The organism is Achromobacter sp. MYb9 (assembly GCF_002975275.1).
Lineage (GTDB): Bacteria > Pseudomonadota > Gammaproteobacteria > Burkholderiales > Burkholderiaceae_B > Achromobacter.
Window position 1 is genome coordinate 281238 of the sequence record NZ_PCOQ01000003.1, and the last position, 91016, is coordinate 372253.

The 91016-nt window shown below is 66.4% G+C and carries 89 protein-coding genes and 1 pseudogene (1 of these 90 only partly in view); 37 read left to right on the forward strand and 53 right to left on the reverse strand.

Annotation, left to right across the window (positions count from 1 at the left end):
* Positions 1 to 1634 carry the 5' portion of an ATP-binding protein gene (locus tag CQ050_RS07700; protein WP_105556216.1) on the reverse strand. It extends 1192 nt beyond the left edge of the window, so 1634 of the gene's 2826 nt are visible here — the first part of the coding sequence; it begins with the start codon at positions 1632 to 1634; the stop codon falls past the left edge of the window.
* A 301-nt stretch (positions 1635 to 1935) separates the two neighbouring features.
* Here CQ050_RS07700 and CQ050_RS07705 point away from each other — a divergent pair, with 301 nt between their 5' ends.
* Entirely contained in the window at positions 1936 to 2733 is a 798-nt protein-coding gene (locus CQ050_RS07705; protein WP_105556217.1) for a hypothetical protein, read from the forward strand.
* A 64-nt stretch (positions 2734 to 2797) separates the two neighbouring features.
* Here the strand turns inward: CQ050_RS07705 and gvpU are convergent, their stop codons facing one another.
* Together gvpU and CQ050_RS07715 are read right to left on the reverse strand one after the other, a co-directional pair.
* Positions 2798 to 3244, reverse strand: a complete 447-nt coding sequence (gvpU, locus tag CQ050_RS30935) for a gas vesicle accessory protein GvpU (RefSeq protein ID WP_199196750.1) — start codon at positions 3242 to 3244, stop codon at positions 2798 to 2800.
* A gap of 226 nt (positions 3245 to 3470) precedes the next feature.
* Positions 3471 to 4793, reverse strand: coding sequence for a ParB/Srx family N-terminal domain-containing protein (locus tag CQ050_RS07715; RefSeq protein ID WP_105556218.1), 1323 nt, complete (start codon positions 4791 to 4793; stop codon positions 3471 to 3473).
* Between the two features lie 145 nt (positions 4794 to 4938).
* Here CQ050_RS07715 and CQ050_RS07720 point away from each other — a divergent pair, with 145 nt between their 5' ends.
* Positions 4939 to 5613: an ankyrin repeat domain-containing protein gene (locus CQ050_RS07720; RefSeq protein ID WP_105556219.1), complete on the forward strand. Its 675-nt coding sequence runs from the start codon at positions 4939 to 4941 to the stop codon at positions 5611 to 5613.
* Here CQ050_RS07720 and CQ050_RS07725 read toward each other — a convergent pair.
* The gene (locus CQ050_RS07725; RefSeq protein WP_105556220.1) at positions 5580 to 6764 is read right to left on the reverse strand and encodes a multidrug effflux MFS transporter; all 1185 of its coding nucleotides are present in this window, start codon (positions 6762 to 6764) and stop codon (positions 5580 to 5582) included. The genes CQ050_RS07720 and CQ050_RS07725 overlap by 34 nt on opposite strands.
* An 85-nt stretch (positions 6765 to 6849) precedes the next feature.
* Between CQ050_RS07725 and CQ050_RS07730 the strand changes: the two genes are divergently transcribed.
* Positions 6850 to 7617, forward strand: a complete 768-nt coding sequence (locus CQ050_RS07730) for a helix-turn-helix transcriptional regulator (protein WP_105556221.1) — start codon at positions 6850 to 6852, stop codon at positions 7615 to 7617.
* A gap of 126 nt (positions 7618 to 7743) precedes the next feature.
* Here CQ050_RS07730 and CQ050_RS07735 read toward each other — a convergent pair whose 3' ends face one another.
* Entirely contained in the window at positions 7744 to 8853 is a 1110-nt protein-coding gene (locus tag CQ050_RS07735; protein ID WP_105556222.1) for a porin, read from the reverse strand.
* A gap of 263 nt (positions 8854 to 9116) precedes the next feature.
* On the opposite strand from CQ050_RS07735, the gene CQ050_RS07740 reads away from it, so the two are divergent.
* The 3 genes from CQ050_RS07740 (at position 9117) to CQ050_RS07750 (ending at position 12412) form a co-directional block, all read left to right on the forward strand.
* On the forward strand, positions 9117 to 9770 hold the full coding sequence (locus tag CQ050_RS07740; protein ID WP_105556223.1) for an NUDIX domain-containing protein: 654 nt from the start codon (positions 9117 to 9119) through the stop codon (positions 9768 to 9770).
* Positions 9771 to 9868: 98 nt separating this feature from the next.
* Positions 9869 to 10702: a ribose-phosphate diphosphokinase gene (prs, locus tag CQ050_RS07745; RefSeq protein ID WP_105556224.1), complete on the forward strand. Its 834-nt coding sequence runs from the start codon at positions 9869 to 9871 to the stop codon at positions 10700 to 10702.
* Between the two features lie 15 nt (positions 10703 to 10717).
* Positions 10718 to 12412, forward strand: a complete 1695-nt coding sequence (locus CQ050_RS07750; protein WP_105556225.1) for a nicotinate phosphoribosyltransferase — start codon at positions 10718 to 10720, stop codon at positions 12410 to 12412.
* 48 nt (positions 12413 to 12460) lie between these two features.
* Here CQ050_RS07750 and CQ050_RS07755 read toward each other — a convergent pair whose 3' ends face one another.
* The 5 genes from CQ050_RS07755 to cyoA all read right to left on the reverse strand — a co-directional run bounded on the left by CQ050_RS07755 (position 12461) and on the right by cyoA (position 17427).
* Positions 12461 to 13240 (reverse strand): SURF1 family protein, encoded by a 780-nt coding sequence (locus tag CQ050_RS07755; RefSeq protein ID WP_105556226.1) that lies wholly within the window; start codon positions 13238 to 13240, stop codon positions 12461 to 12463.
* Complete coding sequence (gene cyoD / locus CQ050_RS07760; RefSeq protein ID WP_199196751.1) at positions 13240 to 13665, reverse strand: cytochrome o ubiquinol oxidase subunit IV; 426 nt, start codon at positions 13663 to 13665, stop codon at positions 13240 to 13242. Before cyoD ends, CQ050_RS07755 begins: the two co-directional genes overlap by 1 nt.
* Positions 13662 to 14306, reverse strand: coding sequence for a cytochrome o ubiquinol oxidase subunit III (cyoC, locus tag CQ050_RS07765; RefSeq protein WP_105556227.1), 645 nt, complete (start codon positions 14304 to 14306; stop codon positions 13662 to 13664). Before cyoC ends, cyoD begins: the two co-directional genes overlap by 4 nt.
* A complete protein-coding gene (gene cyoB, locus CQ050_RS07770; RefSeq protein WP_105556228.1) occupies positions 14299 to 16302 on the reverse strand; it encodes a cytochrome o ubiquinol oxidase subunit I in 2004 nt (667 codons plus the stop codon). The genes cyoC and cyoB overlap by 8 nt, the downstream gene beginning before the upstream one ends.
* 81 nt (positions 16303 to 16383) lie before the next feature.
* Complete coding sequence (gene cyoA, locus CQ050_RS07775; protein ID WP_105556229.1) at positions 16384 to 17427, reverse strand: ubiquinol oxidase subunit II; 1044 nt, start codon at positions 17425 to 17427, stop codon at positions 16384 to 16386.
* 132 nt (positions 17428 to 17559) lie between these two features.
* On the opposite strand from cyoA, the gene CQ050_RS07780 reads away from it, so the two are divergent.
* On the forward strand, positions 17560 to 18894 hold the full coding sequence (locus tag CQ050_RS07780) for an MFS transporter (RefSeq protein WP_105556230.1): 1335 nt from the start codon (positions 17560 to 17562) through the stop codon (positions 18892 to 18894).
* A gap of 27 nt (positions 18895 to 18921) precedes the next feature.
* Here the strand turns inward: CQ050_RS07780 and CQ050_RS07785 are convergent, their stop codons facing one another.
* Genes CQ050_RS07785 through CQ050_RS07795 form a run of 3 tightly spaced genes read right to left on the reverse strand, consistent with a single transcriptional unit; the run spans position 18922 to position 21935 of the window.
* Positions 18922 to 19965, reverse strand: coding sequence for a histone deacetylase family protein (locus tag CQ050_RS07785; protein WP_105556231.1), 1044 nt, complete (start codon positions 19963 to 19965; stop codon positions 18922 to 18924).
* A 53-nt stretch (positions 19966 to 20018) separates the two neighbouring features.
* Complete coding sequence (locus tag CQ050_RS07790) at positions 20019 to 20621, reverse strand: YdcF family protein (RefSeq protein WP_233213861.1); 603 nt, start codon at positions 20619 to 20621, stop codon at positions 20019 to 20021.
* Positions 20622 to 20651: 30 nt separating this feature from the next.
* Positions 20652 to 21935, reverse strand: a complete 1284-nt coding sequence (locus CQ050_RS07795) for a hypothetical protein (RefSeq protein WP_105556232.1) — start codon at positions 21933 to 21935, stop codon at positions 20652 to 20654.
* Positions 21936 to 22104: 169 nt separating this feature from the next.
* On the opposite strand from CQ050_RS07795, the gene CQ050_RS07800 reads away from it, so the two are divergent.
* Complete coding sequence (locus CQ050_RS07800; RefSeq protein ID WP_105556312.1) at positions 22105 to 22506, forward strand: hypothetical protein; 402 nt, start codon at positions 22105 to 22107, stop codon at positions 22504 to 22506.
* On the opposite strand, the gene CQ050_RS07805 is transcribed toward CQ050_RS07800, so the two are convergent.
* The 3 genes from CQ050_RS07805 to CQ050_RS07815 all read right to left on the reverse strand — a co-directional run bounded on the left by CQ050_RS07805 (position 22507) and on the right by CQ050_RS07815 (position 24552).
* On the reverse strand, positions 22507 to 23124 hold the full coding sequence (locus CQ050_RS07805; protein WP_105556233.1) for a hypothetical protein: 618 nt from the start codon (positions 23122 to 23124) through the stop codon (positions 22507 to 22509).
* A gap of 51 nt (positions 23125 to 23175) precedes the next feature.
* Complete coding sequence (locus tag CQ050_RS07810) at positions 23176 to 23577, reverse strand: hypothetical protein (RefSeq protein ID WP_105556234.1); 402 nt, start codon at positions 23575 to 23577, stop codon at positions 23176 to 23178.
* Positions 23578 to 23658: 81 nt separating this feature from the next.
* Positions 23659 to 24552, reverse strand: a complete 894-nt coding sequence (locus CQ050_RS07815) for a LysR family transcriptional regulator (protein ID WP_105556235.1) — start codon at positions 24550 to 24552, stop codon at positions 23659 to 23661.
* Positions 24553 to 24657: 105 nt separating this feature from the next.
* Between CQ050_RS07815 and CQ050_RS07820 the strand changes: the two genes are divergently transcribed.
* Both CQ050_RS07820 and tam read left to right on the forward strand, forming a co-directional pair.
* A complete protein-coding gene (locus CQ050_RS07820) occupies positions 24658 to 25644 on the forward strand; it encodes a TerC family protein (RefSeq protein WP_105556313.1) in 987 nt (328 codons plus the stop codon).
* A gap of 176 nt (positions 25645 to 25820) precedes the next feature.
* The gene (tam, locus tag CQ050_RS07825; RefSeq protein WP_105556236.1) at positions 25821 to 26600 is read left to right on the forward strand and encodes a trans-aconitate 2-methyltransferase; all 780 of its coding nucleotides are present in this window, start codon (positions 25821 to 25823) and stop codon (positions 26598 to 26600) included.
* 25 nt (positions 26601 to 26625) lie between these two features.
* Here the strand turns inward: tam and CQ050_RS07830 are convergent, their stop codons facing one another.
* The 3 genes from CQ050_RS07830 to CQ050_RS07840 are packed head-to-tail and all read right to left on the reverse strand — an operon-like array spanning position 26626 to position 30615.
* Positions 26626 to 28053, reverse strand: coding sequence for an efflux transporter outer membrane subunit (locus CQ050_RS07830; protein ID WP_105556237.1), 1428 nt, complete (start codon positions 28051 to 28053; stop codon positions 26626 to 26628).
* Positions 28050 to 29105 (reverse strand): HlyD family secretion protein, encoded by a 1056-nt coding sequence (locus tag CQ050_RS07835; protein ID WP_105556238.1) that lies wholly within the window; start codon positions 29103 to 29105, stop codon positions 28050 to 28052. Before CQ050_RS07835 ends, CQ050_RS07830 begins: the two co-directional genes overlap by 4 nt.
* Positions 29106 to 29118: 13 nt before the next feature.
* Positions 29119 to 30615: an MFS transporter gene (locus CQ050_RS07840; RefSeq protein ID WP_105556239.1), complete on the reverse strand. Its 1497-nt coding sequence runs from the start codon at positions 30613 to 30615 to the stop codon at positions 29119 to 29121.
* Positions 30616 to 30836: 221 nt separating this feature from the next.
* Between CQ050_RS07840 and CQ050_RS07845 the strand changes: the two genes are divergently transcribed.
* Positions 30837 to 31229 (forward strand): DUF4148 domain-containing protein, encoded by a 393-nt coding sequence (locus tag CQ050_RS07845; protein WP_105556240.1) that lies wholly within the window; start codon positions 30837 to 30839, stop codon positions 31227 to 31229.
* On the opposite strand, the gene CQ050_RS07850 is transcribed toward CQ050_RS07845, so the two are convergent.
* Entirely contained in the window at positions 31193 to 31990 is a 798-nt protein-coding gene (locus CQ050_RS07850; protein WP_105556241.1) for a helix-turn-helix transcriptional regulator, read from the reverse strand. The genes CQ050_RS07845 and CQ050_RS07850 overlap by 37 nt on opposite strands.
* A gap of 105 nt (positions 31991 to 32095) precedes the next feature.
* Here CQ050_RS07850 and CQ050_RS07855 point away from each other — a divergent pair, with 105 nt between their 5' ends.
* Positions 32096 to 33328 carry an MFS transporter gene (locus CQ050_RS07855; RefSeq protein ID WP_105556242.1) on the forward strand — a complete coding sequence of 411 codons (1233 nt, stop codon included), beginning with the start codon at positions 32096 to 32098 and terminating at the stop codon, positions 33326 to 33328.
* Between the two features lie 15 nt (positions 33329 to 33343).
* On the opposite strand, the gene CQ050_RS07860 is transcribed toward CQ050_RS07855, so the two are convergent.
* The gene (locus tag CQ050_RS07860) at positions 33344 to 33673 is read right to left on the reverse strand and encodes a protealysin inhibitor emfourin (RefSeq protein WP_105556243.1); all 330 of its coding nucleotides are present in this window, start codon (positions 33671 to 33673) and stop codon (positions 33344 to 33346) included.
* The gene (locus CQ050_RS07865) at positions 33670 to 34734 is read right to left on the reverse strand and encodes a M4 family metallopeptidase (RefSeq protein WP_105556244.1); all 1065 of its coding nucleotides are present in this window, start codon (positions 34732 to 34734) and stop codon (positions 33670 to 33672) included. Before CQ050_RS07865 ends, CQ050_RS07860 begins: the two co-directional genes overlap by 4 nt.
* 186 nt (positions 34735 to 34920) lie before the next feature.
* Here CQ050_RS07865 and CQ050_RS07870 point away from each other — a divergent pair, with 186 nt between their 5' ends.
* The gene (locus CQ050_RS07870) at positions 34921 to 35568 is read left to right on the forward strand and encodes a DUF4375 domain-containing protein (protein ID WP_105556245.1); all 648 of its coding nucleotides are present in this window, start codon (positions 34921 to 34923) and stop codon (positions 35566 to 35568) included.
* Here CQ050_RS07870 and CQ050_RS07875 read toward each other — a convergent pair.
* Complete coding sequence (locus CQ050_RS07875) at positions 35544 to 36236, reverse strand: aspartate/glutamate racemase family protein (RefSeq protein ID WP_105556246.1); 693 nt, start codon at positions 36234 to 36236, stop codon at positions 35544 to 35546. The genes CQ050_RS07870 and CQ050_RS07875 overlap by 25 nt on opposite strands.
* A gap of 296 nt (positions 36237 to 36532) precedes the next feature.
* Here CQ050_RS07875 and CQ050_RS07880 point away from each other — a divergent pair, with 296 nt between their 5' ends.
* Positions 36533 to 37414, forward strand: a complete 882-nt coding sequence (locus tag CQ050_RS07880; RefSeq protein ID WP_105556247.1) for a prohibitin family protein — start codon at positions 36533 to 36535, stop codon at positions 37412 to 37414.
* On the opposite strand, the gene CQ050_RS07885 is transcribed toward CQ050_RS07880, so the two are convergent.
* Positions 37407 to 39512 carry a PTS sugar transporter subunit IIC/EAL domain-containing protein gene (locus CQ050_RS07885; RefSeq protein WP_105556248.1) on the reverse strand — a complete coding sequence of 702 codons (2106 nt, stop codon included), beginning with the start codon at positions 39510 to 39512 and terminating at the stop codon, positions 37407 to 37409. The genes CQ050_RS07880 and CQ050_RS07885 overlap by 8 nt on opposite strands.
* Positions 39513 to 39772: 260 nt before the next feature.
* Here CQ050_RS07885 and CQ050_RS07890 point away from each other — a divergent pair, with 260 nt between their 5' ends.
* From CQ050_RS07890 to fhuE, 4 genes are all read left to right on the forward strand, one after another.
* Positions 39773 to 40015, forward strand: coding sequence for a hypothetical protein (locus CQ050_RS07890; RefSeq protein WP_105556249.1), 243 nt, complete (start codon positions 39773 to 39775; stop codon positions 40013 to 40015).
* Between the two features lie 124 nt (positions 40016 to 40139).
* A complete protein-coding gene (locus CQ050_RS07895) occupies positions 40140 to 40643 on the forward strand; it encodes an RNA polymerase sigma factor (RefSeq protein WP_105556250.1) in 504 nt (167 codons plus the stop codon).
* The gene (locus CQ050_RS07900; RefSeq protein ID WP_105556251.1) at positions 40640 to 41638 is read left to right on the forward strand and encodes a FecR family protein; all 999 of its coding nucleotides are present in this window, start codon (positions 40640 to 40642) and stop codon (positions 41636 to 41638) included. Before CQ050_RS07895 ends, CQ050_RS07900 begins: the two co-directional genes overlap by 4 nt.
* A 210-nt stretch (positions 41639 to 41848) precedes the next feature.
* Positions 41849 to 44200, forward strand: coding sequence for a ferric-rhodotorulic acid/ferric-coprogen receptor FhuE (fhuE, locus tag CQ050_RS07905; protein WP_199196760.1), 2352 nt, complete (start codon positions 41849 to 41851; stop codon positions 44198 to 44200).
* Positions 44201 to 44271: 71 nt separating this feature from the next.
* Here the strand turns inward: fhuE and CQ050_RS07910 are convergent, their stop codons facing one another.
* The 3 genes from CQ050_RS07910 to CQ050_RS07920 all read right to left on the reverse strand — a co-directional run bounded on the left by CQ050_RS07910 (position 44272) and on the right by CQ050_RS07920 (position 48352).
* A complete protein-coding gene (locus CQ050_RS07910) occupies positions 44272 to 46716 on the reverse strand; it encodes a TonB-dependent receptor (RefSeq protein WP_105556253.1) in 2445 nt (814 codons plus the stop codon).
* 110 nt (positions 46717 to 46826) lie between these two features.
* Positions 46827 to 47831, reverse strand: a complete 1005-nt coding sequence (locus CQ050_RS07915; protein WP_158266039.1) for a FecR domain-containing protein — start codon at positions 47829 to 47831, stop codon at positions 46827 to 46829.
* Positions 47828 to 48352 (reverse strand): sigma-70 family RNA polymerase sigma factor, encoded by a 525-nt coding sequence (locus CQ050_RS07920; protein ID WP_233213864.1) that lies wholly within the window; start codon positions 48350 to 48352, stop codon positions 47828 to 47830. Before CQ050_RS07920 ends, CQ050_RS07915 begins: the two co-directional genes overlap by 4 nt.
* 112 nt (positions 48353 to 48464) lie before the next feature.
* Here CQ050_RS07920 and CQ050_RS07925 point away from each other — a divergent pair, with 112 nt between their 5' ends.
* The 3 genes from CQ050_RS07925 (at position 48465) to CQ050_RS07935 (ending at position 52590) form a co-directional block, all read left to right on the forward strand.
* Entirely contained in the window at positions 48465 to 48974 is a 510-nt protein-coding gene (locus tag CQ050_RS07925) for a sigma-70 family RNA polymerase sigma factor (protein ID WP_105556255.1), read from the forward strand.
* 11 nt (positions 48975 to 48985) lie between these two features.
* Positions 48986 to 49990: a FecR domain-containing protein gene (locus CQ050_RS07930; protein WP_105556256.1), complete on the forward strand. Its 1005-nt coding sequence runs from the start codon at positions 48986 to 48988 to the stop codon at positions 49988 to 49990.
* Between the two features lie 137 nt (positions 49991 to 50127).
* On the forward strand, positions 50128 to 52590 hold the full coding sequence (locus CQ050_RS07935) for a TonB-dependent siderophore receptor (protein WP_105556257.1): 2463 nt from the start codon (positions 50128 to 50130) through the stop codon (positions 52588 to 52590).
* A 27-nt stretch (positions 52591 to 52617) separates the two neighbouring features.
* Here CQ050_RS07935 and CQ050_RS07940 read toward each other — a convergent pair whose 3' ends face one another.
* Positions 52618 to 54279 (reverse strand): ATP-binding protein, encoded by a 1662-nt coding sequence (locus CQ050_RS07940; RefSeq protein WP_233213865.1) that lies wholly within the window; start codon positions 54277 to 54279, stop codon positions 52618 to 52620.
* Positions 54280 to 54471: 192 nt separating this feature from the next.
* Between CQ050_RS07940 and CQ050_RS07945 the strand changes: the two genes are divergently transcribed.
* The 3 genes from CQ050_RS07945 to CQ050_RS07955 all read left to right on the forward strand — a co-directional run bounded on the left by CQ050_RS07945 (position 54472) and on the right by CQ050_RS07955 (position 58567).
* Positions 54472 to 54957: a sigma-70 family RNA polymerase sigma factor gene (locus tag CQ050_RS07945; protein WP_369868261.1), complete on the forward strand. Its 486-nt coding sequence runs from the start codon at positions 54472 to 54474 to the stop codon at positions 54955 to 54957.
* Positions 54954 to 55925 carry a FecR domain-containing protein gene (locus CQ050_RS07950; protein ID WP_105556259.1) on the forward strand — a complete coding sequence of 324 codons (972 nt, stop codon included), beginning with the start codon at positions 54954 to 54956 and terminating at the stop codon, positions 55923 to 55925. Before CQ050_RS07945 ends, CQ050_RS07950 begins: the two co-directional genes overlap by 4 nt.
* 98 nt (positions 55926 to 56023) lie before the next feature.
* A complete protein-coding gene (locus tag CQ050_RS07955; RefSeq protein WP_105556260.1) occupies positions 56024 to 58567 on the forward strand; it encodes a TonB-dependent receptor in 2544 nt (847 codons plus the stop codon).
* Positions 58568 to 58590: 23 nt separating this feature from the next.
* Here CQ050_RS07955 and CQ050_RS07960 read toward each other — a convergent pair whose 3' ends face one another.
* The 3 genes from CQ050_RS07960 to acnA are packed head-to-tail and all read right to left on the reverse strand — an operon-like array spanning position 58591 to position 63216.
* Positions 58591 to 59646, reverse strand: coding sequence for a lactonase family protein (locus CQ050_RS07960; protein ID WP_105556261.1), 1056 nt, complete (start codon positions 59644 to 59646; stop codon positions 58591 to 58593).
* Between the two features lie 52 nt (positions 59647 to 59698).
* Positions 59699 to 60595, reverse strand: a complete 897-nt coding sequence (locus tag CQ050_RS07965) for a GntR family transcriptional regulator (RefSeq protein WP_105556262.1) — start codon at positions 60593 to 60595, stop codon at positions 59699 to 59701.
* Positions 60592 to 63216 carry an aconitate hydratase AcnA gene (gene acnA, locus CQ050_RS07970; protein ID WP_105556263.1) on the reverse strand — a complete coding sequence of 875 codons (2625 nt, stop codon included), beginning with the start codon at positions 63214 to 63216 and terminating at the stop codon, positions 60592 to 60594. The genes CQ050_RS07965 and acnA overlap by 4 nt, the downstream gene beginning before the upstream one ends.
* An 87-nt stretch (positions 63217 to 63303) precedes the next feature.
* Between acnA and CQ050_RS07975 the strand changes: the two genes are divergently transcribed.
* Positions 63304 to 64284: a tripartite tricarboxylate transporter substrate binding protein gene (locus CQ050_RS07975; RefSeq protein ID WP_105556264.1), complete on the forward strand. Its 981-nt coding sequence runs from the start codon at positions 63304 to 63306 to the stop codon at positions 64282 to 64284.
* 13 nt (positions 64285 to 64297) lie between these two features.
* Here the strand turns inward: CQ050_RS07975 and CQ050_RS07980 are convergent, their stop codons facing one another.
* The gene (locus CQ050_RS07980; protein WP_105556265.1) at positions 64298 to 64912 is read right to left on the reverse strand and encodes a TetR/AcrR family transcriptional regulator; all 615 of its coding nucleotides are present in this window, start codon (positions 64910 to 64912) and stop codon (positions 64298 to 64300) included.
* A gap of 110 nt (positions 64913 to 65022) precedes the next feature.
* On the opposite strand from CQ050_RS07980, the gene CQ050_RS07985 reads away from it, so the two are divergent.
* Positions 65023 to 66078, forward strand: a complete 1056-nt coding sequence (locus tag CQ050_RS07985) for a sugar phosphate isomerase/epimerase (RefSeq protein ID WP_105556266.1) — start codon at positions 65023 to 65025, stop codon at positions 66076 to 66078.
* Positions 66079 to 66095: 17 nt separating this feature from the next.
* Entirely contained in the window at positions 66096 to 66980 is an 885-nt protein-coding gene (locus CQ050_RS07990; RefSeq protein WP_105556267.1) for an alpha/beta fold hydrolase, read from the forward strand.
* Positions 66981 to 66984: 4 nt separating this feature from the next.
* Here the strand turns inward: CQ050_RS07990 and CQ050_RS07995 are convergent, their stop codons facing one another.
* Positions 66985 to 67614 carry a 2OG-Fe(II) oxygenase gene (locus CQ050_RS07995; protein ID WP_105556316.1) on the reverse strand — a complete coding sequence of 210 codons (630 nt, stop codon included), beginning with the start codon at positions 67612 to 67614 and terminating at the stop codon, positions 66985 to 66987.
* A 155-nt stretch (positions 67615 to 67769) separates the two neighbouring features.
* On the opposite strand from CQ050_RS07995, the gene CQ050_RS08000 reads away from it, so the two are divergent.
* Positions 67770 to 68462 (forward strand): HAD family phosphatase, encoded by a 693-nt coding sequence (locus tag CQ050_RS08000; RefSeq protein ID WP_105556317.1) that lies wholly within the window; start codon positions 67770 to 67772, stop codon positions 68460 to 68462.
* A 24-nt stretch (positions 68463 to 68486) separates the two neighbouring features.
* Here the strand turns inward: CQ050_RS08000 and CQ050_RS08005 are convergent, their stop codons facing one another.
* Positions 68487 to 69269, reverse strand: coding sequence for an SDR family oxidoreductase (locus tag CQ050_RS08005; protein WP_105556268.1), 783 nt, complete (start codon positions 69267 to 69269; stop codon positions 68487 to 68489).
* Between the two features lie 148 nt (positions 69270 to 69417).
* Here CQ050_RS08005 and CQ050_RS08010 point away from each other — a divergent pair, with 148 nt between their 5' ends.
* A complete protein-coding gene (locus CQ050_RS08010) occupies positions 69418 to 69951 on the forward strand; it encodes an MgtC/SapB family protein (RefSeq protein WP_105556269.1) in 534 nt (177 codons plus the stop codon).
* Between the two features lie 21 nt (positions 69952 to 69972).
* Here the strand turns inward: CQ050_RS08010 and CQ050_RS08015 are convergent, their stop codons facing one another.
* The 8 genes from CQ050_RS08015 to CQ050_RS08050 all read right to left on the reverse strand — a co-directional run bounded on the left by CQ050_RS08015 (position 69973) and on the right by CQ050_RS08050 (position 76601).
* Complete coding sequence (locus CQ050_RS08015; protein ID WP_105556270.1) at positions 69973 to 70719, reverse strand: SDR family oxidoreductase; 747 nt, start codon at positions 70717 to 70719, stop codon at positions 69973 to 69975.
* 41 nt (positions 70720 to 70760) lie between these two features.
* Complete coding sequence (locus CQ050_RS08020) at positions 70761 to 71129, reverse strand: cupin domain-containing protein (protein ID WP_105556271.1); 369 nt, start codon at positions 71127 to 71129, stop codon at positions 70761 to 70763.
* A 91-nt stretch (positions 71130 to 71220) separates the two neighbouring features.
* Positions 71221 to 72030, reverse strand: coding sequence for an AraC family transcriptional regulator (locus tag CQ050_RS08025; RefSeq protein ID WP_105556272.1), 810 nt, complete (start codon positions 72028 to 72030; stop codon positions 71221 to 71223).
* A gap of 19 nt (positions 72031 to 72049) precedes the next feature.
* Complete coding sequence (locus tag CQ050_RS08030) at positions 72050 to 72436, reverse strand: VOC family protein (RefSeq protein WP_105556273.1); 387 nt, start codon at positions 72434 to 72436, stop codon at positions 72050 to 72052.
* A gap of 54 nt (positions 72437 to 72490) precedes the next feature.
* Positions 72491 to 73498, reverse strand: coding sequence for a formylglycine-generating enzyme family protein (locus CQ050_RS08035; RefSeq protein ID WP_105556274.1), 1008 nt, complete (start codon positions 73496 to 73498; stop codon positions 72491 to 72493).
* A 106-nt stretch (positions 73499 to 73604) separates the two neighbouring features.
* The gene (gene alkB / locus CQ050_RS08040) at positions 73605 to 74258 is read right to left on the reverse strand and encodes a DNA oxidative demethylase AlkB (RefSeq protein ID WP_199196761.1); all 654 of its coding nucleotides are present in this window, start codon (positions 74256 to 74258) and stop codon (positions 73605 to 73607) included.
* A 2-nt stretch (positions 74259 to 74260) separates the two neighbouring features.
* The gene (locus CQ050_RS08045; protein WP_105556276.1) at positions 74261 to 74971 is read right to left on the reverse strand and encodes a 2OG-Fe(II) oxygenase; all 711 of its coding nucleotides are present in this window, start codon (positions 74969 to 74971) and stop codon (positions 74261 to 74263) included.
* 85 nt (positions 74972 to 75056) lie between these two features.
* The gene (locus tag CQ050_RS08050) at positions 75057 to 76601 is read right to left on the reverse strand and encodes a phospholipase D family protein (protein WP_105556277.1); all 1545 of its coding nucleotides are present in this window, start codon (positions 76599 to 76601) and stop codon (positions 75057 to 75059) included.
* A gap of 74 nt (positions 76602 to 76675) precedes the next feature.
* On the opposite strand from CQ050_RS08050, the gene CQ050_RS08055 reads away from it, so the two are divergent.
* Positions 76676 to 77245, forward strand: a complete 570-nt coding sequence (locus CQ050_RS08055) for a helix-turn-helix domain-containing protein (protein ID WP_105556278.1) — start codon at positions 76676 to 76678, stop codon at positions 77243 to 77245.
* Between the two features lie 6 nt (positions 77246 to 77251).
* Positions 77252 to 77815 (forward strand): GNAT family N-acetyltransferase, encoded by a 564-nt coding sequence (locus tag CQ050_RS08060; RefSeq protein WP_105556279.1) that lies wholly within the window; start codon positions 77252 to 77254, stop codon positions 77813 to 77815.
* Between the two features lie 54 nt (positions 77816 to 77869).
* On the opposite strand, the gene CQ050_RS08065 is transcribed toward CQ050_RS08060, so the two are convergent.
* Both CQ050_RS08065 and CQ050_RS08070 read right to left on the reverse strand, forming a co-directional pair.
* On the reverse strand, positions 77870 to 78202 hold the full coding sequence (locus CQ050_RS08065) for a hypothetical protein (protein ID WP_006222567.1): 333 nt from the start codon (positions 78200 to 78202) through the stop codon (positions 77870 to 77872).
* Positions 78203 to 78358: 156 nt separating this feature from the next.
* Positions 78359 to 79255, reverse strand: a complete 897-nt coding sequence (locus CQ050_RS08070) for an alpha/beta fold hydrolase (RefSeq protein WP_105556280.1) — start codon at positions 79253 to 79255, stop codon at positions 78359 to 78361.
* Positions 79256 to 79367: 112 nt separating this feature from the next.
* Between CQ050_RS08070 and CQ050_RS08075 the strand changes: the two genes are divergently transcribed.
* The 3 genes from CQ050_RS08075 to CQ050_RS08080 all read left to right on the forward strand — a co-directional run bounded on the left by CQ050_RS08075 (position 79368) and on the right by CQ050_RS08080 (position 81582).
* Positions 79368 to 80255, forward strand: a complete 888-nt coding sequence (locus tag CQ050_RS08075; RefSeq protein WP_105556281.1) for a LysR family transcriptional regulator — start codon at positions 79368 to 79370, stop codon at positions 80253 to 80255.
* A 145-nt stretch (positions 80256 to 80400) separates the two neighbouring features.
* On the forward strand, positions 80401 to 80547 hold the full coding sequence (locus CQ050_RS30940; RefSeq protein ID WP_199196752.1) for a hypothetical protein: 147 nt from the start codon (positions 80401 to 80403) through the stop codon (positions 80545 to 80547).
* Between the two features lie 210 nt (positions 80548 to 80757).
* On the forward strand, positions 80758 to 81582 hold the full coding sequence (locus CQ050_RS08080; RefSeq protein ID WP_105556282.1) for an SDR family NAD(P)-dependent oxidoreductase: 825 nt from the start codon (positions 80758 to 80760) through the stop codon (positions 81580 to 81582).
* 21 nt (positions 81583 to 81603) lie between these two features.
* Here the strand turns inward: CQ050_RS08080 and CQ050_RS08085 are convergent, their stop codons facing one another.
* A complete protein-coding gene (locus tag CQ050_RS08085; protein WP_105556283.1) occupies positions 81604 to 82374 on the reverse strand; it encodes a sulfite exporter TauE/SafE family protein in 771 nt (256 codons plus the stop codon).
* Positions 82371 to 82784 carry a sel1 repeat family protein gene (locus CQ050_RS08090; protein WP_369868259.1) on the reverse strand — a complete coding sequence of 138 codons (414 nt, stop codon included), beginning with the start codon at positions 82782 to 82784 and terminating at the stop codon, positions 82371 to 82373. Before CQ050_RS08090 ends, CQ050_RS08085 begins: the two co-directional genes overlap by 4 nt.
* 141 nt (positions 82785 to 82925) lie before the next feature.
* Between CQ050_RS08090 and CQ050_RS08095 the strand changes: the two genes are divergently transcribed.
* Positions 82926 to 83891: a LysR substrate-binding domain-containing protein gene (locus CQ050_RS08095; protein WP_105556284.1), complete on the forward strand. Its 966-nt coding sequence runs from the start codon at positions 82926 to 82928 to the stop codon at positions 83889 to 83891.
* Here the strand turns inward: CQ050_RS08095 and CQ050_RS08100 are convergent.
* Positions 83812 to 85215, reverse strand: a complete 1404-nt coding sequence (locus CQ050_RS08100; protein ID WP_199196753.1) for an MATE family efflux transporter — start codon at positions 85213 to 85215, stop codon at positions 83812 to 83814. The genes CQ050_RS08095 and CQ050_RS08100 overlap by 80 nt on opposite strands.
* A gap of 132 nt (positions 85216 to 85347) precedes the next feature.
* On the opposite strand from CQ050_RS08100, the gene CQ050_RS08105 reads away from it, so the two are divergent.
* Positions 85348 to 85824 carry a MarR family winged helix-turn-helix transcriptional regulator gene (locus tag CQ050_RS08105; RefSeq protein ID WP_105556320.1) on the forward strand — a complete coding sequence of 159 codons (477 nt, stop codon included), beginning with the start codon at positions 85348 to 85350 and terminating at the stop codon, positions 85822 to 85824.
* Here CQ050_RS08105 and CQ050_RS08110 read toward each other — a convergent pair.
* The 6 genes from CQ050_RS08110 to CQ050_RS08135 all read right to left on the reverse strand — a co-directional run bounded on the left by CQ050_RS08110 (position 85821) and on the right by CQ050_RS08135 (position 90250).
* Complete coding sequence (locus tag CQ050_RS08110) at positions 85821 to 86726, reverse strand: DMT family transporter (protein WP_105556285.1); 906 nt, start codon at positions 86724 to 86726, stop codon at positions 85821 to 85823. The genes CQ050_RS08105 and CQ050_RS08110 overlap by 4 nt on opposite strands.
* A gap of 98 nt (positions 86727 to 86824) precedes the next feature.
* Positions 86825 to 87628: an AraC family transcriptional regulator gene (locus tag CQ050_RS08115; RefSeq protein WP_105556286.1), complete on the reverse strand. Its 804-nt coding sequence runs from the start codon at positions 87626 to 87628 to the stop codon at positions 86825 to 86827.
* 22 nt (positions 87629 to 87650) lie between these two features.
* The gene (locus CQ050_RS08120) at positions 87651 to 87989 is read right to left on the reverse strand and encodes an EF-hand domain-containing protein (protein ID WP_105556287.1); all 339 of its coding nucleotides are present in this window, start codon (positions 87987 to 87989) and stop codon (positions 87651 to 87653) included.
* An 84-nt stretch (positions 87990 to 88073) separates the two neighbouring features.
* The gene (locus CQ050_RS08125; RefSeq protein WP_105556321.1) at positions 88074 to 88568 is read right to left on the reverse strand and encodes a hypothetical protein; all 495 of its coding nucleotides are present in this window, start codon (positions 88566 to 88568) and stop codon (positions 88074 to 88076) included.
* A complete protein-coding gene (locus tag CQ050_RS08130) occupies positions 88568 to 89116 on the reverse strand; it encodes a hypothetical protein (RefSeq protein WP_105556288.1) in 549 nt (182 codons plus the stop codon). The genes CQ050_RS08125 and CQ050_RS08130 overlap by 1 nt, the downstream gene beginning before the upstream one ends.
* A gap of 165 nt (positions 89117 to 89281) precedes the next feature.
* Positions 89282 to 90250: a LysR substrate-binding domain-containing protein gene (locus tag CQ050_RS08135; protein ID WP_105556289.1), complete on the reverse strand. Its 969-nt coding sequence runs from the start codon at positions 90248 to 90250 to the stop codon at positions 89282 to 89284.
* Positions 90251 to 90358: 108 nt separating this feature from the next.
* Between CQ050_RS08135 and CQ050_RS08140 the strand changes: the two are divergent.
* Positions 90359 to 91016, forward strand: a pseudogene (locus CQ050_RS08140) (NADP-dependent malic enzyme); the annotation flags it as partial.

Sequence of the window (91016 nt, forward strand, 5' to 3'; positions counted from 1 at the left end):
TTGTTCAGCAGCTCGACGGGTGAGAAGGGGGCGCACTGCAAAGCGGTATGGCCCGCTTCGATGCGCGAGATATCCAATGTGTCGTTGATGGTGCGAAGCAAGGATGCCGACGACTGCTGGATGGTCTCGAGATACTGCGCCTGCTGGCCGCTGACAGAGGTCAGCGAGAACAATTCGAGCGTGCCAAGAATGCCATAGAGCGGCGTCCGGATCTCGTGGCTCATCGTGGTGAGAAAAAGGGTCTTGGCCTCGTTGGCGGCTTCTGCGTCGCGCTTGGCCTGCAACAGTGATTGCTCCACGCGTTTCAACGGCGAGATATCGCTGATGCCGCAAAGCACCACGGCTTCGCCCCGATACGTGGTGGGGGCGAAGGTCAGGTAAGCGCTGCGGCCGTCGCTCAGTTTATGTTCGCGCGTGGTCTCGTTGCCGTCGCGGGGCAGGATGTCGGCCCGCCAGCCCGGCGCGCCCCGGAACCAGCGCCGTGCCATGTCGTTGGACAGGACAATGGCGCCGTCGGTACGGCGCAGCAGGCAAAGGCCCACCGGGGCCACCTCGATCAGCTTCTGATTGAGCGACACGCTGTCGGCCAGGGCTTCGTATTGACGCAGCGCGGGCAGCACGATATGGCGGCGGATGTAGCGCACCTGCAGTACCACGGCGAGGGTCAATAGCAGGGACGCGAAGGCCGTCGTCTGCAAGGCAATGGCGTTGTCTTGCAGCACGCGCTGCAGCGGCATGTAATACACCAGCCGCCAGCCGTCTTCACCCACGGATTTGCTCAGCACCAGATAGTCGGGGAGCCATCCTTGGCCTTGCAGGCCGAAGGCGTCTTCGCGCGACGAGTGGGCCAGCGTGCGGTCGGCGGCAGCGGCGTCCGGGCTGTGCATGACGGGACGGTTACGCTCGTCGAACAGCACATAGTTGCCCGCGCCCGCCCGTGGCATGTTCACGGCGGACTCGACGCCCTGGACTTCCAGGCCGATCCAGCCGGCCTCGGTGTCTGCGGGGTCCAGTGGCGTGAACAGGAAGAGCCGCATGGCGGTGTCCTGCGGCGGATGCAGCCAGATGATCCGCGGTTGTCCGTGGGCGGTCGGTCGGATATTGATATCGGCCAGGGTGCGCGTCAGCCATTCCTGGATATCGGTGGAGATCGGGGTCAGGGCAAGCGGGTCGCGAGTCGACATCCGCAGCGCGGTGGCGTGACGGGGCGAGCTGTAGACCACCTTGGTGCTGGCCAGCGCCACGCGTTGCAGGTCGCGATGGGTCAGTACCAGTGCCCATTCGTAAGCGCCCGGGGTCGATTGCAGTGGCAGGACCTCGATCTGCGGAGCCGCGCCCGCGTGGGCAAGCGCTTCTTCCATGTGCTGGGTGCCATTGTTGCGCACGGCGGAGGCAGAGAGGGATCGCAGCAGCGCTTCGCGTTGGTCGAAGAACTGCTGCGCATCGTAGGCGGCGGCGTTCATGTGGCGGCGGTAGGTGGACACGACGTTGGTGAACGCCCCATACAGGTAGAGCGTGACGCCCGCAGCAATGCACACGAGCAAGGCTACCGCAAGAAAATGCAGCAGCAAGGAGGCCGCGCGTGGCGCGGATTGAGATTCAAGGGCGGGAGCGCCGCAGTCTTCTAGCAGCATTTGTTCCCATGATAGAAACACCTGCTTACCAGGGGAATAAGAAGAATCTCAAAGTGAACCGGGCTGGCGGGCAGGCGTTTTGGGGCGCGTAGCGGCGGCCGCTGGGTTGATAAGGATCGCGTGGCCTGCCGGTTTAAGAACTTTCTTGTTCATTTTTGAGCGGGCGTAGGCAGTATTGGCCGGATACGGAGCTCCGGCCTCGGATTCTCCCCGCGATGCTGCAACGCGGCCGGTTCACGTGCTGTGCCGCTGCCGTTGTGCTGCGGCCAGACGTTAATCGAGAACAGAATGACTTTGACTCATGAAGGATGACGCCCGTTCCTGGCCTTCACAGGAAGCGTCCGTTCTGCTGCGCTTTCAACCTGTCTTCACTGCGCAAGGCCAAGTCCACGAATATGCCGTGCTGGGACGTTGCCGCCCCTCTCTCTGGAACAGCCTCAGGCCTTCCCGGGGCACCGCCGGGCTAGCGGCCGGCGTGGCCTTCTTCAAGAGATTCAACGCCTCGATCGATCTGTCGTTTGAACACGCGTTGGACGTGAACGCCTCGGGATCCCTGGCAGAGCGCCTGTGCGTCGAACTGGGAATCGGCCTGGTCAACGAAAAGATATGGGTCAACAAGCAGGCCTGCCATGACGATATCGCGCCGCTGACGGTGGCGGCATCAAGCGTCACATTCACGTTGCCGCTTAGCGGCAGGCTGGCGAAGCGCGCCGACATCCTGGCGCGCTATCCCGACTTCGTTCCCCGTTTGCGCGCGCGCCTGGAGCCCGGCGGCGCCCATGGCGTGGCATCCGAATACGGCATATTGCGTGCCGAAGGGCTGCAAGTACAGATACCGCCGGGCTTGTCCGCAGATCGTCCCTTGCAGGGGCGGTTCTTCACGCTGATGGAGCGCGCCTGGAGCGCCAACCTGCAAGTGGTGGCAAGCGGTGTGGACGACATCCGAGATTTCGCGTGGATGCGGCTGCATAGCGATCTGCTGTTTCGGGGCGCCGCCATGTCCGCGCCGCTCAGCGCCGATTGCCTGGACGCCTGGCTACAAGCCGATAGCAGCGCATGGCGGTCATTCCGCGCCTGTACCACGCGCTTTGCCGGCTGAGTCAACACCCGGCGCGCGTCGGGTGCAGAATGCCGGCGGCCGGGGCGTTATTGAAGCCGGCGCTTCAGCTTGCCGTGTCGGACTGCATGCGGCCCAGAATGAACCCATCCACCGCGCTGGTGCGGCCACGCCACAGCGTGGGCTGCCCGGCGACAGGCGAGCCGTCCGCCGCAAAGAACAAGGCATCGGCAAGGTGAATGTAATTGGGCAGCGGATCGGCGGGCTGGGGCACGCGGAAGACGTCGCCCAATTCGGCCAGCGACGCATGCACGCTGGCGCGGGTGTCCGCGTCGATCGCGCTTAGCGAGTTCGTGAAACTGGCGGCGAAACGGTCGAAATATTCCGCGCCCGATACGATCGAGCCAGACACCATCATGCCGCCCATCTGCAACGTCACGCCGATGCTTTCGATCTGGCTCCCGTTGTTCACCAGGTTGACCAGGAATTGAAGAAAGGCGTCCGCGCCGGGTGCGGCGTTCTTGTCCTGGATGGAGAGGGAATCGATGCTCATTGTTCGGGTCTCGAAAAGGGCGGAAAGAGCCACAAGATACTCGAAGCGCGTGAAAAATACACCGATCACAATCGCCCGAAAAACGGCAGGATCGGGCGTCAGACCGCGCCATCCACGGCGGCGCGCTGGCGCTACCGTGGCAGGCTGCGGAACGATCTGGCCTTCTTCGCCCGGCGGACTAGCGCGATCAATTCGATGATCGGCACGCCTTGCCGGGCAAGCTGTCCTACCAGCCCCAGCAGGTCCCCGCAGCGGGTTTGCCGCAAGCGCGGTAATTCGCCGCGAACCACAGTTTGCCGGCATTGCGCGGCGTGCCATTGTCCTTGACGTCGTTGCGGGTCAGCTCGTCCAGCGTGTCGCGTGAGCCCTTGACTGAAACGCCGGCCACGACGTTTGCCGTCAACGGAATCACGCCAAGGCTGGCCGCCGTGCGGTCGTCGAAGACGATGTCCGTGACGGCCAATGCGCCCATCTTCAATGACGCATCGCGCACGGCAGCGGCGTAGCTGTCGTTGGCGCCGCCCGGCGCCAGCGTGGCGTTGAACGAACTGGGCGCCAGGATCTGCGCGGGCGTGGCGGGCGCCAGCATCTTGTACTGGTCAAGCGCGGGCAACTGGCCGCCGGCGGCTTGGCGGCGCAGCCAGTCGCCCCACAGGAATTCCGCGAACTCCGGCAGGCTGCCGTTCTTGTAGGCGATGTCGCGCGTGTAGTAGACCAGCGAGCGGTAGCGGTCTTCCTGCATGCCGCCGGCCTCGTCGGCGCTGGCCATGCCCAGGCGGCTGGGCAGTTGGTCCACGGTGATGGGCTGGTTCTGGCCGTCGCGCAGCCAGGCGCGGCGTTCATCGACCATGCGTTGCCAGAATGCGGCGGCGGTGGTCAAGTCGCTGTAGTTGGCGTCGACCTTCACCCAGACGGGCAGCTGGGGGCCGCCATCGAAAATGGTGCGCAGCGACGAGAACGTGTGGTGGCCGTCCGTCAGGTAAAGATTGCCGTCCCACCCGACGACGACGGTCTTCAGGTTGTCGGTATGCGTGCCGGGTGCGTCCTTGCAGGCGAAGGTTTCCGGCTGGTCCAGCCGCGCGGCGCGGGCCGCGGCGATGTCCGCGAATTTCTGCGCGCGCTCGGTGCCGCCCATGTCTTCGCAGTAGTCGTCGAATTTCTTGCCGACGGTGCGGTCCAGGTAGTCCAAATGCAAGGCGGCATCGGCCGCCCAGGTCGCCCGGTTGAAGTCGCCTTGCCAGCGGCCCAGCTTGTAGTAGATCTGGTCGTAGCCGATGGCGGCCTGGGTAGGGCGCAGTTCTTCGATGCGAACCTGGATGACGTCGCCGGCCTTCGCCTTCAGATAGGCGGTGTTGCGGGTGGGCGTTTCGACTTCCGGCGCGGGGTCGACGACCACGGGCGGGGGCGTGACGACGGGCGTGTCATCGTCATCGTCGCCATCGCCGCCATTGCAGGCGGCCAGCGCCAGCGGCAGCAAGGCCGCGGCCAGCAGGCGCAGAAGTGGCCGGGGAAGCAGGACGGGGGTCGAGGGGGTATCGGTCTGTGTCATTGGACGGTGGGGGCTGCGATCGAAAAGTATCCAATGATGACTGGCGCGTATGTCCCGTGTATTGCACTGTCTGCCGGTAAGGGAAATTCCCAATGCCGACGCGTTTGTCCATAATCCAGCTTGGATTCAAAGGAGGATACCGGCTATGGCGATCATCAACTTCTGGCGGGCTTGCTTCGTTGCGTTCCTGGGCGCCGTGGGCGCGGACGCGGCGGCAGCCGACGCGCCAGCCACGCAACTGTTGTCGGCCGCCGCGCAGGGCGAGACGGCGCGTGTGCGCGAACTGCTGGCCCGCGGCGCGCCGCTGGAAGCGCGGGATGCGCAGGGCAATACGCCCCTGCTGCGCGCGACGCAGGGCAACCACGCGCAGGCTGCCCGCGTCCTGATCGAGGCGGGCGCAGACGTGAACGCGCAGAATCAAATGCAGGACAGCGCCTACTTGTTGGCAGGCGCCCAGGGTTATCGCGAGATCCTGGCGCTGACCCTACAGCATGGCGCGGACCTGAAAAGTACCAACCGCTACGGAGGCACGGCGCTGATTCCGGCCTGCGAACGCGGCCACGTGGAAGTCGTGAAGACGCTGCTGCAAGCGGGCGTGGACCCCAACCACGTAAACCGGCTGGGCTGGACGGGCCTGTTGGAAGCCATCATCCTGAGCGATGGCGGCCCACGCCACCAGGAGATCGTCGCGTTGCTGATCGAAGGCGGCGCCGACGTGAACCTGGCTGACGGTGACGGCCGCACGCCGATCGCGCATGCCCGCCAACGGGGGCAGCGCGAAATGGTTCAACTGCTGGAACGTGCCGGCGCGCGCGGGTGATTCCGCCGGTGCGTGTGCAGCAGCAGGGCGCACACCATGAGCCAGGCGCCGGAAAGTGGCAAGGCGGAATGGAAGGGCAGCCACGAACTGGCCGCCAGGCCCAGGCCCAGCATGGCGTAGTAGGCAAGGCCGAACAAGGCGCCCGCGCGGCCCAGGCAATGGCCGTACCGGCTTAGCGCAGGGCCGAGCAGGTTCGGGATCGCCAGTCCGTAGCCGGCGAAGATCGGCAGCGCTGCCATGGCCCACATCCAGCCAGGTTGCGGGTGCACCAACACGACGGCGCATTGCGCCAGCACGCCGGCCAGGACCCAGCACAAGCCATAGCGCACCCGATCCGACGGGGCGGTCTGTGCTGGCAGGCGCCGGTTGCTGACGGCGCCCAGGCAGCCGGCCGCGGCCACGGCCAAACCGACCCAGCCAAATCCCAGCCCGGGCAGATGACCGACCATGAAAGGGCCGGCGGAGTAGAAAGAGAACACCAGGAAGTTAAGGCCCGCGACCTGCGCGGCGGTGCGCCGCAGCGGAGCGTCCGCCAGCATGTGGCGGGCAAGCGCCCGCAGCGGAACGGCAGCCATGGCGGCTTCACGGGTTTCCATCAGGTGGCGGCCGCTCTGAGCCAGCAGCAGGAAAATCGCCAGCGCGATGGTCAGCAGCACGCCTTGGTAACCCGCGCGATCCGAAACCAGTTGACCAACCAGGGGGCCGACGGCGGGGGACCATGCCAGCACCGCGCCCAAGGTGACGAAATAGCGGGTCAGGGCGCCACCGGCGAGGCGGTCGCGCAACAAGGTCTGTGTCGTGACGGAACAAGTCGCCAGTCCCGCGGCCTGGATAAAGCGGCCAAACAGCAAGCCTTCGAAGCTGGGAGCGATCAGCGCGCACAGGGTTCCGGCCAGGCCGGTTGCCAGACCGGCAAGCAGGGCGGGGCGGCGGCCCCAGGCGTCCGCAAGGTGCCCCCATAGCAGGACACCCAGCGCGAAACCCAGAAAGAAAACTCCCATGACGGATTGGGCGGCGCCGGCGTCCAGCCGCCAATGCCGCGCCAGGTCCGGCAGGGCCGGGGCAAGAATGGTTTCTGCGATCTGCGGTAGCGCCAGCAAGGCGATGACCAGGCCGCGCGGCGGCAGACCGTCCAGGGAGGGGTGTTTCATGGGACGCCGTGAAAAAGGGCCTAGCGTACCCAGCCTAATGAAAGCAAAATCACGATGTTTTGCCATAAAACATCGCTAATACGACATGCCGCATTACTCGCCTGACGCCGTGCTGGATCCCGACAGCGCCGTGTGTCCCATCGTGGGGCTGGCCATCGACACCCGCGCCCATGCGTCTGACTGGCATATGCATCGCCGCACGCAACTGCTTTACCAGGCGGAAGGCGGCGTCACGCTGTTCCTGCCCGACCGCGTGGGGCAACTGGCGCCGCTGCAGGCCGCATGGCTGCCCGCCGGTTGCACGCACCGTACCGCCATGCACGGCAGTTTTGCCTACCGCAGCCTGTACTTCGACGTGCAGGCTTATCCGGGACTGCCGGTCGAACCCCTGATCCTGGACGTGAATCCGTTGTTGCGGGCGTTGATCCTGCGCGTGACGGACTGGCCGGCCGACGCTGTCCTGAGCTTGGCACAGACGCGCATCGTGGAGACCTTGCTGGATGAATTGGCGGCCGCGCCTACCGCGCCGATGCCTCTGCCCATGCCTCGCGACCGGCGGCTGGCGCCCATCGCGAAAGCGCTGTTGCTTGACCCGGCTTGCCCGTTGTCCCTCGCGGATTGGGCCGGTCGGGTGGGCGCCAGCAGTCGCACGCTGGAACGGTTGTTCCTGTTGGAAACCGGGCTGTCGTTTGGCCGCTGGCGGACGCAGACCCGATTGCTGGCCGCGCGGGCGCACTTGGCCGAAGGCATGTCGGTCACGGCGGTGGCGCACGCGATGGGCTATGCCAGCGACAGCGCGTTCATCGCCATGTACCGCCGCATCTATGGAGAATCACCGCGACGAAAAAGGTGATCCCCCACGCTGCGCACGCTGCGTGTGCTGGCTGCCCCCCAAGGGGCGCTTTTTATCTTGGGGCGGCCCGAGATAAAAAAACGCCGGCCCCGTAAGAGGCCGGCGCGTTTTTACGCTGTGCGACGCTTAGAACTGGTGGCGGATGCCCACGCCTGCGGCGGTGCTCTTCAAGCCGTCGATGAACGCGTAATCCGTGCCGTACGAACCGTAGGCATACAGATTGGTGCGCTTGGACAGGTCGTAGGTGTAGCCCACGCTGTAGACGTTCATGTTGGCGTCGCCGCCCGTCAGCTTGTCGTTGGACGGGGCTACGTGCTGCCACGAGGCGAACACGCTGCTGGCGCCGCCAACAGGCAGGGTCGCGCCCAGCATGTAGGCGTTGGCCTTGAAGCCGTTCACGAAGCGGTTGCTGCCGAATTCGTCGCTGAAGGGCGTGCCGGCGGGCAGGTCCTGGCCGACGAACCAGCCGTCGGTGGTGCGACCGTAGGCGGCCGCCAGCTTCACGACTTCCAGGTCATACGACACGCCCAGCGCGTACTGGCGCGGCGTGGCGTCGCTGTCGATCGTGGCGCTGCGATTGGAGCCATTCAGTTGGTCGTACGTCAGCGCGACGTTCAGCGGGCCTTGCACGTAGCGCAGGCCGGCGGTGATGCCGCGCGTGTTGTCCGCCGTGCGGAAGCCGGTCTGGTCGGCGCTAGTGTCGTCCGCGTTGAACGAGTAGCCGATGCCGAACTCAAACCCGTTCACCGACGGGGTGCGGTACATGACCATGTTGTCCCAGCGCATGGTGTTGGCCGCGCTGAAACCCAGGCCCAGGTTGGATTGGGTGTAGCTGGTGTAGAAGGGGTCGATGTCGGCCAGGTAGTTCGAGCCGATCGTGGCTTGGCGGCCGAAATCCAGTTGGCCCCAGGCGTCGTTGGCCAGGCCGATGGTGGCTTGGCGTCCGAACAGGCGGCCGGATTGCCCCCGCTGGCCGTTTGCGGAATCAAAGCCGCTTTCCAGCTTGAAGACGGCGCGCAGGCCGTCGCCCAGATCTTCGGATCCGCGCAGGCCCCAGCGGGAGCCGGCCTGGATGCCGTTGATCATGCCGAGCTTGCTACCACTGTAGCCGTCGCCTTTGATCTTGTTGTAGCCGATGCCGGTGTCGATGACACCATAGAGGGTGACTGACGGTTCTGCCTGTGCAATGCCTGTAAAAGCGGTCAGCATCGCAGCGGCGAGCAGCGTCTTTTTCATCCGGAGATCTCCTGGAGTGGGGTTGGAAAGCGTTGGAAAAAACAAAGGGAACAGCACGCCCGGCATAGCGCCAAGCGGGTGTTCCCAGGCCGCATTGTAGAACATTTACCCTATTTTCTGCCTATTGCGGTGGATTTTCCGGCTATTTCGCCTAAAACCTGACGCGGGGCGGGCCGTCGTGGGACGGTGTTCCGTCCCGCTGCGTTTGACGGTTTCGTGCCATAGTGGCGTCTTGACCCGAAGCCCCTCTTACGGAATTCCACGTGGACTATCCACTGCCCCTTGTCACCGTCGACGCTGTCTTGCTCACTCTGAGGGCGGGCGTCCTGGAAATCGCCCTGCATCAGCGTGATCGCGCGCCGTTCAAAGACGCCATGGCGTTGCCCGGCGGGGTGGTGCATCTGGACGAAGACGCCAGCACCGAGGCCAGCGTGCGCCGCGTGCTTCGGGACAAGACGGGGTTCGAGCCACGCTATCTGGAACAGCTTCAGGTGTTTTCCGGGCCGGCCCGGGATCCGCGCAAGTGGTCGTTGTCGGTGTCCTATGTGGCGCTGGTGCCGGCGGCCGAACTGGAGGCGGCGACGCAGGCGGCGTTCCGCTTTGTCAGCGTGGACGCGTTGCCGCCCTTGGCGTTTGACCATGCCGATATCGTGGCGGCCGCCGTTGCCCGCTTGCGCGGCAAGTCCAGCTATTCGACATTGCCGTTCTTCCTGCTGCCGGAGCGTTTCACGTTGACCGAGCTGCAACACACCTATGAAGCCATCTTGCAGACCCGGCTGGAGAAATCGAATTTCCGCCGCAAGATGGAAGCCTGGGGCGTGCTGGAGGCCACCGAGGACTACATGGTGGGCGCTCAGCGCCCCGCCCGGCTGTATCGCCTGAAGGACTTCGCCTTGTTCGACCGCAGCGTCGGATAAGTGTCGACTCGCCCCTTTATTCCAACATAGTTGCAAATCAACAATAAGTGGGCTTATACTGGCTTCACTTAGTTTTAAAATGCCACTAAGGGCTCATCATGTTCACCATCACTGCGGTAGTAGAAGGGCAGCGCCAGAGCGATACGCCGGCTGCGTTCGTGTTTCCCGGGGGCGAAAGCCAGGTCACGGTGCCGGCCGGGTTGCGCGCCCAGGCCGATGCGGCCAGCGAGTTCCGCATCCACGCCCTGTTGAAGTCGGCCGATGACGTCATGCAACTGCTGATGCTGACGGACGCGCTGCGGCGCCTGAACCCGGCCGTGCCGGTGCACCTGGACATGCCCTACGTGCCTTACGCCCGGCAGGACCGGGTGTGCAACCCCGGCGAGGCGCTGGGCGCCGCCGTGTTCTGCAAGTTGATCAACGATCAGCAGTACGCCACGGTGACCGTGGTCGAACCCCACAGCGACGTGACGCCCGCCCTGCTGCAACGCGTCCGCGTGATCGATGCGTCGGCTTTCCTTGCCCGCGCGTTGGCCGCCCCGGCCTTTGCCAACGGCGTCACGCTGATGGCGCCGGACGCTGGCGCCCGCAAGCGCGTGCAGGCGCTTGCCAAGGCGCTGGGCGTGGCGGACGTTCGCTTCGCCGAAAAGGTCCGCGACCCGCAAACCGGCCGCATCACCGAAACCCGAGTGCCCGCCGACATCCCCGCGCAGCCGGTGCTGGTGGTCGATGACATCTGCGACGGCGGCCGCACCTTCCTGGAGTTGGCCTCGGCCTTACGCGACACGACCCGGCAGCCGGTCTACCTGTATGTGACGCACGGCATCTTCAGCAAGGGGCTTGGCGAGCTCAACGCCCGCTACGCCGGCATCTTCACCGCTTACGACTGGACCGGCGCCGAAGGCGCCGGCGCCCCGGTGCTTGTCAATTAAGAAGGAAACCGAGCCATGAATACCCGCGACGACCTGACCCTCAAGAACGGCATTAACCCCTTCCTGCAAGCCGACTTCTACAAGACAGGCCACCCCTTTCAGTATCCCAAGGGCACCAACAAGATCTTGGCCAACTTCACGCCGCGATCCGCCCGGCTGGCGCCGGTGCTGCCCGAGCTGTTCGACGGCAAGATTGTCTGGTTCGGCCTGCAAGGCTTCATCAAGGAAATCCTGATCGACCTGTTCGACCGCGAATTCTTCGGCAAGCCGGCGGGCGTGGCCGTGCGCCAGTACCAGCGGCGGGTGGACAATGCGCTGGGCAAGGGCGCGGTCACCGTCGACCACTTGCAGGCGCTGTATGAACTGGGCTATCTGCCGTTGGAGATCCGTTCGGTGCCCGAGGGCGCGCGCGTGGATATCCGCGTGCCGCCGGTGACTTTCGTCAACACGCACCCGGCCTTCGCGTGGCTGGTGACCTATATCGAGACGTTATTCAGCTGCGAGTCCTGGAAGGCATCCACCGTTGCGACCATCGCCTTCGAATACCGGAAGCTGCTGACGTACTTTGCACGCCTGACGGGCAGTCCGATGGACTTCGTGAACTGGCAGGGGCACGATTTTTCGATGCGTGGCATGGCGGGCCTGCACGACGCCCGCAAATGCGGCGCGGGGCACTTGCTGTCGTTCACCGGCACCGACACGATCCCCGCCATTGACTACCTCGAGGACCTTTACGGCGCCGACTCCGACCGCGAACTGATCGGCGGTTCGGTGCCGGCGACCGAACACTCGGTCATGTGCCTGGGCAGCAAAGAGGGCGAGATCGCGACCATCCGCCGCCTGGTCACGCAGGTCTACCCGGCGGGCATTGTGTCGGTGGTGTCGGACACGTGGGATTTCTGGCAGGTGGTGACGGACTTTGCCGCCGCCTTGAAGCCGGAAATCCTGGCGCGCCGGCCCGACCCCTTCGGCAACGCCAAGGTCGTGTTCCGCCCCGATTCGGGCGACCCCGTGAAGATTCTGACGGGCTACTTTTGCACGGACGTGGCCAGCGTGGCGGACGCCGCGGCCTTGGCGGCCGCTGGCCGCCAAGGCTTCGAGGCGGTGCGCGACGCGGCGACTGGCGCCTTCTGGTTGCTGGACGAAGATGCGCGCCCAAGCCAGGCGTTGCGCGAAGCGGAAGTGAAGGGCGCCGTGCAATGCCTGTGGGACATCTTCGGCGGCGTGGTGACGGACCGCGGCTACAAGCTGCTGGACTCGCACGTGGGCCTGATCTATGGCGACTCCATCACGCTGGCCCGCGGCCGCGACATTCTGGTCCGGCTGGAAAAGAAGGGCTTCGCCTCGGGCAACGTCGTGCTTGGGATCGGGTCTTACACCTACCAGTACCTGACGCGCGACACGTTCGGGTGGGCGTTGAAGGCGACGTATGCCGAAGTCGACGGCGAACCCCAGGAACTGGTGAAGGATCCCGTCACGGATTCCGGCGTGAAGCGTTCGGCCAAGGGCCTGTTGCGGGTCGAGGAAACGGCGACGGGATATGTGCTGCTTGACCAGCAGACCCCGGCGCAAGCCGAGGGTGGCGCGCTGGTGCCCGTGTTCCGCGATGGCAGCTTGCTGGTGGAGCAGAGCCTGGCCCAGATCCGGGAACGGTTGCAAGGGTCATGGGTGTGCCCAGAGCCGGGCAGCATCGATTGGACCGGGCGCTGAAAGGTCGGACGGCGTAAAAAAAGCTCCCTGGGGAGCTTTTTTTTCGGGTCAGGCTTTGCCGCGCGCGCGCTTTTCTTCGCGTACGAAGATCACCACGCCGACGATGATCATGAGCGCCAGCGCGTACCAGGTGATGGCGTAGACCAGGTGATTGTTCGGGAACGTCAGCGCCGTCAGGCCGCCGACGGGCGCTTTCGCGGGATCCCGGCTGGGGCTGGACGCCGCGTCGGCATCGATGAAGTACGGCGCCACGTCGGTCAGCCCGCGTGCCGTGCCGATGGCCGGCAGGTCGCGTGAATACCAGAGGTTGGCCGCCGGATCGTTGTTGCGCAGGAAGCCGCTGCCGGGTTCACCCATGCGCAGCAGGCCGGTGACGCTGCCTTGCGCAGGTGCCTGCGTGGTGTTGGCCGCGTTCTTGCGCCATTCCGGCAGGACGAACCCGCGGTTGACCAGCACGGTGCCGCCGTCGGCCAATTGCAGCGGCGTCATGACCCAGTAACCGCTGCCCAGTTCGGTGGCGGCTTGCACCAGCGTCTGGCGGTCGTACTGGTACGTGCCGGAAGCGGCCACGTGGCGGTATTCAGCGTTATTGAAGGACAGGGCCCGCCAGTCTCGTTTGCCCGGCGCCGGCGTGGTGGGCGCATGAGCGCGCTGATTGACCTGCGCGATCAGGTCGCGCTTCCAGGCCAGCCGGTGCACCTGCCAGGTGCCCAGGGCGCACAGGCCCGCGAACAGCGCGACAGCAACCACCCCCAGGATGACCAGGGTGGTTTTGCTGCGCGGATTACGGGGGGTGTCGCCGGTATGAGTGTTTTTTACTGCTGCCATCAGGGCATATTCCGCATGTCGTGTGTGGACATGGGCATCATATTGGAGTTCAAGTGATACATGATCCAGATTGACCCGCTGAGCGTGATTACGACCAGCACCAGCGTGAATATTAACGCCAACATGTTCCACCCGCTTTCGGACTTGGTGTCCATGTGCAGGAAGTACACGATGTGGACCACGATCTGCACGACGGCAAAAGCCAGGATCACCAGCGCGGTCGTGCGGGAACTGTCGAACACGCGGTCCATCACCAGCCAGAACGGGATGGCGGTCAGGATGGCCGCCAGGACAAAGCCCGTGAAGTAGCTCTTGAGCGTGCCGTGCCCGGCGCCGTCGTCATCGTCATGATCGTGGCCGCCGCCGTGGCCGTGCCCGTGGTCGCCATGCCCGCGATCAGCCAGGTTATCCATGTGCGAGCTCATGGCAGCACTCCCATCAGATAGACGAAGGTGAACACGCCCACCCAGATCAGATCCAGGAAGTGCCAGAACATCGACAGGCACATCAGGCGGCGCCGGTTTTCAGGGATCAGGCCGTGCATCTGCACCTGGATCATCATCGTCACCAGCCAGACGATGCCGAACGTGACGTGCAGCCCGTGCGTGCCGACCAGCGTGAAGAACGACGACAGGAAGGCGCTGCGTTGAGGGCCCGCGCCCTGGTGGATCAGGTGCGCGAATTCGTAGAGTTCCAGCGACAGGAAGCCCAGGCCAAGGATGCCGGTGACCGCCAGCCACAATTGCGTGGCGCCGATGCGGTTGCGCCGCATCTCCAGCATCGCAAAGCCGTAGGTGATGGACGACAGCAGCAGCAGGGACGTGTTCACCGCCACCAGCGGCAAATCGAACAGGTCCGCGCCTGATGGGCCCGCCGCATAGTTGCGGCCCAGCACGCCGTACGTCGCGAACAGGCAGGCGAAGATGAGGCAGTCGCTCATCAGGTAAACCCAAAACCCCAGCAGGGTGCCGTTCTTGGGATGATGTTCGCCCGCGACGTAGAACACGGGCTCCGGGGGCGGCGGCGCGGTGCCGCCGGGCAGGGTGGGGGCCAGGGTATCAGACATTTTTCGCAAGCAACCTTGTCCGGGCGGCTTCTTCGCGCACGACCTCGTCGGCCGGCACGTAGTAGTCGCGCTTGTAGTTGAAGGTATGAATGATGGACACCAGGATCAACGCGGCGAACGACAGCACGGCCAGCGGCCACATGTGCCAGATCAGCGCAAAGCCCATCACCACGCTGATCGCCGCCAGCACCACGCCGGCCCAGGTGTTCTTCGGCATGTGGATGGGGATGAAGCCTTGCTGCGGCCGCTGATAGCCGTGCTGCTTCATTTGCCACCAGGCGTCCAGGTCATGCACGCGCGGCGTGAACGCGAAGTTGTAGTTGGGCGGGGGCGACGACGTGGACCATTCCAGCGTGCGGCCGTCCCAGGGGTCGCCGCTGTCGTCGCGCAATTGGTCGCGCCGGCGGTAGCTGACGACCAGCTGGATGATGAAGCTGGCGATGCCGCAGGCGATCAGCAACGCGCCGAAGGCCGCTACCTGGAACCAGATTTGCAGCGACATGTCTTCGAAGTGGTTCACGCGGCGCGTCACGCCCATCAACCCCAGCACGTACAGCGGCATGAACGCCACGTAAAAGCCCACCAGCCAGAACCAGAACGAGCACTTGCCCCAGAACGGGTCGAGCTTGTAGCCGAAGGCCTTGGGGAACCAGTACGTGATGCCGGCCATCAGCCCGAACAGCACGCCGCCGATGATGACGTTGTGAAAGTGCGCGATCAGGAACAGGCTGTTGTGCAGCGCGAAGTCGGCGGGGGGCACGGCCAGCAGCACGCCTGTCATGCCGCCGATCACGAACGTGACCATGAAGCCCAGCGTCCACAGCATGGGTACTTCGAAGCGGATGCGGCCGCGGTACATGGTGAAGAGCCAGTTGAAGATCTTGGCCCCGGTCGGGATCGAGATGATCATGGTCGTGATCCCGAAGAACGAGTTCACGCTGGCGCCGGACCCCATGGTGAAGAAGTGGTGCAGCCAGACCAGGTACGACAACACCGTGATCACGACGGTGGCGTACACCATGGATGCGTAGCCGAACAGACGCTTGCGGCAGAAGGTGGCCACCACTTCCGAGAAGATGCCGAAGGCGGGCAGGATCAGGATGTAGACCTCGGGGTGGCCCCAGATCCAGATCAGGTTCACGTACATCATGGCGTTGCCGCCGAAGTCTGCCGTGAAGAAGTTGGTGCCGACGTAGCGGTCCATGGACAGCAGGGCCAGCACGGCGGTCAGCACGGGGAAGGCCGCCACGATCAGCACGTTGGTGCACAGCGCCGTCCAGGTGAAGATGGGCATGCGCATCATGGTCATGCCGGGCGCGCGCATCTTCACGATGGTGACCAGCAGGTTGACGCCGGATAGCAGGGTTCCCACCCCCGCTATCTGCAACGCCCAGATGTAGTAGTCGACCCCGACGTCGGGGCTCTGCATGATGCCTGACAAGGGCGGGTAGGCCAGCCAGCCCGTGCGCGCGAATTCGCCGACGAACAGCGACATCATCACCAGCACGACGCCACCCGTCGTCATCCAGAAGCTGAAGTTGTTCAGAAAGGGGAAGGCCACGTCGCGCGCGCCGATCTGCAGCGGCACGATGTAGTTCATCAGCCCCGTGACCAACGGCATGGCCACGAAGAAAATCATGATCACGCCGTGCGCGGTGAAGATCTGGTCATAGTGGTGCGGAGGCAGATAACCCGCCGAATCGCCGAAGGCCACCGCCTGTTGCAAGCGCATCATGATGGCATCGGCGAAACCGCGCAGCAGCATCACGATGCCCAGGATCACGTACATGATCCCGATCTTCTTGTGGTCGATACTGGTGAACCACTCGTGCCACAGGTAGCCCCATTTCTTGTAGTACGTGATGGAGCCCACCACGACGATGCCGCCTACCGCCACCATGAAGAAGGTGGCAAGCAGGATGGGTTCGTGAAAGGGGATGGCGTCCCAGGTCAGTCGACCGAAGATCAGCTTGAGGAGGTCAGGTTGATCAGGCATCTCGATTCCAGCGTAAAGACCACGATTTCATGAAGCCCTTGCAACGGCCGGCCCGTGTCGCGACGGACGCGCGGCACGCCGCTACAACACGAGCCCTTCGGTGGACGTGCACATGGCGCCTACATACTTGCGCGGCGGCGTGCCGGCCAAGCCCAGGCGTTCGCGCGTTTCCGGGTCCAGCGTAGTGATGTTGAGCGCGCCCGGGATGCCCATGCCGCCCTGCGAGTCGATGGCCATCGCGTCTTTCATGCACATGCGGTTGCCTTCGACGCAGCGGTTCACGATGGCGTCGAACAGGCCCGGCGCGACCGTGGCGTAGCGCTGGACCGGGTTGCGTTCGCTGGGCTGCTCAAGCTTCAGGTAGGCGTCGCGGCTGAGCTTGTCGGGCGAGGCGCGGGTGTCGGCCACCCACTTGTCGAAGCCCTGCTGGTCCAGGCCGTGAAACTTGAAGCGCATGCCCGAGAAGCCCGATCCGCTGTAGTTGGCGGACAGGCCTTCGTATTCGCCGGGATGGTTGATCACCGCATGCAGCGTTGTCTGCATGCCGGGCATGGCGTAGATCTGGCCCGCCAGCGCCGGCACGAAGAAGGAGTTCATCACGGTTGATGACGTGATCTTGAACTGGATGGGGCGGTCGACCGGCGCGGCCATTTCATTGACCGTGGCGATGCCTTGCTCGGGATAGAGGAAGAGCCACTTCCAGTCCAGCGCCACCACCTCGACGACAAGCGGTTTGGTACCCGCGGGGACCTCGCGGCCTTCGGACAGGCGCGCAAGCGGACGGTAGGGATCCAGTTGATGGGTGCTGACCCAGGTCAGGGCGCCGAGCGCGATGATGATCAGCAGGGGCGCAGCCCAGATCAGAAGCTCCAGCATCGTGGAGTGGTTCCATTCCGGGTCGTAGTGGGCGTCTTTGTTGCTGGCCCGATAGCGCCACGCGAACAGGAAGGTCAGGAAGATCACCGGCACGATGATCAGCAGCATCAAGCCGGTGGAGATGATGATCAGATTACGCTGTTGAAGTGCCACATCGCCCGATGGCGACAGCAGTACTGCATTGCATCCGGCGAGCAATGGCAGGGCGGCAATCAGGATCAATCCGCGGAGCCTTGTGAAGGACGGCATAGCCATACCTCGAAACGTAACCGTGGGAGGTAAACGCAACACTACGCTGGAAGCCGCGAAAAATCTAGGGTAAAAAGAACAAAAGTGTGCAAGGCAGTGGCGTATTTCGGACCTCCTACAGTGAGCAAACCCATGTCGACCACCACGCAATATCCCGGTCATGCTTCTTCCGTTCCCGGTCCTGGGGCGTTGACCGGCGGGGTCAGCCATGCCAAGGTGGCCCCCGGTGAAATCGCCGTCGGCGTGGTAGTGGGACGCGCCTCTGAGTACTTCGACTTCTTCGTGTTCGGCATCGCCTGCGTGCTGGTTTTTCCGAAGGTCTTCTTCCCCTTCGAACCGCAACTGGAAGGCACGCTCTGGGCCTTCGTCATCTTCTCCTTCGCGTTCATCATGCGGCCCATCGGCACGGCGTTGTCGATGGCGATCCAGCGGCGTTGGGGCCGCGCCACAAAATTGACGGTCGCGCTGTTCGTGCTGGGAACGGCCACGGTGGGCATGGCGTTCCTGCCCAGCTACAACACGCTTGGCGCGCACGCCATCACGTTGCTGGCGGTGTTCCGGTGTCTGCAAGGGCTGGCGTTCGGCGGATCCTGGGACGGGCTGCCGTCGCTGCTGGCGCTGAACGCGCCGCCCAATCGCCGTGGCTGGTATTCGATGATGGGCCAGTTGGGCGCGCCGGTCGGCTTCATGGTGGCCAGCGCGCTGTTCCTGTACCTGCACGTCACGCTGACGCAGTCGGACTTCCTGGAATGGGGCTGGCGCTATCCCTTCTTCGTGGCGTTCGCCATCAACGTGGTGGCGCTGTTCGCGCGGCTGCGCCTGGTCGTCACCGAGGAATACACGCAGTTGCTGGAAGAGGGCGAGCTTGAACCCATCAGCATCGCCGAGATGGTGCGCTCGCAAGGCTATAACCTGTTCATCGGCGCTTTCGCGGCCTTGGCCAGCTACGCGCTATTCCACCTGGTCACGGTGTTTCCGTTGTCGTGGATCGCCGTCAGCGCCACGCAACAGATCACGGATGTGCTGATCGTGCAGATCATCGGTGCCGTGATCGGCATCCTGGGGACGGTGGCATCGGGCTGGCTCGCCGACCGCATCGGCCGGCGCACGACGTTGGGCTTGCTGGCCGTGCTGATTGCCGTGTTCGCGTTGTTCACGCCCTGGCTGCTGGGCGGCGGGCCGATGGGCCAGGACGCGTTCATCCTGGTGGGCTTCGCGCTGCTGGGCTTGTCGTACGGCCAGGCTTCGGGCACCGTCACCGCCAACTTCACGCGCCGCTTCCGCTACACGGGCGCGGCGCTCACGTCCGACATGGCGTGGTTGGTCGGCGCGGCGTTCGCGCCGCTGGTCGCGTTGGGATTGTCGGCGCGCTTCGGCCTGGTGGCCGTCAGCATCTATCTGCTTTCCGGCGCGGCATGCACCTTGCTGGCGCTACGCATCAACAAGGTGCTGGAAACGCGCGACTGATCAGGGGGAACGCAAGGCATTGCCGCGTCAGCGGCCATGGCCTTCCAGCACGTTCGCCACGTTGATGCCCACATCGGCCACGGCATAGCCGCCTTCCATCGTGAACACCGTCGGCAGGCCCAGGCTGGCCAGTTTGCGGCCCACTTCAAGATAGTCAACGCTTTTCAGCTTGAACTTGGAGATCGGGTCGCCTTCGTACGTATCCACGCCCAGCGCGATCACGACGGCGTCGGCGCTGAATGCCTGAATGGCGGACAGGCCCTGTTGCAGCGCTTGCGTCCACGTGGCGAACTCGGTGCCGGCGGCCAGCGGCAGATTCAGGTTGGCGCCCCGGCCCGCGCCTTCGCCGCGCTCGTCGGCATAGCCCAGGAAGAAGGGGTATTCGGTGGTGGGGTCGCCATGGATCGACACCGTCAGCACGTCGCCGCGCTCGTAGAAGATGCTCTGCGTGCCGTTGCCGTGGTGATAGTCGACGTCAAGAATGGCCACGCGTTCGGCGCCCGCATCGCGGAGCGCTTGGGCCGCTATCGCGGCGTTGTTCAAGAAGCAATAGCCGCCGAAAAAGTCGGCGCCGGCATGGTGGCCGGGCGGCCGCGTCAATGCCATGGCGGCGCGTGGGCCGCCCGCAGCGGTGACGGCGCGCGCGGCGTCGATGGCGCAGGCCGCGCCGGCGGCGGCCGCTTCCCAGGTGCCGGCGGTCAGCGGGCAGCCGCTGTCGAACGAGAACAGGCCGACGCGCGCGGCGAAGTTGGTGGGTTCGATATCGTGGCGGAAGCCGCGCACGGGCCAGACCGAGGGCAGGATGTCGGTGTCCGCGTTCGCCGGATCCAGCGCCACCCAGTCTTGCCAGGCGCTGGCCAGGAAGTCCACGTAGCGCGGCGTGTGCACGCGCTTGATCAGGTCCAGATCGGGCGACGAGGGGGCAAGCAGATTGCCGATGCCGCGTTCGCGCAACGCGTCCAGCACGTATTCCAACCGCGCCGGCGTTTCGTGGCAGGGGACCAGCTTGCCGCGGAACATTTCCTGGCGGCCAGCATGCTTGTCATGGACGGGGTTGTGGAAGATCTGCACGGCGTCGAGTCCTTGAAGGATTCAAAAAATGGAAGAAGACGGCAAGAGCGCCACTATAGCGGCCGGAATGCATACCACGCCACGGCCGGAAGCTCACGGACAACGGAGTACAGGTCGCGCCATTCGAAGAAGCGGGGATAGCCGCCGCTGACATCCGTCACGCCGTGCCGGTGCAAGGCGAGCAGAGTGCGTGGCACGTGGAAGTACTGCGTGACGGCCAGCGCGCTGACGTAGCCATGATCGCGCATGTAGTCGCTGGCATGGCGCGCGGTCGCCCAGGAATTCACGCCCGCGCTGTCGGTCACGATGCGGTCGGCGGGCACCCCGCGCGTCAACAGATAGTCGCGCATCACGGCGGCTTCGTCGGCGCCGGCCGGGTCGATGCCGCCGCTGACAAACAGCACGCGGCATTGCGATGCGGCAAAGCAGTCATAGGCGCGGTCCAGGCGGGCGGCAAGACGGGGTGACGGTTGCCCATCCGCTTCTACGGTGTTGCCCAACACGATGGCAACGTCGGCGGGGCGGGCGATGGTCAGCAACCCGGTTGCCGTCAGCGTGGTGGCAGCCAGCAGCAAGGCGCCCAGCGGCAAGGCGAGCAGCAGAAAGGCCGCGCGCCGGAGCGGACGGTATCGAACAGGGCGGGTGGCAGGCGGCACGTGGGTTGTCGTCGGAAAAAGCGCCCCGGCTTACTGCGGCGCGGGCGGCCGTTTCGGCAGCGGGTAGTCGAACCCGATTTCGTTCGATACGACGGGCTGGGCCAGATTTCCCGGGTCGGTCAACACGACGGCCGCACGATATTTTCCGGGCGCAAGCGGCGGCAGGAACGGGACATTGCTGTTGCCGTTGTCGTTCACCAGATAGGCCGGCTTGCCGTCCTCTGCGGCGGCCCAGACGATCGGGTCGCGGGCAAACCCCAGCGGGTTGGCTGGGTGCAGGGTGTCGCCTTCGCGCTGGTAGAGCGGGTGCACGATGCGGTCGCCCTGCGCATTGGTCAGCAGCAACCAGAGGCGCGGCGCGTTGAGGGCGGCGGGCGCATCACCGGTGTTGTCCAGGCTGACCATGAAGAGGCCGCCGTCTTCGCCGTCCCAATCGGCCAGCGTGTCGGCCAGGTCCAGCGTCAGGCCGCTTTGCGGTGACGGCACCGCCAGCCGATGCTTGTCCACGCGCAGATCGCCATAGCGCACCCATTTCAGTACTTCGCCCGCCGCCTTGCCGGGGGCGCGGACTTGCAGCCAGTCCGGCGGGCGCAGCGCCACGACGTCCAGGTGTTCGTTTTCGGCCACGGTCATCGCGGGCCGGGCGTTGACGTCGGGCGTGTCGTAGAGATCCAGCGTGCTGACTGGCACCGTGCCGCCTTCCAGCGGCGATCCTTCGCCTTCGATCTCGATGCGCGCGATGGTGCCGTCTTCGCGGAAACGGTAGGTCACGTCGGCGGCCTGGCTTTCCAGACCGAACAGCGCCTGGGTACCCCACGACGTGGCGCGCGCCGTGCCGTCGGGACGCAATACATATTCTTCGAAACCATTGCTGGCGGCGCCATACCGGCACGCCACGCGGATGACGGCCTGCTTGTCGTCGATCTCCGGGTTGACGAAGCCCCGGCAGGGGCTGGTCTGGTCGGGATGCGCAATTTCTTGAAAGGCGCCGCTACCGGGCCGGTACAGGAACAGGCGGGCGATGACCTGCGTGCTGCCGCCGCTTTGGCCCAGCACCAGATCGCGGTAGCCGTCGTGATCGATGTCGACGGATCCGATCTGGTCGACGGTCTCGTCGAAGGTGCCCAATTGCTGCGCGGGGCCGTTGCCCACGCGCACGGTCGCGCGTGGCGCGTCTTCGCCGCTGATCGTGACCACGGCGGACAGGCCGGCCGTGATGGGGTAGGGGAAGTCGCGCGGGGCGGGTTGCGCCTGCGCGCCTTGACCTGTTGTCGCCAGCGCGGCCAGGGCGGCCACAAGCAGAATCCGTTTCAACCGCCTCTCCCCGCTTCGAATTGAGTGGGGCAATATACCGCAGCCGATTGCGGGAAAACGAGCAGTGCTGCGGCCAGTGCCGCCCGGCTTCCTGGGTAGAATTGATTTTCTGGTGTTGTTCACGCTTTTCGAGTTTGGTTTGCGTCGCGCCTTTGCGCGTCGGTCCTCCATGAATCTTCCGTTTCCGATCCGCCAAGAATGTCCGCCGGGCGCCTGCGTGTGCGACCGCGACCGGCTGCTGGCCGACCCGGGCGCGGACGTCCGCATCCTGCGCCTGACAAAAGAAGAGGAAAAGCGGCTGGTGGCGCGTCTGGAGAGCATCGTCAGCCTGGACGACCTGCGCGCCATGCAGGGGCGCATCCAGGCGCAGCTGGGCATCGTGATCCGCATCACGCCCAGCGACAACGAAGTGCGCACGTCGCGCGGTATTGCCATTCATCTGGATGATGCGCCCGGCCTGTGCCGCAAGACGCGCACGTCGCTTCCCGCCGCGATCCGGCGGGGTTTCGATAACAAGCCCGAGATCGTCTATGCGCTGCTGAACGAGCGCGATCTGCTTAGCGGCACCTGATCAGGACGTCTTGCCGGCTTCGCGGCATGGGGTCAGGGGCACGACAGTGGACGGCGTGCGGCCAGCTTCGGGCCGGGCGGCGGGCTTCTTGCCGCTGCGCACGGGATAAGACAACACGACGGCGCTGCCGGCATTCAGCTTGGGGGACGTCGCCGAGCCATACGCCACCGTCCAGCCGCGCACGGCCAGCGGCGCCAGGGTGTACTGCAAGGCGGACCCCGGCGATACGTGCGCGACTTTGCCCGCAAACAGTTCTTCCTGCGCCGTTTCCACGCCGTCGACGGCGGTATAGGTCACGATGCTGTCCAGCGCAGCCGATTCTTCATGGCGCGCCAGGATGGCGGTTTTGTACTTGCCGGGGGGGATGTCCGCCAGACTGACGGTCAAATGGTCCGTCGCCCGGCCGGCGGCGTCCAGCCGGACGCCCGTGACGTCGACGCGGGTCAGCGGCGCGGAACCCGTGTTGCGCACGCGCACACTGTATTGGCCCGACGTTCCCGTCACCGTGCAGACTTCCACGCCTGAGGGGCTGGGGGAAGCGTGCGCGGGCGCCATGGCGCCCGCGGATAGCAAGGCCGCCAAAGACAAGCTCAGGGCAGGGACAGATCGGGTAAGCACGGCACGCTCCTGGTGGGAGGCAGCGTGCCGGGTGGCGCGTTGCCAGCCTTATTACACCACTTGGCGTCCGGGCGCCTCGGCGGCCTGCTGCCGCTTGCCCGCCAGCCAGTTCAGGATCAGCGCCACGACCAGCAGGCAGGCGATGATGAAGCCCCAGACAATCCAGCCCAGCACGGAGATCAGCGTGCCAAGGCTGCCGGCCACGGGCAGGATCTGGTTCAGGCCCTGGGCGGCCCAGACCAGGCCGGCTTGCAGCGACTGCAGCCAGGCGGGATCGACCCACCCGGCGGCCCAGGCGGGCGCCACCCATTGCGAGGTGTCCAGCGCGGCCCCGGGCACCTGTGCCGTGGCGATTGTCGCCAGGACCCAGTCCGTCAGTTGCAAGGTCAGCGCCACCAGCCCGGTCCAGAGTGCGGCAAGCACGGCAAAAGCGAGCCAGATGAATTTTTTCATTGCAGTGGTACTCCGATTTCAAAGAACCGACAGGATAGAACCGATTCTATTTCTGAAAAACCAGCACTAATGTGACAAACATTAAGAAAAAACCGAAGTTTTGGCATGCGCCAGCACCGTTTGCACCAGGGGGTGGTGCTGGCCGCGGCGGTTGCGGATGGCATGGATCTCTTCCTGCACATCGTCGCACCGGGCCAGGGGGCGTAAGCCGCGCAGCAGCCCGATGTCGTCGCCGCCCAGCCGGCTGAGCGGGAATACGCCAAGCCCGCGGGCAGCAAACACCGACATCAACGCGCTGTCTTCGAATTCACCCACCACGTTGGGAAACACCCCCTGCTCGCTGAACCAGCGGTCCAGGGTCTGGCGCAGCACGGAGTGCCCCGTCGGCAGCAGCACGGGCAGGCGCTCCAGGCAGCGGGGAAAGTCCAGCGTGTCGGCCTTGCGCACCAGCCGGGCGGGGCCGTACCAGTCCACCGGCGAGGAGACGAGCCGGTCGCTGGTCAGCCGCAGGTTGGGGTTGGCGGGTGCGCCCTGGCCGGCCAGCACCAGGTCCAGGTGGTGCTGGGCCAATTCGCCCAGCAGTTCTTCGACTTCGCCCTCGTGGCAGGTCAGGCGCAGGTCAGGGGTGTCCAGCACAGGGCCAAGCAGGGCGTGGGCGGCCAGCTTGGAGATGCCGTCGGACAAGCCCACGGACAGCCGGATGACGGGCTTGGTGGCGGCGGCGCGCACTTCCTGGGGCAGTACGTGGCCGATCTGGAAGATCTCTTCGGCCCGGGCGAACGCGGCCTTGCCGGCGTCGGTCAGCGTCACGCCGCGGCCCGCCGGTTTGAGCAACTGGTGGCCCAGGTTTTTCTCCAGTTCGCGCACTTGGGCGCTGATGGTCTGGATGGCCATATCCAGCCGTTCGGCGGCGCGCGAAAAGCCGCCTTCCTTGGCGACCATCCAGAAATAGTACAGATGACGGTAGTTCAGCATGTCTGGCTCACTTCGGTTTTTTCGAACCTTAACTCACTTTCAAGCTGATTTCTCCGTTTGGGCAAGATCCGGATCATGGGCACCTTCGAACACAGCGGGGCACTCATGGACACTCTGATCACCTTCTTCATGGCCGATTTTCTAGGGACACCGACCTGGAGTTGGCTGCTATTCATTGGCATCGTCGTCAGCTTGCTGGTCTTCGACCTGGGCGTGCTGCACAAGGAAGATCGCGAGATCGGCGTGCGTGAAAGCCTGTTGCTGTCGGCGGGTTACATCAGCGCGGCGCTGTTGTTCGGCGCCTGGGTATGGTGGCAGTTGGGCGCCGCCAGCGGCATGGCCTACTACACCGGCTTCATGATCGAAAAGTCGCTGTCGATGGACAACGTCTTCGTGATCGCGCTGATTTTCAGCTTCTTCGCGATTCCGCGGCAATACCAGCATCGCGTGCTGTTCTGGGGCATCCTGGGCGTGATCGTCCTGCGCGCCATCATGATCGGGCTGGGCGCCGCGCTGGTCAGTAACTTCGGCTGGCTGCTGTACCTGTTTGGCGCGTTCCTGGTGTTCACGGGCATCAAGATGTGGATGATCGCCGACCAGACGCCCGACATCGCCACCAATCCGATCCTGAAGTTCCTGAAGCGTCACATGCGTGTGACGGAGGGGCTGCGCGGCAACGCGTTCATGGTGACCGAGACGGATCCGGCCACGTCGAAAAAGGTGCGTTTCGCGACGCCGCTGCTGTTGGCTCTGGTGCTGATCGAATTCGTGGACCTGGTGTTCGCGGTGGACTCGGTGCCGGCAATCTTCGCCATCACGACGGACCCGTTCATTGTCTACACCAGCAACATCTTCGCCATCCTGGGCCTGCGTGCGCTGTACTTTGCCCTGGCGGCGATGATCCACCGCTTCCATTACTTGAAGTATGCGTTGGCGCTGGTCCTGGTGTTCATCGGCACGAAGATCTTCCTGGTCGGTTTCATCGGCAAGGTGCCGGCGGCGATTTCGCTGGGCGTGACTTTCAGCCTGATCCTGGGCGGCGTGCTGTTCTCGCTGTGGAAAACCCGGTCGGCTGAATTGAAGACGCAGTAATTGAAGACGCAAGCATTGCATCGACGCAGTGGAGAACCCGCCGGCTGGCCCCGGCGGGTTTTTTTCTGCATTATTCATATTTAGTAGATATGAATTCGTCTCTATTTCTATATTTGTAATATGGATACGCCAGGCGTAGAGTCCGACCGTATACCGTCGTCCGGCAAGGAGCCGTCATGAGCAACAACAGTTGGTCCGCCAAGCAGTATTCCGCCTTCGAAAACGAGCGCACGCGGCCGGTGCGCGATCTGGTGGCCGCCTTGCCCCACCCGTCCGTCGGGCTGGCGGTGGATCTGGGGTGCGGCCCCGGTAACTCCACGGAGGTGCTGGCCAGCCGCTATCCCGATGCGAAGGTCATCGGCATGGACAGCTCGGAAGACATGGTCCAGGCCGCCCGCAAGCGCCTGCCCACGCTGGACTTCGAACTGGCCGATATCGCCACCTGGGATCCGCCGCAGCAATTCGACGTGATCCTGGCGAACGCGGCCCTGCAATGGGTGCCCGACCACGCCACGCTGTACCCGCGTCTGGTCGGCAAGCTGGCCCCGGGCGGCATCCTGGCCGTGCAGACGCCCGACAACATGGAAGAGCCCGCGCACCGTCTGGCGCGACAGGTGGCCGGCGAAGCGCCGTGGGCCGCCAAGACGGGCGGCGTAAAGCACCCGCCGCGCCACAGCGCCGCCTGGTACTACGAACTGCTGAAGCCGCACTGCGGCGTGCTGGACGTGTGGCGCACGACCTATCACCATCCGCTAGCGGGCGCCGCCGCAGTGGTGGAGTGGTTCAAGGGCACGGCGTTGCGTCCGTATCTGGACAAGCTGGACGCCGCCGAGCAGGCCGGGTTCCTGGCGCGTTACCAGGCGCTGATCGCCGAGGCCTATCCGGCGTTTGCCGACGGCACCGTGCTGCTGCCGTTTCCGCGCCTGTTCATCGTGGCAGGGCCGAAACAGGCATGAGCGCGGCGCGGGCGGCGCGCCGGCCCTATTGCCAGCCGCCGCCCAACGACCGGTACAGGTCCACCAGCGCCAACGACACCGCGGCCTGCATGGACACCCGAGCCTGGTCGCTGGTCAACACGGCGTTTTGCGCGCTGAGCACATTGACGAAGTCGGATGCGCCGGCCGCGTATTGGCGCTGCGCGTTGACCAGGGCACGGCGCGCGCTGGCCGACGCGCGTTCCAGGCTGGCGTGCGCAAGCTGTTGGGACTGATAGGCGGTCATCGCGTTATCGACCTCGTGCCACGCGGCCAGCACGGTTTTCTGGAATAGCAGGGCGGCTTCCTGCGCTTGCGACTCGCGCAGGCGCAGCCGGCCCCGCAGGCGACCGCCCTCGAACAGCGGAATGTGCAACGCCGGGCCCACGCCGAAGATTCCGGCGTTATCCGTGTCCAGGTCCCGCAGCTGCAGGGCCTGCAGCCCAAGGTTGCCCGACAGCGTGATGCGCGGATAGAAGTCGCCTTCGGCCACGCCAATCGCGGCCACCGCCGCATGCAGCGTGGCCTGCGCCCGGCGGATGTCGGGCCGGCGTTCGGCGAGTTCACTGGGCATGCCTACCGGCACCCGCACGGGACCGCCCGGAATCGGCGCCACCGCCGCCAGCCGTTCGTGCAGCGCGTGGGGCGGTTGGTCCAGCAACAGCGCCAGCGCGTTCATCAACTGATCGACCCGCAGGGTTAGCGAAGGGACCGCCGCCTCGATGGCCGCCGCCTGCGCGTCGGCCTGCGACACGTCCAGCTCCGTGGCGACGCCTTCGCGCTGGCGCAGGCGGGTCAATGCCAGGTTGCGGCTGGCGTTGTCCAACGTCTTGTTCAATACCGCCAACTGATTCTGCGCCCCGCGCAGCAGGATGTAGTTGCGCGCCGTTTCCGCGCGGATCGACAAGACGACGCCGCGTTGCGCTTCCAGGGCGGCTTGCGACTGCGCGCCGGATTGTTCGACTTCGCGCCGGACTCGGCCCCACAGGTCCAGCTCCCAGCTGGCATCCACGCTGGTTTGCCACAGGTTGAAGGACGATCGGCCGTTGCGGCCCGATGGATCGGCCAGGCCGGTCTCGCTGTTCTGGCCGCGTTGGTAGCTGGCGCCGGCGCCCACCCGGGGCAGGGCGCCCGCTTCCGTGATGCCCAGCGCGGCCCGGCTTTGCCGCAGGTGCTCGTAGGCGATGCGTATGTCTACATTGGCTGCGCCGGCTTCGGCGATCAATGCGGTCAGGGTTGGGTCGCCAAAACTGTCCCACCACGATGCGTTCAAGGCGTCTTGGACGGGCGCGCTGGGCGCCGGCGTGGCGGTGGATGCGCGCCATTGCGCGGGCAATTGCGCTTGTGGCGCGACGAACTCGGGTTCGACCGCGCAACCGCCCAAGCCCAACAGCGTGATAAGCAGCAGCGCGCGCGATGGCTGGCGGCGTTTCATTGCACGGCCTCCTGCAACGTTGCGACGGTGTCGACAACGGCTTCCACCGACATGCCGGCACGCAGCCGTGGCGTGGTGTCCGGCAGGGCGTCCAGCACGATCTTGACTGGCAGGCGCTGCGCCACCTTGGTGAAATTGCCGGTGGCATTGCTGGGCGCAACGGGAGAGAAACTCAACCCGGTGCCGGGCGCGATGCTCTGCACCCGACCGTGCAGCGGCGTGCCGGGGTAGGCGTCGACGGTAATCGTCGCGGTCTGGCCCGGCCGCATGTGGGTCAATTGCCGTTCGCGGAAGTTCGCCACCACATAGGCCTGCTGCAAAGGCACGACCGCAAGGATCGCCGTGCCAGGGCTGACATAGGCGCCCACGCGCAACGCGCGGCGGCCGATCGTGCCATCGATGGGCGAGGTGATCTGCGTGTACGACAGGTTCAGGTCGGCGCGGTCTTTCAAGGCTTGGGCGCGTTGCAAGCCGGCCCGCGCGGCATCGCGCTGCGCCAACAGCACGTCTTGCTGCTTGCGCGCGGCCTGCAGTGTGGCCAGGTGCTCGGCCTGCCGCGCCTGCGCCGTCTCCAGCCGGCTCTTGGCCTGTTCGAACACCTGTTGCGTGCCTGCACCTTCACTGGCCAGGCGACGATGGCGCTGGAGTTCGCTCTCGGCGAAGCGGATGTCTGCCAGATCGGCGCGGGTGACGGCGTGGGCCTGGTCGATCACGGCCTGCTGGCGTTCCAGCGTGGCGGAGGCGTTGGACAGCTGCGCGGCGGCAACGGCCAGGTCGGCGCGGGCGGCGGCCAACGCCGCCTGATAATCGCGGTCGTCGATGCGGGCCAGCAACTGGCCTTGCTTGACGTCCTGGTTATCGTCCACCAGCACGGCTTCGATGAAGCCGGAGACCTGCGGCGCGACGATGGTGTGGTCGGCGGTGATGGTGGCGTCGTCCGTGGACTCGGTGGAGGTCGACGCGGACCACGACCATCCGCCGTAGGCGAGCAGGCCCAGTGCGGCGAACGCCGCGGTGCGCGGAAGCAAAGTGCGAAATGAAGGTGTTGTCATAAGGGACTCGATGTCAGGTTGCGGCGCGAGGCGGGTAGATCCGGGTCGCGACAAGGGGAATCAGAAGAATCAGCAGCACGGCCACGGCGGCCATGCACAGATAGAGATCGGCGGAGGTCATGACGGCGGCCTGCTCCTGCACGCGCCGGGACAGTCCGGCCACGCTTTCGCCGCCGATGCTCAAGGGGAAGTTGCCCAACTGGTCGGCCAGCTGGCTGGCGTGCGTGTTGCGGCGCCAGGTCGCCAGCGCGTCCAGCAGGCCGGTCGCGGCCACGGCGGCAAACCCCTTGATGGTGTTGAACCATGCGGACGCATACGGGCCGTCCTGGGGCGCGAGGCCGCCGGTGGCCAGCATCAGCAAGGGGATGACGGCCATGGGTTGCGCGAAGATCTGCACGGCCTCCAGCAGATAGAACTGGTCGCGCGACCAGACGGGCGTCAGTTGGGAGCCCAACACGCAGGAGGCGGCCAACAGCGACAGGCCGGCGGCCAGCACCCAGCGGCAATCGACCTGCCGCAGATTGCACAGCGCGGCGACCAGCGGCAGCGCGACCAGTTGCGGCAGGCCCATCGTCAACAGCACGGGCGCGGTTTCCAGCGGCCGATAGCCGCGCAGTTGCGCGAGGAAACTGGCGGGTATCAGAATCACGCCCAACAGCACGATCAGGACGCCGCCCAGGGTCAGCAGGGCATGGCTCAGATTGCGGTTGCGCAAAAGCTGGATCTTGAAGAACGGCAGCGGATGAGACCACTCGTTGACCATGAAGAGCACCATCAACACTCCGCCCGCGCCCAGCAGGCCGGCGATCAATGGCGAATTCAGCCAGTCCAGGCGGTCGCCTTGCAGCAGGCCGATGACCAGCATGGCCAGCGCCGGCGCGCCCAGCAGCAAGCCGCGCCGGTCGAACAGGCGAAACCGTTCCAGTTTGAGCGGGTCTTGCGGCAGGCCTTTCCAGACCGCGGCCATGGCCAGCAACGCGGGGCCGCAAACCAGCCAGAACGCCCAGCGCCAGCCCAGCACGTCGGTGCAGAAGGCGGCCAGCGGAATGCCAAGGCTGGGCGCGAACGTGGCCGTCAGCGCATAGCCGCCCAGGCCATACAGCTTGAGGTTGGGCGGAAGAAAGCGCAGCGCCACGGTCATCAGCATTGGCGGCAAGGCGCCGCCAGCCAGGCCTTGCAAGGTGCGCAGTAGCAGCAGCACGGGCAGGTTGGGAGCAAAGGGGCACAGCGCGCCGAACAGCGTGAAGGCGCCAAGGGCCGCGACGGTGAACCGGCGTAGCGAAAACGTGACCGAGCACCATGGGGCGAAAGCCATCGCGCAGACCGAGGCGGCGGCATAGACCGCGACGAACCAGGTGCCCTGGTCGACGCTGATGCCGAGCGCGCCGCGGATGTCGGGAAGCGCCATCTTGGTGACGTTCTCGTTGAGGCCGGCCAGGATGACGGCCAGCAGCACGCCGGATAGACCGGTCAGGATGCGCCGGCCAAAGGCCGATGAGGGAGACTGCATGGGAATAGCGCCTTGGAAGACAGGAGCCATTCAGTCTAGGGAGATGCGTCCTTATGAAACACCGGGCGCGGCGCAACGCAGGCTTGCGCCGCGTGCAAGGCTGGCGCATGCCGGCGGAGCGGGGCTTGCATGCAGGACAACACTGGATTGCGCGACAGGGGATTTATCGCGGCGGGCGTTCGGACGACCATGGCGGCACTTGATCACCGCAAAGGAATTCCATGAACACATTTCACCTATCCACCCTTGCCCTGTGCCTGGCCTTCATGGGCGGCGCCGCGCACGCTGACGGCAAGACGCGCGAACAGGTGCGCGCCGAATTGATGGAGGCCAAGGCACAGGGCCTGGTCACGTATGGCGAACAGCAGTATCCCGTCGATGTGCCGGCCACGGAAACGAAGACCGCCCGCCAGGTTCGCGACGAACTGGCGGCCGCCCGCGCGGCAGGCCTGGTGACGTTCGGTGAACTGGACTATCCGCCCGACGTTGCCGCGTCCACGGGCAAGACGCGCGAGCAGGTGCAGGCCGAGCTGCGCGAAGCCCGCGCACGCGGGCTGATGAAGTCGGGCGAGCTGGACTATCCGCCGGTAGCGTCTGATTTGTCCGCGAAATAACGGGCAGGCGTCTTGCCCAGCGTTTTCTTGAACATCGTGATGAACGCGCTGACCGATTCGTAGCCCAGGTCTTCGGCAGTGCGTTGCACGGACACGCCGGCCGACAAGCGTTGCAGGGCCAGGATGATGTGCAGTTGCTGGCGCCACCGTCCGAAGCTCATGCCGACTTCCTGTTGCACCAGGCGAGCCAGCGTGCGTTCGCTCATGGCGACACGCTTGCCCCATTGCGCGACCGTGCTGCGGTCGGCCGGGTCCGCGTCCAGCGCGTCGGCGATCTGACGCAGGCGTGGGTGTTGGGAAATCGGCAGGTGCAGGTGTTCGGTCGGCATGTGCGTCAACTGTTCGACCAGCACGTCCGCCAGCTGGCGATTGGCGGGCGTGGCGGCCTCCGTGGTCGGCAAGTGGGCCAGATGCACGAGCAATTCCCGCACCAGCGGCGTGACCGCCAGCGTGCAGCATTGGGCAGGCAAGCCGGGGACATCGGCGGGAACGAATAGAAAACAGACGCGCCCGTTCGCCGTGACGCGATTACTGTGCGGCACGCCGCCTGGAATCCAGACGGCGCACTGAGGCGGCACCATCCACAGCCCTTGCGCCACCGAGCAAGTCACGCCGCCGCGCAGCGCCAGCACCAACTGCCCCATGTGGTGGCGATGCGTGGGGGATTCGTTGTCTTGATCTGCTGCGTCCACGGGCATCGCGAACGTCCGTTGCGCCGGGGAATCGGTGTCGAAGGGCGGGGGCGGATAGTAGTGGCGCATGGGCGGCGCAGGGAAGGCTACGGGAAGATCGGGAATGGCGGAATTTAGGGATAGTTTGTCATTGTCTCGAAATTCGGTAAAGCGGCGAATGCGTAAGCTGGCGGCATGACTCGAATTCCCGCTTCCTTTCGTCCCGGCGCCCATCCGGTGTGGCTTATCGCAGGCATGCTTTGCATCGCGATGGCGTTGCGTGCGCCGGTGACCGGCGTGGCCCCGCTGATCGGCATGATCCGGGAACAGCTGGGCCTGTCGTCGACCGCGGCCGGCATGCTGATCACGTTGCCGCTGCTGGCATTCGCGGTGGTGTCGCTGTTCGCGGCGGGGCTGGCGCGCCGTTTCGGGCTTGAACGCGCGTTGTTCGGCGCGCTGCTGCTGATCGCGTTCGGCATCGTCGCGCGCACGCAGGGCGCGGCCTGGGGGCTGTATGCGGGCACGGCCATCATCGGTTCCGGCATCGCGATCGGCAATGTGCTGCTGCCCAGCCTGGTCAAGCGTGACTTTCCGCAGCGCGTGGCGGGCCTGACGTCGGCCTATGTGCTGACCATGAGCGTCGCCGCCGGCGTGGCTTCGGCCATCGCTATCCCGTTGGCCGGCCTGTCGGCGGGCGGCTGGCGCTTTTCGACACTGTGCCTGCTGGCGCTACCCGTCGTCAGCCTGTTGCTTTGGCTACCGCAGTTGTCCCATCACACGGCGCCCGCGTCGACCACGACGCATGCGCCGCATGGCGGCCGCCTGTGGCGTTCGCCGTTGGCCTGGCAGGTGACGCTCTACCTGGGCATCAATTCCTTCGTGTTCTACGTCGCCGTGAGCTGGCTGCCCGCCATCTTGCAAGATGCTGGCTATTCGGCCGAGCGTGCCGGCTCGCTGCATGGGTTGCTGCAACTGATGTCGGCCGGGCCTGCCTTATTCCTGGCGCCGGTGGTAAGCCGCTTGAAGGATCAGCGCGGCGCGGCGTTTTGCTCGGCGGCGTCGTCGTTCGTTGCCCTGGCTGGCCTGATCGCGATGCCGGCCTGGGCCACGCTATGGATCGTGCTGCTGGGCCTGGGCACCGGCGGGGGCATCATTCTGGGGCTGGCGTTCGTGGGCTTGCGGGCCAGCCATGCGCAGCAGGCCGCGGCGCTGTCCGGCATGGCGCAGTGCGTGGGCTATCTGTTCGCGGCGACCGGGCCGGCCCTGATGGGGGCGCTGCACGACAGGCTGAATAGCTGGAGCGTGGCGCTGGGAGCCTGCGCCGCGCTCTGCGTGGCGATGGCCATCATCGGCCTGTATGCCGGTCGCGCCATGCAGATTGGCGGATTCCGCGAGCATGCGGCGCCTACCGCGACAGCCGCGCAATAACGGCCTGGCAGGCACTTACACCGCGCCGGCGTGGGCTTTCCACAGACGGACCAGCGTGTCGGGCGCATCCGCTTCCGGCACGTCGAAACTGACGGCCGTCTGGTCGTCCCGGTCCATTACCATTTCAATGTGAAAGTAGCGCTGGTCGCCACCCGCTTGCCCGCATTCGGGCACGGCTTTAGGCGCGGCGCGTTGCAGCGCGTCGGACACGTCCTGGCGTACCCCGGGCGAGCAGGTCGACAAGTTGATGCTGCGGGGCTGCGACAGGGCGGGCAGGTACGCCAGGCCGCCTTCGCGGCTTAGCCGCACCAGCAGCACCAGGTCCAGCGGCGGCAGATCGATCATGACAGGACTCCCACGGCGGCCCACGCCTTTGCGATGGCTTGCTGCACGGCTGCGCCCTGGCGTTCGGCGGCGACCGTCAGCGTCAGCGCGGCGAAGGCCTTGAAGTCGGCATCGTGACGCAGGCGCTTGTCGCACAGCGTGTCGTACCAGACTTGCCCCGCGCCTTTCCACGCCGGCCCGTCCAGCGCGGTGGCGGCCAGGAAGAAGGCGCGGTTGGGGATGCCGGAATTGATGTGGACGCCGCCGTTGTCGCGCGGCGTGTCGGCGTAATCGCGCATGTGCGCGGGCTGAGGGTCCTTGCCCAACAGCGGGTCGTCATAGGCGCTGCCGGGTTCCGCCATGGAGCGCAGCGCGCGGGCGTTGATGCTCTCGGTGAACAGGCCGGCGCCCACCAGCCAGTCCGCCTGCCTGGCGGTCTGGCCCAGCGCGTACTGCTTGACCAGCGCGCCGAAGACGTCGCACAGCGATTCGTTCAGCGCACCGGGCTGGCCCTGGTAAAGCAGGCCGGCCTCGGTGTCGATCACGCCGTGCGTCAGTTCGTGGCCGATGATGTCCACCGCGATCGTGAAGCGGTTGAAGACTTCGCCGTCACCGTCGCCGAACACCATCTGCGCGCCGTTCCAGAACGCGTTGTCGTAGTCTTCGCCGTAGTGCACGGTGCCGACCAGCGGCAGGCCATGGCCGTCGATGGAGTGGCGTTTGTACACGTCCCAGAACAGCTTGTAGGTGGCGCCCAGATGCGCGTAGGCCTCATCCACGGCGGGGTCGCCGCTGGCTGGCCGGCCTTCGGCGCGCGCCAGCGTGCCTGGCAGGGTCGTGGTGTTGTCGGCGTCATGCACCGCGCGTTGCGGGGTGCCGGGGGGCGCGGCGTGACGCCCCGGGGCCAGCGTGGCGCGTGGCGGTTGCCCGGCCATTTCGCGCAAGCCGCGCTGTTGCTGGTCGATGATGAGCGTTTTGACGGCGGGCATGCTGACGCGGGCATCGGCATGTTGCGCCAGGCGGTCCAGCACATAGGGCGGGATCACGCCAATCAGGGGAGTGGACTCGGAAGGACGTGGCATAGTCGGTCTCTGTCGTGGCTGCCGCGCCAGTGGTGGCGCGGTGCAGCACAACTACGGTAGCAGATGGCCTTGCCCTGCGGACGTAACAGTGTGCGGCCTGATGCGAGCGCTGCCTACGCGATGGCGGCTCGACACGGAAGCGCCGGCCCGGTAAGGTTGCCCGCTTCTGAATCTGCTGTTTTTGACATGTCATTGACCCCCTACCGCATTCAATCCATCGGCTTGACCGATACGCATCTGTTGTTGACGCTGGCCAATGGCCACGTGCTGTCCGAGCCGATCACGCGCTACATCCGGCTGGAGAAAGCGACGCCCGCGCAACGCGAGCAATGGCAATCGGTGGATGATGGCTTTGGGGTGGTCTGGCCCGCGCTGCTGACGCCTTCGGCCCAAGGCATGCTCAACGTGCTGGACCTGCTTTGGGACCAACGCTATGAACAGGCGATGGCCGCGCTGGCCGCGGCCGAATGGAAGCTGGACCGCCTGCCGCTTGCCGACCAGGAACTGGTGGCGCTATGGCGCATGGAAGCCGACATCAATAACGGCGGCTTCATGCAGTTCCTGTGCAATTGGGGCGACCCGACCTGCCAGTTGGCCTTGCAGGCCCTGCGCAAGGTGGGCGCGACCAACATGTTGGCCGTGCTGTCGCGCATGCGCGCGCTGATCGACCGTTTCGAGGCCTTGCCCGAGGTGGTGGCGCTGAACGATATCTACGGCGCCATGACCGATGCGGAGCAAGAAGAGATGGAGTCGCTGGACCATGCGTTCTGGGACTACCCAGATGTGTTGTCGCGGCTGGGGTTGCAGTACTACGGCGTGAAGATCGTGCCCTGAGCGTTCGACATTTCCACCGCCGCCAACGCCGCCCGCAGGCCGGCGGCCGGGCTGCTCAATGGCGTCTTGTCCGACCGGGTAAATGCAGCCGCGCCAGCCATGGAAGCCTGTGCCAGCGCCACGGTGTCCGCGCCTTGCGCGTAGGCGGTTTCGGCGGCGTGTGCGATGGCGCGCAGATACGCGTCCACGTCCCCCGCTTTGAAGTCGTCCCAGGCGCCAGCAACCACGCGCACCTCCACGGTTGCCGTCCGGCGCTGGGGCAGCGCGTCAGACACCGATTCAAACAGTTGCCGGGTGGGCGCCACCGTGGTCGCGACCGCGCACAGCACCACGACGGATCCGCCGCTGCGCAACGCGTCCCGGGCCAGCGCGCGGTCCACGCGCAGCACGGGAACGGCATGCGTTGCCGAGAGCGAGTCGGCCGCCGGCCCCAGCGTGGAACAGGTCAGCAGCAGAGCATCCGCGGATACCGTCAGCGTGTGCATCGCCGCGCGCGTGGCGTCGGCGATGCTCTCCGTCATGCCGCCCGCCCGTTCCGCGGCCTCCAGCAGGTCAGGGCGCACGTGGTGCTGCAACGTGGCGCGTGCGGGGTTGCCGAATACGCTTGCCGCCGCGCGGTCGAAGACGGCGATGTTGCTGTGGGCGGTATGCAGGCAGGCGATGCGCATCGGAGGCGTCTCTTTTCAAGCTGAATAAGTGGTCTAGCGTAGCAGAGACGGCATGCTCAGCAACGTTCTGCAAAGTCTGGCAACACTCATGCCTGTCGCGAGGGTCCATCCGTCCCCGCCTCGGGCTAGAATCCGATGCTTCTTTCCCGGGGGGGACGCTCGATGAGGTATTTCCTGATCTTGGTTGGCGCGGCAGTGGTCGCCTACTTGCTGGCCCGCGGCATCGCGGCCGTGCTCTCGGACCGTAAACGTTCAAAAACAGATAGGGATTCCAAGTGAAGCCGACAGACATTCAGATGGTCAAGACGATCGGCGCGGTCAAGCCGCGCAGTATCAAGGTCGCTATCGGCGCAGGGATCCTGTTCCTGCTGATCCTGTTCCTGGCGTTCGGTTCGTGGTTCCAGGTGGATCAGGGCGAACGCGGCGTCGTGCTGCGCAACGGCAAGCTGGTGCGCGTGTCCGAACCGGGCCTGGACTTCAAGACGCCGTTTATCGACAACGTGATGACGGTGTCGGTGCGCGACCACACGTTCGTGTTCGAGAAGCTGGAGGCCTACAGCTACGACCAGCAGCCGGCCCACCTGCGCGTGTCCGTGACGTATCGCGTGCCGCCCGAGCATGTGGCCGAGCTGTATTCCGAATACGGCACGATCGGCAATCTGCAAATGCGCGTGCTGGAACGCAAGACGCCCGATGCTGTGAAGAACGTGTTTGGCCAATACACCGCCGTGCGCGCCATCCAGGAACGTCAGAAGCTGGGCCTGGACGTGAACAACGCGGTGCTGAAGACGATGGAAGGCGCTCCGGTGCAGGTGGTGGGCGTGCAGATCGAGGAAGTGGGTTTCTCGCAGGCCTATGAGCATTCCATCGAACAGCGCATGCTGGCCCAGGTGCAGATCGAGACGACGCGCCAGCAGAAGGAAACGGCGATGATCAACGCCGAGATCCAGGTGGTCAAGGCCAAGGCCGAAGCCGACGCGCGCCGTCAGCAATTCACCGCCGAAGCCGACGGCATCCGCATGCGCGGCGACGCCGAAGCGGCATCGATCCGGGCCAAGGCCGAGGCGCTGGCCGCCAACACCAACCTGGTGAGCTTGAACGCCGTTGAAAAATGGGACGGCGTGCTGCCGTCCACGCAGGTGCCGGGCGCCGCCTTGCCGTTCATCGGCATCAAGTAGGCGCCGGGGACGGGGGATGCGCCGGCAGGGGCGAGCCCGCCTGCCGCCGGCGCGTGAAGTCCACCACGCTGTCGCCTGACAGCGCCTTGCTGTAGTACCACCCCTGCACGATGATCTCGGCGGGGGAGGCCAGCGCCATCAGTTGCTGGTCCGTTTCCACTCCTTCCACAATGATCTGCAGGTTCAAGGCCTCGCAAAAGCGCAGCAGCCCGCTCATGACCAGGGCGCCGCGGTCGGAGTCTTGCGCGATGACGAAGCTGCGGTCGATCTTGACGGCATCGATCTGGAACTGGTGCAGGTAGCTCAGGGCCGAATAGCCGGTCCCGAAGTCGTCGATGTAGACTCGGGCGCCAATCGCATGCAGGCGATCGAACGCGGTATGCAACGCCTGGGCGTCTTCCACCAGCGCGTCCTCCGTCAATTCCACCGAGATCTGGCCGCCGGCCTGCGCCAGCACTCTGATCAGCTTTTCCAGATGGACGCCGGATGTCAGCGTGCCAGGGGTGACGTTGATGGTCATCGGCAGGATGAAATCGCGCTTGCGCCATTCCCGACATTGCAACACCGCCTGCTTGGCCACCCACAGGTCCACTTCGCGCATCAGGTCGGCCTCTGCCAGCCATCGCAGGAACTCCACGGGTGCGTGATGCGTGCCTTGCGGGCCCGTGGCGCGCAGCAGGGCTTCGCAGCCGGTGCACAGGCCGCTGCGCAGCGACACCTGGGGTTGGAATTGCAGATAGAAATCGTATTGGCTGATCGCTCGGATGCGGGCGTTTTCCGTGACCCGGCGCGCGCGGTCGGTGTAGGTTTTCACGATGGGGTCTTGCCCATACAGCAACGATTCCTCTTGCAGGCGGAGGAACGTCGTGTCCATCGATTTGAAGTAGACGGCCGCGCTGTCGCGGCGCTTGCGTTCCTGCGCCAGGATGAACGGCGCATACAGGCAGACACCGATGCCGACCAGCACGATCTGCAACACCACGCCGGCCAGGCTGTCGCCTGCGGCGATGTAGGCGTTGAACAGGACGGGCGAGGTCAGGGGCAGCGCCGTCGCGGCGGCCGGCAGCCAGCCCAGGTGCACCACGCCCAACGCGATGACGACGTTGACCACCGGCGCCAGGATGAACGGGACAAGCAGCCGGGGGTTCAGGATCAAGGGCAACCCGAACAGCAGGATTTCGTTCACGTTCAAGAGGCCCACGGGCAGGCTGGCCAGCGCCAGCAGCCGCAGGGGTTCGCTGCGCGAAAACACCAGGATGGCGGCCACCAGCGACATCGTTGCGCCTGAACCCCCGATAAAGACGAAGGCGCCAAGCAGGGTGCTGTTCAGTGCATACACGCCTTCGTAGCCGGCGGCGTGGCTGACGGCGTTCAGCAGCGTGGCTTGATCCATCACGCTCATGACGGGCGCCATCGCGTGGTATCCGTGAATGCCGAAGAACCACAGCAGCGAGTCCAGGCCGGCCGTCAACGCGCCCGATGTGAAGGGGCTTTCCAGCGAGGCCAGATTCAACGGAATGTTGAATTGCGCGACGCCGGGAATGCTTAGCACGGCGGACAGGACCATCACGACCAGGCCCGCCGTCAGCAGGCCGGGCACGACCATGTTCAGGGTGTCGCGGACGTTTTCGCCGAGCAGTCCGTCCGGCGCCAGCCAGGTCCAGCGGCGCCGATGCAGCCACGCCATCCAAGGCACGGTCAGCAATGGCGAAATGATGGCAATGAAAAGCACCAGCGTGGCCGCAGCCAGCGGATAGGGCGCCATCAGGCCTTCGGCGATCACCACGTAAGACAGGCACAGGAACGCGGTGGGCAAGTGCGGGACATGATGCCGGAACGACAGCATGTAGCCGATGGATGCGCCGGCCAGAATCGGCATGATGCCGGTCAGCCTGTCATGGATGCCGGCCAGCAGCTCGACGAGGGCGATGGGCAGGCCCAGCTGGCGGGCGGCGACGGATACGACGAGGAACAGGGCGGTGACCAGCAGGCACGGCAAGGTCCAAAGCAGGCCTTCACGGATGGCTCGCAAGGAGCCGGCGGTGGCCAGCGCGGCCAGGCGGTCCTTCGGGTAACGCGGCAGCGTTGATTTCGGCATGGCGGTTTTGCCCAGGATCCGTGCCAGCGAACGAATCCGCTGCCGTGTTTGTAAGAATATTTTGCTACATCCTAGTCTCTGTTTTTGCGGTTTAGCAATCGAAATGCCTCGAAATCCTAGGGATTCCCCTCTGTCAAGAATTGCAAAGCGGGCGCAAGGTGGCAGTACAGGCTTGAGGGAGCGCTATACGATCAAGCGGTTGCTGGCCCGTTTCGCGGGGTAGGCGCACCAGCCAATAAGCTTCAATAAAGGAGACATGGATGTCTCAGTTGGATTGGACGTCTGGCGATACGGCGCCGGATCGGCAGGGCTATTACGAAACCCGGTTCGACACGGGGCGCACGGCCATCACGCTGTACAGCGTGCTGGGTTGGATGCCGGTGAAGACGCCCGGCAACATGGTGGGTTGGCGGCCGTTGCCGCCAGAGGCCGAAAAAGAAGAGGCCGAACGCCACATACAAGAGATCCGGGCGGCGCAAAGCCATATCCCCATGGACTACTAGCAGGCCAGTGCAGGGTGGCGGACATGCCCTGCCATGTGTGGCGGCCATGCGACGGTGCGGTTGCGATAATGAGAATTATTTGTAAAATTCGCAGCCCTGCCGTCATTCGCTGCCCGATTGGTCCATGTCCCGCCCTTCCTCGCCCCGCACTGGCTGGCTCGCCTATTACGACGAGCTGGTGGGCGTATGGAGCCGGCGCACGGGCAACCGCCACGACGCCGAGGACGCGGCGCATGACGCCATCGAGCGCCTGTTGAAAGCGGATGCCAGCGTAGCCCTGAAAGCGCGCGGCTATCTGTTCCAGGCGGCAGGGCACCGGTTGATCGACCGCTGGCGCAGGCAGGATCGCGCGGAACACATACCGTGGGACGATCTGGACGAGGCCGACCAACAGGTGCTGGAAGACGCCGACGCGCCCGTGCGCGCCGCCAGGCTGGCAGACGATCTGGCCAAAGTCCTGGCAGAATTGCCCCCCAAGTGCCGCGAGGCCTTCGTGTTGAACCGCATCGAAGGCTGGACGCAGGCCGAGGTGGCGGCGCATATGGGCCTGTCCAAGAATATGATCGAGCGCTATGTCATGCGCGCCATTGAATATGTGCGCGACCGGCTGCGCGAACACAATCCATGAGCATGCCTTTTTCGAACGACCGCGACGATCCGCGCGAGCCGGCCACCGCAGCGTGGTGGTTCGCGCGCTGGCACTCGGGCGAATTGACGCGGCGCGACCGGCGCGAGTTCGCCCGGTGGCGGCGCGCCCATCCCGATGCCGCGCGCGAATTTGATCGCATGCAGCAATTGGGGACTGCCGCCGCCGGTTTGCCGCGGGATCAGGTGCGCGGCCTGCTGGGTGGCGCCGTGCCGGCACGCCCGCAACCGCGCCGCGAGCGCCGGTTCGTGTTGCGCGTCGCCCTGGCCTGTGCGGGGCTGGCGACCATGGCGTGGGGCATCTGGTGGAGCTTGCCGGTGGAAGCCCCGTCGTTCACCACGATGGTCAGCACCGAACGCGGGGAACGCCGCCAACTGACCTTGCCGGATGGGTCGGTGCTGGAGGTCAACGGCGGCACCCGCGCCCAGGTGAAGCTGTATGCGGGGCGCCGGCAGGTGGACCTGGCAAGCGGAGAAATCAATTTCACCGTCAGCGCCGACGCGGCGCGGCCCTTCATCGTGGACGCCGGCAGCGGTCGGGTGCGCGTGACGGGCACGGTATTCGATGTGCGCCGCGATGCGGATCAGGTGGCGGTACTGGTGGCGTCCGGCACGGTGCAGGTATCGGGCGGCCATTGGTGGAACCTGGGCCATGCCGTATTGCGGGCCGGCCACGGCATCACGGTGCCGGGCAGCGGCGCGATCGGCGTGCCTGCGCCCGCCGACGTGCAGACCGCGACGGCATGGCGAGAGGGGCGGGTGGTGTTCAAGGACACGCCGCTTTCCGAGGTGGTGCGCGACATGAATCGCTATCTGGCCACGCCGCTGCGGCTGGCCGATGACAAGGCGGGCCGTCTGCGGGTGTCGGCGTCGTTCACCCTGGATCGACCCGAAGCGTTGGTCGACGCCCTGCCGGCGGTGGCGCCGGTGCGCCTGGCGCCGCGGCCGGGCGGCCCCATCGACATCTACGCGAACTGAGTGCGCCCGGCGCTGTTACAAAATAAATGGGAATGAGATTCAGGTTTATCTGCGGTTGAGGCGTTCTACGAAGGAAGGCGCACGCGCCGCACGCCCGGCTTCGGGCGCGCAACCCCCTCCGTCGAACCGAAACAGCAGATATTCGTGACCCATCCCACAAGCAGTCATTCCTTCGCGGCGATGCGCCGTCCGGGCGCCGCACCGCGTTTCATGCTTTCCACCCTGACGCTCGCCCTGGGCCTGGCGCTGGTCGGCGCGCCTGACGCTGCGCGCGCCCAAGCCGCCGCCGTCTCGGTGGACATCGCCGCGCAACCGCTGGGCGACGCCCTGATGCAATGGGCCGCCCAGACCAAGGTGCGCGTGTTCTATGCGCCCGACGTGGTGGCGGGCCTGAGCTCCCGCGGCCTGCGGGGCAGCCTGCCGCCCGAGGAAGCGTTGCGCAGCCTGCTGCAAGGCACCGGCGTGGCATACCGTTGGCAGGGCGACAGCATCATCCTGTCGCGCGACGGCGGCGTGACCAGCCTGGCGCCCGTGACGGTGACGGGCAGTTCGGATCCCGCCATCACCGAAGGCACCGGGTCCTACACCACGCCGGCGACGGCCGCCGCCACGGGCTTGACCTTGTCGCTGCGCGAGACGCCGCAATCGGTCAGCGTGGTGACGCGGCAGCGCATCGAAGACCAGAACCTGCGTTCGCTGGACGAGGTGATGGGCAACGTCGTGGGCGTGCAGGTGGTCAGCGAGGACACCGACCGCACCGACTTCTGGTCGCGCGGGTTCTACATCGACAGCCTGCAATACGACGGCGTGCCGACCACGATCGGCTTGTCCATGTATGGCGAATCCGACAACGATTCGTTCGTCTACGACCGCATTGAAGTGGTGCGCGGCGCGACGGGGCTGATGACGGGCGCGGGTAACCCCGGCGCGTCGATTAATCTGGTTCGCAAGCACGCCAATAGCAAGACGTTCACGGGGTCGGTCAGCGCGGGCTTCGGCTCATGGAACCAGTACCGCGGCACCGTGGACATGTCCACGCCGCTGAACGAGGAAGGCACCGTGCGCGCGCGCATGGTGGCGCTCTACCAGGGGCGCGACTCCTACATTGACCTTTACCACGCCAACAAGAAGGTGTTCTACGGCGTGATCGATGCCGACCTGACGCCGAATACGCGGCTGAGCGTGGGCGCGGACTATCAGGACAAGCGTCCGCGCGCCTCTACCTGGGGCAGCCTGCCCGTGGTGTTCAGCGACGGCACCGCCACCGACTGGCGCCGGTCCAAGACCACGGCGGCGGACTGGACGTATTGGCACACGACCAACCAGACGATGTTCGCCACGCTGGAGCACCGCTTCGAGAACGATTGGGAAGTGCGCGCGGACTGGTCGCAGCGCAAGAGCAAGTACGACGCCAAGCTGTTGTACCTGTACGGCGCCCTGGACCGCGAAACCGGCACGGGCTTGCGCGCGCTGCCGGGCTACTGGAATTCCTACGCGCAGCAGACGTCGCTGGACGTGCAGGCGAAGGGGCCGTTCACGCTGCTGGGCCGCAAGCACGAGGTCGTGGTGGGCGCGATGCGCAGCCGTTACGGCGAGGATTTCTACCGCTACGGCTTTGACAGCAGTTCGCTGGCCAGCACCGGCAACTTCTACCAATGGGACGGATCGTTCGCGCAGCCTGCCTGGACCGACGCCAGCCTGCGCCCGACCGTCACGCACCAGGAAGGCGCATACGGCGCCGTGCGCTGGTCGCTGGCGGACGGCCTGACCGCCATCACGGGCGGCCGCTACGCAACCTGGAAATCCAAGTCGGACACGCGCGACCAGAAGGATTCGCAGTTCATCCCGTACGCCGGCGTGGTGTTCGACATCAACGACACGTATTCGGCCTACGCAAGCTACACCGACATCTTCCAGCCGCAGGACAACCGCGACCGCAACGGCAACTACCTGGATCCGACGCAGGGCAAGAATTACGAAGTGGGCGTGAAGGGCGAATACCTGGACGGCAGGCTCAACACGTCCCTTGCGCTGTTCAAGGTCAAGCAAAGCAAGGTGGCCGTGCTGGACGGCGACGTGTTGGTGCCGGGCTCGGTCGAGCAGGCCTACACCACGGCGGACGGCGTCACCACCAAGGGGGTCGAACTGGAAGTCAGCGGCCAACTGGCCACGGGCTGGAACGCCTACGCGGGCGGCACCTATTACACGAGCCGCGATGCCCAAGGCGTGTCCGTCAACCCGGAGCGCCCGCGCGCCATGGCCAAGCTGTTCACGACGTACCGCTTGCCGGGCGACTTCAACAAGCTGACGGTGGGCGGCGGCGTCAATTGGCAGATTTCGACCTATAGCGATGTCAGCGCGGGCAACGACACCGTCACCGTCAAGCAGAAGGCCTACGCCATCTACAACCTGATGGCGCGCTACGACTTCAATTCGAACCTGACCGCGCAGTTGAACCTGAACAACCTGTTCGACAAGAAGTACTACCTGGGCGGAATCGGCAACCAGGTGTATTACGGCGAACCCAGAAGCGTGTTCGTGAACCTGACCGCGAAGTTCTAAGCGGCTGTGTGCTGGCGGGCCGCGGCCAGCACGCCCCGCCGCCCATTCGTAATCCACCGGGCGGCGCGGACTTAGAAGTCGAATTGCGCGGACAGCGATACCGAGCGCGGGCTGCCCATGTTCAACCAGCCGCCGCTGACGCCGGCGGCGGACGCCCAATAGCGCTTGTCGAACACGTTGTCCACCCCTAAGCGCAAGGTGACCGGCTTGGCGTTGGGCATGCTCAGCACGTACCGCGCGCCCAGGTCCAGCGTTGTCCACGCGGGAATCTTCTGCGTGTTGCCCGTGTTCACGTATTGCGAACTGGCGTGGTTGACGCGTGCGGTCAGCGTCAACGACGGCACGAAAGCGGGATCCCATTCCACACCCGCGCGGTACACCCATTTGGGCGCGCCAGCCGCCTTGTCCCCGTCGTTCTTGCCGTCGGGCGTCGAGGTCAGCACGGCGTCCAGCAGCATCGCGCCGCCCAGCACCCGCACGCCGCGCACGGGTTCGCCCATGACTGAAAACTCCAGGCCGCGGTTGCGCTGTTCGCCATTCAGCGAATACAGCCGCGTGGCGGGGTCGTACTGGGCATTGGGCCGGGTGGCCTGGAAAGCGCTGACGGTGGCCATCCAGGTGTCCAGATCCACCTTGACGCCGGCCTCGTACTGCTTGCTCTTGTACGGGGCGAACACTTGTCCCGCGTTCAGGGCAAAGTCGGGCGCGGTGGGGCCCTTGTTCAACGCTTCCATGTAGTTGCCGTAGACCGAGACATTGCGCCAAGGTTTCACAACCACGCCCACGCCCGGCGTCGTGGCGCTCTTGTCGTAAGAATTGCCAACGCCATTGGTGTAGTCGGTCACGTCCACGCGTTGATGCCGGATGCCGCCCATGATCAGCAGTCGGCCGTCCAGCATCGACATCGTGTCCGCCAGCACCACGCTGCTCAAGTTGCTGCGCGAGGTCATGGGCAGGTTGTCGAGATCCGTCGTGAAGTCCGGCTTGGGGTAGTAAATGGGGTTGTAGAGATTCGACGCGCCTTCGCCGTTGTATTCGCGGGCCGCATAGTTCTTTTGCCACAGGCCGGTTGCGCCCACCGTCACCTCGTGCTGGATCGCGGCGGTCGAAAACGTGACGCGCACGCCGGCTTCTCCGGTGGTCGAGCGGGTTTCGGCCGGGCGATACGAGAAGTACTCCAGGAAGTCCCCCTGCGAATTACTGATCACCGGTTCGGGCGACAGGATGTCGCGCTGCGAGTGCTGGCCACCCACGGCGGCGTACGCCGTCACGTTCGACGCGATGTCCACTTCGCCGCGTAGCATGCCGTATTGGGTTTTCGAATTGGCGTAATTCCATTTCTGCGTGGGGTTGACGTCTTTGCCCGGCGGCTTGGGAATCGAGAACGAGCCGGTGTCGACGAAGTACCACCATGCGCCGCGTTCGATCTTCAGGCGGTCGTAGCCCAGATCGGCCGACAGGCGCACCCGCTCGCTGCGGTAATCCAGGCCCACGGTGGCGTTGCCCATGGTGTTGTTGTTGTCGCGCACGGCGCCTTCGCCATTCCGGTAGACGCCGTTGACGCGGATGCCGAATTGGTCGGACTCGCCAAAACGCCGTCCGATATCGACGTGGCCGCCGAACTGCGAGCGCGAATCGTACGTGGCGGTAAAGCGGGTAAGGGGATCGTCTTCGGCCCGCTTGGGGACCAGATTGATGCTGGCGCCGATGCTGCCGCCCGGCGAAATGCCGCGCAGGAAGGCGGAGGTGCCTTTCAGCACTTCCACGCGTTCCACGGTTTCGACCGGCATTTTCGTGGGCGGCGCCACGCCGTACAAACCGCCATAAGTGATGTCCTCGCCCAATATGTTGAAGCCGCGCACGTGCGGCTGGTCGATGTAGCTGTCGCGCGGCCAGCCCGACACCACCGACGGATCATTGGCCAGCACGTCGCCGATGCTGCGCGCTTGCTGATTTTCGATCAGCGCCGCCGTGTAGTTCATGGTGGAAAACGGCGTATCCATCACATCGCGGTTACCCAGAATGCCGACCCGGCCGCCGGTGGCGACCTGCCCGCCGGGCGCCGGCGGAGGCGGTGTCCAGTTGTCGCGCATGCCGGTCACCGTGACGGGGCTGAGTGTTGTCACGCCGGGTTCCGCGGGGGCGCGGCGCAATTGGTAGGCGCTGCCACCGTCTTCCGCCACGGCCTCAAGCCCGGAGGCTTGCAGGATCCGGGCCAGCCCGCCGGATACGCTGTGGCTGCCCGACAGCCCCTGGCTGGACTTGCCTTGGGTCAGCGCGGGGTTGATCGCGATCAGTACATCGGCCTGCGCACCGAATTGCGCCAGCACGCTATCCAGGGTCCCGGCTGGGATGCGATAGTCGCGGGCGGCGGCTTGTGCTTGGGGTTGCGCGTGGGCCGTGGCGCAAGCGCCAGTGAACACGGCCGCCACGGCCAGCGCCGCTGCGGCCAGCCGGAAGGACGTGGGGGCTTGAACACCGCGGCGCGCGGCGAAATGAAAAGAATGCGGGGTCATCGGCGTTGCGTTCCTTGGATGCCTTTGCCGCCAAATCGCGGCAGGCTTGCCGGTATGAAACGCGAGCGCTGGAAATCTGCCGGGCTGTTACAAAATACTTGGGAAAAGCGCTATTTCCGGCTGACGGTGACCCAGTAGCGGGTGCGGTACGTGAGCCGCAGGTCCAGCACCCGCGCGATCAGCGACAGCGCCTGATCCGTGCGGTCTAGCGGGAACGTGCCCGAGATTGGCAATGAGGCGATGTCGGGGTCGCATCGCACGATGCCTCGGCGGTACCGCGCCAGTTCGGCCAGGCATTGCGCAAGCGGCATGCGTTCGGCCATCAGCACGCCGTGCGTCCAGGATTCGGCCGATAGGCCCAATTCGGCGGGCGTCGATACGCGGTCGTCGCGCAAGTCGGCGCCCTGGCCGGCCTCCAGCAGAACGGATGGGCCGGTGCGCGGTTGCAGGCGCACGATTCCTTCGAACAGCGCCACCCGGACATGGCCTTCGCCCGTATCGCGCACGCTGAAGCGGGTGCCCACGGGCGAGATGGTGCCGTGGCGGGTATCCACGCGTAGCGGGCGCCGGCTGGCCTGCGTGCCGGACGTCACCATGATCTCGCCGGCCAGCAGGACGACGCGTCGCACGCCGTCTTCGTCGCGAACGTCGAGGGCGGTGCCGGTGTTCATCAGCAAGCGCGCGCCGTCGTCCAGCACGACCTCGCGGCGTTCGCCCGCGCCGGTGCGGTAATCGGCAAAGGTTGCCCGCAAGGGATTCATGCCTTCCAGCGACCAGGCCATTGCGCCCACGCCGCCGGCAGTCAGACCCAAGGCCAGGAAGCGGCGCCGGCCGCGCTGGCGTGCGACCTGTTCGATGGCGCTGCGTGCGGCGGGCCCTTGCAGGCGGTCCACCGCGCCGGGCATGGCAAGCAGGGCGCAGACCCGTTGCCAGGCGGCTTCGTGATGCGGGTGCGCCGCGCGCCAGCGCGTACAGGCGTCGGCCACGCCAGGATCGCCAGGCGATGACTGCAATTGCACCAGGTGGGTGGCCGCCTGTTGGACCACGGCGGGCGGCAACGGCACGGCGTTCGGGTCGCGCTGGAACAGGGGCGGCCCGTCGCTGCCGGCGTTCACGCGTAGACCGCCTGATAGCAATGGGCGATTGCCTTCACCATGTCTTTTTGCACGACATTCAGCGTGAGTTTCATGTGGCCGGCGATTTCGCGGTAGCTCATGCCTTCCAGTTGGGCCATGAGGAAGATGCTGCGCGCGCGGGCAGGCAGGTCCGCCAGTACGCGGGAGATCGCCGACAAGGCTTCGACCACCAGGGCGCGCTCTTCTTCAGACGGTTGCACGGCGTCCGGCTGGCTGGCCAGCGCTTGCAAGTAGCTGCGTTCCAGCGCCAGGCGGCGGTAATAGTTGGCCGTCAGCCGGGCGGCCACGGTGGTGAGGTAGGCGCGCGGTTCTCGCACGCTGGCGACGGATCCGGCGCACAGGATGCGTTCGAACACATCGTGCGCCAGGTCGGCGGCGTTATCGGCGTCGCCGCCGAGCTTGCGGCGTAACAGGTCCTGCAGCCAGCGGTGGTTATCCCGGTAGAGGCGGTTCAGGTCATGGTCAGGCCCGGCGTCCGCCGCCATGCAATGGCTGCTCATGCTGCTCCCCAGTGCGAATTCGCGGTTCTTGTAAACGGATCGAAGATAATTATAATTGCGAATCATTTTCATTGTGTATGGATATCTGGCGGCGACGCCGGGGCGCCACGTCATGCCTTCTTCTTCATTCGCCCCTCGCGCCGAGGTGCAATCCGTCTATCTGGCCCACCACCAATGGTTGCGGGGCGTGCTGCAGCGCAAGCTGGGGAATGCGTCCGATGCGGCCGACGTGGCGCACGACACCTTCGAACGGCTGATCCGCGCGAATGTGCGCGAACCGCTGAGCGAGCCGCGCGCCTATCTGCGCACGATCGCCACGCGGCTGCTGATCGGCCGCGCGCGCCGGGCGGCGCTGGAGACGGCCTATGCCGAATCACTGGCGTTGCAGCCGGCCGCGGTTGAACCGTCGGTGGAAGCCCGGGCGTTGATCCTGGAGGCGCTGGAACAGGTGTGCGAATTGCTGGACAGTCTGCCGATGATGAGTCGCCGGATTTTCCTGATGGCACAGATCGATGGCTTGTCCTACGCCGAAATCGGGCAGCAGCTGGGCCTGACGCCCAACGCGGTGCAGAAGTCGCTGGCGCGCGCGCTGGTGCATTGCTATACGGTGGTCTACGGGTGAGCGTCGGTCGGATGGACAGCGCCAAGCTGCTGCGGCCGCATGCGCCCGAGGCGGGCCGGATCGATCCCAAGGTCATCCGCCAGGCCGCTGACTGGTGGGCGCGCCTGCGCGAGGGCGCGACCGACGCCGACCGCGCGGGGTTCGAGCGCTGGCGCCAGGCCCAGCCTGCCCATGAATTGGCGTGGCAGCGGCTGAGCGCGCTGACGCGCGACGTGTCGCTGGGCGTGACCGAGGCGGGCAGCGGCGTGGCCGGACGCACGTTGCGACAGGCGCCGCTGATCCAGTCGCGCCGCAACGCGATCCGCTGGATGGTGTCGGCCGCCGGGATAGGCCTCGCGGCGTGGGCGGTGGGCGAACGCGGCGCGATCCGCCGCCTTAGCGCCGACCTGCGCACCGGCACGGGTGAACGGCGGGTGCTGACGTTGCCGGACGGCGCGCTGCTGGAACTGAACACGGGCAGCGCGGTGGACCTGCGCTATACCGCCAGCCATCGCGAATTGGTGCTGCGCGAAGGCGAGATCCTTGTGACCACGGCGCAAGATCCGCAAGGCCGTCCCTTCACGGTACGCACGCGCAGCGGTGTGCTGACGCCCGTCGGGACGCGCTTCCTGGTGCGCGACCTGGACGAGGGCAGAGCGATGCGCGTGGCGGTGTTGGAAGGCGCGGTGGACGTGCGCGGCCTGGGGCCCGCCGATGCGCCCCGGCGCGTACCGGCCGGTGAACAGGCCGACTTCTCGCCCGGTGCGGGTGTCGTGGCCGGGCCGCTGGCGCCCGCGACCACTGCCTGGCTGAACGGCATGTTCATCGCCGATGAACTGCCCTTGTCGGACTTCCTGCGCGAACTGGGGCGCTATCGTCCCGGCCTGTTGAACTGTTCCGACGCGGCGGGCGCGCTCCGGGTCGTGGGCGCCTTTCCGCTGGCCGATACCGACAAGGTACTCGCCATGCTGCAAGAAGTGCTGCCCGTGCGCGTTCGCCACTACACGCGTTATTGGGTCACGGTCGGGCTCGCGTGAGCCGCGCTTCCGTGTCTTGCGTCCGAGTTGTAACTGGAACGGCGGAAATCCTGACTTCGCGCTTCATGTAAGGAAAGCAGCCGGTACGGTCCGTCTCCACGGCTGCGCCGATCCTTCATGTGCCAGGGAATCCTCTCATGTCTTCTCGTCCTGCCCGCGCCGCGGTCCTTGCCCGCTTTACCTTGCCCCTTACCCGCCTGAGCGCCGCGCTGCGCCTGGCGCTGCCTGCCGTCGTACTGGCCGCGCCGTGGCCGTCCGCCGTGCACGCGCAGGCAGGGGCGGGCCAGCAGGGCGTCGCCTTCAGTATCCCGGCGGGTCCGCTCAGCGCGGCGCTTGGGACGTTTGGCGTGCAGGCCGGTGTCATGGTGGCGTCCGATCCCGCCTTGACGGCAAGCGCCCGGACCGGTGGCGTGACGGGCACGTATCCGGTGGGTGCCGCGCTGGAGCGCTTGCTGGCGGGCACGGGCTTGCAAGCGGTGGCGCGGCCCGAGGGCGGCTTCCGCTTGCGGCAAGCTCCCGTTGCGGGCCAGGCCGCGACGCTGGCGCCGGTGACCGTGACGGGCAGCTACAACGCCACCACGGACGGAACGGCGTCATACACGTCGCCGGCCGTCACCATCGGCAAGACCACCCAGGCCCTGAAGGACATTCCGCAGTCCATCACCGTGCTGACCCGCCAACGCATGGATGACCAGGACATGACGAGCCTGCCTGACGCCATCAACAACACGGCGGGCATGGTGGGCGTGCAGGGCGTGGGGCCGGGCGTGGCGATCAACGCCCGCGGCTTCCCCGTGGACCTGCTGCAATACGACGGCGTGGCGCTGCTGCGCAACAGCTACAGCCTGGGCAACTGGGAGCAGGATTCGCTGGTGTTCTACGACCGCGTGGAAATTCTGCGCGGCGCGGCGGGTTTGCTGCAAGGCGCCGGCAGCCCAGGCGGCGCGATCAACCTGGTGCGCAAGCGCGGGGGCGCGGAGCCGTCGGTGGTCATCACCGGCAAGGCCGGATCGTGGGACCACTATGGCCTGCAGCTGGACGCGGGCGGCCCGTTGAACGCGGCAGGCACGTTGCGCGGCCGCGTGGTCGTGGACGAGGACCGGAGCGATTCCTTCGTCGACTACGCGTGGGAAAAGACGCGCAACCTGTATGCCGCGCTGGATTTCGACGTGACCGAGGACACCACGGTCGGCATCGGCATCAGCAATCGATATAGCCGTTCGCGGCCGATGTTCGTGGCCTATCCGCGCTACGAGGATGGCGGCGACATCGATCTGCCGCGTTCGACCTTCACCGGGTCTACCTGGAACCGCGCGAAGAACGATCAGACCATCTTCAACGCCGACGTGACCCACCGCTTTAACGACGCGTGGCGGTTCAGGCTGGCCGGCGTTGCCATGAACGAGAAGAACACGACGGTGCATCAGCGCGCAGTCGGCCCCATCATGCCGGACGGGAGTGGGCTGGACTACGGCAACTTCGGCGTGGACTTCAAGAGCAAGCAGCGTGGGCTGGACATGTCGGTCAGCGGCAACTTCACCGCGCTGGGCATGCAACAAGAGGTGGTCGTGGGCGCGGCCTACTCCAAGCTGACGACGGCGGACCGCTTCACGCGTGCCTGGCAGTCCGGCGGCAACGTGTTCGATATCGACCACCATCGCCCGTGGCAGGACATGGACAGCATCGCCGCGGCAAGCGGCTATGACTCGCGCAGCAGCTACGACATTCGCCAGAAAGGGCTCTACGGCACGTGGCGCGTCAAGCCCACCGAGTCGTTGGCGCTGATCGGCGGCGGCCGCGTGGGCTGGTACGACTACGGCTATTCCAGCGGCGGCAGCACCACTACCTCGACCACGTCGGGCAAGTTCATTCCCTATGTCGGCCTGGTCTACTCGCTGACCGACAACTGGTCCGCCTACACCAGCTACACCACCGTGTTCGAACCCCAGACCGCGCGCGGCGTGGACGGCAGCCTGCTCAAGCCGATCGAGGGCAACAATTACGAAGTCGGCGTCAAGGGCGAACTGATGGAGGGCCGCGTGAATACATCGCTGGCGGTGTTCCGCTACGACCACAAGAACCGTGCGGTCAATGACTACGACGCCGGCTTCGCGTGCGACGGCTGGTATTGCTCGCGCGCGTCGGGCAAAGTGCGCAGCCAGGGCGTCGAAGCCGAGATCTCGGGTGAAGTGCTCAAGGGCCTGGAGCTGTACGCCGGCTACACCTACAACACCACCAAGTACCTGTCGGACCCGGACAACCAGGGCGCGGTCTTCAACACCTGGACGCCCAAGCACATGTTGCGCCTGTGGGCCAACTACAAGCTGCCGGGCATGATGAACCGCGTCAGCGTGGGCGCTGGCGTCAACACGCAGACCGACACGATCAGTTCGGACCGCGAGTTCAAGCTGGCCGGCTTCACGGTCTGGAATGCGCGCCTGGGCTACCAGGCCACGCCGGAACTGAGCTTCGCCCTGAACCTGAACAACGTGTTCGACAAGAAGTACTACGTGCCGTCCTACAACACGCTGTCCGGCAACAACTACTACGGCGAGCCGCGCAATGTAATGCTGACGGTGCGCTACGCGCCCAAGCTGTAGTTCACGGCGGGAGAACGCGGCGCGAGGCTACGCGTGCATCAGCGCATGGACCTGGCGCGCCAGGTCTTCCAGCGCGAAAGGCTTGGGCAGGATGGGCACGGCGAGGCCCAGCGAGGAAGCGTCGCATCCATCCAGGCCCGACCCGGTCATGATCAGCACTCTCATGCCGGGGCGCAGCTGGCGTGCGGCCTCGGCGACCTGATGGCCATTGATGCCGCCGGGCAAGCCCAGGTCGCAGATCAGCAGGTCCAGTGGCTCGGCGGACGCCAGGTGGCGCAGGGCGGCCGCGCCGTCGGCCGCTTCGGCCACCGTGTAGCCCAGCTCTTTCAGGGATTCGGCGGCCACCGCCAGCACGGCGGCATCGTCTTCCGCGATCAAGATGGTTTCGCCGCGGGCCGCGGCCGGGGGGGTATCAACGGCGGCGTGTTCCAGCGACGCCATGGCACCCAGATAGCGGGGGAAGTACAGCGTCATCGCGGTGCCCTGGCCCGGGCGCGAATGGACGTGGACCTGCCCGCGCGATTGCCGGATGAAGCTGTACAGCATGGACAGGCCCAGCCCTGTCCCCTGACCGGCCGATTTGGTCGTGAAGAACGGTTCGAAAATGCGCTGCACGGTGTCGGGCGCCATGCCGCAGCCCGTGTCCGTGACGCGCAGCAGCAGGTAGTCGCCCGGCGCCAGCCCGAGATCCCGCGCCGGCCCGGCTTCCAGCGCGACATTGCGGGTCGCGATGCCCAGCGTGCCTTGCCCGGGCATCGCATCGCGCGCGTTCAGGCACAGATTGAGCAGGGCGTTTTCCAGCTGATGCGTGTCGACCCATGCGGGCCACAATCCTCGTTCGCATGCCAGGTCCAGCGTGATGCCCGGACCGATGCTGCGGCGGATCAGTTCTTCCATGCCGGTCACCAGGCGATTGACGTCGATGGCCTTGGGGTCTTGCGGCTGGCGCCGGGAGAAGGCCAGCAAGCGGTGGGTCAGCGCGGCGGCCCTGCGGGCGCCGCTTTGCGCAACCTGGATATGGTGTTCAAGGTCGTTGTGCCGTTCCTGGGCCAGCCGCATGGACAGCAATTCCAGGCTGCCCGTGATGCTCATCAGCAGGTTGTTGAAATCGTGCGCCAGCCCCCCGGCCAATTGCCCCACGGCTTCCATCTTCTGGCTTTGGCGCAACGTGTCTTCGGCCTGCCGCAACGCCTCGGCCTGGGCCCGTTCGGCGTTGACGCGCGAGGTGGTTTCAATGACCGTGTCCATCATGCCGACCACCGTGCCCGCCTCGTCGCGCACCGGGCTGTAGCAGAAGGTGAAGGTGGCGTCTTCGGGCTGCCCGGAACGCACGATCTGCAGCGGGTAGTCTTCGATAAAGGTGGCTTCGCCCGCGAAGGCGCGTTCCGCGATGGGCCCGATCAACGTCCACGCTTCGTGCCAGATTTCACTGAACGGCCGGCCCAGCGCATCGGGCTTGGTGCCCAGGATCGGCGTGAAGGCGTCGTTGTAAAGCGTGATCAATTCCTTGCCCCAGACCAGGCAACACGGGAATCGGGACGCCATCACCATGCCCGTCGCGATGCGCAAGGCGCTGGGCCATTCGGCGATGGGTCCTAGTGGCGTGGCCGCCCAGTCGAAGGCGGCGACCCGCAAGCCCATTTCGCCGCCGCCAGCAAGGAAAGAGGGCATGGGGGAGTCGTTCTGCATGGTGTTATCGACGATGACTTGAGGGTGATTGATTTTATCCGACCGACGGGCGCCGAACAGGGGGAACAAGGGGGAGAACGAAGGGAGAATGGCGGGCGGGCAGAGATAAGATAAAATAGAAATCGTTCCCATTTACACGCTACCAAGAGGTGCGCCTTGCCTCCGTCCGACTTCCTGCCCGCCGATACCGTCATGAAGCTCTATCGTGACCATCACGGCTGGCTGTCGATCTGGTTGCGCAAGAAGCTCGGCAACTCGTTTGACGCCGCGGATCTGGCCCATGACACCTTCGTGCGTGTGATGAGCGGCCGGCGCAAGGAAGGCATGGGCGCCGAGCCGCGCGCGCTGCTGACCCATATCGCGAAGGGGCTGGTGGTGGACCATTGGCGGCGGCGCGCATTGGAAGAGGCCTATCTGGCCGTGGTGGCGCAGTTGCCCGCGCCGGAAGTCCCGTCGCCGGAAGTCCGCGCGCTGATCCTCGAAACCCTGCACGCCATCGACGCCACCTTGCGGACCCTGCCCGTGAAAACGCGCGAGATCTTCCTGATGTCGCAGTTCGACGGCATGGCGTACGCCGACATTGCCCACTGCCAGCGGGTGTCGTTGGCGACCGTCAAGCGCCACATGCAGAAGGCGCTGACGGCCTGCTTGATCGCCTATCAGGTCCACGCGGCATGAGCGCGGCGATCGACCCCGGGATCCTGGAAGAGGCCGCCGGCTGGCTGGTGCGCTTTCAATCCGAAACCCTGTCCGCATCCGACCGCGCCGCCTTCGACCGGTGGCGCGGCCGCAGCGCCGCGCACGGTGCCGCGTGGCAACGGGTGGAAGACATGGTGCGCGGGTTTGGCCAGGTGCCGCCCGCGATCGGGCGCGACACGCTGCGCCGCCTGGACCGGCCCGGCCGGCGGCAGGCCATCCGGGCGCTGGGTGGATTGCTGGTGCTGGGGCCGGCGGCTTGGGCGGGATGGCGCACGCTGCCGTGGCGCGAATGGGCCGCGGACGTGCGCACCGCCACGGGCGAACAGCGCCACCTGGAGTTGGCCGACGGCACCCGGCTGGTGCTGAACACGGCCAGCGCGGTCGATATTCTCTACACCTCCGAACAGCGCATGCTGTGGCTGCGCGCTGGCGAAATCCTGCTGACGACCGGCCGCGACCCGGCGCCCGCTCATCGTCCCTTCATTGTGCGGACGTCCCAAGGCACGATCCGCGCATTGGGCACACGCTTCATGGTGCGCGATGAACGCGACAGCATCCGGGTGGCGGTGTTCGACGGCGCGGTTGAAATCCAGCCGCAAGATCCGGGTGTGGCGGCCGTGGTGTTGCCGGCCGGACAGCAGACGGTATTCAACGCCCATCAGGTCCAGCCGCTGGCGGCGGCCGATGCGGCGTCGACGTCTTGGGAGCAAGGCATGCTGGCCGTGCGCAATTGGCGCCTGGCCGACCTGGTGGATGAGCTGGCGCGCTACCGCCCGGGCGTCCTGCGTTGCGATCCGGCCGTGGCGGGACTGCGGGTGTCGGGTGCGTTTCCGCTGTCGGATACCGACGGCAGCCTGCGCTTGCTGGAGAAAACGTTGCCCGTGCGGATCAGCCGCGTGACGCCGTTCTGGGTCACGGTGGCGCCGGGCGCGTCCGTTACAAATTAATCGCCGATCCGCTGACACTTTTTTCCGCTTCGTCCGGTGTACCGGGTGAATCGTCGCGACATGCGAGCGTCACCCAGTTCCCTACGAAGGATCGTTTCATGGTTTCCCGAATTTCCCGTTCGTCGCGCCTGCCCCGTCGCAAGGCCGTCCTGCCGCCGTTGGCGGCAATGTTCCAGACTACCGGCATGGGACTGATGCTGCTGGCCGTGACCGCCGCGTCCGCGCCTGCCGCGGCAGCCGATGCCAAGGCGGCCGCCGCAGCATCGGCTGCCGCAGCATCGGCTGCCGCAGCATCGGCTGCCGCAGCATCGGCCACCGGCTCGGGGGCGGCCACCGCGCGCAAGTCCTACGCGATCGCCGGCGGTCCGCTGGGTGACGTGCTGGCCCAATTCGCGGCGGCGGCGGGCGTGCCGCTTTCCTTCGATCCGGCCCTGGTGGCGGGCAGGCAAAGCGAGGGCCTGACGGGCGCCTACACGGTGCGTGAAGGCTTCACGCGCTTGTTGAGCGGATCGGGCTATGCCTTGGCGGAACAGGGGGCCGGCGCATATTCCTTGCGCAAGCTGCCCGCGGGCGAGAGCGACGCCGCGACCCTGCTGCCCAGCATCACCGTCGCGGGAGCGGGTGTCAGCCCCTCGGCCTTGCCGGCCGAGTTCGCCGGCGGCCAGGTGGCGCGCGGCGGCCGTTTGGGACTGCTGGGCAACCGCGATGTGATGGATACGCCGTTCAATATCACGAGTTACACGTCGGAATTGCTGGCCAACCGCCAGGCCGTGACGCTGGCCGATGCCTTGAATGCCGAGCCCTCGGTGCGCTTCACGGGCCAGATCGGCGGCGTGACGGATTCGTTCTACATCCGCGGCTTTCCCATCGGCGAAGGCAACCTGGGCGAAATCGCGTTCGATGGCGTCTACGGCGTAGCGCCCAACTACCACGTCTTCACCGATTACATCGAACGCGTCGAAGTGCTGAAGGGGCCGGCGGCGCTGCTGTACGGCATGTCGCCCAATAGCGGCGTGGGCGGCGTGATCAACATGGTGCCCAAGCGGTCGCTGGCGGAGGACCTGACGCGCGTGTCCGCCGATTATGTGGGCGATTCGCAATTCGGCGCCCGGGTGGACCTGAGCCGCCGGTTTGGCAACGACGGTGAATGGGGCGTGCGCGTCAACGGCATGCACCGCCAGGGTGACACGCCGCTGGACAACCTGTATTCCCGAACCGACATCGGCGCCCTGTCGCTGGACTATCAGGGCGAACGCCTGCGCGCGTCGCTGGACTTGCTGACGCAGAACGAAAAGGTGGATGCGCCGACGCGGCCCTTCCTGGTCGCGGCCGGCATCGACGTGCCGCATGCCGCCGATGGCCGCCGCAACGCGACCCAGCCCTGGGGGTGGTGGAAGTCCGACGGCCAGTCGGCGCTGCTGCGCGTGGAATACGACGTCAGCGACCGGCTGACGGTATTCGCCGATGCAGGCGGATCGGACACCGAGGTGTCGCGCCTGTCGGACCAGACACCCACCATCGTCAACAGCGCCGGCGACACGCGGGTGACGCCCAACAACTTCCGCTTCAAGGTGGAACGCAGCACCTACAACGCGGGGCTGCGCGCCAAGCTGGACACCGGGCCGGTGCGCCATGCCATCAGCTTCATGGGCAGCCTGTACAGCGATCGCAACCTGCAGGGGAGCGTCTCCGGCACGCCGCTGACCTCCAACATCTATCACCCCATCACGCGCCCGGAACAGAACATCCCGGCGCCGGCCAATGTGCCCAAGGTGTCGTCGTCGGACCTGTCGGGCCTGGCGCTGGCCGACACGATGAGCATCCTGGACGAGCGCGCGCAGTTGACGTTGGGCGTGCGCCAGCAGCGCATCGAATCGCGCAACTTCAATGCCACGACCGGCGTGCGCACCGTCAGCTATGACGAAACCGCCACCACGCCGCTGGCGGGCCTGGTCATCAAGCCCTGGAACAACGTGTCGCTGTATGCCAACTACATCGAAGGGCTGAGCAAGGGGGATGTGGCGCCGGCCACCGCGTCCAACGCTGGCCAGGTGTTCAAGCCCTACAAGTCCAAGCAGAAGGAAGTGGGCGTGAAGGTGGACCTGGACGACGCGATGCTGACATTCAGCGCGTTCGAGATCACGAAGCCCAGCGGTCAGTTGACCAACGGCGTGTATGGCGCCGATAGCGAACAGCGCAACCGCGGCCTGGAGCTGACCCTGTCCGGGGAGCCGGTGCGCGGCCTGCGTCTGTTGGGCGGCGTGACCTATCTGGACGCCGAACTGACGCGCACCAGCAACCCGGCCACGGTGGGCAACCGGCCGGTGGGCGTGCCAAAGTTCTCGGCCAATCTCAGCGCGGAATGGGACACCCCGTGGGTGGCGGGCCTGACGCTGACGGGCGGCATGATGTACACGGGCCGCGAATACGTGGACCAGGCCAACACGCAGTCGGTGCCGTCCTGGACGACGTTTGACGTGGGCGCGCGTTATGCCACGAAGATCCAGGGCAAGGACGTGACGTTCCGGGCCAATGTCGTCAACGTGACCAATCGCGCCTACTGGTCGGGCGTGGCGTCCTACGGCACGGTGTCGCAAGGCGTGCCGCGCACGCTGATGCTGTCGGCGTCGATGGACTTCTGACCGCCTGCCGGCCGCCGTGCCGTTCAGGTGCGGCGGTGGGCGAACACCATGCAGACCGGGCTGCCGATGCGCAGCGCGTAGCCGTCGGGGGTCAGGGCGCCGTCCTGCGCATCGACGCGAAAGCGCACCAGCGTGTCGCTGTCTTCGTTCAGCGCGAACAGGAAGCGGCCGTCGGGCGACAGCGCGAAGAAGCGCGGCGTCTTGCCGCCGGAGGCGGCATGCTGCACGGGCGTCAGGCGGCCATTGGCGGGGTCCACGCGAAACACCGCGATGCTGTCGTCGCCCCGGTTGGACACATACAGGTGGCAGCCGTGCGCATCCAGGGAAATGCCGGCCGCGCGGCTATTGCCGGTATAGGTGTCGGGCAACGTCGGCAGTATCTGGAAGGGGTGCAGCGAGCCGGCCCCAAGCGAGTAGGCGGCGACCGTGTTGTCCAGCTCGTTGACGACGTAGAGCCAGCGGCCGGCGGGGTGAAACGCCGCATGCCGCGGGCCCGCGCCTTCGCGCGTGGCGGTGATGCAGGCGGGGTCGGCGCTGATGCCGCCGTTCTCCAAGGCATAGAGGAACACGCGGTCCAGGCCCTTGTCGGGCACCACCACATAGCGGCCGGATGGATCGACCAGGTTGTAGTGTGGTTTGGCGAAGGGCTGTTCCTTGCGGTGCGGCCCGGGTTCGCCGGCCATGGGCACGGACTGCGCCACGGGCGCCAGCGCGCCGTCGCGGCCGACGGGCAGCACGGCCAGCGTGCCGCTCAGGTGGTTCGACACCATCAGGTAACGGCCCGCCGGGTCCAGCGCCAGATGCACCGGGTTGCGGCCCTGGCAGTCCTGCTGCCGCCATGGCGTCAGCGCGCCGGTACGCGGGTCGCGTTGCAAGGCGCTGACCTCATGGCTGTCGCCATGCACGGTGTACAGCACGGGCAGCGCGGGGTGCGGCAGCAGATAAGAGGGGTTGACCAGGCCGCCGACGACTTGGGTCAGCGTCAGCGTGCCGGTGTCCTGGGCATAATCGAAAACGCTGATGCCCTCGCCGCGGGCATGGCGTTCCCGCGTGGTGCGGGAACCGATGTAGACGTGCATGGAACGATCCTCGGCTTGAAAAGAAAGCGGCCATGCGCGCCAGGCGCGCGGCCTAGGAAGTCAGGATGCCGCTGATGCGGGCCAGGTTGTCCAACGTGCTGCGCAGGTGGCTGGACAAGGCGGCGGCGGCGTCTTCGTTGCGTTCGCGTTCCAGCAGGTCAAGAATTTCCAGATGCTGGTCGCAGTGCTGCTGGTAGCGGCTGCGGTCTTGCATCGACCGGTACGACAGCAGGCGCCGGACGCGGTTGACGCGCTTGATCGTGTCGATGAAGAACGGATTGCCGGACGCCTCCACCAGCGATTCATGAAAGCGCACGCCACGTTCATGCAACTGGTCGGCGGTGTCGGTGGCGATGCCGCCGTCCAGCAAGTGTTTTTCCGCGGCGCGGCATCGTTCGATCACGGATTTCTCAATGCGGAACGATGGCTCCAGCAACGCCGCGGGTTCCAGCGCCAGACGCAAACGGTACGACTGCAGCAGGCTGTCCGGCGTGGTCATCATGGACGAGAACTCCCAGCCGTAGCCAGGTCGCCGCTGCGCCCAGCCTTCCTGCGAGACGCGGGCCAGCAGCGTCTGCGTTTGCGCGTGGGTCAACGCATAGCGCACGCGCAACTGGGCCTCGCTGCATTGCATGGGCAGTTCGCCCCGCAGCAACTCGTCGGCCAGCTTGAAGTAGCTTTGCGTCACGATGTCGTCGACGGAGGGCGGCGTCAGGCCGGCGCGTGCGTCGGGCAGGGCGTCGTAGCCTTGCTGCAGGAAGTAGCCGCGGTTGGGTTTGCGCGCCACGATGCCATGCTGCTCCAGGATGCCCAGGGCGTCATTGACGGGCGAGCGCGACAGCCGCAGCCGATCGGCAAGCTTTTGCGCGGTCAGGTGCGCGCCGCCGGGCAGGCGGTCTTGCCGGATCAGGTCCAGGATCTTCGTGACGGTATTGGTTTGCGCGCTCATGGGAGGGAAGATGGCCGGAGAGTATCCGCTAGGATAGCGGGAATGACGCCGCCCATCCGCAACAAACGCACGTCTAGCCGGGTCTCGACCGCAGCCGTGGCGTGCAGCGCGTCAACACGGCCATCGGCCCGCAGGATGCGCACGGGCACGGCGATGCGCGGCGCCAGCGTATCCGCCGGGGCATCGATCTCGATGCGGTCGCCGGACTGCACGCACAGCGTGGCCGGCGTGACGCCCTCGGGCAACCTCAGGGGCAAGATGCCCATGCCGATCAGATTGGACCGGTGAATCCGTTCGAAGCTCACGGCCAGCACGGCGCGGATGCCCAGCAGGCGTTGCCCTTTTGCCGCCCAGTCGCGCGACGAGCCCGTGCCGAAGCGCGCCCCGGCCAACAGCACCACGGACTGCTGTTCGCGGCGGTAGTGTTCAGCGGCTTCCCAGATAGGTTCCACGCGGCCGCTGCCCGCATGCCGCGTGTGGCCCACGGGGGCGTCCGGACAGAGCAGGTTCGTCAGGCTTTTGCTGTAGAACGCCGCGCGCATCATGACTTCCCAATTGCCGCGTCGCGAGGCGAACACGTTCAGGTCGTGGCGGTCATCGCCGCGGGCCACCAGGAAGTCGGCGATCAGGCTGTCGGGCGGAATGGCGCTGGCGGGCGACAGGTGGTCGGTGGTCACGTCGTCGCCCAGCACCAGCAGCGTGTGCGCGGTGTAACGGCCAAGCTGGCTGCCGGCGCTTGTCGAGGCGAAGGGGGGACGCCGCAGCGCCGTGGACGCGGGGTCCCACGGAAAGCGGGGCGTGTCCGGCGATTGCAGTGCCTGCCACGCCGGATTGGCGCTGGCGATCTTGAAGGCGGCGCGGAAATCGGCGGGCCGCAATCCCCGGGCCAGCGCGGCATCGATGTCGGCGTCGTCCGGCCATAAATCGCGTAAGTGCACCGGACGGCCGTCGGCTGTGACCTGCACCGGTTCCTGGCTAAGGTCGCGTTCGGCGTCGCCAGCCAGCGCGAAGGCAATGACAAGCGGAGGCGACATCAGGAAACCCAGGTCCAGGTCGGGGTGGATGCGGCCGGTGAAATTGCGGTTGCCGGACAGGGCCGCGACGGGGTGGACCGCGCCGGCCTGCATGGCGTCGCGCACCCTGTCGGGCAGGGGGCCGGAATTGCCGATGCAGGTGGTGCAGCCGTACCCCACGATGTCGAAACCGACCGCGGCCAGATCCTCCAGCAAGCCGGCGCGGGCCAGGTAGTCGGCCGCCGCGGGGGAACCCGGGCCCAGCGATGTCTTGACCCAGGACGGCACGCGCAGGCCGGCCTGGCGTGCCTTGCGGGCCAGCAGTCCGGCCGCCATCAGCAAACGGGGATCCGTCGTGTTGGTGCAGCTGGTGATGGCGGCGAGGGCGACCGGGTAGCGGGGCAGGTCGCGGCGGGCGGCCGGCGCTGGCGTGAAGTCCAGCGCAGCCAGAATGGCGCGGGTCTGGCCGTAGGGATGCAGATCTTGCGGCCGCTTGGGGCCGGCCACATGCATCTGCACGCGGTCCAGCGCGATCTCGACCACGCGGGTATAGCGCGGAGCGGCATCCGGGTCCAGCGCGATACCCGTGCGTTCGGCATAGGCCGCGATGCGCGCGATGTCGGCCTGCGCGCGGCCCGTCTGGCGCAGGTAGGCCAACGTCTCGCCGTCGATGGGAAAGTAGCCGGTGGTGGCGCCGTACTCGGGCGCCATGTTCGCCACCACGCATCGGCTGCCCGCCGACAGCGTGCCGACGCCCGGCCCGAAGAACTCCACGAATTCGCCCGAGACGCCGATGGCGCGCAGCCGCTGCGTCACCGTCAGCGCCAGGTCGGTGGCGGTGACGCCTGCGGCAAGCGCCCCGGTCAGCCGGACGCCGATCACGTCCGGAATGCGCAGCAGGGTGGGCATGCCGAACATGACCGTCTGCGCTTCCAGACCGCCAACGCCCCAGCCCAGCATGCCGATCCCGTTGATCATCGGTGTGTGGCTATCGGTACCGATCATCATGTCGGGATACAGCGCGCCGCCGTCGCCCTGGCAGACCACCGTGGCCAGTTGTTCCAGGTTGATGGTGTGCATGATGCCGGTGCCCGGCGGATGAATGCGCACGTTCGACAAGGCCTTGGACGCCCAACGCAAAAAGCGGTAGCGCTCGGCGTTGCGGCGCAGTTCCAGGTCCAGATTGCGCGTCGCGGCATCGGGCCGGGCGTAGGCTTCGACCGCCAGAGAATGGTCCACCGACACGTCCACGGGCAGCACCGGATTCAGCACGGCGGGGTCCATTCCGGCTTCGGCCAGCGCGTCCCGCATCGCGGCGATGTCTACCAGCGCGGGCGTGCTGGTGGTGTCGTGCATCAGCACCCGGCCCGGCTGGAAGGCGATTTCGGCATCGCTGGTGCCGTGGGCCAGCCAGCCGAACAGCGCCGCTACCGCGGCGTCGCGCTCGTCGCCTTGCACGTTGCGCAAGACGTTTTCCAACAGCAGGCGCAGCACGACGGGCAGGCGGAAATAGTCGGCGCCGAACGTGGCGGGCAGGTCCGGGCAGGTATAGGCGGCCCCGTCCAGCGTGAAGCGGGCGTGGCGCAGTCGGGCATTGGTGTATTCCATAGCTGCCAGTTTTGCATATTGCATCTATAAAATGCAATTAAGTAAAAACCCGGCCGCCATCCGGACAGGCCGCTCAGGAGACAGACCATGCCCCATATCCGATTGCTCGCCGCCGCCCTGGCGGTGGCCGCCTTCCTCCCGTTTCCCTCCGCCCGGGCCGCCGACGCCAGCCGTCCGGTCAGCCTGATCGTGCCTTTTGCCGCCGGCGGCGGCGTCGACGGCATGGGGCGTCTATTGGCCGAACGGTTGCGCAGCGAAATGCCGCAGGGCGTGGTGGTGGAAAACAAGCCGGGCGCCAGCGGCATGCTGGGCGCGCAGGCGGTGCTGCGGTCGGCCCCGGACGGCGCGACGATGCTGTTGGGCTCGGCGGGAGAAACCGCCATCAATCCGCTGGTCTTCAAGGCCAAGATGCAATACCAACCCGAAAAGGACCTGGTGCCGATCGCCCTGGTCGCCCGCGTGCCGAACGTGCTGGTCGCCAACCCCAAGCTGCCGGTGGCCAATGTGGAGCAATTGGTGGCTTATGGCCGCGCGCATCCCGACAAGCTGACTTATGCGACCAGCGGCGTGGGCAACCCGCAGCACCTGAACGGCGAGCTGTTGCAGTCGCTGGCCGGCATCAAGATGGTCCACGTGCCGTACAAAGGCGCGTCCGCGCAACTGGTGGATGTGGCCGCGGGCAGCGTGGACCTGACCTTCGTCAGCCTGGCGGGCGCCTTGCCCTTCATCAAGAGCGGCAAGGTCAAGCCGTTGGCGGTCACCTCCGCCACGCGCGCCTCGTTCGCCCCGGACATTCCTGCCGTGGCCGAATATGCCCCCTTGAAGGACTATGCGCTGGAAAACTGGTTTGGCGTGTTCGTCGCGGCGGGCACGCCGGTAGACACGCAGCAGAAACTGGCCGCCGCGATCGGACGCGCGTTGCGCGACGAGAAATTCGTGGCCAGCATCCGTGAACTGGGCGGGGAAGTGCAGCCGATGAGCCAGGACGAGTTCCGCGCGTTCATCAAGGCGCAGACTGCGGTCTTCGCCAAGGTCGTGGCCGATGGCCACATCACGGCGGAAAACTGAAAGCTGGTGCGCGCTAGGGCCTTGAAGGGCCCTGGCGCAACACCGCATCCAGCGCGCCAAGCGCCGGCGGGATCATCGCCAGCAGGCGCGCTTTGCCCACGCCGTCGCGCGCCTGCACGGACAGGCCATGCAGGACGACGGCGTAGTAGTCGCCCAACGCCTGCACGTCCGTGCCGGGTTTGAGTTCGCCGCTTCGCACGGCAGATTCAAGCCGGTCGATGATGCCTTGCGTACGCGCCTTGCGATGCGTGGTGAGCCATGCCATGACGTCTTCGTTTTCGGCGGCGTAGTTGGTGGCGGCGCTGACCACCATGCAGCCTTGTGGGCGCCCGCGCCGGGTGTAGGTCAGCACCGCGTCGGTCAGCAGCTTCTCGATGGCGCTGCGCACGCCGTCGTCGGCCTCCAGCGCTTTTTCCGCAAACGCGCCGTCACCCGCTTCGTATCGCGCCACGGCTTCGCGGAACAGGTCCTGCTTGGATCCAAAGGCCGCGTAAAGCCGCGCTGAGGCCAGGCCGGTCGCCGCCACCAGATCCGCCATCGACGTGCCTTCATACCCCTGTTTCCAGAATGCCAGCATGGCTTGCTGAAGCGCTAGGTCGCGGTCGAATTCTCTGGGTCTGCCTGCCATCACGGTCTCGGGAAAATGATCTGGAGGCAGTGTACCGCCCGCCCTTGCATTTGCGTCGCGCCGATTTATCGCCTATTCTTTGTCGATCGACAAACAATTAAGGATTCGATATGAAGACGATCAAGGGACCCAGCCTGCATCTGGCGCAGTTCAGCGACGCCGCGGCGCCCTTCAACAGCCTGCCGGCCATCGCGGAATGGGCGGCGGGCGTGGGCTTCAAGGCGTTGCAGATCCCGGCATGGGACAAGCGGTTTTTCGATGCCGAGACGGCTGCGGCCAGCCAGGACTATTGCGACGAGGTCACCGGTACGCTGGCCGCGCATGGGCTGGTCGTAAGCGAACTCACCACGCACATCTTCGGCCAACTCCTGGCCGTGCACCCGGCATACGACGCGATGGCCGACAACTTTGCGCCATGGGAGGCGCGCGGCAATCAGCAGGCCAGGACGGCCTGGGCGAAACAGGGGCTCTTGAATTCGGCTCGCGCCGCCAAGCGCCTGGGCCTGAGCGATATGGGCACGTTCTCAGGGTCGTTGGCATGGCCGTATCTGTTTCCGTTTCCGCAACGCCCCGAAGGGCTGATCGAGACGGCATTCGGCGAACTGGCGCGACGCTGGATGCCGGTGCTTGACGCCTGCGACGAGCAAGGCGTGAACCTGTGCTTCGAGATCCATCCCAGCGAAGACCTGCATGACGGGATCACGTTCGAGATGTTCCACGAACGCGTCGGCGGCCATACCCGCTGCGCCATTCTTTTCGACCCCAGCCACTTTGTCCTGCAGCAGCTGGACTACCTGGAATACCTGGACATCTACAAAGACCACATCCGCATGTTCCACGTGAAGGATGCCGAGTTCAATCCCACCGGCCGGCAGGGCATTTACGGCGGCTACCAATCCTGGATCAACCGGGCGGGGCGCTTCCGGTCGCTGGGCGACGGGCAGGTGGACTTCAGGTCGATCTTCTCGAAGCTGGCGCAGCACGACTATGCCGGCTGGGCCACGCTGGAGTGGGAATGCTGCCTGAAAGACCAGGAGACGGGTGCGCGCGAGGGGGTGGAATTCATCAACCGCCACATCATTCCGGTCACGTCCAAGGTGTTCGACGATTTCGCTGGCGCGGCCATCGATAAACAACAGATCCATGCCCTGCTGGGCTTGGCATAAGCCCTGAAAACAGAATCATGACGCACTCACTCTCTACCTTCTTCACCCCCGCCGACGCCGTGACGCACCAGTACATGCTGGTGGACGGTTCCCGCGTGCATTGCGCGGTCATGGGCGACGGCCCGCCGGTGTTGCTGATTCCCGGCTGGCCGCAGACGTGGTTCACGTGGCGCCACATCATGAAGTCGCTGGCGCAAGCGGGCTATACGGCGATTGCCGTGGACCCGCCGGGCACGGGCGACTCGGGCCGCCCCGCCCACGGGTACGACACGGGCGCGGTCGCCAGCGTGCTGCACCGTTTGATGGGACAACTGGGCCACACGGCTTATCACGTGGTCGGCCACGACATCGGCATGTGGGTGGCGTACGCCCTGGCCAGCGACTTTCCCAACGCCGTCCGCCGCCTGGTGTTGACCGAGGCCGTGATTCCGGGCCTGGCGCCCGCGCCGCCGGTATTCGTCCCGCCGGAAGACAACATCTTCCTGTGGCATTTCATGTTCAACCAGGTGCAAGACCTGCCGGAAGCGTTGATTGCCGGACGCGAGTGCGCGTACTTGAGCTTCATCTTCGACAAGTGGTCGCACCGGCGCGACCGCGTCGCCGCCGACGTCTATATCGACGCCTATTCGGCGCCGGGCGCATTGCGCAGTGGCTTTGCGTACTACCGCGCCATCCCCGAGACGATCCGCCAGAACCAGACGCGTTCCAAGGCCCGCCTGCGCATGCCGGTGCTGGCCATCGGCACGGAGCACGCGACCCGCGACGCGCCGCTGATCACGATGCGCGACAACGCCGCCGACCTGACCGGCGTCATCATTCCGGATTGCGGTCACTTCGTGACTGAAGAATGCCACGAGGCGTTCTCCGAACACCTGCTGGCTTTCTTGCAGCGGGACGGATGAGACCTCACGGCGTGTCGTGCAGCACCACCTCCAGGCCGGTCCGTTCGCCCGAGCGCACCCGGCTCACCGCCTGCCGGGCGGTGACGCGGTAGATGTCGCGCGCGCCGTGCACGGGGCGGTGCGACACCGCGATCACCGCGGCATCGCCCAATCCCAGCGGCACGACCATCGGGCGCGATTGCATGCGCGGGCGCTGCTCGGTCATGACGAATTCGCCGCCGGTGAAATCCACGCCCGGTTCCGACAGCAGCGCGACCAGTTGCAATGGGAAGACGTGCGCGCCGTCGGCATGCTGGATCAGCGGCTGATAGCCATCGGTGGACAGCCGATGCAGGCCGGACAGGCGCCGTGTCTGGCCGGCCTGGCGGTTGCATTGCGCCCAGGCCGGAAAGTCGTCCGGGTATGCCGCGTCTTGCTGCAGCGCGGCGGCCCAGCGACGGGCGATGGGCAGCAACTGCCGGTACAGGGCCGCGCGCAGCGGCTCGAAGTCGGCCGGATCGGCGCCGGACAGCGCCAGCCGCCGCGCGGCGTCCTGCGGGAAGAAGCCGGGCAGCAGCGCCCAGCCTTCGGCGTCCAGATCCTGGGCGGCAAGGTTCCAATCGTACGGGGGAAGGGACAGGAGGTCGGGCGTCATGGTGGGGCGGGAAGGCGTGCGCATCCCGGCAGGATAGAGCGTGGACGGGGCGCGCGTCACTCCGCTGCTTGCGATGGCCGCAGCGGTCCCGAGGGAACCGTTCCGGGCCTTGCAGTATGCTTGACGGCTTCACGAACCCCCCCATGCCGCCTGCAATGACTGATTTCCCCTTTGACGCCGTGCTGTTCGATTGTGACGGCGTGCTGGTTGATTCCGAACCGATCACCAGCGGTGTGCTGACCCAGATGCTGAACGAATTGGGTTGGGACATCACGCATGACGAGACGATGCGCCTCTTTACCGGAAAGGCCGTCAAAGACGAACTGCCGCTGATCGAGGCGCGCACGGGCGCCAAACTGGGCCCCGAGTGGTTCAACGAATTCCGTCAGCGCCGCAATGCCGCGCTGGACCGCGACCTGCTGGAAATCCCTGGTGCGCCGGACGCCGTGCGCGCCTTGCACGTGGCGTTGGGCGGCCGTATCGCGGTGGCATCGGGGGCGGACCGCCTCAAGGTCGAGTTGCAGCTGGCCAAGGTAGGCATCGCCGAGTGCTTTGATGGACGTGTCTTCAGCGGCCACGAAATGCCGCGCAGCAAGCCGTTCCCGGATGTCTACCTGGCTGCCGCCCTGGCGCTGGGCGTGGACCCGAAGCGGTGCGCCGTCGTGGAAGACACCGTTACGGGCGCCACCGCCGGCGTGGCCGCGGGTGCGACGGTGTTCGGGTACAGCCCGGACGCCAACGGCCATAGCGGGGCCGAGGCCCTGCGTGGCGTGGGCGTGGCCCATGTGTTCACCGACATGAATCAACTGCCCGCGCTGCTGGCGGGCTGGCAGGCCGGCGGGCGCTAGGCCGCCGGGGCCTGCCGCGCGCCGTCAGCGCGCGTGGTTGGCGTACTGTTCGCCGCCGTCCAGGTCGATCACCGTGCCGCTCAGGTAGCCGGCGCGCGGCGACGCGCCGAACACGATCATGTCGGCCACTTCTTCGGGCTCCATCAGGCGGCCAAACGGCAGATCGGACAGGGTTTCCTGCCAACGCGCCTCGTCGCCCCAACGGGCCTGGGCGCGTTGGCGGGCCAGCGTCAGCACGCGGTCGGTGCGGGTGCGTGACGGGTTCACCCCAAAGACGCGTACGCCGTGGCGCGGCGCTTCGCCGCCCAGCGCGCGGGTGAAGGCAATCAGCGAAGCGTTGGCCGACGCGCCGCAGATGTAGTCCGCGCGCGGCGCGGCCCCCGCCATGCCGATGATATTGGCAATGACCCCGGCGCCGGCATCGCGCATGGCCGGGTAGTAATGGCGGGCCAGGCTGATGTAGCCATGCACCTTCAGGTCCCAGCCGGCGCGCCAGCGTTCGTCCTGCACCTGGTCCAATGCGCCGCCCGGTACGGCGCCCGCATTGTTCACCAGCACGTCGATGGGACCGGTGTCCTTCGCCAGCTTTTCGGCGGCGCCCGGCAGCGCCAGGTCCAGGGCCATCGCCTGCGCGGCGCGGCCCGTCCGTTCGCGGATCGACGCCGTGGCCTGGTGCAGCGCGGCATCGTCCCGCGCCACCAGGATCGGGTCCGCGCCTTCTCGGGCGAAAGCGATCGCGCATGCCAGGCCGATGCCCTTGGATGCGCCCGTGATGAGCACGCGTTTTCCGGCCAGCTGCAAGTCCATGAAGCGCTCCTGTCGATTGACGCCCGCCCCTGCGGGACACGCTTAGGTTGTAAACCAGTTGCGGGCCGGGTGCCAGCCTGAACGCCGCATGGCACGTTCGCGCGTGCGCCTGCTATGCTGAATCCACCTGATCCACAAGGACGTGGCGATGTCGGAAATCTGGCTGGAAATCTGGACCACCGTGCGCAGTGAATTCGCGGACATCCCGGACGTGGGCGAAGCCACGCGCATCCTGCTGCGGCTGGGCATGGCCGTGATCCTGGGCGGCCTGTTGGGCTATGAGCGCGAACGCAGTGGCAAGGCCGCGGGCTTGCGTACCCACATGTTGGTGGCGCTGGGCGCGGCGATTTTCGTGCTGGTGCCGTTGCAGGGCGGCATGCAGGTGGGCGACATCAGCCGCGTGCTGCAGGGCGTGATCGCCGGTATCGGCTTTCTGGGCGCGGGCGCCATCATCAAGCTAAGTGACGAACGTGAAATCCGCGGGCTGACCACCTCGGCAAGCATCTGGATGACTGCCGCGATCGGCGTGGCGGCCGGCATGGGCCGCGAGGCGACGGCACTGGTCAGCACCCTGATGGCCTTGTTTGTCCTGGCCGTGCTGCGGCGCGTGGAAGCGCGCATTTCCACGCCGCAGGAACAAAGCGTGATTACGCCGGGCGTGAAGTCGAAAGGCAACACATGACGACGCCCGTCCGGCCGGCGGTCAAGTGCCGCCGGACACGTCGATGAACGAGCCGCTGGTGTAGCCGGCTTCGTCCGAGAACAGCCACAGCACCGCGCCGGCCACTTCTTCCACCGAACCGCCGCGGCGTAGCGGAATCACGCTTTTCAGCCGGTCGACGCGGCCGGGCTCGCCGCCGCTGGCATGCATGTCGGTGTAGATGGTGCCGGGGCGCACGCCGTTCACGCGGATGCCTTCGGGCGCCACTTCCTTGGACAGACCGATGGTCAACGTATCCAGCGCGCCTTTGGACGCCGCATAGTCCACATATTCATTGGGCGAACCCAGGCGCGCGGCCGCGGACGACACGTTGACGATAGCGCCGCCCTGGCCGCCGTGGCGGGGCGACATCCGCCGTACGGCCTCGCGGGCGCAGAGGAAGGCGCCGATGACATTGGTGGACAGCACGCGCAGCAGGCGGTCGGCGTCCATGTCGTCGACGCGCATCTGTTTTTCAAGAATGCCGGCATTGTTGACCAGTGCGTCCACCCGGCCCAGGCGCTCGTCCAGCGTGCGGAACATCTGCAGCACCTGGTCTTCCTGCGAAACATCTGCCTGGATGGCGACGGCGTGGCCGCCTTGGCGCTGTATGTCGGCCACGACCGCGTCGGCAGCGCCCGCATGGGTGCGATAGTTGACGCCAACGGCGTAGCCGCGGCGGGCGGCCAACTTGGCGACGGCGGCGCCGATGCCGCGGCTGCCTCCGGTGACGAGCATGACTTTGGACATGGCTTTCTCCTGGGTGATTGCCACGTTAGCAGAACGGGGGCTTAAATCCACACGTCGTTGGGAGCACTGCGCGCGCCGCCCTGGTCGCCGGTATTCACGACGCCACAGGGCTCGATCAGCATCAGGTGCGTTTCTTCCTGCGCGCACGGCTTGTGTTCCACGCCCTTCGGGATGACCGTCATTTCGCCAGGGCCCAGGTCGACATGGCCGTCGCGCAGTTCGATGCGCAAGCGGCCGCTGACGACGATGAAGGTCTCGTCGGTGTCGGCATGGCTGTGCCAGACGAATTCGCCTTGCACCTTGACCACCTTGAACTGGTAGTCGTTCATCTGGGCGATGACCTTCGGCTGCCAGTGTTCCGAGAACAGCGACAGTTTGCCGGCGATATTGATGGCGGGAATAAGGGACATGACGTGGGCTCGAAAAGAAAGGACGCCCGCAGCATAGGGTGCCTGGCCGCGCCCCGTCTTGTACGTTCTTGCAGGTTTCCGGGGCCGGCCGTCAGCCGTGCAACATCCGTCGCCAGCGATCCGGCGTCATGCCATAGGTCTGGACATGGCGGTGCGTCAGGTGACTTTGGTCGGTGAAACCGGCGCTGGCCGCGGCGTCCGCCAGCGGCTGGCCGGCGGCGATCAAGCGGCGGGCCAAATCCAGCCGGCGCAGCATCACGTAGCGGTAGGGGCTGGTGCCGAACAGCGCGCGGAAATCGCGCGACAGGCGCCAGCGGTCGGTGCCCGCCGCCTCTGCCAACTGGTCCAGCGTGATGGGTTGGCCTGGCGATGCGTGGATGAACTGGCGGGCGCGTTCGGCCGCGGCGTAGTCGGCGGCGCGGCGCCCTTGCGGACGGCCGGCGGCGGCGCACAGCGCATGGGCCAGGTCGTACAGCGCATCGTCTTCCTGCAAGGGGTCGATCGCGGCCTGGGTGCTTTGCAGCAGCGCGCCACTGGCGGCGTGCAGCCGTGGGTCGGCCGAGATGCCGCCCGGGACGAACGGCAGCGGCCGGCCGCCCAAAATCTGCTGGATCAGCGCGGGTTCGACGTAGATCATGCGGTAATGGAAGCCGGCTTCGGTGCCTGCCTGGCCGTCATGCGGCTCGTCGGGATGCAGCACGATGGTGCTGCCTGGCAGGCTGTGCCGGAATGCGCGGCGGTAGTGGAAGCTCTGCACGCCCGACAGCGTGCGCCCGATGGCGTACGTGTCGTGGCGGTGCATGTCGTAGCCATGACCGCCGAAGTAGGCTTCGATGCGCTCCACGTGGCCCGAGGGCGCGGCGCGCAGTATCCAGTCCTGCTTCGGTTTGGCCGACATCATGGCGGACACGCGGCAGGGTCTACTTCTTCACCTGCACCAGCACGAACTCGTTGCCGTACAGGTCGATGAAGTGGGCGTAGACGGTGGCGTCGTCATGGACGGGTTCTTTGGTGAAGCGCACGCCCCGGGCGGCGAACTGGCTGTGATCGCGCACCACGTCGTCGGTGTAGAACACGCCGACCGGCTGGCCGCCGGTCTGGTCGCCGACGCGGTCGCGCTGCGCCTGGGTCAGGGCTTGCAGCAGCCAGACGCCCACGGCAGGCTGTGCCGGCAGGCGCAGGTGCACATACCGCTGCGGGCCCACGGGCATATCGACGAACACCTCCATGCCGAGCTTGTCTTGGTAGAAAGAAATGGCGGTGTCGTAGTCGTTCACGAGAAGGACAAGACGGCCCAGCGAATGCATGTCAGGACTCTCTTTGAGGTTAAGCGTGCGGCTATGCTAACCCGCCGCGACGCTTTACCGACTATCGGCCTCCCGCAGCAACCGCAGGCCCACCAGGGGATAGCGGGTTTCCTGGGTGTTCCAGTTGCGGTAGGACGATCGGGTGTAAAGCGCCCAGGTGTGCCAGGAGCCGCCTCGGCGAACCCGCACATTGCCGCTGCCAGGGCCCTGCGGGTCGTCCGTGGGCGAATGGGCGTAGTAGTCCTCGCCATACCAATCCGCCACCCATTCCCAGGCGTTGCCGTGCATGTCATACAGGCCGAACGCATTCGGCGCGTAGCTGGCCACGGGCGCGGTGAAGGTGTGCCCGTCGTGGCGCGCGGACGCGAATGCCTGCCATTTCGGCCACAGCGGTTTGGCGTCGGCGTCGAAACCGTTGCCGGCGTCGGGCATGCCAGCCGGATCGTCGCCGTTCTGGTAGCGCGTGCGTGTGCCGGCGCGGCAGGCGTATTCCCATTCGGCCTCAGTGGGCAGCCGGTAGGTGCGGCCTTCCTTCTGGGTGAGCCAACGGGCCAGGGCCTGGGCGTCGTTCCAGCTGATGTTCACCACGGGATGGTCGTCGGTTTGGGCAAAGCCCGGATTGCGCCACGAGTAGCGGCGGTCGCGGCCTTCGAAGGCGTCGCCGCTTTCGGACCGGTCGGGGTCGTAGGCGGCGTTGTAGCCGTAGCCGCCGGTGCCGTCGGCCTCGGATTCCGGCACGTAGCCGGAGGCTTCGATAAAGCGCCGGAACTGGCCCACCGTGACTTCCGTGCGTTCCAGGTAGAACGGGCGGGTGATGCGCACGGTATGCACGGGCGCTTCGTCAAACAGCTGGGCGAATCGGTCCTTGGGATATTGCGGATAGTCGCGCGCCAGCGTCTCGGGCGCTTCGTCGCTGCCCATCTGGAAGGCGCCGGCGGGGATGGCCACGAATTCCATGCCCAGCGAATTCCGGATCACGGCAGGCGGGTCGGCGGGCGGCGCCGCCAGCAGCGGGGTCGACAGCAGGAAATTGGCAAGCAACAGGCTGGAACGGATACGCATGGAGAGTCGCGGGCGCGGGTGCGCAGGGCCAAGGGTGCGACATAGTAGGGCCGCCGCGCACGGCCGACCAGACGCGGGGAACCCTCATGCGCCCGGGGGCCAGCGTTCAACCTGCCTTGCGCAAGGTGAAATTGATCCGCTGGCTGCCCAGCTTGGGGTGCGGTAGATCCTTCATCGGCATCACGCCGTGATACCGCAGCCGGTCCACGCCGCCCCAGACCACCACGTCGCCGTGCAGCAAGGGCACGCGCAGGGTTTTGTCCGAACGTTCGTTGCCGCCGAACAGGAAGACGGCGGGCATGCCAAGCGACACGGAGACGATGGGCGCGCTGTAGTCGCGTTCGTTCTTGTCCTGGTGCAGCGACAGGCGCGCCCCCGGCTCGTACCGGTTGACCAGGCAGGCGTCCGGCGTAAAACCGGGAAAACCGGCATCGGCCGCCGCGGCCCGCGCCAACGCCAGGAAGGCGGGCGGCAGGTCCGGCCAGGGCTGGCCGGACAGCGGGTCGATGCGCGCATAGCGGTAGCCGTGTGCGTCCGTCGTCCAGCCCCATTGCCCGCAATTGGTCAGCGCCACCGACATGGTGTAGCCGCCCGGCGTCTGCATGTGCCGGAAGGGCGATTGCGTGGTCACGGCGTCCACCCCTTGTAGCAGCGCGTCGACGAACGGCAGCGCGAATCCGCGCAACACGAACGATTGGGGGCCGATCGCCTCGCGTCCGCTTTGCGCGGTGTCGTGGTCGCCAAACAGATCCAGCGTCATGCTCATTGCGCGTCGTGGAAGATCAGGCCCAGCGTGTGGCGCCGGCCGCTGCGCAAGGCACTGACGCCGTGCCGCATGGCGGTCCTGCGCCAACCCCGCGCACCGGGCACCGGCCGCTGGTTCACGGTGAAAATCAGCGCGTCGCCCTGTTGCAGCGGCAGCACGTCCGCCCGCTGCTCGCGGCTGCTGGTTTCCGTCATCACGAATTCCCCTCCCGTGAAATCCACGCCGGGGCGCGACAAGAGCACCGCCACCTGCAAGGGAAACACGTGTTCGCCATACAGGTCTTGATGCAGGCAGTTGTAGTCGCCCGGGCCATATTCCAAAATCAGCGGGGTGGGTCGGCGTTGGCCAGCGTCGTGGCAGCGCTGCAGGAAGGCCGCATGATCGGCCGGATACTGCACGGCGATACCCAATTGCCGGTTCCACCGGTTCGCGATCGGCGCCAGCCGTGGATACAAGGCGGTGCGCAGATGCGCCAGCAATGGCGGCAGCGGATAGGAAAAGTACTTGTATTCGCCGCGGCCGAAGCCATGCCGCGCCATCACGATACGGCTGCGGTAGCCATCCGTCGCCGAATAGCCGGCCGCAAGCGACGCGCATTGCGCGGGCGTCAGCAGCCCCGGCGCGATGGCGTTGCCATGCGCATCCAGCGATTCGGCGATCCGGACCCAATCTAGGTCCGGCAAGGAGGGGGCGGGCAGGGCATCCATGACGTCGGGGCGGCCAGGCAGGAAATAGGGAAAAACCAGTCTACGCCTGCTCGCCGTCAGGCGAACTCCGCTTGTTGCGCGGTGCTCATAGCAACGGCTCCAGCGGCAGCAGCGATACGAACCAGACGGAAAACCGCTTCCACGCGGTGGTGCCCGGTTCGGTGTCGTGGCGAAGGGTTTCCCCGTTGCGCTGCTCCAGCCAGTACAGGTCGCCCTTGTCGTCCAGGCAGACGCGGTAGGCCACGTCGGGAAGGTCCTGCTTGAAGGCGTCGGCGATGCGGCGCGCCAGCGTCGGGCTGTCGATCACGAAACCCAGTTCCGTGTTCAAGGTGGCCGAGCGCGGGTCGAAGTTGAACGACCCGACGAAGATGCGCTGGCCGTCCACGGCAAACGTCTTGGCATGCAGGCTGGAACCCGAGCTGCCGAAGGGGCCCATGCTCTTGTTGCGCTCGACCTCGCCCGACATGCGCTTCATCTCGAACAATTCCACGCCGCTGGCCAGCAGGTCCTTGCGGCGCTTGGCGTAGCCGGAATGCACCACGGCGACGTCGGTCGCTTCCAGGGCATTGGTCAGCACCTGCACCTTGACGCCACTTTTGGCCAATTTCGCGAAGGCTTCCGTGCCGGCCGCGGTGGGCACGAAATACGGCGACACCAGTTCCAGGTTGGTCGTCGGCGCGCCGATGATTTCATGCAGCTGGTGCGGCAGCATCGCTTCGGGCGGCGCGGTGCCCAGCGTCTTGCGCGGGTCGTCGCTGACCATGCGGGTGTTGGCCCATTCCAGGCTGAGATCGCCTTGCAGCAGCTGCCGGATGAACGGAAGTTGCCTCATGGCGTCGGCGTAGGTGGCGGCCTCGGGCGACTTTTCCACCTTGCCGGCGCGTTGTTCCAGCGCGGCCAGGGCGCCGGGTTCCGCTTTCTTCAATAGCCGGTCCACGGGGTAGGCGGACTCGCTGGCCCAGTATCGGTCGAAGTCCGTCGATACGTCGTTGACGGCCGCGCCGATCGCCAGCACGTCCAGGTCCGTGAACAACACGCCGTTGGTTGCGCCGAAGTACTCGTCGCCAATATTGCGGCCGCCAATGATGGTGGCCTGGTTGTCCGCCGTGAAGGACTTGTTATGCATGCGCCGATTCAGGCGGCTGAAGTCCGTGACATATCCCAGCGGCTTTGGCCAGCGCAGCACAAAGGGGTTGTACAGGCGGACTTCGATATTGGGGTGTTCGTCCATCGCGGCCAGCACCGTGTCAAGACCCGCCGGGCCGTTGTCGTCCAGCAGCAGGCGCACGCGCACGCCGCGGCCGGCCGCCGCGTGCAGGGCTTCCAGCAGCATCGTGCCCGTCATGTCGTCGTGCCAGATGTAGTACTGCACGTCCAGGCTGCGCTCGGCGACGTGCGCCAGCATCATGCGGGCGGCGAAGGCGTCATACGGGTTGGAGAGCGGGTGGATGCCCGACTTGCCGGGGTGGGCCGCCGCCAGTGGCGTAATGCCGCGGCCCAATGAGGTGGCGGCCGATTGCTCGGGCGTCAGCGTCCGGGATTCGTTGCGCTTGTCCAGCGGAGGCAGGCTGCATCCGCTTAAAAACGAAAGGCAGAGGGCGGTCATAAGTAGGGGTTTGGCCAAAAGCATGCCCGTATTGTGCCGAAAAAACCCCGGCCGGCTGGGTCTTGAAGATTTTCCATATTTGGAATAAATTCCCGAATATGGAAAACACGCCAATCGATGCCGATCTGGACCGGCGTATCGCCCAGCGGTTGAAGGCGCTGCGGCAAGAGCGCGGCTGGTCCCTGGATGAATTGGCCGGCCTGGCCGGCGTCAGTCGCGCCACGCTGTCGCGGCTGGAAAACGCCGACGTCAGCCCTACCGCCAGCGTGCTGGGCAAGCTGTGCGCGGCCCATGGCCTCACGATGTCGCGGCTGATGATGATGGTGGAAGACGATTTCGTGCCGCTGGTGCCCGAACGCGAACAGACCGTGTGGGTCGATGACAGCGCGGGCTTCCGCCGGCGTTCGGTGTCGCCGCCCGCGCAGCAGTTGGCGGGCGAAGTGCTGGCCTGCGAACTGGCGGCCGGCGCGCGCATCACCTATGACCATTCGCCGCGGCCGGGCCTTGAGCACCATTTGCTGATGCTGGAAGGCGAGTTGCACATCACTGTCGACGGCCAGACCCATGCCTTGGCGCCGGGCGATTGCCTGCGCTATCAATTGTTCGGCGCCAGCCTTTTCATCACACCGCCGCATCGCGGCGCCCGCTACCTGCTCTTCATCGTCTGAACTGCCATGTCCGACCACCACGCTACCCTTGAATTGACCCTGCTGACGGCGGAAGACGCCGCAGCCAATCTGCCCGCGCTGGGCGAACTGCTGCATGCCTGCGTGCAGGGCGGGGCCAGCGTCAGTTTCGTCCTGCCGTATTCGCCCGACGACGCGCAAGCCTTCTGGCGCACCAAGATCCTGCCGGCGCTGCCCGGCGGCAAACTCGCGTTGTGGGTGGCGCAGCAAGACGGCCGCATCGCGGGATCGGTGCAATTGGACAGCGACACGCCGCCCAACCAGCCGCATCGCGCCGAGGTGCGCAAACTGCTGGTGCACCCCGATTTCCGCCGTCGCGGCATCGCCCGCCGCTTGATGCGCGAGGCGGAAGCCCACGCGGCCCGCATCGGCCGCAGCCTGCTCACGCTGGATACGCGCAGCGGCGACAGCGCCGAACCGCTATACGCATCGTTGGGTTATGTAGCGGTCGGACGGATCCCCGATTTCAGCCGCGATCCGCATGACGCGGGCAAGCTGGATGCCACGACGATCATGTACAAACGGATCGGTACGCTGGCGCCAGCGCAGTGATGCGGCAGCAAAAAGGCCACCCTTGGGTGGCCATCGCGCTTAGTCAGAACCCGTTCAAGCCAGCGGCTTGATCCCCACGCTGTACGGAGGCGCGTTGCCGCGTGCGGCGGCCTTGATCTTCAGCATCGAGCCGCCCGGCGTGAACTCGAAATCTTGAAGCGGCACTTCGAACCACTGGTGGAAGCTGGTGCGGGAAAACTCCGGCACCCAGACTTTGGCGCGGCGGGCATCGCAGTGGAACTCGACCAGCGTGCGGTCGATGCCCAGGGGGCGAGTGTTGCCGATGCGGTAGCTGACGCGCAGTTCGGCGCTTTCGGTCGAGCCGGGGCGCCAGGTCAGGCCGATGGATTCCATGAATTGTTCAATCGCCTGAATGCCGCGATACATAGCTGACTCCGAATGCTGTCGGGCGCTGCGCGCCCACTAAAATCCGCCGCTTGCCGCGGCGGGAAACAGAGGGATTATCCGCCATTCCGAGGCAGCCTGCCCAGCCGCCGCCCCGGTCGAGCCCGAGCAGGGGCGATTGTCCGGGCGGCCGCGGGCTCAGGCGTCCGTTTTGGCGCAGAACGCCAGGATGGCGTCGGCGACGGCTTGCGGTGCCTCGCGTTGCGGGAAATGGCCCACCCCCTCCAGCACGCGGCGGGCGTAGCCGCCCTGGAAGAATGCCTCCTTGCCTTCCGAGGATGCGGGCTGGTTGCAGGTGTCGGCGCCGCCATGCAGCACCAGCGTCGGGACGGTCAACACCGGCGCGGGCGTCAGCAGGGCCGTGTCGGCCGAGTAAGCGGGGTCGCCGTCTGCATTCCCCCAGCGGTGGCGATACGAATGCAGCACCACCTCGGCCCAGTCGGGGTTGTCGAACGCCCGCGCCGCTTCGTCGAAGTCCTGGGGCGCGTACCAGGCGCCAGGGGACCAGGTGTCCCACATGAAGCGGGTGAATTCGCGGCGGTTGCCGCGTACCGCCTCGGCGCCGCGCGGCGTCGCCATGAACCAGTGATACCAGTAGTTGCGGGCCTGGGCCAGCGACAGCGTCTGGTTCGGATCATTGGTGCCGTAGCCAACCGACAGCAGCACCAGTTGCGCCGCTACGCCGGGCCGCAGACCGCAGGCGTTGGCCGCGGCGCGCGCGCCCCAGTCGTGGCCCACCAGCAGCGGTTGCCGCAAGCCCAGCGCGTCGACGACGTCCAGCAGATCGCGCCCCAGGGCCGCGAGTTCGCCGCTGCGCGGCGTGGTGGCGTCCCGGAAGCGCGTGGGGCCGAAGCCGCGCAGCGCGGGGCACAGCACGCGGTAGCCTTCCGCCGCAAGGCGTGCGGCCACGGTGTTCCAGCTTTCAGGGCTGTCGGGCCAGCCGTGCAACAGCACGGCGGTGCGGGATCCGGAGGGATTCCATTCCAGGTAGGCGACATCCAGCAACGGAGTCTGGACGCGGGCGTAGGCGGGCATGGCGGGTTCCTTCTTTCGGTGACGGAGCTGTCACGATAGTGGTCCGGCTTGTCATGATTCTTGATGAATAGGCATCTATTATCAATAAATCATGAATATAAGGACGGCAGGCATGGATACCTTGAACGACTCCTCTGGCGCGGTGCTGGACCTGACGCTCTTGCGCACGTTCCTGGAGGTCGTGGACAGCGGCGGCTTTGCGTTGGCCGCCGATGCCCTGGCGTTGACGCCGTCGGCCGTCAGCGGACACATCAAGCGGCTGGAGGTATTGGCGGGCGCCACCTTGCTGGACCGTACCACGCGCAGTTTCGAGGTGACGCCGGCGGGTGAGACGCTGTATGCCTATGCGCGCAACATCGTCGATCTGGAACGCGAGGCGCGGGCCCGGCTGAGCGGCACGCGCCTGAAGGGGCGCTTGCGCATCGGCTCGTCCGAGGATTTCGCGGGCGCGTGGCTGGCCGAGGTGCTGCACGCCTTTCACCGTGGGCATCCCGAAGCCTCGATCGAGCTGAAGGTAGGCGTCACCGCCGATCTTTTGCGCCAGCAGGCGCGGGGCAAGCTCGACGTGGTCTTCGGCAAGCAATGTTCGCGTGTGCAGGACGAAGGCGAACTGTTGTGGGAAGAAGATCTGGTGTGGGCCTGGGGGGCGGACAAGCCATGGAAACCGGGGCGGCAGGTGCCGTTGGCCGTGTTCCCGGAGCCTTGCGTGTACCGCGAGGCGGCCATCGCGGCATTGGGGCACACGCGGCAAGGATGGGCGCCTGTATTCGAAAGCGGCAGCATGGCCGGCTGCCTGGCCGCCGCGCTGGCGGGCTTTGCGGTGGCTCCCGTGGCCCGCAGCCAATTGCGCGAGGGCTTGCGCGCGCTGTCGGCGGATGACGGCATGCCCGACCTTCCCATGACGCGGTTCTACGCGTATCTGCGTTCCGCCGAGCCGGCGGTGCAGGCATTGGTGGCGGCCGTCAGGCAGACGGGCCAGCGGCGGCGCTTCGGGCGCTGATCCCTGCAGGCATCGCCAGCGTTTATCGCCGCCATTGAGTAAAGCAAATAGACGGCGCGCGCCATGGCCCGCACCATGACGCTCATGTCCTTACCGAGGCCGGCGCGCAGTCCGCCGGCCGGGACGCTTCACTCAAGGAGTCATCATGGCGAATTTCATACTGGCATTGGTCAACGCGGAACTCTCGCTGTTCGGCGTTCAGGCGGCGGAAGAGCCGACGGCGCCTGCCGCCGTCACGCAGGACACCGCGCCCGCGTTCGACCGCGAGCATTACCGTAGCGCGCTGGGCTGAGCGCGTGCGCTGCGGCGCGGCGCAACGGGCATCAGCGGAGAAATAGGCAGGTTTCACGCAAGAACGAGCCTGTACGCCGGTCCGCACGATTCTTAATATCCCTACCAGGCTCAGGGCCGAAGTGTCGGGCATGAACGCTTCGCCTGGCCTGGCCGCACGGCATCTTGCCGACGGCTGCAAGCATGCAGGCTAGCAAGGGATGGGAATCGCATGAATACCGAAAAAATCTGGTTGGTGACGGGCGCGTCGACGGGCTTGGGCCTGGTACTGGTGAAGATGCTGCTGGACCGAGGGGTCAAGGTGGCGGCGACGGCCCGTGATGGCGATGCACTGCTGGAGGCCGTGGGGGCCAAGCTGGAAGGGCAGTTTCTGCCCTTGTCGGTGGACCTGGCCGACGAACGCAACGTGCGCCGCGCGGTGGCCGCCACGGTCGCCGCGTTCGGCGGCGTGGACGTGGTGGTCAACCATGCCGGCGACGCCTTGCAAGGCGCCCTGGACAGCTTGTCCGACGATGCATTGCGCGGCACCTTCGACATCAATGTCTTTGGCATGTTGAATGTGATCCGCGCCGTGCTGCCCCGCATGCGCGCGCAACGCAGCGGGCATGTGTTCAACATCTCGTCGATCCTGGGCTTTGACGGCGGCCACGCGGAATGGGGCGCCTACAGCGCGGCCAAGTTCGCGGTCAGCGGGTTGACCGAAGCGCTGGCCGCCGAGGCATCGGCCTGGGGCGTGCGGGTGTCGCTGGTGTATCCGGGCGCCATGCGCGCGGCGTCGGTGGCGGGTCGCGGCGATGCGTCCGACATGCCGGCGCGCGATCCCTTGCTGCAAGCCTCGGGCAGCGATCCGGCGAAGGCCGCGCAAGCGCTGATCAGCGCGGCGCAGGCGCAGTACGCGCCGTTGCATCTGTTCCTGGGCCGTGACGCGTTCGACCAGGCGCGCGGCAAGATCCAGTCGGTGCAGCAGGAGTTGGCGCGCTGGCGCGAGATGTCGGTGTCGATCGGCTCTGTCGACGAACGGCGGCTGGCGGCTTGATCTTGGGGCGCGGGCCGGGCGCTATGCCGTAAAGCCTTGCGCAACCTGGTAGGCGCCCAGCAGCGCCAGGCTGATCATGAAGCACAGCTTGAAGGTGCGCGGGGACAGCCGGTGGCGCAGCCATTGGCCCAGCGCCATGCCGATCAGCGCGGGCAGCAGCATCAGCACCGAGGCGCCGGCTGCGCTGGAACTGTAGCCACCGTTCAGCCACAACCCCGCCGCCAGGGCCACCGTCGACACCGTGAAGGAAATGCCCATGGCCTGGATCAGGCCGTCCCGGCCCAGGTTCAGCGCCTGTAGAAAAGGCACGGCAGGAATCACGAACACGCCCGTGGCTGCGGTGATCACGCCCGTGATCGCCCCGACCACCCCGCCCAGCGCCTGTTCGTACCGGCGCGGCACGCCAAGCGGCGAGCCGAACAGCCCCCAGCCCGCGTAGGCGATCAACGCCAACCCCAGGTACACGCTGGCCCAATGGCCGCTGGGCGCGCCCAGCCATCGCGCGCCGGCGACCGTGCCGACGCAGACGCCCGCCTGCATGGCGCCGATGCGGCGCAAGGTGGGCAACAGCGTCGGCCAGGGCCGCGCCTGCCACAGATTGGTAACCAGCGACGGCACGATCAGCAGCGCGGCGGCTTGCGCGGGCGCCATGACCAGGGCCAGCATCGCCATGGAAATGGTGGGCAGGCCCAACCCGACCACGCCTTTCACGACGCCGGCCAGGATGAACACCGCGACCGTCAATGCCAGCAACGTGGGAGGGCCGCCGGGAAGCAGGTCCATCGGATTCATGAACGCTCGCATTGGAAGGGTTGTGCCTGCCTGGGCCGGCCGAAGAGGGCGTAGGCGACGTCCCCTGGCGGCGCGCCGTCCTGGCGCGCGGCGCGCAGCAGCCATTGCCGCGCTTCGCACAGGTCCGCAGGCAGGGCCGCGCCGTACAGCGCCGGGCCGCCGATCAGGGCCATGCCCAGCAGGCGTTGCGCCGGCGCATGGTCTTCGCGCGCGGCGGCGCGCAGCCAGGCCATCATGCCCGGCACGTCTCCTTCGGTCTGGGCCTCCAGCGCCAGCGCATACTTCTGCGCGGGCGTGGTGTAAGCGGTAAGGCCCGGTTGGGCTATGGCGGTGCCTGAGGTGTGCACGGCAAGTATCAGCAGCGCGACGCCTGTCCACCGCAACCGACGGCCGCATCGATTGAAGGTCATCATGGTCACCTTAACGGTTCAGTTCAACGGGTTCGTGGAAGATTGCCGTTATTCTGCGCCGCCATGGCCGTCAATCGATATCGGGAAATGGCATACACAGCCTATGGTCCAGCCTGAGGGTCGCCGTGCTACGCTGGCCCAATGCGATTCGACCTGACCGACCTACGGCTCTTCCTGAACGTGCAGGAAACCGGCTCCATCACCGCAGGCGCCAAACGTTCCCACATGACGCTGGCTTCTGCCAGTGAACGCATCCGCGGCATGGAAGACACCTTGGGCGTGCCCTTGCTGCTGCGCGAGCCTCGCGGCGTCGAGCCCACGCCGGCTGGCCGGACATTGGCCCACCATGCGCGGGTGGTGCTGGCCCAGATGGACCGCATGCGCGGCGAACTGGACCATTACGGCCACGGGCTGAAAGGCCATGTGCGCGTGCTATGCAACACCACGGCGCTAAGCGAATACCTGCCGCCGGTGCTGGGTGCTTTCCTGAAGGATCATCCGCGTGTGTCGGTGGACCTGGAAGAACGGCTTAGCCACGAGATCGCCGATGCGCTGCGCGCGGGCACGTGCGACATCGGCGTGCTGGCCGATTCGGCCGATTTAAACGGTTTGCACACGCTGACTTTCCGCCATGATCCCTTGACGCTGGTCGTGCCGCGCGGGCATGCGTTGGCGGGCCGTTCGGCGGTCACACTGGCCGAGGTGGCGGAGGAGGAGTTCGTGGGCCTGGTGGAGGGCAGCGCGTTGCAGGAGCACATCGCGCACCATGCGCGGCGCGGCGGAAAAGTGCTGTCGTACCGCGTGCGCCTGCGTAGTTTCGACGCGGTATGCCGGATGGTCGGGCAAGGCGTGGGCATCGGTATCGTGCCGCGCGTGGCCGCGATGCGCTACGGCCGAGCCGCGGGCGTGCTGCGCGTGGCGCTGGCCGACGACTGGGCCGCGCGCGACCTGGTGCTGTGCATGCGCGAGGCGCTGCCGGCCTACGCCGCCGAGCTGGTCGCGTACGCGCTGCGCGATGCGCCCGCGGCTACGGGCGCGCCACGGGATGGGGGTTCCGCAGGTGGCCCCGGTCGAACCACGAGCCGGAAGCGACGGCCGTCAGGATGATCAAGCCGTACAGGCACATCGCCACCGCGGCGATCAGGAAGAACACCGTCAGCGATCCGGTCAGGTGCAGCGCCACGCCGCCCGCGCCCACGGCGGTCAAGAGGCGCAGGCAGCCCGCGACCAACGGCCATTTCAGCCGGCCCGCGCCTTGCGAAGCGAAGTACATCGAGAATCCCAGCGCAAAGAAGCCGTAGACCGGGCCCACCGTGCGCAGATACGCGGAGCCGGCTTGCAGCATGTGTTCTTCGGCGCCGAACAGCCGCAACCACGCTTCAGGGAAGCACGCGGCCGCCAGCCCGATGGCTTCGGCCAGCACGAAGGCCATCGCGCCGCCCGTCAACGCGATTCGCATCGCGCGTTCGGGCTGGCCCGCGCCGATGTTGGACGCCACCATGGCGACCATGGGCGCGCCCAATCCGAAGGCAATGGGAATCAGCAGATACTCCAGCCGCACGGCGATGCCGTAGCCCGCCACGGCGGCCGTGCCCGCATAGGCGCCGACCAGGGCCGCCGTCAGCGCCACCAGCGCATTGGTCAGCAAGGGGTTCAACGTGGCCAGCGCGCCCACGCTGAGGATGCTGCGCATCAGGTTGGGGTACAGCCGGCTGAGGACAAGCCGCGCGGGGTTGCGGCCGCTGGCGCAGTAGGCCCCCAGGATCAGCGCGCCCACGCCGTAGTAGATGACGAGCGCCCACCCGCCGCCCGCCACGCCCAGCGCGGGGAACGGCCCCCAGCCGAATATCAGGCATGGCGACAGCGGGATCAGCAGCAACGCGCCGCCGCAGATCACCGCGCCGGGCACCAGCATGTTGCCGGTGCCCCGGATGACGCTGGCGAACGCATTCATCAGCCACATCAGGACGATGCCGCCGAAGATGACATTGGAGTAGGCCAGGGCGGCATCCAGTGCTTCGCCTTCGGCGCCCAGGGCGCGATACAGCTGCGGCCCGAAAACCAGCAGCAACACGCAGAAGACCAATCCCAACAGCGCGTTCAGCACCACGGCGTGCAGCACCAGCTGGTCCGCCTCTTGTTGGCGGCCACCGCCCAGCGCGCGCGCCACGGCGGCGGAAATACCGCCGCCCATCGCGCCCTGCGACATGTTCCCCATCAGGAACAGCACCGGCACCACCAGCGCCACGCCCGCCAGCACGGAGGTGCCCAGTCGGGCCAGGAACCAGGTCTCGATCAGGCCGGTGGCGGACTGCGCGGACATCATCAGAATATTGGGCCATGCCAAGCGTGCCAGCGTGGGGGCGATGGGCGCCTCAAGCATGGCTTGCAAGCGCGCATTGGCGGGGCGTGGCGGAGGCGTCGCTGACATGGGGCGTGACCGGAACGGGATGCGGTAAAATTTACGTGCATATGCCAATACCTGTCAAGAATGAACTGGACGCGCGTCCGGCCCGGCAGTAGCGTAATGGCTTTGTCCTTTCCCGTTGCCGTTCCCGCCGCCATGTCCGCCGCCGATCCTTCCGTCCCCGCCATTGTTCCAGACCCTCTGGTCTGCAACGGCGCCGCCCTCCGCAAAGCGACCCGTCGCGTGTCGCAGCTGTATGACACGGTATTGGCGCCTTGCGGCCTGAAAGTGTCGCAGCATTCCATCCTGATCCACATCGCGCGCGCCGGCACGCCGTCGATGACGGACCTGGCGCGCGCCATGGTGCTGGACCGGTCCGCGCTGGCGCATAACCTGAAGCCGCTGGAACGGGACGGCTACGTGCGGACGGCGCGCGACGAACGCGACGGCCGCAGCCGCCGCGTGGCGCTGACGGATGCTGGCCGCGCCAAGCTGGCGGAATCCAAGCGCTTGTGGAAAGACGCGCAGAACCGTTTCGAAGCGGCCTATGGCGCAGAGCGCGCGGCGGCCCTGCGCCATGCGTTGGCCGACATCTTCTCCGACGAGTTCGCGCTGGCGTTCAGCCGGGGTTAGCCACCTGCCGGATGTTCCGCGGGCCGCCTGCGGCCCGGCCAACCCAACAGCGCGACCGCGCCCAGTACGCAGGCCATCCCGGCGATCTGGGCGCCCGTCAGGGGTTCCCCCAGCAGGCCCGCCGCGAGCGCGACCGCCGATGCCGGCGCCAGCGCGGTAAAGAGCGCCGCTTCGGATCCTTGCACGCGGGCGGCGCCGGCGTACCACAGCAGGAAGCCGCCCACCGTGGGCACCACGGCGTAGTACGCCACGGCCATGAGCGCGTCGCCGGACACGTCCAGCTGCCAGGGCGATTCCGTCACGCTCGCCAGCGCCGAAAACGCCAGCCCGAAACCCGTCATGACGGTGGAGAGCGCAAGCGGGGGAACCGGTATGCGCAGCCGTTTGTTCAGCAGGATGAACAGCCCTTCGCACAGGACCGCGCCCAGGATCAACGCGTTGCCGGTCCATGATGGGGCGCCGCCCGCAGCCGCGGCATGACGCGTCATCAGCCAGACGCCGAAGCCGGCGGCGGCGATCGCGGCCAGCATGGCCTTGCCCGGGCGTTCCCCCAGCAGCACGATCGCGATGGCGGCGGTGACAAGCGGCAGCGTGCCCAGAATGATGCCGCCGTCCACGGCCGACGTGCGCTTCAGCCCTGCGATCAGCAGCGTGGTGTAGCCGACGCTGCCGGCGATGGCCTGCGCCGCCAGCAACAGCCAGTCGCGCCGGCCCACGCGTGGCATCCGGGCGCCGGTGACGGCCATCAGCAGGGCGAAGCAGGGCAGCGCGATGGCAAACCGCAGCGCCGTCGCGGTGAAGGGCGGCAGCCCCGTCCCGATGATCTTGCTGGCCACGACCGTGCTGCCGACCAGCACCATGGCCGCCGCCAGGCAGCAATACCCTTGCATCCTTCCATTCATGTCCGTCTACGCCGCAGAGTCAGAAAGGCGCAGCGTAGGGCGCAGGCGAGGCGCCAGTCTTGAATGAAATTGCAGGGGGACCGACGCGGCGCAAATGATCAGCGCGCGGCCAGCGCATAGCGCCGGGGAGACACGCCGTACGTGCGCACGAACAGGCGGGTCATGTGGCTTTGGTCGGCAAAACCGCCCGCCGCGGCGGCGTCCGCAAGCGCCTTGCCTTCGCGGATCAGGCGGCGCGCCACCAGCAGCCGACGCTGCATCTGGTAGGCATGGGGCGTCAGGCCCGTGGCGCCGGCAAAGGCGCGCAGGACCTGGTAGCGGCTCAGGCCACTGGCGGCCGCCAGATCGGCCAGCGATATCGTGGCGGCGGGGTCGTCGTCGATCAGGGCGCGGGCGTGGCGTATCGCGTCGGGCACGCCGCGGCCGGTTTCCGGCGGCGCGTACGGGCTGTGCGCCGCCGCCACGATGCGCAACAGCAGCGCGTCGCACGCCAGCCCGGTTTCGGCGCCATCCGTCACGTGGGCGTAAAGCGCCAGCACATCGCGCGCCAGCGCCGGGTGATCCCGGGCGGGGTGTTCAAATTCGTAGCGGCGTCCGTCTGCCAGCAGCTCGGCCGCGCTTTGCGCGATCACGGCCGGGTCCAGATACAGCATCTGCCAGGCGCGCGTGCCGTCACCGATGGGCGCGCCGTCGTGGACCTCGCCCGGGTTGACGGTAATGACGTAACCGGGGCCAGCCTGCACCCGGCCGCGCCCGCTATGCGACACCTGGGCGCCTGCGCGGATCACGCCAATGCCGAATTGATCGTGCGTGTGCCGCGAAAAGGCGTGTCCGCTGCACGCCGCCACGGCCTGCACGCCGGCAAGCACGCTGCGCCGCATGATGAACTGGCCGGGTGGCATGCGCGTGGCCTTGCCAGGGCGGTCAGCCCTTGTATTCCTTCATGACTTGCTGCAGGAATTCGGCGCGGCTGATCTTGCCGTCCTTGTTGGCGTCCATGGCCGCAAACTGTTCAGCGGACAGGTTATTCGGCAATTCGCTCTTGCTGAGATGGCCGTCTTTGTTGGCGTCCAGCTTGGCGAAAGACTCTTCCATGAAGGCCTGGTATTCGCTTCGGCTGACCGCGCCGTTCTTGTCGGTGTCCAGGCGCTGCATTTGTGCCGGCGACAGCTGGACGCTGCCTTCGGAAGCGGGAGCGGCCCAGCCGGGCGCCGAGATAGCCAGCGCGGCGAATGCCGCGCTCAAGGTAATGAACTTCTTCATGGTTTTCCTTCCCTTGCCGGCCGAAGCCGCGATTCTTGCAGCGTAGCCGAAATCACTTTAACGCGCTGCAACGGAAGGCCGCTTCTATTGCAGCCCGTTCCAGCGCGCCACGGAGGGCTCGGCCGCTGCCCACTTCCATTGCCCGTCAGGCTGGCGGCAGATCATGCTGATATAGGCCGGTGCAGGCGCATCGTCCTGCTCCACCGTGAACAGCACTTCGCGGCAGCGCGCCAGCGGGGTATCGATGTCGCGCACGACCTGGATGCCGCCGCGCTCATTGCCGACCGGCAGCGCATGGCGGATCTGCCACTGACGCACCTGGCCGATGGGCAGTTCGCCCGCCGCGTTGGCCATCACGTTTTGCTGATCGTTCTTCCACTCGCGCAGCACGTATTTCACGGTGGCGTCGACGGCGGCCTGCACGCTGACGCCGATGGCGTAGCCGGCAACGGGATTCGCGGTGGCGGCCCCGCTGACGGTGCCCACCACGGCGCCCGCCGCGCCACCGATGGAACTGCTTTGGCAGCCGCTCAATCCGACGGCGGCGGCCAGCGTCGCCAGCAGGCATGCGCGGCGCATCACTGCAACGATCCCCAGCGCGCCGTGGCCGGTTCGGCGTTCGCCCAGCGCCACTGCGCGCCGTCGCGGCAGACCGTCGTGACGAAGAATTCGCGCGACGGTTCGTCGCCAGCCTTGTCGGCCGGCGTGTCGATCGAAAAGACCACTTCCTTGCATTCCAGGCCCACGCCGCCAAATGCACGGCTGACAGCGACTTGGCCGTGCGCATCGCCTTCGATGGGAAGCTGGTGCTTCACGCTCCAGGGCGCGACGGCGCCCACGCCCAGTGGCCCGGCGGCGGTGGCAATGGCGTCTTGTTCTTCGCCCCGGGTCTTGCGCTGGGCGTAGGCCAGCGCGGCTTTGGCGCCCGCCTGCACGCCCAGGCCAATGCCGGTGGCGACGGTCGCGTTGTCGGTGACTTTGTTGGCGATGGCGGTGCCGGCGATACCGGCCGCGGCGCCGGTGCCTTCGCTTAGCAGCGAGCTGCAGCCGGACAGCGTGGTCAGCGCGGCGAGGGCGATCAGGGCAAGCGCGCGGCGGTTCGGGTGATGTGGCGAATGAGTGAACAAGCGGCTTGCCTCCTGCGTGATACGTGGCGCCGCAAGTATAGGAGGGCGGGCGCCCGCGCGGACGCGGCCTTTACATTTCTTGGCATTCCGCCCGTGGCGACGGGGCAGGGGCGAAGGCAGGCCAAGGGGGCACGGTGACGCCAGCGGCTCAGGCACGGTACCTGGCTACGCGCCCAGCCGCGCGCCCTTGGTATAGACCTCGCGCAAGGCCGATGCGAACAGCGCGTCCACATTGCGCCGCAGGCCGTCTGCTCGGGTGAACAGCGAGATCGGGGGCAGGGTCCAGTCGAAGGAATAGGGCACGATGGCGGCGCCCGCGATGCGCACCAGTTCATCGGCGATGTCGGCGGGCAGGATCGATACGGCGCGGTCACTGGCCACGATCATTTCTCCGATCAGTTTGGACGAATCGCTTTGCACCGACGGTGGCGGCGGCGGCAGGCCGGCACGCAGGAAGATGTCGGCCACTTGTTCCCGGATGGGGCTGCCCGGCGTGCCCAGGATCCAGTCCAGGTCGGCCAGCCGGTTCCATTCCAGCCGGGACCGGCCCAGCCGCGCGGCCAGGCGGCGGCTTGCGATCAGCCGGGGCTGCTGGTGATACAGCACTTCGAAGTCGATGTTGCTCAGGTCCACCGACGGCGTCGCCCAGCCCACCACGATGTCCAGGGTGTGGTCGCGCAGCTGGCGCAGCAGCGCGGGCCCCTGGCCTTCGTGGATGGTGGCGGTGATGCGGCGGCCTTGCGGCAACGTGCGGCTGATGGCCGCCGACAGCATCTGGCCCGACACGAAGGGGATGACACCGATGTGCAGGTGGGCGGCGTGGCCGGCCGCCACGGCCTCCATTTCCTGTACCAGATGGCCCAGGTCGTGGACCAGGCCCCGGGCCCGTGCCAGCACCACGGCGCCCAGCGCGGTAGGCGTCATGCCGCGCACTGACCGGTCGAAGAGCGGCACGTCGAACATGCTTTCCAGTTCGGCCAGGGCGTTGGTCACCGCCGGCTGGCTGGTGGCCATGTGCTCGGCCACCCGGGTCAACGACCCGTGCTGCTCGATCTGTAGCAGCAGCATCAGGTGGCGCATCTTCAGGCGCGAGGTCAGTTTCCGGATGACGGCATCCGGATCGAAGGCTGTCATAGACGAGCCATAAGGTATAGGTAATGGGACAATATTAAATCCGAATGATCGTCTTATGTCTTGGGGCCTAGAATTTTTGCATATTCAAGACAGCGAGGCTACCGCCCCATGAACAACCCTTCCGACCGCCAGGCAGCACTGGACTATCACGAGTTCCCCACCCCGGGAAAGATTTCTGTGGTGGCCTCCAAGCCGCTCGTCAACCAACGCGACCTGGCCCTGGCGTACTCGCCCGGCGTGGCGTCGGCGTGTGAAGAGATCGTGGCCGACCCGGCCAACGTCTATCGCTACACCGCGCGCGGCAACCTGGTGGGCGTGATCACCAACGGCACCGCGGTGCTGGGCCTGGGCAACATCGGCGCGCTGGCCTCCAAGCCGGTCATGGAAGGCAAGGCGGTGCTGTTCAAGAAGTTCGCCGGCCTGGACGTCTTCGACATCGAAATCAACGAAACCGACCCGGACAAGCTGGTCGAGATCATTGCCGGCCTGGAAGCCACCTTTGGCGGCATCAACCTGGAAGACATCAAGGCGCCGGAGTGCTTCACCGTCGAGCGCAAGCTCCGTGAACGCATGAAGATCCCGGTCTTTCACGACGACCAGCACGGTACCGCCATCACGGTATCGGCCGCCTTCATCAACGGCCTCAAGGTCGTGGGCAAGGACATCAAGTCGGTCAAGGTCGTGACCTCGGGCGCGGGCGCCGCCGCCCTAGCGTGCCTGGACCTGATGGTGGACCTGGGCCTGCCGCTGGAAAACATCTGGGTGA

What these genes read in the sequence shown, in the direction of transcription:
- CQ050_RS07705 (WP_105556217.1), top strand. Translation starts at nt 1,936, where the DNA reads ATGAAGGATGACGCCCGTTCCTGGCCTTCACAGGAAGCGTCCGTTCTG.
- gvpU (WP_199196750.1), bottom strand. Translation starts at nt 3,244, where the DNA reads ATGAGCATCGATTCCCTCTCCATCCAGGACAAGAACGCCGCACCCGGC.
- CQ050_RS07715 (WP_105556218.1), bottom strand. Translation starts at nt 4,793, where the DNA reads ATGACACAGACCGATACCCCCTCGACCCCCGTCCTGCTTCCCCGGCCA.
- CQ050_RS07720 (WP_105556219.1), top strand. Translation starts at nt 4,939, where the DNA reads ATGGCGATCATCAACTTCTGGCGGGCTTGCTTCGTTGCGTTCCTGGGC.
- CQ050_RS07725 (WP_105556220.1), bottom strand. Translation starts at nt 6,764, where the DNA reads ATGAAACACCCCTCCCTGGACGGTCTGCCGCCGCGCGGCCTGGTCATC.
- CQ050_RS07730 (WP_105556221.1), top strand. Translation starts at nt 6,850, where the DNA reads ATGCCGCATTACTCGCCTGACGCCGTGCTGGATCCCGACAGCGCCGTG.
- CQ050_RS07735 (WP_105556222.1), bottom strand. Translation starts at nt 8,853, where the DNA reads ATGAAAAAGACGCTGCTCGCCGCTGCGATGCTGACCGCTTTTACAGGC.
- prs (WP_105556224.1), top strand. Translation starts at nt 9,869, where the DNA reads ATGTTCACCATCACTGCGGTAGTAGAAGGGCAGCGCCAGAGCGATACG.
- CQ050_RS07750 (WP_105556225.1), top strand. Translation starts at nt 10,718, where the DNA reads ATGAATACCCGCGACGACCTGACCCTCAAGAACGGCATTAACCCCTTC.
- CQ050_RS07755 (WP_105556226.1), bottom strand. Translation starts at nt 13,240, where the DNA reads ATGGCAGCAGTAAAAAACACTCATACCGGCGACACCCCCCGTAATCCG.
- cyoD (WP_199196751.1), bottom strand. Translation starts at nt 13,665, where the DNA reads ATGAGCTCGCACATGGATAACCTGGCTGATCGCGGGCATGGCGACCAC.
- cyoC (WP_105556227.1), bottom strand. Translation starts at nt 14,306, where the DNA reads ATGTCTGATACCCTGGCCCCCACCCTGCCCGGCGGCACCGCGCCGCCG.
- cyoB (WP_105556228.1), bottom strand. Translation starts at nt 16,302, where the DNA reads ATGCCTGATCAACCTGACCTCCTCAAGCTGATCTTCGGTCGACTGACC.
- cyoA (WP_105556229.1), bottom strand. Translation starts at nt 17,427, where the DNA reads ATGCCGTCCTTCACAAGGCTCCGCGGATTGATCCTGATTGCCGCCCTG.
- CQ050_RS07780 (WP_105556230.1), top strand. Translation starts at nt 17,560, where the DNA reads ATGTCGACCACCACGCAATATCCCGGTCATGCTTCTTCCGTTCCCGGT.
- CQ050_RS07800 (WP_105556312.1), top strand. Translation starts at nt 22,105, where the DNA reads ATGAATCTTCCGTTTCCGATCCGCCAAGAATGTCCGCCGGGCGCCTGC.
- CQ050_RS07810 (WP_105556234.1), bottom strand. Translation starts at nt 23,577, where the DNA reads ATGAAAAAATTCATCTGGCTCGCTTTTGCCGTGCTTGCCGCACTCTGG.
- CQ050_RS07815 (WP_105556235.1), bottom strand. Translation starts at nt 24,552, where the DNA reads ATGCTGAACTACCGTCATCTGTACTATTTCTGGATGGTCGCCAAGGAA.
- CQ050_RS07820 (WP_105556313.1), top strand. Translation starts at nt 24,658, where the DNA reads ATGGACACTCTGATCACCTTCTTCATGGCCGATTTTCTAGGGACACCG.
- tam (WP_105556236.1), top strand. Translation starts at nt 25,821, where the DNA reads ATGAGCAACAACAGTTGGTCCGCCAAGCAGTATTCCGCCTTCGAAAAC.
- CQ050_RS07830 (WP_105556237.1), bottom strand. Translation starts at nt 28,053, where the DNA reads ATGAAACGCCGCCAGCCATCGCGCGCGCTGCTGCTTATCACGCTGTTG.
- CQ050_RS07835 (WP_105556238.1), bottom strand. Translation starts at nt 29,105, where the DNA reads ATGACAACACCTTCATTTCGCACTTTGCTTCCGCGCACCGCGGCGTTC.
- CQ050_RS07840 (WP_105556239.1), bottom strand. Translation starts at nt 30,615, where the DNA reads ATGCAGTCTCCCTCATCGGCCTTTGGCCGGCGCATCCTGACCGGTCTA.
- CQ050_RS07845 (WP_105556240.1), top strand. Translation starts at nt 30,837, where the DNA reads ATGAACACATTTCACCTATCCACCCTTGCCCTGTGCCTGGCCTTCATG.
- CQ050_RS07850 (WP_105556241.1), bottom strand. Translation starts at nt 31,990, where the DNA reads ATGCGCCACTACTATCCGCCCCCGCCCTTCGACACCGATTCCCCGGCG.
- CQ050_RS07855 (WP_105556242.1), top strand. Translation starts at nt 32,096, where the DNA reads ATGACTCGAATTCCCGCTTCCTTTCGTCCCGGCGCCCATCCGGTGTGG.
- CQ050_RS07860 (WP_105556243.1), bottom strand. Translation starts at nt 33,673, where the DNA reads ATGATCGATCTGCCGCCGCTGGACCTGGTGCTGCTGGTGCGGCTAAGC.
- CQ050_RS07865 (WP_105556244.1), bottom strand. Translation starts at nt 34,734, where the DNA reads ATGCCACGTCCTTCCGAGTCCACTCCCCTGATTGGCGTGATCCCGCCC.
- CQ050_RS07870 (WP_105556245.1), top strand. Translation starts at nt 34,921, where the DNA reads ATGTCATTGACCCCCTACCGCATTCAATCCATCGGCTTGACCGATACG.
- CQ050_RS07875 (WP_105556246.1), bottom strand. Translation starts at nt 36,236, where the DNA reads ATGCGCATCGCCTGCCTGCATACCGCCCACAGCAACATCGCCGTCTTC.
- CQ050_RS07880 (WP_105556247.1), top strand. Translation starts at nt 36,533, where the DNA reads ATGGTCAAGACGATCGGCGCGGTCAAGCCGCGCAGTATCAAGGTCGCT.
- CQ050_RS07885 (WP_105556248.1), bottom strand. Translation starts at nt 39,512, where the DNA reads ATGCCGAAATCAACGCTGCCGCGTTACCCGAAGGACCGCCTGGCCGCG.
- CQ050_RS07890 (WP_105556249.1), top strand. Translation starts at nt 39,773, where the DNA reads ATGTCTCAGTTGGATTGGACGTCTGGCGATACGGCGCCGGATCGGCAG.
- CQ050_RS07895 (WP_105556250.1), top strand. Translation starts at nt 40,140, where the DNA reads ATGTCCCGCCCTTCCTCGCCCCGCACTGGCTGGCTCGCCTATTACGAC.
- CQ050_RS07900 (WP_105556251.1), top strand. Translation starts at nt 40,640, where the DNA reads ATGAGCATGCCTTTTTCGAACGACCGCGACGATCCGCGCGAGCCGGCC.
- fhuE (WP_199196760.1), top strand. Translation starts at nt 41,849, where the DNA reads ATGCTTTCCACCCTGACGCTCGCCCTGGGCCTGGCGCTGGTCGGCGCG.
- CQ050_RS07910 (WP_105556253.1), bottom strand. Translation starts at nt 46,716, where the DNA reads ATGACCCCGCATTCTTTTCATTTCGCCGCGCGCCGCGGTGTTCAAGCC.
- CQ050_RS07920 (WP_233213864.1), bottom strand. Translation starts at nt 48,352, where the DNA reads ATGAGCAGCCATTGCATGGCGGCGGACGCCGGGCCTGACCATGACCTG.
- CQ050_RS07925 (WP_105556255.1), top strand. Translation starts at nt 48,465, where the DNA reads ATGCCTTCTTCTTCATTCGCCCCTCGCGCCGAGGTGCAATCCGTCTAT.
- CQ050_RS07930 (WP_105556256.1), top strand. Translation starts at nt 48,986, where the DNA reads ATGGACAGCGCCAAGCTGCTGCGGCCGCATGCGCCCGAGGCGGGCCGG.
- CQ050_RS07935 (WP_105556257.1), top strand. Translation starts at nt 50,128, where the DNA reads ATGTCTTCTCGTCCTGCCCGCGCCGCGGTCCTTGCCCGCTTTACCTTG.
- CQ050_RS07940 (WP_233213865.1), bottom strand. Translation starts at nt 54,279, where the DNA reads ATGCAGAACGACTCCCCCATGCCCTCTTTCCTTGCTGGCGGCGGCGAA.
- CQ050_RS07945 (WP_369868261.1), top strand. Translation starts at nt 54,472, where the DNA reads ATGAAGCTCTATCGTGACCATCACGGCTGGCTGTCGATCTGGTTGCGC.
- CQ050_RS07950 (WP_105556259.1), top strand. Translation starts at nt 54,954, where the DNA reads ATGAGCGCGGCGATCGACCCCGGGATCCTGGAAGAGGCCGCCGGCTGG.
- CQ050_RS07955 (WP_105556260.1), top strand. Translation starts at nt 56,024, where the DNA reads ATGGTTTCCCGAATTTCCCGTTCGTCGCGCCTGCCCCGTCGCAAGGCC.
- CQ050_RS07960 (WP_105556261.1), bottom strand. Translation starts at nt 59,646, where the DNA reads ATGCACGTCTACATCGGTTCCCGCACCACGCGGGAACGCCATGCCCGC.
- CQ050_RS07965 (WP_105556262.1), bottom strand. Translation starts at nt 60,595, where the DNA reads ATGAGCGCGCAAACCAATACCGTCACGAAGATCCTGGACCTGATCCGG.
- acnA (WP_105556263.1), bottom strand. Translation starts at nt 63,216, where the DNA reads ATGGAATACACCAATGCCCGACTGCGCCACGCCCGCTTCACGCTGGAC.
- CQ050_RS07975 (WP_105556264.1), top strand. Translation starts at nt 63,304, where the DNA reads ATGCCCCATATCCGATTGCTCGCCGCCGCCCTGGCGGTGGCCGCCTTC.
- CQ050_RS07980 (WP_105556265.1), bottom strand. Translation starts at nt 64,912, where the DNA reads ATGGCAGGCAGACCCAGAGAATTCGACCGCGACCTAGCGCTTCAGCAA.
- CQ050_RS07985 (WP_105556266.1), top strand. Translation starts at nt 65,023, where the DNA reads ATGAAGACGATCAAGGGACCCAGCCTGCATCTGGCGCAGTTCAGCGAC.
- CQ050_RS07990 (WP_105556267.1), top strand. Translation starts at nt 66,096, where the DNA reads ATGACGCACTCACTCTCTACCTTCTTCACCCCCGCCGACGCCGTGACG.
- CQ050_RS07995 (WP_105556316.1), bottom strand. Translation starts at nt 67,614, where the DNA reads ATGACGCCCGACCTCCTGTCCCTTCCCCCGTACGATTGGAACCTTGCC.
- CQ050_RS08000 (WP_105556317.1), top strand. Translation starts at nt 67,770, where the DNA reads ATGACTGATTTCCCCTTTGACGCCGTGCTGTTCGATTGTGACGGCGTG.
- CQ050_RS08005 (WP_105556268.1), bottom strand. Translation starts at nt 69,269, where the DNA reads ATGGACTTGCAGCTGGCCGGAAAACGCGTGCTCATCACGGGCGCATCC.
- CQ050_RS08010 (WP_105556269.1), top strand. Translation starts at nt 69,418, where the DNA reads ATGTCGGAAATCTGGCTGGAAATCTGGACCACCGTGCGCAGTGAATTC.
- CQ050_RS08015 (WP_105556270.1), bottom strand. Translation starts at nt 70,719, where the DNA reads ATGTCCAAAGTCATGCTCGTCACCGGAGGCAGCCGCGGCATCGGCGCC.
- CQ050_RS08020 (WP_105556271.1), bottom strand. Translation starts at nt 71,129, where the DNA reads ATGTCCCTTATTCCCGCCATCAATATCGCCGGCAAACTGTCGCTGTTC.
- CQ050_RS08025 (WP_105556272.1), bottom strand. Translation starts at nt 72,030, where the DNA reads ATGATGTCGGCCAAACCGAAGCAGGACTGGATACTGCGCGCCGCGCCC.
- CQ050_RS08030 (WP_105556273.1), bottom strand. Translation starts at nt 72,436, where the DNA reads ATGCATTCGCTGGGCCGTCTTGTCCTTCTCGTGAACGACTACGACACC.
- CQ050_RS08035 (WP_105556274.1), bottom strand. Translation starts at nt 73,498, where the DNA reads ATGCGTATCCGTTCCAGCCTGTTGCTTGCCAATTTCCTGCTGTCGACC.
- alkB (WP_199196761.1), bottom strand. Translation starts at nt 74,258, where the DNA reads ATGACGCTGGATCTGTTTGGCGACCACGACACCGCGCAAAGCGGACGC.
- CQ050_RS08045 (WP_105556276.1), bottom strand. Translation starts at nt 74,971, where the DNA reads ATGGATGCCCTGCCCGCCCCCTCCTTGCCGGACCTAGATTGGGTCCGG.
- CQ050_RS08050 (WP_105556277.1), bottom strand. Translation starts at nt 76,601, where the DNA reads ATGCTTTTGGCCAAACCCCTACTTATGACCGCCCTCTGCCTTTCGTTT.
- CQ050_RS08055 (WP_105556278.1), top strand. Translation starts at nt 76,676, where the DNA reads ATGGAAAACACGCCAATCGATGCCGATCTGGACCGGCGTATCGCCCAG.
- CQ050_RS08060 (WP_105556279.1), top strand. Translation starts at nt 77,252, where the DNA reads ATGTCCGACCACCACGCTACCCTTGAATTGACCCTGCTGACGGCGGAA.
- CQ050_RS08065 (WP_006222567.1), bottom strand. Translation starts at nt 78,202, where the DNA reads ATGTATCGCGGCATTCAGGCGATTGAACAATTCATGGAATCCATCGGC.
- CQ050_RS08070 (WP_105556280.1), bottom strand. Translation starts at nt 79,255, where the DNA reads ATGCCCGCCTACGCCCGCGTCCAGACTCCGTTGCTGGATGTCGCCTAC.
- CQ050_RS08075 (WP_105556281.1), top strand. Translation starts at nt 79,368, where the DNA reads ATGGATACCTTGAACGACTCCTCTGGCGCGGTGCTGGACCTGACGCTC.
- CQ050_RS30940 (WP_199196752.1), top strand. Translation starts at nt 80,401, where the DNA reads ATGGCGAATTTCATACTGGCATTGGTCAACGCGGAACTCTCGCTGTTC.
- CQ050_RS08080 (WP_105556282.1), top strand. Translation starts at nt 80,758, where the DNA reads ATGAATACCGAAAAAATCTGGTTGGTGACGGGCGCGTCGACGGGCTTG.
- CQ050_RS08085 (WP_105556283.1), bottom strand. Translation starts at nt 82,374, where the DNA reads ATGAATCCGATGGACCTGCTTCCCGGCGGCCCTCCCACGTTGCTGGCA.
- CQ050_RS08090 (WP_369868259.1), bottom strand. Translation starts at nt 82,784, where the DNA reads ATGACCTTCAATCGATGCGGCCGTCGGTTGCGGTGGACAGGCGTCGCG.
- CQ050_RS08095 (WP_105556284.1), top strand. Translation starts at nt 82,926, where the DNA reads ATGCGATTCGACCTGACCGACCTACGGCTCTTCCTGAACGTGCAGGAA.
- CQ050_RS08100 (WP_199196753.1), bottom strand. Translation starts at nt 85,215, where the DNA reads ATGTCAGCGACGCCTCCGCCACGCCCCGCCAATGCGCGCTTGCAAGCC.
- CQ050_RS08105 (WP_105556320.1), top strand. Translation starts at nt 85,348, where the DNA reads ATGTCCGCCGCCGATCCTTCCGTCCCCGCCATTGTTCCAGACCCTCTG.
- CQ050_RS08110 (WP_105556285.1), bottom strand. Translation starts at nt 86,726, where the DNA reads ATGAATGGAAGGATGCAAGGGTATTGCTGCCTGGCGGCGGCCATGGTG.
- CQ050_RS08115 (WP_105556286.1), bottom strand. Translation starts at nt 87,628, where the DNA reads ATGCCACCCGGCCAGTTCATCATGCGGCGCAGCGTGCTTGCCGGCGTG.
- CQ050_RS08120 (WP_105556287.1), bottom strand. Translation starts at nt 87,989, where the DNA reads ATGAAGAAGTTCATTACCTTGAGCGCGGCATTCGCCGCGCTGGCTATC.
- CQ050_RS08125 (WP_105556321.1), bottom strand. Translation starts at nt 88,568, where the DNA reads ATGCGCCGCGCATGCCTGCTGGCGACGCTGGCCGCCGCCGTCGGATTG.
- CQ050_RS08135 (WP_105556289.1), bottom strand. Translation starts at nt 90,250, where the DNA reads ATGACAGCCTTCGATCCGGATGCCGTCATCCGGAAACTGACCTCGCGC.